The organism is Pseudomonas sp. J380, assembly GCF_009827115.1.
GTDB classification, from domain to species: domain Bacteria; phylum Pseudomonadota; class Gammaproteobacteria; order Pseudomonadales; family Pseudomonadaceae; genus Aquipseudomonas; species Aquipseudomonas paracarnis.
In genome coordinates, this window is sequence record NZ_CP043060.1 from 2,572,284 (window position 1) to 2,685,922 (window position 113,639).

The 113,639-nt window shown below is 59.4% G+C and carries 111 protein-coding genes (2 of these 111 cut by a window edge); 45 read left to right on the forward strand and 66 right to left on the reverse strand.

What is annotated here, in order from left to right:
* The 4 genes from FXO12_RS11615 to prfB form a co-directional block, all read right to left on the reverse strand.
* On the reverse strand, positions 1-640 hold the 5' portion of the coding sequence (locus FXO12_RS11615) for a flavohemoglobin expression-modulating QEGLA motif protein (RefSeq protein WP_014717201.1). The gene continues 638 nt to the left of window position 1, outside the view; only the first 640 of its 1,278 coding nucleotides appear in the window; it begins with the start codon at positions 638-640; its stop codon lies off the left edge, out of view.
* A 128-nt stretch (positions 641-768) separates the two neighbouring features.
* Positions 769-1,485 (reverse strand): TetR/AcrR family transcriptional regulator, encoded by a 717-nt coding sequence (locus FXO12_RS11620; protein ID WP_072447663.1) that lies wholly within the window; start codon positions 1,483-1,485, stop codon positions 769-771.
* A 143-nt stretch (positions 1,486-1,628) separates the two neighbouring features.
* Entirely contained in the window at positions 1,629-3,131 is a 1,503-nt protein-coding gene (gene lysS / locus FXO12_RS11625) for a lysine--tRNA ligase (protein WP_003189082.1), read from the reverse strand.
* A gap of 79 nt (positions 3,132-3,210) precedes the next feature.
* Positions 3,211-4,306 (reverse strand): peptide chain release factor 2 gene (gene prfB / locus FXO12_RS11630; RefSeq protein WP_096001736.1). Its coding sequence is split into 2 segments (ribosomal slippage): positions 3,211-4,233 and positions 4,235-4,306, totalling 1,095 coding nucleotides; the frame shifts between segments, so codons are not numbered across the junction.
* A gap of 531 nt (positions 4,307-4,837) precedes the next feature.
* On the opposite strand from prfB, the gene FXO12_RS11635 reads away from it, so the two are divergent.
* Positions 4,838-7,105, forward strand: coding sequence for an S-type pyocin domain-containing protein (locus tag FXO12_RS11635; protein WP_057976019.1), 2,268 nt, complete (start codon positions 4,838-4,840; stop codon positions 7,103-7,105).
* A gap of 1 nt (position 7,106) precedes the next feature.
* Complete coding sequence (locus FXO12_RS11640; RefSeq protein ID WP_054897112.1) at positions 7,107-7,361, forward strand: bacteriocin immunity protein; 255 nt, start codon at positions 7,107-7,109, stop codon at positions 7,359-7,361.
* A gap of 143 nt (positions 7,362-7,504) precedes the next feature.
* Here FXO12_RS11640 and FXO12_RS11645 read toward each other — a convergent pair whose 3' ends face one another.
* The 8 genes from FXO12_RS11645 to FXO12_RS11680 form a co-directional block, all read right to left on the reverse strand.
* Positions 7,505-8,506, reverse strand: a complete 1,002-nt coding sequence (locus FXO12_RS11645) for a PleD family two-component system response regulator (RefSeq protein WP_054897111.1) — start codon at positions 8,504-8,506, stop codon at positions 7,505-7,507.
* Positions 8,507-8,558: 52 nt separating this feature from the next.
* The gene (locus FXO12_RS11650; protein ID WP_034126508.1) at positions 8,559-9,569 is read right to left on the reverse strand and encodes a chemotaxis response regulator protein-glutamate methylesterase; all 1,011 of its coding nucleotides are present in this window, start codon (positions 9,567-9,569) and stop codon (positions 8,559-8,561) included.
* On the reverse strand, positions 9,566-11,845 hold the full coding sequence (locus FXO12_RS11655; protein WP_054897110.1) for a hybrid sensor histidine kinase/response regulator: 2,280 nt from the start codon (positions 11,843-11,845) through the stop codon (positions 9,566-9,568). Before FXO12_RS11655 ends, FXO12_RS11650 begins: the two co-directional genes overlap by 4 nt.
* Positions 11,842-12,543: a chemotaxis protein CheW gene (locus FXO12_RS11660; RefSeq protein ID WP_057976021.1), complete on the reverse strand. Its 702-nt coding sequence runs from the start codon at positions 12,541-12,543 to the stop codon at positions 11,842-11,844. Before FXO12_RS11660 ends, FXO12_RS11655 begins: the two co-directional genes overlap by 4 nt.
* Positions 12,540-13,802: a protein-glutamate O-methyltransferase CheR gene (locus tag FXO12_RS11665; protein ID WP_054897108.1), complete on the reverse strand. Its 1,263-nt coding sequence runs from the start codon at positions 13,800-13,802 to the stop codon at positions 12,540-12,542. The genes FXO12_RS11660 and FXO12_RS11665 overlap by 4 nt, the downstream gene beginning before the upstream one ends.
* A complete protein-coding gene (locus FXO12_RS11670; RefSeq protein ID WP_034126504.1) occupies positions 13,799-14,311 on the reverse strand; it encodes a chemotaxis protein CheW in 513 nt (170 codons plus the stop codon). The genes FXO12_RS11665 and FXO12_RS11670 overlap by 4 nt, the downstream gene beginning before the upstream one ends.
* A complete protein-coding gene (locus FXO12_RS11675) occupies positions 14,311-15,933 on the reverse strand; it encodes a methyl-accepting chemotaxis protein (RefSeq protein ID WP_014717193.1) in 1,623 nt (540 codons plus the stop codon). The genes FXO12_RS11670 and FXO12_RS11675 overlap by 1 nt, the downstream gene beginning before the upstream one ends.
* 734 nt (positions 15,934-16,667) lie before the next feature.
* A complete protein-coding gene (locus tag FXO12_RS11680; RefSeq protein WP_057976023.1) occupies positions 16,668-17,375 on the reverse strand; it encodes a tellurite resistance TerB family protein in 708 nt (235 codons plus the stop codon).
* A gap of 304 nt (positions 17,376-17,679) precedes the next feature.
* Here FXO12_RS11680 and FXO12_RS11685 point away from each other — a divergent pair, with 304 nt between their 5' ends.
* Positions 17,680-19,305, forward strand: coding sequence for a glucan biosynthesis protein D (locus FXO12_RS11685; RefSeq protein WP_034126501.1), 1,626 nt, complete (start codon positions 17,680-17,682; stop codon positions 19,303-19,305).
* A gap of 53 nt (positions 19,306-19,358) precedes the next feature.
* Here the strand turns inward: FXO12_RS11685 and FXO12_RS11690 are convergent, their stop codons facing one another.
* The 4 genes from FXO12_RS11690 to FXO12_RS11705 form a co-directional block, all read right to left on the reverse strand.
* Positions 19,359-19,544 carry a hypothetical protein gene (locus FXO12_RS11690; protein ID WP_014717190.1) on the reverse strand — a complete coding sequence of 62 codons (186 nt, stop codon included), beginning with the start codon at positions 19,542-19,544 and terminating at the stop codon, positions 19,359-19,361.
* A gap of 204 nt (positions 19,545-19,748) precedes the next feature.
* Complete coding sequence (locus FXO12_RS11695; RefSeq protein WP_054917808.1) at positions 19,749-20,285, reverse strand: GNAT family N-acetyltransferase; 537 nt, start codon at positions 20,283-20,285, stop codon at positions 19,749-19,751.
* 103 nt (positions 20,286-20,388) lie between these two features.
* Positions 20,389-21,495 carry an NADH:flavin oxidoreductase/NADH oxidase gene (locus tag FXO12_RS11700; RefSeq protein ID WP_034126499.1) on the reverse strand — a complete coding sequence of 369 codons (1,107 nt, stop codon included), beginning with the start codon at positions 21,493-21,495 and terminating at the stop codon, positions 20,389-20,391.
* 126 nt (positions 21,496-21,621) lie between these two features.
* Complete coding sequence (locus FXO12_RS11705; RefSeq protein ID WP_014717187.1) at positions 21,622-23,523, reverse strand: potassium transporter Kup; 1,902 nt, start codon at positions 23,521-23,523, stop codon at positions 21,622-21,624.
* Positions 23,524-23,937: 414 nt separating this feature from the next.
* Here FXO12_RS11705 and FXO12_RS11710 point away from each other — a divergent pair, with 414 nt between their 5' ends.
* The 7 genes from FXO12_RS11710 to tsaA all read left to right on the forward strand — a co-directional run bounded on the left by FXO12_RS11710 (position 23,938) and on the right by tsaA (position 28,832).
* Complete coding sequence (locus FXO12_RS11710) at positions 23,938-24,261, forward strand: type II toxin-antitoxin system RelE/ParE family toxin (protein ID WP_054897104.1); 324 nt, start codon at positions 23,938-23,940, stop codon at positions 24,259-24,261.
* On the forward strand, positions 24,258-24,593 hold the full coding sequence (locus FXO12_RS11715; RefSeq protein WP_034126496.1) for an addiction module antidote protein: 336 nt from the start codon (positions 24,258-24,260) through the stop codon (positions 24,591-24,593). Before FXO12_RS11710 ends, FXO12_RS11715 begins: the two co-directional genes overlap by 4 nt.
* A 181-nt stretch (positions 24,594-24,774) precedes the next feature.
* The gene (gene rimO, locus FXO12_RS11720) at positions 24,775-26,115 is read left to right on the forward strand and encodes a 30S ribosomal protein S12 methylthiotransferase RimO (RefSeq protein ID WP_003231334.1); all 1,341 of its coding nucleotides are present in this window, start codon (positions 24,775-24,777) and stop codon (positions 26,113-26,115) included.
* A 100-nt stretch (positions 26,116-26,215) separates the two neighbouring features.
* Positions 26,216-26,686, forward strand: coding sequence for a GNAT family N-acetyltransferase (locus FXO12_RS11725; protein ID WP_057976025.1), 471 nt, complete (start codon positions 26,216-26,218; stop codon positions 26,684-26,686).
* 206 nt (positions 26,687-26,892) lie between these two features.
* Positions 26,893-27,603, forward strand: coding sequence for an rRNA pseudouridine synthase (locus FXO12_RS11730; protein ID WP_014717183.1), 711 nt, complete (start codon positions 26,893-26,895; stop codon positions 27,601-27,603).
* 68 nt (positions 27,604-27,671) lie between these two features.
* The gene (locus tag FXO12_RS11735) at positions 27,672-28,133 is read left to right on the forward strand and encodes a DUF1456 family protein (RefSeq protein ID WP_005785469.1); all 462 of its coding nucleotides are present in this window, start codon (positions 27,672-27,674) and stop codon (positions 28,131-28,133) included.
* Positions 28,134-28,136: 3 nt separating this feature from the next.
* Positions 28,137-28,832, forward strand: coding sequence for a tRNA (N6-threonylcarbamoyladenosine(37)-N6)-methyltransferase TrmO (gene tsaA / locus FXO12_RS11740; protein WP_057976027.1), 696 nt, complete (start codon positions 28,137-28,139; stop codon positions 28,830-28,832).
* 181 nt (positions 28,833-29,013) lie between these two features.
* Here tsaA and fpr read toward each other — a convergent pair whose 3' ends face one another.
* On the reverse strand, positions 29,014-29,793 hold the full coding sequence (fpr, locus tag FXO12_RS11745; protein WP_003189055.1) for a ferredoxin-NADP reductase: 780 nt from the start codon (positions 29,791-29,793) through the stop codon (positions 29,014-29,016).
* A 125-nt stretch (positions 29,794-29,918) separates the two neighbouring features.
* Between fpr and FXO12_RS11750 the strand changes: the two genes are divergently transcribed.
* The gene (locus FXO12_RS11750; RefSeq protein ID WP_003189054.1) at positions 29,919-30,845 is read left to right on the forward strand and encodes a LysR family transcriptional regulator; all 927 of its coding nucleotides are present in this window, start codon (positions 29,919-29,921) and stop codon (positions 30,843-30,845) included.
* A gap of 3 nt (positions 30,846-30,848) precedes the next feature.
* Here the strand turns inward: FXO12_RS11750 and FXO12_RS11755 are convergent, their stop codons facing one another.
* The 3 genes from FXO12_RS11755 to FXO12_RS11765 form a co-directional block, all read right to left on the reverse strand.
* Positions 30,849-31,211, reverse strand: a complete 363-nt coding sequence (locus FXO12_RS11755; RefSeq protein ID WP_003189051.1) for a diacylglycerol kinase — start codon at positions 31,209-31,211, stop codon at positions 30,849-30,851.
* A gap of 75 nt (positions 31,212-31,286) precedes the next feature.
* Positions 31,287-31,937 (reverse strand): response regulator transcription factor ErdR, encoded by a 651-nt coding sequence (erdR, locus tag FXO12_RS11760; protein ID WP_003189050.1) that lies wholly within the window; start codon positions 31,935-31,937, stop codon positions 31,287-31,289.
* Between the two features lie 251 nt (positions 31,938-32,188).
* Positions 32,189-32,908 (reverse strand): tRNA-uridine aminocarboxypropyltransferase, encoded by a 720-nt coding sequence (locus FXO12_RS11765; RefSeq protein ID WP_054917802.1) that lies wholly within the window; start codon positions 32,906-32,908, stop codon positions 32,189-32,191.
* Between the two features lie 178 nt (positions 32,909-33,086).
* On the opposite strand from FXO12_RS11765, the gene FXO12_RS11770 reads away from it, so the two are divergent.
* Entirely contained in the window at positions 33,087-33,521 is a 435-nt protein-coding gene (locus FXO12_RS11770) for a PA3611 family quorum-sensing-regulated virulence factor (RefSeq protein ID WP_034126491.1), read from the forward strand.
* A gap of 295 nt (positions 33,522-33,816) precedes the next feature.
* A complete protein-coding gene (locus tag FXO12_RS11775; protein WP_057976029.1) occupies positions 33,817-34,929 on the forward strand; it encodes a TIGR00730 family Rossman fold protein in 1,113 nt (370 codons plus the stop codon).
* Positions 34,930-34,983: 54 nt separating this feature from the next.
* Here FXO12_RS11775 and recX read toward each other — a convergent pair whose 3' ends face one another.
* The 24 genes from recX to FXO12_RS11885 form a co-directional block, all read right to left on the reverse strand.
* A complete protein-coding gene (gene recX / locus FXO12_RS11780; protein ID WP_034126489.1) occupies positions 34,984-35,451 on the reverse strand; it encodes a recombination regulator RecX in 468 nt (155 codons plus the stop codon).
* A gap of 8 nt (positions 35,452-35,459) precedes the next feature.
* Entirely contained in the window at positions 35,460-36,518 is a 1,059-nt protein-coding gene (recA, locus tag FXO12_RS11785; protein WP_014717176.1) for a recombinase RecA, read from the reverse strand.
* Between the two features lie 83 nt (positions 36,519-36,601).
* Entirely contained in the window at positions 36,602-37,102 is a 501-nt protein-coding gene (locus FXO12_RS11790; RefSeq protein WP_054897099.1) for a CinA family protein, read from the reverse strand.
* 81 nt (positions 37,103-37,183) lie between these two features.
* A complete protein-coding gene (locus FXO12_RS11795; protein ID WP_034126487.1) occupies positions 37,184-37,678 on the reverse strand; it encodes a lysis system i-spanin subunit Rz in 495 nt (164 codons plus the stop codon).
* Entirely contained in the window at positions 37,666-38,223 is a 558-nt protein-coding gene (locus FXO12_RS11800; RefSeq protein WP_054897097.1) for a glycoside hydrolase family 19 protein, read from the reverse strand. The genes FXO12_RS11795 and FXO12_RS11800 overlap by 13 nt, the downstream gene beginning before the upstream one ends.
* Positions 38,224-38,245: 22 nt before the next feature.
* Positions 38,246-39,247: a contractile injection system protein, VgrG/Pvc8 family gene (locus FXO12_RS11805; RefSeq protein WP_160049677.1), complete on the reverse strand. Its 1,002-nt coding sequence runs from the start codon at positions 39,245-39,247 to the stop codon at positions 38,246-38,248.
* A 9-nt stretch (positions 39,248-39,256) separates the two neighbouring features.
* Positions 39,257-39,469, reverse strand: coding sequence for a tail protein X (locus tag FXO12_RS11810; RefSeq protein ID WP_057976032.1), 213 nt, complete (start codon positions 39,467-39,469; stop codon positions 39,257-39,259).
* On the reverse strand, positions 39,462-39,845 hold the full coding sequence (locus FXO12_RS11815) for a phage tail protein (protein ID WP_057976034.1): 384 nt from the start codon (positions 39,843-39,845) through the stop codon (positions 39,462-39,464). Before FXO12_RS11815 ends, FXO12_RS11810 begins: the two co-directional genes overlap by 8 nt.
* Positions 39,845-42,067 carry a phage tail tape measure protein gene (locus tag FXO12_RS11820; protein WP_057976036.1) on the reverse strand — a complete coding sequence of 741 codons (2,223 nt, stop codon included), beginning with the start codon at positions 42,065-42,067 and terminating at the stop codon, positions 39,845-39,847. The genes FXO12_RS11815 and FXO12_RS11820 overlap by 1 nt, the downstream gene beginning before the upstream one ends.
* 6 nt (positions 42,068-42,073) lie before the next feature.
* Positions 42,074-42,199 (reverse strand): hypothetical protein, encoded by a 126-nt coding sequence (locus FXO12_RS28985; RefSeq protein WP_014717169.1) that lies wholly within the window; start codon positions 42,197-42,199, stop codon positions 42,074-42,076.
* Positions 42,196-42,768 carry a phage tail assembly protein gene (locus FXO12_RS11825; RefSeq protein WP_054897093.1) on the reverse strand — a complete coding sequence of 191 codons (573 nt, stop codon included), beginning with the start codon at positions 42,766-42,768 and terminating at the stop codon, positions 42,196-42,198. Before FXO12_RS11825 ends, FXO12_RS28985 begins: the two co-directional genes overlap by 4 nt.
* A gap of 181 nt (positions 42,769-42,949) precedes the next feature.
* The gene (locus tag FXO12_RS11830) at positions 42,950-43,456 is read right to left on the reverse strand and encodes a phage major tail tube protein (protein WP_054897092.1); all 507 of its coding nucleotides are present in this window, start codon (positions 43,454-43,456) and stop codon (positions 42,950-42,952) included.
* Positions 43,456-44,622, reverse strand: a complete 1,167-nt coding sequence (locus FXO12_RS11835; RefSeq protein ID WP_032877508.1) for a tail protein — start codon at positions 44,620-44,622, stop codon at positions 43,456-43,458. Before FXO12_RS11835 ends, FXO12_RS11830 begins: the two co-directional genes overlap by 1 nt.
* Before the next feature lie 2 nt (positions 44,623-44,624).
* Positions 44,625-44,798, reverse strand: a complete 174-nt coding sequence (locus FXO12_RS28780; RefSeq protein WP_003189022.1) for a hypothetical protein — start codon at positions 44,796-44,798, stop codon at positions 44,625-44,627.
* Between the two features lie 90 nt (positions 44,799-44,888).
* Entirely contained in the window at positions 44,889-45,149 is a 261-nt protein-coding gene (locus FXO12_RS11840; protein WP_082423392.1) for a phage tail assembly chaperone, read from the reverse strand.
* Positions 45,150-45,767, reverse strand: coding sequence for a hypothetical protein (locus tag FXO12_RS11845; RefSeq protein ID WP_057976039.1), 618 nt, complete (start codon positions 45,765-45,767; stop codon positions 45,150-45,152).
* Between the two features lie 82 nt (positions 45,768-45,849).
* Positions 45,850-46,380, reverse strand: a complete 531-nt coding sequence (locus tag FXO12_RS11850) for a hypothetical protein (RefSeq protein ID WP_057976041.1) — start codon at positions 46,378-46,380, stop codon at positions 45,850-45,852.
* Positions 46,377-47,015: a phage tail protein I gene (locus tag FXO12_RS11855; RefSeq protein ID WP_057976043.1), complete on the reverse strand. Its 639-nt coding sequence runs from the start codon at positions 47,013-47,015 to the stop codon at positions 46,377-46,379. The genes FXO12_RS11850 and FXO12_RS11855 overlap by 4 nt, the downstream gene beginning before the upstream one ends.
* Positions 47,012-48,007 carry a baseplate J/gp47 family protein gene (locus tag FXO12_RS11860; RefSeq protein WP_057976044.1) on the reverse strand — a complete coding sequence of 332 codons (996 nt, stop codon included), beginning with the start codon at positions 48,005-48,007 and terminating at the stop codon, positions 47,012-47,014. The genes FXO12_RS11855 and FXO12_RS11860 overlap by 4 nt, the downstream gene beginning before the upstream one ends.
* A complete protein-coding gene (locus FXO12_RS11865; RefSeq protein ID WP_060772877.1) occupies positions 48,004-48,336 on the reverse strand; it encodes a hypothetical protein in 333 nt (110 codons plus the stop codon). Before FXO12_RS11865 ends, FXO12_RS11860 begins: the two co-directional genes overlap by 4 nt.
* 9 nt (positions 48,337-48,345) lie before the next feature.
* Entirely contained in the window at positions 48,346-48,957 is a 612-nt protein-coding gene (locus FXO12_RS11870) for a phage baseplate assembly protein V (RefSeq protein WP_057976049.1), read from the reverse strand.
* 3 nt (positions 48,958-48,960) lie between these two features.
* Positions 48,961-49,476 (reverse strand): hypothetical protein, encoded by a 516-nt coding sequence (locus FXO12_RS11875; RefSeq protein WP_054917779.1) that lies wholly within the window; start codon positions 49,474-49,476, stop codon positions 48,961-48,963.
* Between the two features lie 22 nt (positions 49,477-49,498).
* Complete coding sequence (locus FXO12_RS11880) at positions 49,499-49,837, reverse strand: phage holin family protein (RefSeq protein WP_034126475.1); 339 nt, start codon at positions 49,835-49,837, stop codon at positions 49,499-49,501.
* A 590-nt stretch (positions 49,838-50,427) separates the two neighbouring features.
* Positions 50,428-51,171 (reverse strand): XRE family transcriptional regulator, encoded by a 744-nt coding sequence (locus tag FXO12_RS11885; RefSeq protein WP_169918753.1) that lies wholly within the window; start codon positions 51,169-51,171, stop codon positions 50,428-50,430.
* A 225-nt stretch (positions 51,172-51,396) separates the two neighbouring features.
* Here FXO12_RS11885 and FXO12_RS11890 point away from each other — a divergent pair, with 225 nt between their 5' ends.
* From FXO12_RS11890 to fdxA, 4 genes are all read left to right on the forward strand, one after another.
* On the forward strand, positions 51,397-51,885 hold the full coding sequence (locus tag FXO12_RS11890) for a Panacea domain-containing protein (RefSeq protein WP_034126473.1): 489 nt from the start codon (positions 51,397-51,399) through the stop codon (positions 51,883-51,885).
* Positions 51,878-52,249: a hypothetical protein gene (locus FXO12_RS11895; protein WP_054897085.1), complete on the forward strand. Its 372-nt coding sequence runs from the start codon at positions 51,878-51,880 to the stop codon at positions 52,247-52,249. Before FXO12_RS11890 ends, FXO12_RS11895 begins: the two co-directional genes overlap by 8 nt.
* A gap of 384 nt (positions 52,250-52,633) precedes the next feature.
* Positions 52,634-55,225 carry a DNA mismatch repair protein MutS gene (mutS, locus tag FXO12_RS11900; protein WP_057976051.1) on the forward strand — a complete coding sequence of 864 codons (2,592 nt, stop codon included), beginning with the start codon at positions 52,634-52,636 and terminating at the stop codon, positions 55,223-55,225.
* Between the two features lie 142 nt (positions 55,226-55,367).
* Entirely contained in the window at positions 55,368-55,691 is a 324-nt protein-coding gene (gene fdxA, locus FXO12_RS11905) for a ferredoxin FdxA (protein WP_003172109.1), read from the forward strand.
* A 524-nt stretch (positions 55,692-56,215) separates the two neighbouring features.
* Here fdxA and apbC read toward each other — a convergent pair.
* Positions 56,216-57,310, reverse strand: coding sequence for an iron-sulfur cluster carrier protein ApbC (gene apbC / locus FXO12_RS11910; RefSeq protein ID WP_034126470.1), 1,095 nt, complete (start codon positions 57,308-57,310; stop codon positions 56,216-56,218).
* A gap of 172 nt (positions 57,311-57,482) precedes the next feature.
* Between apbC and metG the strand changes: the two genes are divergently transcribed.
* The 4 genes from metG (at position 57,483) to FXO12_RS11930 (ending at position 61,579) form a co-directional block, all read left to right on the forward strand.
* Positions 57,483-59,534 carry a methionine--tRNA ligase gene (gene metG / locus FXO12_RS11915; RefSeq protein ID WP_034126469.1) on the forward strand — a complete coding sequence of 684 codons (2,052 nt, stop codon included), beginning with the start codon at positions 57,483-57,485 and terminating at the stop codon, positions 59,532-59,534.
* Between the two features lie 87 nt (positions 59,535-59,621).
* Positions 59,622-60,590, forward strand: coding sequence for an electron transport complex subunit RsxB (rsxB, locus tag FXO12_RS11920; RefSeq protein ID WP_160049678.1), 969 nt, complete (start codon positions 59,622-59,624; stop codon positions 60,588-60,590).
* A gap of 60 nt (positions 60,591-60,650) precedes the next feature.
* Positions 60,651-61,289, forward strand: a complete 639-nt coding sequence (gene nth, locus FXO12_RS11925) for an endonuclease III (protein ID WP_057976052.1) — start codon at positions 60,651-60,653, stop codon at positions 61,287-61,289.
* Between the two features lie 107 nt (positions 61,290-61,396).
* Positions 61,397-61,579, forward strand: coding sequence for a PA3496 family putative envelope integrity protein (locus FXO12_RS11930; protein ID WP_014717144.1), 183 nt, complete (start codon positions 61,397-61,399; stop codon positions 61,577-61,579).
* Between the two features lie 83 nt (positions 61,580-61,662).
* Here the strand turns inward: FXO12_RS11930 and FXO12_RS11935 are convergent, their stop codons facing one another.
* The 3 genes from FXO12_RS11935 to FXO12_RS11945 all read right to left on the reverse strand — a co-directional run bounded on the left by FXO12_RS11935 (position 61,663) and on the right by FXO12_RS11945 (position 65,164).
* Entirely contained in the window at positions 61,663-62,295 is a 633-nt protein-coding gene (locus FXO12_RS11935; RefSeq protein WP_003188986.1) for a response regulator transcription factor, read from the reverse strand.
* A 613-nt stretch (positions 62,296-62,908) separates the two neighbouring features.
* A complete protein-coding gene (locus FXO12_RS11940; RefSeq protein ID WP_003188984.1) occupies positions 62,909-64,126 on the reverse strand; it encodes an argininosuccinate synthase in 1,218 nt (405 codons plus the stop codon).
* A gap of 129 nt (positions 64,127-64,255) precedes the next feature.
* Complete coding sequence (locus tag FXO12_RS11945; RefSeq protein ID WP_054898040.1) at positions 64,256-65,164, reverse strand: OmpA family protein; 909 nt, start codon at positions 65,162-65,164, stop codon at positions 64,256-64,258.
* Between the two features lie 156 nt (positions 65,165-65,320).
* Between FXO12_RS11945 and pyrC the strand changes: the two genes are divergently transcribed.
* On the forward strand, positions 65,321-66,367 hold the full coding sequence (pyrC, locus tag FXO12_RS11950) for a dihydroorotase (RefSeq protein ID WP_032893318.1): 1,047 nt from the start codon (positions 65,321-65,323) through the stop codon (positions 66,365-66,367).
* Positions 66,364-67,035 carry a ribonuclease T gene (rnt, locus tag FXO12_RS11955; protein ID WP_003188980.1) on the forward strand — a complete coding sequence of 224 codons (672 nt, stop codon included), beginning with the start codon at positions 66,364-66,366 and terminating at the stop codon, positions 67,033-67,035. Before pyrC ends, rnt begins: the two co-directional genes overlap by 4 nt.
* A gap of 65 nt (positions 67,036-67,100) precedes the next feature.
* On the opposite strand, the gene FXO12_RS11960 is transcribed toward rnt, so the two are convergent.
* Entirely contained in the window at positions 67,101-67,703 is a 603-nt protein-coding gene (locus tag FXO12_RS11960) for a peroxiredoxin (protein ID WP_003172097.1), read from the reverse strand.
* Between the two features lie 243 nt (positions 67,704-67,946).
* Between FXO12_RS11960 and FXO12_RS11965 the strand changes: the two genes are divergently transcribed.
* Positions 67,947-68,165, forward strand: a complete 219-nt coding sequence (locus FXO12_RS11965; protein ID WP_017526354.1) for a bacterioferritin-associated ferredoxin — start codon at positions 67,947-67,949, stop codon at positions 68,163-68,165.
* Positions 68,166-68,365: 200 nt separating this feature from the next.
* Entirely contained in the window at positions 68,366-68,836 is a 471-nt protein-coding gene (gene bfr / locus FXO12_RS11970; RefSeq protein ID WP_054898039.1) for a bacterioferritin, read from the forward strand.
* A 68-nt stretch (positions 68,837-68,904) separates the two neighbouring features.
* Here bfr and grxD read toward each other — a convergent pair whose 3' ends face one another.
* Complete coding sequence (gene grxD / locus FXO12_RS11975) at positions 68,905-69,243, reverse strand: Grx4 family monothiol glutaredoxin (protein WP_054898038.1); 339 nt, start codon at positions 69,241-69,243, stop codon at positions 68,905-68,907.
* 77 nt (positions 69,244-69,320) lie between these two features.
* Complete coding sequence (locus tag FXO12_RS11980) at positions 69,321-71,429, reverse strand: molybdopterin oxidoreductase family protein (RefSeq protein ID WP_057976054.1); 2,109 nt, start codon at positions 71,427-71,429, stop codon at positions 69,321-69,323.
* Positions 71,430-71,862: 433 nt separating this feature from the next.
* On the opposite strand from FXO12_RS11980, the gene argF reads away from it, so the two are divergent.
* Together argF and FXO12_RS11990 are read left to right on the forward strand one after the other, a co-directional pair.
* Positions 71,863-72,783, forward strand: coding sequence for an ornithine carbamoyltransferase (gene argF / locus FXO12_RS11985; RefSeq protein ID WP_034126463.1), 921 nt, complete (start codon positions 71,863-71,865; stop codon positions 72,781-72,783).
* Positions 72,780-73,889: an ABC transporter ATP-binding protein gene (locus tag FXO12_RS11990; protein WP_034126462.1), complete on the forward strand. Its 1,110-nt coding sequence runs from the start codon at positions 72,780-72,782 to the stop codon at positions 73,887-73,889. Before argF ends, FXO12_RS11990 begins: the two co-directional genes overlap by 4 nt.
* Before the next feature lie 134 nt (positions 73,890-74,023).
* Here FXO12_RS11990 and ybaK read toward each other — a convergent pair whose 3' ends face one another.
* Positions 74,024-74,494 carry a Cys-tRNA(Pro) deacylase gene (ybaK, locus tag FXO12_RS11995; protein WP_054897716.1) on the reverse strand — a complete coding sequence of 157 codons (471 nt, stop codon included), beginning with the start codon at positions 74,492-74,494 and terminating at the stop codon, positions 74,024-74,026.
* A 325-nt stretch (positions 74,495-74,819) separates the two neighbouring features.
* Between ybaK and FXO12_RS12000 the strand changes: the two genes are divergently transcribed.
* From FXO12_RS12000 to FXO12_RS12050, 11 genes are all read left to right on the forward strand, one after another.
* Positions 74,820-75,677 carry an MIP/aquaporin family protein gene (locus FXO12_RS12000; protein WP_160049679.1) on the forward strand — a complete coding sequence of 286 codons (858 nt, stop codon included), beginning with the start codon at positions 74,820-74,822 and terminating at the stop codon, positions 75,675-75,677.
* Between the two features lie 76 nt (positions 75,678-75,753).
* Positions 75,754-77,259, forward strand: a complete 1,506-nt coding sequence (gene glpK / locus FXO12_RS12005) for a glycerol kinase GlpK (protein ID WP_032893327.1) — start codon at positions 75,754-75,756, stop codon at positions 77,257-77,259.
* A gap of 93 nt (positions 77,260-77,352) precedes the next feature.
* Entirely contained in the window at positions 77,353-78,108 is a 756-nt protein-coding gene (locus FXO12_RS12010; protein ID WP_003188962.1) for a DeoR/GlpR family transcriptional regulator, read from the forward strand.
* 259 nt (positions 78,109-78,367) lie between these two features.
* The gene (gene glpD, locus FXO12_RS12015) at positions 78,368-79,906 is read left to right on the forward strand and encodes a glycerol-3-phosphate dehydrogenase (protein ID WP_057976056.1); all 1,539 of its coding nucleotides are present in this window, start codon (positions 78,368-78,370) and stop codon (positions 79,904-79,906) included.
* A gap of 362 nt (positions 79,907-80,268) precedes the next feature.
* Complete coding sequence (locus tag FXO12_RS12020) at positions 80,269-81,195, forward strand: glutamate/aspartate ABC transporter substrate-binding protein (protein ID WP_003188957.1); 927 nt, start codon at positions 80,269-80,271, stop codon at positions 81,193-81,195.
* Positions 81,196-81,389: 194 nt separating this feature from the next.
* Entirely contained in the window at positions 81,390-82,136 is a 747-nt protein-coding gene (locus FXO12_RS12025) for an amino acid ABC transporter permease (protein ID WP_014717132.1), read from the forward strand.
* The gene (locus tag FXO12_RS12030) at positions 82,136-82,807 is read left to right on the forward strand and encodes an amino acid ABC transporter permease (protein WP_003188954.1); all 672 of its coding nucleotides are present in this window, start codon (positions 82,136-82,138) and stop codon (positions 82,805-82,807) included. Before FXO12_RS12025 ends, FXO12_RS12030 begins: the two co-directional genes overlap by 1 nt.
* On the forward strand, positions 82,804-83,538 hold the full coding sequence (locus tag FXO12_RS12035; protein ID WP_003188952.1) for an amino acid ABC transporter ATP-binding protein: 735 nt from the start codon (positions 82,804-82,806) through the stop codon (positions 83,536-83,538). Before FXO12_RS12030 ends, FXO12_RS12035 begins: the two co-directional genes overlap by 4 nt.
* A 172-nt stretch (positions 83,539-83,710) precedes the next feature.
* Positions 83,711-85,612 carry a sensor histidine kinase gene (locus tag FXO12_RS12040; RefSeq protein WP_057976058.1) on the forward strand — a complete coding sequence of 634 codons (1,902 nt, stop codon included), beginning with the start codon at positions 83,711-83,713 and terminating at the stop codon, positions 85,610-85,612.
* A 53-nt stretch (positions 85,613-85,665) separates the two neighbouring features.
* Positions 85,666-86,946: a sigma-54 dependent transcriptional regulator gene (locus tag FXO12_RS12045; RefSeq protein WP_229999210.1), complete on the forward strand. Its 1,281-nt coding sequence runs from the start codon at positions 85,666-85,668 to the stop codon at positions 86,944-86,946.
* Positions 86,946-87,284, forward strand: coding sequence for a GlpM family protein (locus FXO12_RS12050; RefSeq protein ID WP_014717129.1), 339 nt, complete (start codon positions 86,946-86,948; stop codon positions 87,282-87,284). Before FXO12_RS12045 ends, FXO12_RS12050 begins: the two co-directional genes overlap by 1 nt.
* 139 nt (positions 87,285-87,423) lie before the next feature.
* On the opposite strand, the gene FXO12_RS12055 is transcribed toward FXO12_RS12050, so the two are convergent.
* The 6 genes from FXO12_RS12055 to FXO12_RS12080 all read right to left on the reverse strand — a co-directional run bounded on the left by FXO12_RS12055 (position 87,424) and on the right by FXO12_RS12080 (position 94,815).
* A complete protein-coding gene (locus FXO12_RS12055; RefSeq protein WP_034126458.1) occupies positions 87,424-88,821 on the reverse strand; it encodes a sigma-54 dependent transcriptional regulator in 1,398 nt (465 codons plus the stop codon).
* Positions 88,811-90,589 carry a HAMP domain-containing sensor histidine kinase gene (locus FXO12_RS12060; RefSeq protein WP_057976061.1) on the reverse strand — a complete coding sequence of 593 codons (1,779 nt, stop codon included), beginning with the start codon at positions 90,587-90,589 and terminating at the stop codon, positions 88,811-88,813. The genes FXO12_RS12055 and FXO12_RS12060 overlap by 11 nt, the downstream gene beginning before the upstream one ends.
* Positions 90,589-91,713, reverse strand: coding sequence for a GNAT family N-acetyltransferase (locus FXO12_RS12065; protein ID WP_057976063.1), 1,125 nt, complete (start codon positions 91,711-91,713; stop codon positions 90,589-90,591). The genes FXO12_RS12060 and FXO12_RS12065 overlap by 1 nt, the downstream gene beginning before the upstream one ends.
* Before the next feature lie 165 nt (positions 91,714-91,878).
* The gene (locus FXO12_RS12070; RefSeq protein ID WP_057976065.1) at positions 91,879-92,727 is read right to left on the reverse strand and encodes a carboxylesterase; all 849 of its coding nucleotides are present in this window, start codon (positions 92,725-92,727) and stop codon (positions 91,879-91,881) included.
* On the reverse strand, positions 92,724-94,118 hold the full coding sequence (locus tag FXO12_RS12075; protein WP_003188936.1) for an aspartate aminotransferase family protein: 1,395 nt from the start codon (positions 94,116-94,118) through the stop codon (positions 92,724-92,726). The genes FXO12_RS12070 and FXO12_RS12075 overlap by 4 nt, the downstream gene beginning before the upstream one ends.
* Positions 94,111-94,815: an MtnX-like HAD-IB family phosphatase gene (locus FXO12_RS12080; protein WP_057976068.1), complete on the reverse strand. Its 705-nt coding sequence runs from the start codon at positions 94,813-94,815 to the stop codon at positions 94,111-94,113. Before FXO12_RS12080 ends, FXO12_RS12075 begins: the two co-directional genes overlap by 8 nt.
* 241 nt (positions 94,816-95,056) lie before the next feature.
* On the opposite strand from FXO12_RS12080, the gene FXO12_RS12085 reads away from it, so the two are divergent.
* On the forward strand, positions 95,057-95,827 hold the full coding sequence (locus FXO12_RS12085; protein WP_057976070.1) for a MipA/OmpV family protein: 771 nt from the start codon (positions 95,057-95,059) through the stop codon (positions 95,825-95,827).
* A 131-nt stretch (positions 95,828-95,958) separates the two neighbouring features.
* Here FXO12_RS12085 and FXO12_RS12090 read toward each other — a convergent pair whose 3' ends face one another.
* The 5 genes from FXO12_RS12090 to FXO12_RS12110 form a co-directional block, all read right to left on the reverse strand.
* Positions 95,959-96,363 (reverse strand): EamA family transporter, encoded by a 405-nt coding sequence (locus FXO12_RS12090; protein ID WP_034126452.1) that lies wholly within the window; start codon positions 96,361-96,363, stop codon positions 95,959-95,961.
* A complete protein-coding gene (locus FXO12_RS12095) occupies positions 96,360-96,740 on the reverse strand; it encodes an EamA family transporter (protein WP_003188930.1) in 381 nt (126 codons plus the stop codon). The genes FXO12_RS12090 and FXO12_RS12095 overlap by 4 nt, the downstream gene beginning before the upstream one ends.
* Positions 96,737-97,657 carry a hypothetical protein gene (locus FXO12_RS12100; RefSeq protein WP_057976072.1) on the reverse strand — a complete coding sequence of 307 codons (921 nt, stop codon included), beginning with the start codon at positions 97,655-97,657 and terminating at the stop codon, positions 96,737-96,739. Before FXO12_RS12100 ends, FXO12_RS12095 begins: the two co-directional genes overlap by 4 nt.
* A gap of 796 nt (positions 97,658-98,453) precedes the next feature.
* Positions 98,454-99,107, reverse strand: coding sequence for a DsbA family oxidoreductase (locus FXO12_RS12105; RefSeq protein ID WP_034126450.1), 654 nt, complete (start codon positions 99,105-99,107; stop codon positions 98,454-98,456).
* A 58-nt stretch (positions 99,108-99,165) separates the two neighbouring features.
* The gene (locus FXO12_RS12110) at positions 99,166-100,185 is read right to left on the reverse strand and encodes an alpha/beta fold hydrolase (RefSeq protein ID WP_019817689.1); all 1,020 of its coding nucleotides are present in this window, start codon (positions 100,183-100,185) and stop codon (positions 99,166-99,168) included.
* 182 nt (positions 100,186-100,367) lie between these two features.
* On the opposite strand from FXO12_RS12110, the gene metR reads away from it, so the two are divergent.
* Entirely contained in the window at positions 100,368-101,285 is a 918-nt protein-coding gene (gene metR, locus FXO12_RS12115) for a transcriptional regulator MetR (RefSeq protein ID WP_003188924.1), read from the forward strand.
* Positions 101,286-101,417: 132 nt separating this feature from the next.
* Here the strand turns inward: metR and FXO12_RS12120 are convergent, their stop codons facing one another.
* Both FXO12_RS12120 and FXO12_RS12125 read right to left on the reverse strand, forming a co-directional pair.
* The gene (locus FXO12_RS12120) at positions 101,418-101,918 is read right to left on the reverse strand and encodes a GNAT family N-acetyltransferase (RefSeq protein WP_057976074.1); all 501 of its coding nucleotides are present in this window, start codon (positions 101,916-101,918) and stop codon (positions 101,418-101,420) included.
* On the reverse strand, positions 101,915-102,325 hold the full coding sequence (locus FXO12_RS12125; protein WP_057976076.1) for an NUDIX domain-containing protein: 411 nt from the start codon (positions 102,323-102,325) through the stop codon (positions 101,915-101,917). The genes FXO12_RS12120 and FXO12_RS12125 overlap by 4 nt, the downstream gene beginning before the upstream one ends.
* A gap of 197 nt (positions 102,326-102,522) precedes the next feature.
* Between FXO12_RS12125 and FXO12_RS12130 the strand changes: the two genes are divergently transcribed.
* On the forward strand, positions 102,523-106,704 hold the full coding sequence (locus FXO12_RS12130) for a hypothetical protein (protein ID WP_057976077.1): 4,182 nt from the start codon (positions 102,523-102,525) through the stop codon (positions 106,702-106,704).
* On the opposite strand, the gene FXO12_RS12135 is transcribed toward FXO12_RS12130, so the two are convergent.
* Positions 106,705-108,018: an HD domain-containing phosphohydrolase gene (locus FXO12_RS12135; RefSeq protein ID WP_057976079.1), complete on the reverse strand. Its 1,314-nt coding sequence runs from the start codon at positions 108,016-108,018 to the stop codon at positions 106,705-106,707.
* A gap of 200 nt (positions 108,019-108,218) precedes the next feature.
* On the opposite strand from FXO12_RS12135, the gene FXO12_RS12140 reads away from it, so the two are divergent.
* The 4 genes in view from FXO12_RS12140 to FXO12_RS12155 are tightly spaced (at most 34 nt apart) and all read left to right on the forward strand, a layout consistent with a single transcriptional unit that may run on beyond the window.
* The gene (locus FXO12_RS12140) at positions 108,219-110,093 is read left to right on the forward strand and encodes a bifunctional diguanylate cyclase/phosphodiesterase (protein WP_057976081.1); all 1,875 of its coding nucleotides are present in this window, start codon (positions 108,219-108,221) and stop codon (positions 110,091-110,093) included.
* Positions 110,094-110,127: 34 nt separating this feature from the next.
* Positions 110,128-111,093, forward strand: a complete 966-nt coding sequence (locus FXO12_RS12145) for a cytochrome-c peroxidase (RefSeq protein ID WP_057976082.1) — start codon at positions 110,128-110,130, stop codon at positions 111,091-111,093.
* Entirely contained in the window at positions 111,090-112,907 is a 1,818-nt protein-coding gene (locus FXO12_RS12150) for a DAHL domain-containing protein (RefSeq protein WP_057976084.1), read from the forward strand. The genes FXO12_RS12145 and FXO12_RS12150 overlap by 4 nt, the downstream gene beginning before the upstream one ends.
* Positions 112,904-113,639 carry the 5' portion of an ATP-binding protein gene (locus tag FXO12_RS12155; RefSeq protein ID WP_057976086.1) on the forward strand. 644 nt of this gene lie beyond the right edge of the window, so 736 of the gene's 1,380 nt are visible here — the first part of the coding sequence; the start codon lies at positions 112,904-112,906; its stop codon lies beyond the right edge, outside the window. Before FXO12_RS12150 ends, FXO12_RS12155 begins: the two co-directional genes overlap by 4 nt.

Below are 113,639 nucleotides of genomic sequence, written 5' to 3' on the forward strand. Positions count from 1 at the left end.
TGAACATCGCATCGGCGCGGATCTTGATGTAGTCGGCGCCCGCTGCCGCATCGGCGACAATGCCGTCGGACTCGAACACGCGGATGGTCTCTTCGGCTTCGCCAAACACCTTGTTCAGGCGCGTTTGCAGCAGGCTGACCGCGTCCTTGGCGGTGAGGGTCTTGGCTTCGTCCTTGAGGTCACCCCGGCCATCGATGTTGTTCAGGTAGTCGGAGAGCATCAGGCCAAGGTCGGCCAGGGTCGGGTCGCCGGCGTGGAACGCATCGGAGGCGGCGCCGTAAAGCTCTTGGGAAATCAGACCGAAGTCCTCGGTGCCGCGCGCTTCAAGCATGCGCACCACCATGCGGTATTCACGGCACATGCGCCGCATGATCTGCCCAACCGGACTGAATTGCCCAAGGCGACGGGTGATGTCGCGCTCGATGTTCTGAAACTCCAACTTCACCGCACTGGAATCGAACGACAGCGGCCGGTTCAGGTAGTAATCACGGTCTACGGCAGGCATCGCCTTGCCCTTGGCCTTGAGAAATCCCTGACGAATGTTCTCGTCCCATTTCACCGCATCAAGGACGCGGATCGGTGTTTGCGCCAGCACAATGCGATCGGACAAGGTGCGTATCGTCTGCTGGTAATCGTCCACCCGGTGCTTCCTCTTTAAACGTTATTGGCCCACGCGCAGTTAGCGCACGGCTTCACATCTGAGCAGCAGGCCCATCAGAGGTAGGAGCTGGCTTGCCTGCCCCCACCCAAAGCAGATTGCGCACAGGGCTAGGCCGAGGCCAATACCAGGTGCATGTGACGCTTGAGAATTTCAAGCATCTCGTCACCCGTCAAAGGCTCTGCGCCGCCCAACAGGCCCTGATATTCCATCCGACTGATGATAGCCGTCAACACCTTGGCATCCTGCTGTGGCTCACGGGAACCCAATACCTGGAAAAACTGCCCGGTGCCCTGCAACAGGATCTGTTGGTGGGAGCGTACCAGTTCGGCCAGGCGCGGGTTGAGCAGGGCTTCCTGGCGAAAAGCCTGCTCGGCCATCAGGTATTCGCGGCGGTTGGTCAGCTGGCGCAGCACATAGTCGGCGGTCAGGCGGGCGATATCATCGGCCAGTTGCGAACGCGACTGCGGGCTGCCGTCACCATAGGCGACCATCTCGCGCAACAGGCCTTCGTTGCGCACCCACAGCTTGCCCATGAAAGCGGCGCTGCGCTCCACGTATTGGGCGAAGGTGTCGGTGAGCAGGTCGTCGATGTCTTTGAAGTAATAGGTGGTGGCCGACAGCGGCACCCCCGCCTCTGCCGCCACTGCCCGATGACGTACGGCCCGCACGCCATCGCGCACGACGATACGCATGGCCGCATCGAGAATGTCTTGCCGGCGCTGCTCGCTGCCCCGCCGACTGGCCTTGCGGCCCTGGTACTGAACGCTTTCAGCCACGGCAGCAGCAATGCCGGCGGCACCTTCTTGAGCCATTACGCGGTTCACCACACTTCTTCCTTTAGAGGTGACGCGGAGCGTCACAGGGTGCATTCCCATGCGGAGCGTGGGAACGATCAATGACAAGCACCACTTGAACAGGCCACATAAAAAAGCCGCCTTATAAAAGGCGGCTTCGGATTTCGCTACGGTTACGCTTGTGGCCGCATGTGCGGGAACAGGATCACGTCGCGGATCGACGGCGAGTTGGTCAACAACATCACCAGACGGTCAATGCCGATACCTTCACCGGCAGTCGGCGGCATGCCGTACTCCAGGGCCCGAACGAAGTCGGCATCGTAGTGCATGGCTTCGTCGTCACCGGCGTCCTTGTCGGCCACCTGGGCCATGAAGCGCTCGGCCTGGTCTTCCGCATCGTTAAGCTCGGAATAGGCGTTGGCGATTTCGCGGCCACCGATGAACAGCTCGAAACGGTCGGTGACGTTCGGGTTGTCGTCGTTGCGACGGGCCAGCGGCGACACTTCGAACGGGTATTGGGTAATGAAGTGCGGCTGTTCCAGCTTGTGCTCCACCAATTCTTCGAAAATCATCACCTGCAGCTTGCCCAGGCCTTCGAAGCCCAGCACCTTGGCGCCGGCTTTCTTGGCAATGGCACGGGCCTTGTCGATGTCGTTGAGGTCGTCAGCGGTCAGCTCGGGGTTGTACTTGAGGATCGAGTCGAACACCGACAGGCGCACGAATGGCTCGCCGAAGTGGAACACCTTGTCGCCGTACGGCACGTCAGTGCTGCCCAGCACCAGCTGTGCCAGCTCGCGGAACAGCTCTTCGGTCAGGTCCATGTTGTCTTCGTAGTCGGCGTAGGCCTGGTAGAACTCCAACATGGTGAATTCAGGGTTGTGACGGGTCGAGACGCCTTCGTTACGGAAGTTGCGGTTGATCTCGAACACCTTTTCAAAGCCGCCAACAACAAGCCGCTTGAGGTACAGCTCAGGCGCAATGCGCAGGAACATTTCCATGTCCAGCGCGTTGTGGTGGGTCTCGAACGGCTTGGCTGCGGCACCACCCGGGATGGTCTGCAGCATCGGGGTTTCCACTTCCAGGAAGTCACGCTGCATCAGGAAGCTGCGGATGTGAGCAATGACTTGCGAGCGTACGCGGAAGGTCTGGCGCACGTCTTCGTTGACGATCAGGTCAACGTAGCGCTGGCGATAGCGCTGTTCGGTGTCGGTCAGGCCGTGGTGCTTGTCTGGCAGCGGGCGCAGGGACTTGGTCAGCAGGCGTACATTGGTCATCTCGACGTACAGGTCGCCCTTGCCGGAACGGGCCAGGGTGCCTTCGGCGGCGATGATGTCGCCCATGTCCCAGGTTTTCACCGAGGCCAGGGTTTCTTCGGACAGGGTCTTGCGGTTGACGTAGACCTGGATGCGACCGGTCATGTCCTGGATCACCATGAACGAGCCACGGTTGAGCATGATGCGACCTGCCACCTTGACCGGGATCGCAGCCTCAGCCAGTTCTTCCTTGGTCTTGTCCGCGTATTGCTTCTGCAAGGCATCGCAGTAGTTGTCGCGACGGAAGTCGTTGGGGAAGGCGTTACCCTTGGCGCGCTCGGCAGCAAGCTTTTCCTTGCGCAGGGCGATCAGGGAGTTTTCTTCCTGTTGCAGTGCTTGCGGGTCGAGTTGTTGGTCGCTCATGTCTTTAAATATTCCATCAGGTTCGTTGCCCCCAGCCTTCGGCGGGGGATCGCGGGCAAGCCCGCTCCCACAGAGGGTATTAGAGGCCGGATTTCAGGCTGGCTTCCAGGTATTCGTCGATATCGCCGTCGAGTACCTTGTCGCAGTCGCTGCGTTCGATGTTAGTGCGCAGATCCTTGATCCGCGAGGCATCGAGCACGTACGAACGGATCTGGTGACCCCAGCCGATATCCGACTTGGTGTCTTCCAGCGCCTGGGAAGCGGCGTTGCGCTTCTGCATTTCCTGCTCGTACAACTTGGCCCGCAGCATTTTCATGGCGGTGTCCTTGTTGGCGTGCTGGGAACGTTCGTTCTGGCAACTGACCACGGTGTTGGTCGGTACGTGGGTGATACGTACGGCCGAGTCAGTGGTGTTTACGTGCTGACCACCGGCGCCGGAGGAGCGGTAGGTGTCGATCCGCAGGTCGGCCGGGTTGATCTCGATTTCCACTTTGTCGTCGATCTCTGGCGAGACGAACACCGCAGAGAATGAGGTGTGGCGACGGTTGCCGGAGTCGAACGGGCTCTTGCGCACCAGGCGGTGCACGCCGATCTCGGTGCGCAGCCAGCCAAAGGCGTATTCGCCCTTGATGTGTACTGTCGCACCCTTGATACCGGCCACTTCACCGGCGGACAGTTCCATGATGGTCGCGTCGAAACCGCGCTTGTCGGCCCAGCGCAGGTACATGCGCAGCAGGATGTTGGCCCAGTCCTGGGCTTCGGTGCCACCGGAACCGGCCTGGATATCCAGGTAGGCGTTGTTCGGGTCCATTTCGTGGCTGAACATGCGGCGGAATTCAAGCTTGGCGAGGTTTTCCTCGAGACGGGCCAGCTCGGCGACAACATCGCCCACTGCGCCTTCGTCGTTTTCTTCGACGGCCATGTCCAGCAGGTCGCGGCAATCACCCAGGCCGGTGTTCAGTTCGTCGAGGGTATCGACAATCTGTGCCAGCGCAGCGCGCTCGCGCCCCAGTTCCTGGGCGTATTCAGGTTTGTTCCAGACACTCGGATCTTCAAGCTCGCGATTGACCTCGGTCAGACGCTCATGCTTTTGATCGTAGTCAAAGATACCCCCGAATAGTTTCGGAGCGCTCGGACAGGTCCTTGATGGTGTTAAGGATCGGGTTGATTTCCATGGCGGGCAGCACTCGTTGGCGAACTTTTGAAAGCCGGCGAGTATAACGGCAAACGGCTGGAAACGGCAGCCCGCTTGGTCGATTCTGCCAAGACAGCGCTTGCCTCTCGTCACGCTTGCTTCGGTGACGGATACGCGACCATCAGAGCATTTCCTATAGATTGACGATGCCGCGCGTTAGAAAACCCGACCTACTACTCGCTAAAACCAGACCGTTCATCTGTTTATACAAATAATTTGAAAATCCAAATCAGAGCCTGCCTAAAAGACCACAAACCAACCCACTCCAATAAAAACAAACAATTAGGTTTCTAGCCAAATCATCCCAAGACTCAAGTGATAAACATACAAGAATATAAATACATCAGTTTCAGAACCGTCTTACAAAGCCTCCTACACACATAAAATCAAATCAAAACGCCATCAGTTTTTTCTTTCTTCCCTCTCAAATAAGTTCGATCAAAGCGCCTGAGTTTTTTTCTTCAGGACGCACAAACTCTAACGATCACTCTCATAAAAATGGAGAGGCCCTATGGCACAACAAGGGTGGCAGCCAGGACAACCTTTAGAACTCAAGCCGACGATAATTACCGCAGAGAGACGAAACACTTATTGGGGTGGTGAAGGCGGAGGCTACGTAGGAAGTGGAGATGGCTGGGGCCTTCAAGAAGGGCCACGTCGAGGTGAAGGAGACCGTAGCCGCTTCAAGCAGTTTGACTTCCCTAGCACCACCGCCGATTTCATTGGAGAGCAAAAGTACAATCAATCCTTGATTGACGCGGAGTACAGCGCACGGTTCGCAACCCTCACTACTGACACTGAACGCGAACTCGCAGAGAAACAGCAAGCCGCGAAAGCTTCACAGGCACTCACAGAGACAGCCTCAGCCATTCTCGATCAAAAAATCGCATTTGAAATCATCGACGCGAAAAAATCCAAATACGCCAGTACTGCGCCACTCATCTATGGGCTCTATGATCAAAGCCCTTTTTACCTGATGGAAAACTTAACTTATACAAAGCTACGTGAAACGCTTGCCTCTTCTGACCCGATAAAAAATCTGGGCGATGCCTACACACTTTACGACAACGTCTGGAGGGCCGCACAAGAACTCAAGGCTCTCTCGCTCTCCATAGACATTCTGACTAAAAAACTTTCAGGGTTGGCAAAGGCCCGGCAAACACTGGAGGCCAATTTAGCCGAACAGGATCCTGGCTGGGAAAATTTACACAATGAGTATCTGAAGGCCATTGCAGATGAGTTGGAAATTCAGGTGCAGTTGCTGCCGGAATACCTGCAGGTGGAACTCGCCTCTCTTGCCGGTTCGGTCGTTGGATTGACACCCGACCAGACCCTCATGCGTTACAAAAACACGCTGGACAAAATGATCGAAAAAACGATGGCTGCGATCAAACCTATTGACCCACCGTTAGCCATAAACCGGAACGGGTTGATGATTTACTATCCCGCAGCCAACCCACAGGTTACACCGCCACTCAGCAAACCCGAGCTTGAGGGACTCAAACAGCTTATTTATCTACAGCAGAATACCGCTCTTGGGGTGAGATGGCTCAGCCATCATGACTTTGTGCTGAAGTCAGAGTCCGCGCGGTTTCTTGCCAACGCCTCCAATGCAATCAGCGACCTCGCAGAACGTGCGCAGCAGGTAGCAACGGCCCAAGCGCGTATTGAAGCGGTAAGAGTAGCCAATACCTATCGACTGTCGGGCACTGCTGCTGCGACTCAAGCGATAGTCATGACCTCAGTCGGAACTATCGCTACAGCAGAGGGGGTTACCGTCACGCTGCGAGCCGCTATTGGGGCAGCAGTGGCCGCATTGACGGAATTGGCCGCCAGTACCGCGAGTGGCTTGATGGTCGGTGTTTCAGCGCTGATCTATTCTCCCAAACTCGCGAACGGAGAACTTCCAGAGCGTTATGCGCTTGGCACACCGATCTCAACCTTGGTACCAGGCCTCGACGAGTCGACGATAAGTTCGGCAGTCAACGGCACAATCGACCTGCCGGTTCGAATGAGTTCGAGGACGGCCGCAGATGGGCGGTCAGAAGTTTTTGTGGTCAACACCGATGGTGCAAGCGTGCCTTCCAGGGTCAAAGTGGTTACTGCGACCTATGATCCTGGGCAGAAGGTATACACCGTCACGACAAGTGACATTCCACCAAGAACGTTGATTTGGACACCTATTTCCGCTCCTGGAGATAGCTCAACAACGCTGCCACCGGCCCCGCCTGAAACGCCCGTCTATGCAGGCGCCGACACAATTCCAGTCGAGGGTAGGGTTGACAGTTTTCCAGCCGTTGTTGAAGCTGGATTTGACGACTTCATCATCGTTTTCCCGGTCGATTCTGGCCTGCCTCCAATCTATGTCATGTTCAGGGATCGGCGTGAAGATCCCGGAATCGTGACAGGCAATGGGCAATCTATAACCGGCTCTTGGCTGGGAGCGGCCTCCCAGGGTGAAGGAGTCCCTATACCATCGCAAATTGCCGCAAAACTGAGAGGTCAAGAATTTAAAAACTTCAAGGCATTTCGTGAAGCCTTCTGGAAAACGGTTGCTAGCGACTCGGAACTGGCTAGTCAGTTAAACCGTCAAAACCTAAGAAGAATACTAAACGGCAAGGCGCCCTATACTAGCGAACTAGAACATGCTGGAAAATCTAGTAAATTCGAACTTCACCATAAAATATTCATTTCCCAAGGCGGAGAAATTTTCGACATCGACAATATCCACATAGTCACTCCAAAACTTCATAAGCGTATTCACGGCAAAGGTAATTAAGATGAAAACCTCAATTTCCGAGTACACAGAAAGCGAATTTTTAAAATTTGTAATTTCTCTTTGTGATGCGAGTGCTCGCTCTGAGGAAGAAGATGACGAAATGCTATTAGAATTCAAGCGACTTACGGAGCATCCTGATGGGTCAGACCTCGTCTATTATCCAAGAAAGGGTAGAGAAGACAGTCCAGAAGGCATTGTAAAAGAGGTCAAAGAGTGGCGCGCGAATAATGGCAAGCCTGGATTCAGAATAGAATAACGCCGTCCTGCCCCCTGCCATCGGCTCTACAACGATGGCAGATTTCTTAGCTCAAAAACTTTCATATGTAATCAATTCGGATGAGTACGAAACTCAGGAGTGCAAGGGGGAAGTCCCCCTCGCACATTGAAGTTGGCCTCTAATTACTCGATACCAACCTGATTACGCCCATTGTTCTTGGCCGTGTACAACCCCTTGTCCGCCGCCATGATCAACTGCCGACAGTCCGTACCCTGAGCCGGCGTCAACGTCGACAGCCCGATACTGATGGTCAGGCTGGCACCTTCAGCCGGGGCGATGTGCGGGATTTTCAACGCCGCCACCGCCATGCGCAGTTTTTCCGCGACCAGGCGTGCGCCGCCCGGCGAGGTGTTGGGCAGGACCAGTGCGAACTCTTCGCCACCGTAGCGCGCCGGCAAGTCCGAAGGGCGGCTGCTGGCATCGCGAATGGTGGCTGCGACTTTGCGCAAGGCTTCGTCGCCCTCGACGTGGCCGAAGCTGTCGTTGTAGGTCTTGAAGAAGTCCACATCGATCATCAGCAACGAGAGTTGGGTCTGGTCGCGCATGGCGCGGCGCCATTCCAGCTCCAGGTATTCGTCGAAGTGACGGCGGTTGGACAGCCCGGTCAGGCCGTCGGAGTTCATCAGGCGTTGCAGCACCAGGTTGGTGTCCAGCAACTGTTGCTGGCTGACCCGCAACGCGCGGTAGGCCGCGTCGCGCTGCAACAGGGTCATGTAGGAGCGCGAGTGATAGCGGATGCGTGCTACCAGTTCGATGTTGTCCGGCAGCTTGACCAGGTAATCATTGGCCCCGGCCGCAAAGGCCGCGCTTTTGATCAGTGGGTCCTCTTTGGTGGACAGCACGATGATCGGGATATTCGCGGTGGCCGGGTGATTGCGGTACTCACGCACCAGGGTCAGGCCGTCCAGGCCCGGCATCACCAGGTCTTGCAGGATCACCGTGGGCTTGATGCGGATCGCCTGGGCAATCGCCTGGTGCGGGTCGGCGCAAAAGTGGAAGTCGATGTTCTCTTCATGGGCCAGGCCACGCCGCACGGCTTCACCGATCATGGCCTGGTCGTCGACCAGCAGCACCATGGCGGCGTTTTCGTCGGTCTTGAAGTCGTCGAGCTGTAAATCATTCATGTGCAATCACCTGAATTACTACCTGCAAGCCAGCACGGCGGGAGATTTTTGTTCATTTTGCAAAGACCTCCAGCAATCGGGGCGCAATTCTATCCAGTGGGCGAATTTCAACAGCAGCATCAATCGCCGCCGCCGCTTTGGGCATGCCATACACCGCCGAGCTCTGCTGGTCCTGGGCGATGGTCAAATATCCTTGTTCACGCATCAGCTTGAGGCCCTGGGCGCCGTCGCGCCCCATGCCGGTGAGCAAGACGCCAACGGCGTCACCGTTCCAGTAACTGGCGACGCTTTCGAAAAACACGTCGATGGAGGGCCGGTAAATCTCGTTCACCGGCTCTGCGGTATAGGCTAACGTGCCATTTTTCAACAAGCGAATATGGTGGTTGGTTCCGGCCAGCAATACCACGCCGGGTTGAGGCGGCTCGCCCTCACAGGCCAGGCGCACCGGCAGGCCGGAAGCGCTGCTCAGCCACTCGGCCATGCCGGCGGCGAAGACCTGGTCCACATGCTGTACCAGCACGATGGCGGCGGGAAAATCCCGGGGCAAACCCTTGAGCAGAACTTCCAGTGCCGCCGGCCCACCAGCCGAAGAACCAATGGCCACCAGCCGTTGACGCTTGCCGGTGACCCGCTGCGGCGGGGTTTCGGCACGCACCCGCGTGCCGCGCTGGCCGATCAGCCAACCAATATTGAGGATCTTGCGCAGCAGGGGCGCGGCCGCATCCTTAGGGTTGCCAACGCCCAGTGCCGGGGTGTCCACCACATCCAGGGCGCCGTGGCCCATGGCTTCGAATACGCGGCTGACGTTGGCCTGGCGGTCGACAGTGACGATCACAATCGGGCAAGGCGTGTCGGCCATGATCTGCCGGGTGGCCTCCACCCCATCCATCACCGGCATGATCAGGTCCATCAGGATCAGGTCCGGGGTCAGCTCGGCGCAACGCTGTACCGCTTCCAGGCCATTGCTGGCCACCCATACCACCTCGTGGGCGGGCTCGTAACTCAGGGCGCGGCGCAAGGCCTCCACCGCCAGGGGCATGTCATTGACGATCGCAATCCTCATGCCCGGGCGCCTCCAATCAGTTCAACCACGGCGTCGAGCAAGGCGTCGTCATGGAAACTGGCTTTGGCTAGATAATAGTCGGCCCCGGCGTCGAGGCCACGGCGGCGGTCTTCTTCACGATCCTTGTAGGAAACCACCATCACCGGCAACGATTGCAGGCGACTGTCACGGCGCAAAAGTGTGACCAATTCAATACCGTCCATGCGAGGCATATCAATATCAGTGATAAGCAGGTCGAAGTCCTCGGAGCGCAATGCGTTCCAGCCATCCATGCCATCGACCGCAACAGCGACTTCATAACCACGATTGAGTAATAATTTGCGTTGCAGCTCGCGCACCGTCAGTGAGTCGTCCACCACCAGCACACGCTTGCGCGGCGCTTCGGTGGCCTGCTGGCTGCGCCGGGCAATGCGCTCCAGGCGACCGGTGTTGAGCAATTTATCCACCGAACGCAGCATGTCTTCGACATCGACGATCAACACCACCGAGCCGTCATCGAGCAAGGCCCCGGCGGAAATGTCCTGGACTTTCCCCAGACGATCATCCAGCGGCAACACCACCAGGGTGCGCTCGCCGATAAAACGCTCCACGGCAATCCCGTATACGGCATCGCGCTCGCGGATCACCACCACCTTCAAGGTATCTGACGGGTTCTGCCCCGGCGGGCGCTGCAGCAACTGGCTGGCGGCAACCAGGCCGACGTGCCGGCCCTCATGCCAGAAATGCTGGCGGCCTTCCAACTGCACGATGTCGTCGGGCGCCAGGTCGCACATGCGTTCGATATGCGCCAGGGGAAAGGCATAGGCTTCTTCGCCGACTTCCACCACCAGGCTGCGCACCACCGACAGGGTCAACGGCACCTCAAGATGGAAGCGGCTGCCCTGCCCCGCCGTCTGCTCCAGCACCACCGCGCCGCGCAGTTGACGAACCATATGTTGCACCGCGTCCAGGCCGACCCCGCGCCCGGACACTTCGGTGACTTTGTCGCGCAGGCTGAACCCTGGCAAGAAGAGGAACGTGAGCAGTTCCTCTTCACTCAGACGCAGGGCCGTTTCAACCGGCGACAGATGGCGGTCGACGATGGTGCCGCGCAGGCGCTCGAGGTCGACACCGTTGCCGTCATCGCTCAATTCCAGCACCAACAACCCGGCCTGATGGGACGCACGCAGGCGAATCAAGCCTTCCGCCGGCTTGCCCGCCAGCACGCGTTGCTCAGGGGGTTCGATGCCGTGATCGACCGCATTGCGTAATAGATGGGTGAGCGGCGCTTCGAGTTTTTCCAGCACGTCCCGGTCGACCTGGGTCTTTTCGCCCTCAATCTCCAGGCGCACTTGCTTGCCCAGGCTGCGACCTAAGTCACGCACCATGCGCACCTGCCCGGCCAGCACATCGGCAAACGGCCGCATGCGGCAGGCCAATGCGGTGTCGTAGAGCACCTGGGCGCGCTGGCCGGCCTGCCAGCCGAACTCATCCAGCTCGGCGTTTTTTTCCGCCAGCAGGGCCTGGGCTTCACTCAGCAGGCGACGGGTATCGGCCAGGGCCTCCTGGGCTTCCAGGTTCAGATCCAGCGACTTGAGCTGGCCGTCCAGGGCATCCAGCGCACGCAAGCTGTTACTTTGAATGCGCTTGAGGCGTTGCAGGCTGGCCAGGTACGGCTTGAGCCGCTGGGTTTCCACCAGGGATTTGCTGGACAAGTCCAACAGACTGTTCAAGCGCTCAGCCGTCACCCGCAGCACACGCTCGCCGCCTTCGGTCATGCGCTTGTTCTGGCGCGGCGCGTCACTGCCGAGCGGTGGCGCAGGCTCCAGCTCGGGCTCCAGCAGCAGCGCGTCAACCCGCGGCGCGGGGATGGGCTCGGGTTTTGGCGCGGGCGTCGCAATCGGCTGCGAGGGATCGAGCAAGCGCTCCATCAGCGCTACGTACGCCTCGATATCCGCCGGCCCCACATCGTTGCCCGGGGTGGCGATACGCATCAGCAGATCAGTGCCTTGCAGTAATGCGTCGATATGTTCAGGTTGCAGATACAGACGGCCTTCCTGGGCGCTGACCAGGCAATCTTCCATTACGTGGGCCACGCTGACGCCGGCATCCACACCGACAATCCGCGCCGCCCCTTTAAGTGAATGCGCGGCGCGCATGCAGGCTTCGAGCTGGTCGGCCTGGGTCGGGTTGCGTTCCAGCGCCAGCAGGCCCGCGCTCAACACTTGGGTCTGCGCATCAGCCTCCAGGCTGAACAGTTCCAACAGCGAGGCATCGCGCATCTGGTCGGGGGTCATGCGAGGCTCCGGGTCACGGCGGACAACAATTGCGCTTCGTCCAGCCAACGCAGGCTGCGGCCTTTCCACTGCAACACGCCTTGGGTGTAGCGTGCGCTGGCCTGGGTGCCGGACACCGATGCGGCCTTCAAGGTGCGCTCATCGATGGCATGGATACCGTCTACTTCATCCACCGGCACCACGACCGGGCCGTCCTGGGCAGCGATGATCAGCATGCGCGGCATGATCCGCCCGCCGCTGGAGCCGGCACTGGTGCTGTCCAGGCCCAACAGTTCCACCAGTGAGAGGCACGCCACCAGCGCCCCGCGTACGTTGGCCACGCCCAGCAGCGCTCGGGAACGCTGGTGCGGCAGCGAGTGGATCGGCTGCAACGGCGCCACTTCCACCAGGCAACGGGTGGCGATACCGAGCCATTCTTCGCCGAGGCGGAACATCAACAGCGAACGGGTGACCACCTCGTTATCCGCTTCGGCAGTTGCCTGCGCGTGATGGTCGTCCTGTTGCAGTGCGTAGCGGTCGAGCAGGCGTGTGGCGGCGGCGGAATACACCGAGCAATTGCGGCAGTGGATATGCTCGGCCAACAACGGGCAGGACTTGTCGCCATGAATACCGATGCGGTTCCAACAGTCGTCAATGGCTTGGGTATCGGTCAGCGTCAGGTCCAGGCCTGCGGTGTCGAGCGCGTCAGGACTACTCATCGTTTGGACTCACTGTCAGCTCGCTCGCTACGGGCGGCGCGTGCCTGAAGACGGCGCGCGCCGGCACTGTCACCCTGGGACTCGAGCAACGCGGCCAGGTGCATCAGGGCCTGGGGATGCTGCGGTTCCAGATACAGGGCTTTTCGGTAATACCCTTGGGCCTCCAGGGCACTGCCAGCCACATCGCTGAGCAGCCCCAACCAGTAAAACACCTGGGCGGCCGGCGGGTGACTGCTCAAATACCGTTCGCAGGCCGCTCGGGCCTCGGCACTTTTGCCCTCGTTGGCCAGGGTTGCGATCTGGCTGAGCAAATCCCCGGCATCGGTAGTCACCACTTTGACCGGTGGCACGTTGGGGCTGACGGTGCTGAACGGCCGCGGCTTGAGCGGTATCGGCACCGCCCTGCGCTGCGGTAGCGGCGCGGGCGTCGGTTTGACCACAGGTGCAACCGGCGGGGCCGGTTCTACATGCCGACTGAAGGCAAAGGACTGCGGCACACCGATGGAGCGCATGCCGTGACGCCCCAGCAGGCTGCCCTCGGCCGGGCCGATAAACAGCACACCGTCTACGTGAGTCAATGCCTTGAGCACATCAAAGACCTGTTTCTGGGTCGGCTGGTCGAAGTAGATCAGCAAGTTGCGGCAGAACACAAAATCGTAGGTTGGCTCATTCGCCAGCAGTGCCGGGTCCAGCAAGTTGCCGACTTGCAGGCGCACTTGTTCGCGCACCCGGTCGGCGATGCGGTAATTACCTGCGTCTTCAGTGAAGTGACGGTCACGAAACTCAAGGTCGGCGCCGCGAAACGAGTTCTTGCCGTACACGCCCCGCCGCGCGCGCTCCACCGACAGCGGGCTGACATCCATGCCCTGCACTTTGAACTGGTGGGGCGCCAACCCCGCATCGAGCAAGGCCATGGCAATCGAATAGGGTTCTTCGCCGGTCGAACACGGCAGGCTGAGAATACGCAGGGCGCGCATCTGGTTGATCTCGGCCAAGCGTGCCTGGGCCAGGCGAGCCAGGGTTGCAAAGGATTCGGGATAGCGGAAAAACCAGGTCTCGGGGACGATCACCGCTTCGATCAGCGCCTGCTGCTCGTCATGGGAGGTTTGCAGGTGTTGCCAGTAAGCCTCCGCCGACTGCGACTGGGACGACTGGCAGCGCTGGCGCACCGCGCGTTCGATAATCGCCTCGCCCACCGAAGCGACGTCCAGGCCGATGCGTTCTTTCAAAAACGCGAAAAACCGCGGGTCATTGCTCATAGGCTCAACTCGGCGGAAAACAGCAAGGCGCGCACTGGCGCGGTCAACAGATCCGCAACGCCAATCCACTGCATCAAGCCCTGGGCATCTTCACGCACCGGCCCCAGGTACGGCGCCTGCCGGTTGTCCAGGCCATAGGGCTGGAATTCGGCGGGGTCGCAACGCAGGGTGTCGGTGGCCTGTTCCAAAATCAGCCCCAGCCAACGCGCCTCACTCCAGGGCTGCGGCTGGTAATTGACCAGCACCAGGCGCGTGCTGGTACGCGCCTGAGCCGAAGTGCCGAACGTCAGGGCGCTCAAGTCGATGACCGGCACCAGCACCCCACGATGGGCGAAGATACCCGCCACCCACAAGGGCGCTTGGGCGATAGGTTTGAGCGCCAGGCGCGGCAGTACCTCGGCCACTTCCGTAGCCTTGAGGGCAAAGCGTTCGTTGCCGATGCGAAACACCAGAAACAACGCCTTTTTCGCTGCCGGGACGGCACCGCGTTTAGCCGCGAGCTCGCTCATCAGACTTTGAAACGCGAGACGCCGCTGCGCAGACCGACCGCAACCTGGCTCAGTTCATCAATGGCAAAGCTGGCCTGGCGCAGGGATTCGACGGTCTGGCTGCTGGCATCGCCCAATTGCACCAGCGCGTGGTTGATCTGCTCGGCACCGGTGGCCTGGGCCTGCATACCTTCGTTGACCATCAACACCCGCGGCGCCAGGGCCTGTACCTGATGGATGATCTGCGACAGTTGCTCGCCCACTTGCTGCACCTCAGACATGCCGCGGCGCACCTCCTCGGAGAATTTGTCCATGCCCATCACCCCTGCCGACACCGCCGACTGGATCTCACGCACCATCTGCTCAATGTCGTAGGTCGCCACAGCGGTCTGGTCGGCCAGGCGGCGCACTTCGGTGGCAACCACGGCAAAGCCGCGCCCGTACTCACCGGCTTTCTCAGCCTCGATCGCAGCATTGAGGGACAACAGGTTGGTCTGGTCGGCCACCTTGACGATGGTGACTACCACCTGGTTGATGTTGCCGGCCTTCTCATTGAGGATCGCCAGCTTGGCGTTGACCAGGTCGGCGGCGCCCATCACCGAGTGCATGGTTTCTTCCATGCGGGCCAGGCCCTGCTGGCCGGAACCGGCAGCCACCGAGGCCTGGTCGGCGGCGGTGGACACTTCGGTCATGGTGCGGACCAAGTCCTTGGACGTGGCGGCAATCTCGCGGGAAGTGGCGCCGATTTCGGTGGTGGTGGCTGCGGTTTCTGTCGCGGTCGCCTGTTGCTGCTTGGAGGTCGCGGCAATCTCGGTGACCGAGGTGGTGACCTGCACCGATGAACGCTGCGCCTGGGACACCAGGGCAGTCAGCTCGGTCATCATGTCGTTGAAGCCGGTTTCAACCGCGTTGAATTCGTCCTTGCGCTCCAGGTTCAGGCGCTTGCTCAGGTCACCGGTGCGCATGACTTCGAGGATTTGAACGATGCGCTGCATCGGCGCCATGATCGCGCGCATCAGCAACAGGCCACACAGCGCGGCGGCGAGAATCGCCAGCAACAGCGAGACGCCCATGCTGATCTTCGCGGCCGCTACCGCATCATCGATGGCGGCGGTGGCGTTGTCGGCGACCTGCTTGTTCTCATTGATAATGTCATTGAGCTTCATGCGGCCTGCTGTCCAGGCGGGGGTCAGTTGCTCGTTGAACAACCTCAGTGCTTCGGCGGCGTTATTGCTCTGATGGGCCGCCAAGACCTGGGCGAGAATCTGGTTGTAGCTCTGGTGCAGTTTTTCGAAGGCATCGAATTCGGTGCGATCCTGGGTGATATTGATCGTCCCTGCGTAGCTGGCCATATGTTGCTCAAGCCGAGCCTCGAAAGACTTGTAGTCCTGTTTGTCGGTTTCGGAAATGCCCTGGTTCTCGTGGATCCCGACCAACTCCTGGGTCTGCAGGTAGCTGTCGACCCAGGCGCTGCGAATCATGGAGCTGAAAAACACCCCGGGCACCGCATCGTCCCGCACTGAGTTTTCGCTGATTTCGATTTTCAGCAGGCGCGAATACGAGACCACGACCATCAGTAGCATGATCGCGATAATTACCGCAAAGCTCGCCAAAATCCTTTGGCGCAGGGTCCAGTTCTTCACAGTAATTCCTCGCAGGGCCATTCAAATGGAGGGGAGTATAGCTGAGCGGCTGCGCGCTTTTATCAAGGCTTTTGATGTGCAGTGCACAGAATGCAGATGTGCTCGCGTTGGCCACAGTTATCTACACAATTTTGGTACGGCGCTGGACCTGTGGCGAGGGAGCTTGCTCCCGTGACGGCCTGACAGCCGACGCCTACCCACCTGCCCCCCCACGATCTGAATGTGGGAGCTGACTTGCCTGCGATGGCGGCCTGACAGTCAACACAGCTGGATTGTGTACATATCCATTCCTGCGGCAATGGCCGCTTAGGGTTCCGCCCTGACGGCGGCTCACTTTTGAAAAGCGCAAAAGTAAGCAAAACGCTCTTGCCCCACCACTCGGCACCTCGCCCAGGCTCGGTGTGCCCGTAATCCGCCAGTGATTTGGGGGGCCGCCGCCACGCGCCATCCATGGCGCGGGGCGGCTAAACCGGCATCCCTGCCGGTTTACCCCCCAAATCCCTGTCGAATTCCGGCCAGCGTGGTTTAACGGGGCGCCTGAGATCAAGATCACAAGCAGATCAAAAGCAAGATCAAGAGCGGCTCGCTTCGCATCGTGGTTACGGTGTTGGTGCCTATGCCGCGATGGCGTGAGTCAGTCAGTCAGTCAGTCAGTCAGTCAGAAATAGAGTGACTGGCCCACCGCATTCGCGGGCAAGCCTGCTCCCACAGGTTTGACTGGCGTGTGGCCCTATTTATGCGTTTAGCCGTACTTGTTTTTCCAGCTCAAGCTTCAAGCCTGGTTCAAGTTTCAGTTGGCGTGCCAGTTCGTCCAGGTAGGCTTTTTCCATGAAGTTTTCTTCGTCCACCAGCATCACGCTGGCGATGTACATTTCGGCGGCCATTTCCGGGGTGCTGGCGGCGCGGGCAACGTCGGTTGGGTCCAGGGGCTTGTTGAGTTCGGCGTGCAGCCAGTGTTGCAGCTCCTGGTCGTTTTCCAGCTTGGTAAATTCGCCTTCGATCAAGGCGCGCTCGCGCTCATCCACATGCCCATCAGCCTTGGCCGCGGCCACCAGTGCCTTGAGAATGCCCTGGCTGTGTTGCTCCACCTGGTCAGCCGGCAGGCGGTCGATGGTTTGCGGCTCGCCTTGGGGCGCGCTGGCCTGCTGGGCTTGCCAGTTGCCGTAAGCCTTGTAGGCAATCACACCCAGTGCGGCCAAGCCGCCGTAGGTGAGCGCCTTGCCGCCGAATTTGCGGGCTTTCTTATTGCCCAGCAGCAAGCCCATGGCCCCCGCCGCCAGGGCGCCGCCGCCGGCACCGCCGAGCATGCTGCCGAGCCCGCCACCGCTGAGCAAGCCGCCGAGGGCGCCCTTGTCATTGGATTTGCGTTGGCCGCCGGCCTTGTTTTGCAACATGTCCTGGCCAGACTTGAGCAACTGATCGAGCAATCCACGGGTATTCATTCGTAGCCTCCAGACACTTGGGTTCGTAGGACCAATAGGCTTCCAGCGTAAAACTAAGTGCCAAAAAGCCGCGATCTAGAGTGCTTCCAGATGTAACGTCATCCTGCGATGCTGGAAATGTCTTGTTGCACATGCAACGCCATCATCCCGCCATCAATCAATTTGCCTTGTTCATCGAACCGCTTAAGCTATCCGGCGTCTGTTTATTGTCCGTTGCGTTTGGCCGAAGGCATGTCCGAACCGTTATTTCTGATCCGCTACGTGCCAGGAACGGCGCGGGATTTGCTCACGACAGGTTGTCTCTATGCACCGCAGGAATTTGCTCAAAGCATCCATGGCCATTGCGGCTTACACCGGTTTGTCGGCCAGTGGCCTGCTGGCCGCGCAGGCCTGGGCCGGGAATCGGGCTGCCGATGGCAAGGCCGTGGCGTTCGATTTCGAATCGCTCAAGGCCCAGGCCAAGCAATTGGCCACCCGTGGCTACCAGGACACTAAGCAGGTGCTGCCGCCGACCCTGGCCACCATGACCCCGCAGAATTTCAACGCCATCGGCTATGACCGTAACCATTCGCTGTGGAAGGAGTTGAACGGCCAACTGGACGTGCAGTTCTTCCACGTCGGCATGGGCTTCAAGACGCCGGTGCGTATGCACAGCGTCGACCCAAAGACCCGTGAAGCCCGCGAAGTGCATTTTCGCCCTTCACTGTTCAACTATGAAAAAACCACGGTGGACACCCAGCAACTGACCGGGGACCTGGGTTTCTCCGGCTTCAAGCTGTTCAAGGCGCCGGAGTTGGACCGCCATGACGTGCTGTCGTTTCTCGGCGCCAGCTACTTCCGTGCGGTGGATTCCACCGGCCAGTACGGCCTCTCGGCGCGTGGCCTGGCGATTGATACCTACGCGAAAAAACGCGAGGAATTCCCCGATTTCACGCAGTTCTGGTTCGAAACCCCGGACAAGAACGCCACGCGCTTTGTGGTCTACGCCCTGCTCGACTCGCCAAGCGCCACCGGCGCCTACCGCTTCGATATCGACTGCCAGGCCAACCAAGTGGTGATGGCGATCGACGCGCACATCAATGCGCGCACCGCCATCGAGCAACTGGGCATCGCGCCCATGACCAGTATGTTCAGCTGCGGCACCCATGAGCGCCGCATGTGCGACACCATTCACCCGCAAATCCACGACTCGGACCGCCTGGCCATGTGGCGCGGCAACGGCGAGTGGATCTGCCGGCCCCTGAACAACCCGGCCAAGCTGCAATTCAACGCGTTCGCCGACACCAACCCCAAAGGCTTCGGCCTGGTGCAGACCGACCATGAGTTCGCCAGCTACCAGGACACCGTCGACTGGTACAGCAAACGCCCAAGCCTGTGGGTTGAACCGACCACGGCCTGGGGCGAAGGCTCCATCGACTTGCTGGAAATCCCCACCACTGGCGAAACCCTGGACAATATCGTGGCCTTCTGGACCCCGAAAAAGCCCGTGGCCGCGGGTGATTCGCTCAACTACGGCTACAAGCTGTACTGGAGCGCACTGCCGCCGGTGAGCACGCCGCTGGCACAGGTCGACGCGACCCGTTCGGGCATGGGCGGTTTTACCGAAGGCTGGGCACCCGGCGAGCATTATCCGAAGGTATGGGCGCGGCGTTTCGCCGTAGACTTCAAGGGCGGCGGCCTGGATCGCTTGCCAGCGGGCACCGGCATCGAGCCGGTGGTGACTTGTTCCCATGGTGAGGTGAAGGATTTCAGCGTGCTGGTGCTGGATAACATCAAGGGCTATCGCATCCTGTTCGACTGGTACCCCACCAGCGACAGCGTGGACCCCGTCGAATTGCGCCTGTTTATACGAACCCAGGACCGCACCCTGAGTGAAACCTGGCTGTATCAGTACTTCCCGCCAGCACCGGAGCAGCGCAAGTACACCTGAAACTAACCGCCTGATCATTCCCACGCCGCAGCGTGGGAATGATCACAGTTGGCTTAGAACCGCGACACGCTTTTCATCGCACCAATCAGATACCGCATCGCCACCTGATCGCTCTCGGTCAGCGCCCGGTATTGCACCAGCAACTCCATCTCATCTGAACTCAACCTTCGACCCCGCAAGGACATCCGACGGCTCAGAAAAGACGCCACCGCACCCGCTACGCCATAGGACTTGGCCATGGACCGCTACTCCTGATATCAGTCAAACACTCCTGGTGCCCATTTCCAAACTCCCGGGAAGCGCAACGGCTTCGCGGACCAACCGCCTGTCTCCCTGGGCCAGGAGTCGGGCTTACCCTTAGCGTAGAAACTATCTCATCATTCGTGGGATTTTTTTAGAGTATTAACTTAAAAAATAACGGCGGTAATAAAAACCTACAGCCATTACTCACGCAGGGGTCGATACAGGTGAATGTCTAGCGGTTCTTGCGCATAAAGCTCAGCGTGGGGTTGCTGCAACAGACGGCAACCATGGCGCAGGTAAAAGTCCACAGTGTTACGCGACTCCGTCGCCGAGATATAGAGCGCTTGGGCCCCCACTTGCCGGCCGTGCTCGCAAGCCAGCGCCAACAACCGCCCGCCCAGGCCAGAACCGCGGGCACTGTGGCTGACATGCAGGAATTTCAGCTGCCGCATCAGCAGGCCCTGGTGATGGAACGGCCGATTGTCCACCACCACTGCGGCAACCAGCACCTGGCCGTCGAATACGCCCCACAACCACCCGCCGCGCTGGAGGCAGGCACGCAGCGCCACCGCATCCTGTTCAGCCTCGCCTTCGGGCCAGCCGCGCATATCATGATGTGTGGCATACAACACCAGTTCGCCGCAGTCCATGCGATAGCACGCCGGGATCAGCTCCGTACGATCGATGGTTGCCAGCAAAGGGATATCGTCTTCGGTTAACGCGCGTTCCACCAGCATAAGCTTCTCCTGCTTAACAACCGCCAAGGATCAGCCTTCCTATAAACGCGAGCAAGAAAAAACCCACCGTATCAGGGTGGGTTTGGCACAGAGATAAGTAGGGTCAATCCCGCAGATCCGACTCATGGATCGGCTGGTCCCGATGGGTTGCCCGCTGGTACTGCGCCGGCCAGATGGCTTTGCGTCCGCCCAGGTCATCGTCGGCATGCAACGGCCAGTACGGGTCGCGCAGCAGTTCACGGGCCAGAAAAATAATGTCAGCCTGGCAGGTACGCAGGATGTGCTCGGCCTGGGCCGGTTCGGTAATCATGCCGACCGTGCCGGTGGCGATGCCCGATTCCTTGCGCACGCGCTCGGCGAAGCGCGTCTGGTAGCCGGGGCCGGTGGGAATCTCGGCATTGGCGGCGGTACCACCGGACGACACGTCGATCAGATCCACCCCGAGGTCTTTCAGGCGGCGCGCCAATTCCACGGTCTCATCCGGGTTCCAGCCGTCTTCCACCCAATCGGTGGCCGACACGCGTACAAACAGCGGCAACTCCTCAGGCCACACGGCGCGCACGGCCTTGGTGACTTCCAGCACAAGGCGAATGCGGTTTTCGAAGGAGCCGCCGTAGTGGTCCTGACGCTGGTTGCTGATCGGCGAGAGAAACTGGTGCAGCAGGTACCCGTGGGCTGCATGGATTTCCACCACCTCAAAGCCTGCGGTCAAGGCGCGCCTGGCGGCGGCGACAAAGTCGGCGATTACTTGCTGGATCTGTGCTTCGTCCAGTGGCTTGGGCTGGGTGTGATTGGGGTCGAAGGCAATCGGCGAGGGCCCCACCGGCACCCAGCCGCCCTCCTCCGGCTTGACGCTGCCGTGTTTGCCGATCCATGGCCGGTGGGTGCTGGCCTTGCGCCCGGCATGGGCCAGCTGGATCCCAGCCACCGCGCCCTGGGCCGCGATAAAACGGGTGATGCGCCGCAATGGTTCGATCTGGGTGTCGTTCCACAGGCCCAGGTCCTGGGCGGTGATACGGCCATCGGCGGTCACCGCCGTGGCCTCGGTAAAAATCAGCCCGGCGCCACCCACGGCCCGGCTGCCGAGGTGCACCAGGTGCCAGTCATTGGCCAGGCCATCGTCGCTGGAGTATTGGCACATGGGTGAAACCGCGATGCGGTTGAGCAGGGTCAATTGGCGCAGGGTATAAGGTTCGAGCAGCTGACTCATGGCGCACCTCTTCTGGGTTCTGTGGGCACTGTTCAACAGTGCATAGAGCCTAGTCGACAACCATCGTTTGCACAGGGTTCAGAAAGGAAAGCGGGAGCCGATTGCCGGCTCCCGGTAGGCAGCGCCTTACATCTCGACCTGGGTGCCCAACTCGATCACACGGTTGACCGGCAGTTTGAAGAACCGCAGGTTGCCGTTGGCGTTTTTCAACATGAAGGCAAACAACACTTCACGCCAACGGGCCATGCCTTTGATGCGCGAGGCAATTACCGTTTCACGGCTGAGGAAGTAGGTGGTGCGCATCGGGCTGAAGTCCAGGTCATCCAGATGGCACAGTTTCAGCGCTTCAGGCACGTCCGGTTCATCGGTGAACCCGAAGTGCAGGATCACCCGGAAGAAGCCTTCGCCATAGGCATCCACCTCGAAGCGTCGCGCCGCAGGCACCCGTGGAATGTCTTCGTAGACCACGGTCAACAGCACCACCTGCTCATGCAGCACCTGGTTATGCAGCAGGTTGTGCAACAGCGCATGGGGCACGGCGTCGGGCCGCGCGGTGAGGAACACCGCCGTGCCCTGAACGCGATGGGGCGGCTGTACGCGGATACTGCTGATAAAGATCGGCAACGGCAGGCCACCCTCGTCGAGACGGCCGACCAGCAATTGCTTGCCGCGCTTCCAGGTGGTCATCAGCACGAACAGCACGATCCCCGCCAGTACCGGGAAGGCGCCGCCCTGGAGGATCTTCGGCGCGTTGGCGGCGAAGAACAGGCCATCCACCAACAGGCAGCAGAGCAACAGCGGCACGGCCAGCACCGGTGGCCATTTCCACAGCAGCAGCATCACCGCTGATACCAGGATGGTGGTCATCAGCATGGTGCCGGTCACCGCCACACCGTAGGCCGAGGCCAGAGCGCCGGAGGACTCGAAACCCAGCACCAGCAGGATCACGCCGACCATCAACGACCAGTTCACTGCACCAATGTAGATCTGGCCCTGTTCGGCACTGGAGGTGTGCTGGATATGCATGCGCGGGATGTAACCCAGCTGGATTGCCTGGCGGGTCAACGAGAACGCGCCGGAAATCACCGCCTGGGAAGCAATCACCGTGGCCATGGTGGACAAGCCCACCAACGGGACCAGTGCCCAGCTCGGCGCCAGCAGGTAGAACGGGTTGCGCGCCGCCTCCGGATCGCCCAGCAGCATCGCGCCCTGGCCAAAATAGTTCAGCACCAGCGCCGGCAGCACCAGCAGGAACCAGGCGCGGGCGATGGGTTTGCGGCCAAAGTGGCCCATGTCGGCGTACAACGCTTCAGCGCCGGTCAATGCCAGCACCACCGCGCCGAGGATCGCCACGCCAATACCGGGGTGAACCATGAAGAAGCGCACGCCCCATGCCGGGTTCAGCGCATTGAGCACTTCGGGTTGCTGCAGAATGCCGTACACCCCCAGGCCGCCCAATACCAGGAACCAGGTAACCATCACCGGGCCAAACAGCTTGCCGATGCGGTCGGTGCCGTGTTTCTGGATCAGGAACAGCGCCACCAGCACCACCAGGGCAATGGGCACTACCCATTTTTCCAGGCCGTCGAACGCCAGTTCCAAGCCTTCGATGGCCGACAACACCGAAATTGCCGGGGTGATCATACTGTCGCCGTAGAACAACGCCGCGCCACACAGGCCACACACCACCAGGAAACTGCGCAATTTCGTGTGCTTCCCGGCAGCTCGCCGGGCCAACGCGGTGAGGGCCATGATGCCGCCCTCGCCCTGGTTGTCGGCACGCAGCACGAACAATACGTACTTGATCGACACCACCCAGATCAGCGACCAGAAGATCAGCGCCAGGATCCCCAGGACGCCGTCATGGTTGACCTGCACCCCATAACCACCGTTGAACACCTCTTTGAGGGTGTAGAGCGGGCTGGTCCCGATATCGCCATAAACCACCCCGACCGCCGCTACCAGCATGCCAATCGGCTTGGCTTTTGAATGCTCGGCACCTGCTGCCTGACTACTTGCCTGACCCATCAACCACTCCTGCCCTTTGACCTGAGGTCTTTTATAAACAGCGCTTCTAAGCTGACCCTAGCATGCGCTGTTTTACTTCTCGTAACAGACGTTTTATTGACCCAAGGGCTTTGCCCGTGCGCAACGGCGCGAAGCATAGCGCAGCACTCGTCGTATTTCCCCGTTCAAGTGAACGGGGTGTCGTTTTAGGCAATCAGTCATAGCGGGCACAGCAGCACTTTGGCGCCTTTTTGCCTGCATTGATCACATTTACGGCCAACCGTATATTCCTGGCCCGGCTCAGTCGTGCTGCGTGGGTGGTGTGAGCAGGAGCGCCTTGGCCGGATTACCTGATCAGTCATTCGTGCATTCGCATGGCGCGCAGTCGATACAAAAACTCAACTATCGGACTGTCTCTTTTAAGGTACACTCCTCATGTACGAAGTGAAACACGTACTGTCAATCAACGGCGTGGATATCTACCAGGCTTGGCTGGATACAGTGCAGGACACGCGTTCGAAAGCAAGAATCACCACCAGAGTGGATGGGGCGTCCCTTGGTCACTTTGGCGTTACCGAGCCAGTGGGTGATGGGGTCTTTGAGATGAAGCTCGACTTCGGCCCGGGGTTTCGCGTGTATTACGCAGTCCAGGATCGAAAAATCATTTTTCTATTGGGCGGTGGTTCGAAGGCCAGACAGCAGAACGATATCGATCAGGCCAAGGCTCTCTGGAAATCTTACAAGGTGCAGCAAAAATGACCATTCGTACCCGCCCGCACGAAGATAGCGTTCTGGAAATGCTTCGCAACGACGAAGCATTCGCCCTCGAATATTTATCTGTCGCGCTTGAGGAAATAGATGAAGCCGGTGGCGAGGACGCTTTCCTTGTCGCTATCCGTCGAGTGGCGGAAGCTCGTGGTGGGATGCTCAGCTTGTCGCAGAACACAGGACTCAATCGAGCAAACCTCTACAGGTCCATCGGCGTCGGCGGTGATCCTAAGCTCTCCACTTTGCTTAAAGTCCTCCAGGCGTTAGGTGTGGGCATGTCTAAAGTGGTATCGCACCGAACAGAACAAGACGTCCAGGCTTAAGCGCGCGCCAGTAGCTATGGGGATTACCCGGCGCAGCACTCGTCGCATTTCCCTGCATAAAGCTGGTCAAGTGCGCTGCCCGCCGATAGAATTGCGCACTTTTTGATCAGAGGCGCACCAAGCGCCCATCCGTTGCCTTGTCGTGCACGACCGGCAGCGTCATTCAATACCGAGGTTAGACATGTCCACCACCATCGCAAAAGCCAACCCCAAGGTTGGCTTTGTTTCCCTGGGTTGCCCGAAGGCGCTTGTCGACTCCGAGCGCATCCTCACGCAATTGCGTATGGAAGGCTACGACGTCGTGTCCACTTACCAGGACGCCGATGTGGTGGTGGTCAACACCTGTGGCTTCATCGACTCGGCCAAGGCCGAATCCCTGGAAGTGATCGGCGAAGCCATCAAGGAAAACGGCAAGGTCATCGTGACCGGCTGCATGGGGGTGGAAGAAGGCAATATCCGTAACGTGCACCCGAGTGTGCTGGCGGTGACCGGCCCGCAGCAGTACGAGCAAGTGGTCAACGCCGTGCACGAGGTGGTGCCGCCACGCCAGGATCACAATCCGCTGATCGACCTGGTGCCGCCTCAAGGCATCAAGCTGACCCCGCGTCACTACGCATATCTGAAGATTTCCGAAGGCTGCAACCACAGCTGCAGCTTCTGCATCATCCCGTCGATGCGCGGCAAACTGGTAAGCCGCCCGGTCGGTGATGTGCTCGACGAGGCCCAGCGCCTGGTCAAGTCCGGCGTCAAGGAGCTGCTGGTGATCTCCCAGGACACCAGCGCCTACGGCGTCGATGTGAAATACCGCACCGGTTTCTGGAACGGCGCGCCGGTGAAAACCCGCATGACCGAGCTGTGCGAAGCCCTCAGCAGCCTGGGCGTGTGGGTGCGCCTGCACTATGTTTACCCGTACCCGCACGTGGACGAATTGATCCCGTTGATGGCCGCCGGCAAGATCCTGCCGTACCTGGACATCCCGTTCCAGCACGCCAGCCCGAAAGTGCTCAAGGCGATGAAACGCCCGGCGTTCGAAGACAAGACCCTGGCACGCATCAAGAACTGGCGCGAAATCTGCCCGGAGCTGATCATCCGCTCCACCTTCATCGTCGGTTTCCCCGGCGAGACCGAGGAAGACTTCCAGTACCTGCTGGACTGGCTGACCGAAGCGCAGCTGGACCGCGTCGGTTGCTTCCAGTACTCGCCGGTGGAAGGTGCACCGGCCAACCTGCTGGACTTGGCCGTGGTACCGGACGACGTCAAGCAAGACCGTTGGGAGCGCTTCATGGCGCACCAGCAGGCCATCAGCTCGGCACGCCTGCAACTGCGCATCGGCAAGGAAATCGAAGTGCTGATCGATGAAGTCGACGAGCAAGGCGCGGTAGGTCGTTGCTTCTTCGACGCCCCAGAAATCGACGGTAACGTATTTATCGACGATGCCAGCGGCCTGAAGCCGGGTGACAAAGTCTGGTGCACCGTGACCGACGCCGACGAGTACGACTTGTGGGCTGAAAAGCGCGACTGATCGCACGGTGATAAAAAAGCCTCGCCTCTGAGAAGATGCGGGGCTTTTTTAGGTCTATCGTATTGTCCATCAACCCCGAATACAGCAAGGGACAGCGGGTATGCGTCAGCATTCGGTGATTCACACACCTAAAACCAGCGACTACACGCGCCTGGTGCAGATCTGGGAGGACTCGGTACGCGCCACCCACGACTTCCTCCCGGACAGCTATATCGACATGTTGAAAAACCTGGTGCTGACCCGGTACCTCGATGCGGTCATGCTGATCTGCACCAAGGACTCATGCCAACGCATCACCGGGTTCGCCGGAGTGTCGGCGGGCAAGGTGGAGATGCTGTTTATCGACCCGCACCACCGTGGCCAGGGACTGGGCCGGCAATTGCTGGGCTACGCGATCGAACACATGAACGCCGATGAACTGGACGTCAACGAACAGAACCCCCAGGCCCTGGGTTTTTACCTCAAGCAAGGCTTCGAGGTGATCGGGCGAACGGACCATGATGGGCTTGGGCAGCCTTATCCATTGCTGCACCTGCGTCTACACCAGCAGCAACAGGCCCGTAATGCCTGAACTGTGGGAGCTGGCTTGCCTGCGAAGGCGTCGGGTCATTCTACCCATCCGGTGCTGGTATACCGCCATCGCAGGCAAGCCAGCTCCCACATTTGATCCGTGGTGCCTCAGTTAAATAATGTTAAGGCACATGCGCTGAAATGGAGCCGGGATTAACCGGCGCCAGGCAGGTACAATAGTGGCCCCCTTTTGTTACGGCCCTTGTCATGACTGACCCCATACGCCTCTCCAAACGCCTTATCGAACTGGTCGGTTGCTCCCGTCGGGAGGCTGAGCTGTTTATCGAAGGCGGCTGGGTCTCGGTGGACGGCGAAGTGATCGACGAGCCGCAGTTCAAGGTCACTGACGAGAAGGTCGAGCTGGACCCGGAAGCTAAAGCCACCGCGCCAGAGCCGGTGACCATCCTGATGCACGCCCCCGCAGGCATGGATGCTGAAACCGCCATGGCCTCGATCAGCGCCGAAACCCTTTCTGAAGAGCACCGTTTCGGCAAGCGCCCGCTCAAGGGGCACTTTCTGCGCCTGAGCGCCAGCGCCGACCTGCAAGCCAAGGCCAGTGGCCTGCTAGTGTTCACCCAAGACTGGAAGATTCTGCGCAAGTTGACCGCCGATGCCGCCAAGATCGAGCAGGAATACGTGGTGGAAGTCGAAGGCGACATGGTTGCCCACGGCCTTAACCGCTTGAACCACGGCCTGACCTACAAAGGCAAAGAGCTGCCTGCCGTCAAAGCCAGCTGGCAGAACGAGAACCGCCTGCGCTTTGCGATGAAAAACCCGCAACCCGGCGTGATCGCGCTGTTCTGCGAAGCCGTTGGCCTGAAAGTCATCGCCATCCGCCGCATCCGCATCGGCGGCGTGTCCATCGGCAAGGTGCCAGTGGGCCAATGGCGTTACCTGTCCGGCAAAGAAAAGTTTTAAGCCGTTCCCTTTTCCCGACACCGCCTGATTCCGGCGGTGTCATCAGTTGAATACCAGGATTGCCCACCATGATTCACAACGACGTACTGCGCAGCGTGCGCTACATGCTCGACATCAGCGACAACAAGATGGTCGAGATCATCAAGCTCGGCGGCATGGACGTGACCAAGGAAGACCTACTGACCTACCTCAAGAAAGATGAGGAAGAAGGCTTCGTGTTCTGCCCGGATGAAGTCATGGCTCACTTCCTCGATGGCTTGGTGATTTTCAAGCGCGGCAAGGACGAAAGCCGCCCGCCGCAACCGATCGAAACCCCGGTGACCAACAACATCATTCTGAAAAAGCTGCGCGTGGCCTTCGAACTGAAGGAAGACGACATGCATGCAATCCTCAAGGCGGCGGAGTTCCCGGTGTCCAAGCCAGAGCTGAGCGCGCTGTTTCGCAAGTTTGGTCATACCAACTACCGCACCTGTGGCGATCAGTTGCTGCGTAACTTCCTCAAGGGCCTGACCTTGCGGGTCCGTGCCTAAGCCATGAGTTACCAGGTCTCGCCCGTCGGCTTCGTACGCTCCTGTTTCAAGGAGAAGTTCGCCATCCCGCGCCAACCGCAACTGGCACCGGCTGCCCGTGGCGTGCTGGAGCTGGTAGCGCCGTTCGACCAGGGTGAGGCGGTGCAGGGGCTGGAGCAGGTCAGCCATGTGTGGCTGCTGTTTCTGTTTCATCAGGCCCTGGAAGACAAGCCACGCCTGAAAGTGCGCCCGCCACGCCTGGGCGGCAATACGTCCATGGGCGTGTTTGCCACCCGCGCAACCCATCGCCCCAATGGCATCGGCCAGTCGGTGGTGAAGCTGGACAAGGTGGAACGGGGGCGCCTGTGGATTTCCGGCATAGATTTGCTCGATGGCACGCCGGTGTTGGATATCAAGCCGTATGTGCCTTATGCCGATATCGTGGATGCGGCCACCAACGACATCGCCAGCGATGCGCCCGCGCTGATCGGCGTGCAATGGCTCAAGGCTGCACTGCAACAGGCGCAAGGCCATGCACAGCGCCTTGGTGAACCGTTGGTGGAGTTGATTGAACAGTGCCTGGCACAGGACCCGCGGCCGGCGTATCAGGTTCCGACGTCGGAACGCGAATACGGTGTGCGGTTCTGGGATGTGGATGTGCGCTGGCACTACCCGGAGCCGGGGATGATTTGTGTGCTGGAAGTGGTTTCGGCGCAGTAAATCGCAGAAACGCAAAAGCCCGCGCTGCCTTCACAGGCAACGCGGGCTTTTCTTTGCAACGCATTCGACTGTAGGAGCGAGCTTGCTCGCGAAAAACGAGCAGGCACCGCGTTCAGTCAAGATGCCAGCGTTATCGTTGGCGTTCTTCGCGAGCAAGCTCGCTCCTACAAGTGACCCGAAGTCACTTCTCGACGAACGCACGCTCGATCAGGTAGTCACCCGGCTCACGCATCCGTGGCGAAACCTTGAGGCCAAAGCTGTTCAACACTTCGCTGGTCTCGTCCAACATGCTTGGGCTGCCGCACAGCATGGCGCGGTCGTCCTCGGGATTGATTGGCGGCAGGCCGATGTCGCTGAACAGCTTGCCGCTGCGCATCAGGTCGGTCAGGCGGCCTTCGTTTTCGAACGGCTCGCGGGTCACGGTCGGGTAGTAGATCAACTTGTCACGCAGGGCCTCACCGAAGAACTCGTTCTGCGGCAGGTGCTCGGTGATGAATTCGCGGTAGGCGACTTCGTTGACGTAGCGCACGCCGTGGCACAGGATCACTTTTTCGAAACGCTCATAGGTCTCCGGGTCCTGGATCACGCTCATGAATGGAGCGAGGCCAGTACCGGTGCTGAGCAGGTACAGGTGTTTGCCCGGCTTCAAATCGTCAAGCACCAGAGTGCCCGTCGGTTTTTTGCTGATGATGATCTCGTCGCCTTCCTTCAAATGCTGCAATTGGGAAGTCAGCGGGCCATCGGGCACCTTGATGCTGAAGAACTCCAGATGCTCTTCCCAGTTCGGGCTGGCAATGGAGTAAGCGCGCATGAGCGGGCGGCCGTTGGGTTGTTGCAGGCCGATCATCACGAACTGACCGTTCTCGAAGCGCAGGCCCGGATCGCGGGTGCACTTGAAGCTGAACAGAGTGTCGTTCCAGTGATGAACACTGAGGACACGCTCGTGGTTCATGTTGCTCATGTACGGGGGACTCCTGGAAATGGGTCTGCGCCCAAGGTATGGATGCGCAATTGCACAGCATTCTAATGGCGGCGACAATATCTGTTAACTGGATTATTAAGATAAGGGTTATCGGTTATATCGATATGCGATTTACTCTCCGTCAACTGCAAGTTTTCGTCGCCGTCGCCCAGCAGGAAAGCGTCTCGCGCGCTGCTGGCCTTCTGGCCTTATCTCAATCCGCCGCCAGCACCTCAATTACCGAGCTGGAGCGTCAATCCAGCTGCCAATTATTCGACCGCGCCGGCAAACGCCTGAGTCTCAACGCCCTCGGTCACCAGCTGTTACCCCAGGCCGTGGCATTGCTGGACCAAGCCAAGGAGATCGAAGACCTGCTCAACGGCAAGTCCGGCTTCGGTTCCCTGGCAGTCGGCGCCACCCTGACCATCGGCAATTACCTGGCGACACTGCTGATTGGTAGCTTTATGCAGCAGCATCCCGAGAGCCAGGTGAAACTGCATGTGCAGAACACTGCGCATATCGTGCATCAGGTGGCGCACTACGAAATTGACCTGGGTCTAATCGAAGGTGACTGCAGCCACCCGGATATCGAGGTACAGACGTGGGTAGAAGATGAGCTGGTGGTGTTCTGTGCGCCCCAGCATCATTTGGCCAAGCGTGGCGTGGCCACCATGGACGAGTTGACCCACGAAGCGTGGATCCTGCGAGAACAAGGCTCGGGCACGCGCCTGACCTTCGACCAGGCTATGCGTCACCACCGTAGCGCACTGAATATCCGCCTGGAGTTGGAACACACCGAGGCAATCAAGCGAGCTGTGGAGTCAGGCTTGGGGATTGGCTGCATTTCGCGGCTGGCGCTGCGTGATGCCTTCCGCCGTGGCAGCCTGGTGCCGGTAGAAACCCCGGACCTGGACCTGGCCCGGCAGTTCTACTTCATCTGGCACAAGCAGAAGTACCAGACCTCGGCGATGCGCGAGTTTCTCGAACTGTGCCGCGCCTTCACCGCTGGGGTGCAGCGCAGCGACGAGATCGTGCTGCCGAGTATCGCTTGATCGTCAGATCAGGATCACGGCCCATACCAGGGTGATCATGGTCAGTGCCACGAATTGCGCGGCGCTGCCCATGTCCTTGGCGTTTTTCGACAGCGGGTGGCGGTCCAGGGAAATACGGTCAATGGCCGCTTCTACCGCGGAGTTGAGCAATTCGACGATCAGCGCCAACAGGCACACTGCAATCAGCAGCGCCCGTTCAACCCGACTGACCTGCAGGAAAAAACTCAGGGGGATCAGGATGACGTTCAGTAACACCAACTGGCGGAATGCCGCCTCGCCAGTGAAAGCCGCACGCAGGCCATCCAGGGAATAGCCCCCTGCGTTGAAAATACGTTTGATACCGGTTTGACCCTTGAAAGGCGACATAGATGTAGGCAACTGAACCAAAGAAGTGGGGAAGCTAGATCACGCAAAGTCAAAAAAGCGTGAAGCGGCTGTAACTTAATGTTGCGAGATAGACTCAAGTTGCTGCAAAAGCAACGCCGCCTGAGTGCGCGTACGCACGCCCAACTTACGGAAAATCGCCGTAACGTGGGCCTTGATGGTCGCTTCCGACACACTCAATTCGTAGGCAATCTGCTTGTTCAACAAACCTTCGCAAACCATGGTCAACACCCGGAACTGCTGGGGCGTCAAACTGGCCAGGCCATCGCGGGCGGCCTTGGCTTCATCGGACACATTGATTTCTTCAAACGCCTGGGGTGGCCAGGACACATCGCCGTCCAACACCGTGCGCACGGCTTTCTGGATATCTTCCATCGCGCTGGACTTGGGAATGAAACCGCTGGCACCAAACTCCTTGGAGCGCACCACCACGTCGGCTTCTTCCTGGGCCGACACCATCACCACGGGGATCTGCGGGTATTGGCCACGCAGCAGCACCAGCCCGGAAAAACCGTAGGCGCCCGGCATGTTCAGGTCGAGCAACACCAGGTCCCAGTCGGATTTTTCAGTCAGGCGGGCTTCCAGTTCGGCAATGCTGGCTACTTCGACCAAACGTACATCGGGGCCAAGGCCCAGGGTTACGGCCTGATGCAGTGCGCTGCGAAACAGCGGGTGGTCATCGGCAATCAGGATTTCGTATGTGGCCATTGGTTAAATGATCCTGTTTTTTATGGGAGCCCTGATGGGTTCAGGGTTCACCAATACACGAGGCGACGGCCGGGCAGCGATCGCCACAGGGCCCGCTCAACGTCAAAAACACATGAAACGACGTCGATAATTCACGGTTGCGCCCAATCGGCGCACAGCATGCCCAGCGTAGCCTGGAGGGTCAAGCACTACGCCCGTGGGGATTTTAGCGGGTTGCGGGCTTACAGTGCCATCATGCAAACGTCGTCTGGTTATCCCGCCGGGATGTAGGGTGCAAGGCGCGTATGCACGGTGTCTGCCGCATCCAGTGGCAGTTGGAACTTGGCAGCCAGATAATGGGTGCTGAATACATCGAGGTAGGCATCCAGCACTTCGCTGGCGACCAGGTCATCGGCCAGCTCCAGGCACAGCGCCGCCACCTCGGCGGTGCAGAAGTGGTCATCACGCTTGGAGCGCCGTAGCTTGTAACGCGACAGTTGCTCGGGTGCCAGGCTCAGCACCGGTAAATGTTCCAGATAGGGACTTTTGCGAAACATCTTGCGCGCTTCGCTCCAGGTGCCGTCCAGCAGGATGAACAGTGGGCGCTTGCCCTCCTCCACGCGCACCTCACTGACCACCCGTTGCGGCGCCACGAATTCACCGGGAAATACGATGTAGGGTTGCCACTGCGGGTCGGCCAGCAACCTGAGCAACTCGGGGTCGACTTCGGTACGCGACCAGGCAAACGCGGTGGTGTCGTGTATGACATCGGCGATCAGCCAGCCCGTGTTACTGGGCTTCATCGGTTCAACGTCATGCATCAATAGGCACATGGCGGACTTGGCTTCTACCTGAGGCCGCCAGGCACACAGGCAGTACTCAGGAATGACCCGACAGCCGGGACAGCGCTCAGCACGGGAACCCCGATTGAGAAACGGCCTGACGGCACGCGCCAGACGCTGGGTACGCAAACGGGAGACGGCGTGACTCATCGGGCACGCGGCGCAGTAGAAGAAATCGACACGGAACAAACTCGTGAAAAACAGAAGTCCCGCAGTTTACCAGCGATACGCCTGGCTGTAGTGGCAAGGGCTCACCTATAATTGCGCGCCACTGAACGCACAGCCCAGTGGCTGGTCTATGCACCAGTAACCGAATCAGGAGAGTTTCATGCTGCGTTCCATGCTGCGCCTTGTTGCCCCATCCGTCGCCCTTGCGCTGGTCTTGCCTATGGGCGCCCACGCGGCCTCGCTGCTGGAGGCTCAAATGAACAAGAAGCTGCAAAGCGTCGCGGCCGAAAGCAACAAGGACCTGCCCCGGGAAATCGATGAAAAAACCCTGGAAGTCGCCTACACCGTTGAAGGGATGCAACTGATCGATCACCTCAGCGTGCTGCCTGACCGTGCCGAACAGATGCGCGCCAACCCCAAGGCTGTGTATTTCCAGCTGGGCCGCAGTGTGTGCACCAACCCGGGCTACCGCGAGCTGATGGCCAAAGGCGCAGTGATGCGCTACGAAATTACCGAGAACAAGACCAATCGCCCGGTGGCTTCCGTCAAGTTCGCAGAGGCCGATTGCCCGGCTCCGGCGAAAAAGAAAAAGTAACCTCTGCTTGACCCTCCCGCGCTGCTTCCCAGCGGCGCGCACGCTTCCTCTGCGTTTGCCACCAACGACTAAACTGCGTAATGAACCCCCAATAAGCGGTTGCCAGCCAAGGGTTTTTCGGCCCATGATCAGTTCATCCCAGATGCCCGCCCACCACAGTTTTTAATGCTGTTCTGTCATATTTTCAGGGCAAAAAAAGGCCTGCCCTCTTGCGGCATGCCGCGACACAAGCAGTGTCGTGGCCCAGGCGACGTTCTCGTCGACTACCCAGGCCCTGTAAAGAAGGAGAAATTGAATGCCTTATGAATCGAATGATTTGCTGCTTCGTCATTTTGAAGAAAACGGGACCGACCTCACTCAGCAGGTCGACGCACAAATTCAGTTGATCGCCCCCAACAGCCCGAATATCCCTCTTTATCGAGACATGATCCTCACCGTCCTGCGTATGGCCCAGGACGACCGTGATCGCTGGAACGCCAAGATCACCCTGCGTGCCATCCGTGAACTGGACCATGCCTTTCGGGTGCTCGAACAATTCAAGGGCCGGCGCAAAGTCACGGTATTCGGCTCGGCGCGTACGCCAGTGGAAAGCCCGCTGTATGCGCTGGCCCGAGAGGTGGGTGCGGCGTTGGCAAGTTCCGACCTGATGGTCATCACCGGTGGCGGTGGCGGGATCATGGCCGCAGCCCACGAAGGCGCGGGCCTGGAGCACAGCCTGGGGTTCAATATCACCCTGCCCTTTGAACAGCATGCCAACCCAACCATTGATGGCACCGACAACCTGCTGTCATTCCACTTCTTCTTTACCCGTAAGCTGTTCTTCGTCAAAGAAGCCGACGCGCTGGTGTTGTGCCCTGGCGGCTTCGGCACCCTCGACGAGGCATTGGAAGTGCTGACCCTGATCCAGACCGGCAAGAGCCCGCTGGTGCCGGTAGTGCTACTGGATGCGCCGGGCGGTGGATTCTGGCAAGGCGCCCTGGATTTCATCCGCAGCCAGCTGGAAGCCAATCGCTACATCCTGCCCACCGACCTCAAACTGGTCCGCCTGGTCTACAGCGCCGAAGAGGCGGTGGACGAAATCAACCAGTTCTACGCCAACTTCCACTCCACCCGTTGGCTTAAGCGTGAGTTTGTGGTGCGCATGAATCATCCACTGAGTGACCGCGCCCTGGCCCATATGCAGCAAGCGTTTGCCAGCCTGCGGCTCAGTGGCGAGTTCCAGCAACTCGCCTATACGGGCGAAGACCATGACGAACCGAGGTTCAGCCATTTGACGCGTTTGGTGTTCAATTTCAACGGTCGCGATCAGGGGCGATTGCGGGAGTTGGTGGATTACATCAACCTGCCGGAGAACTGGGCACAGGCCCAGGGCAAGGCACAGCAACGGATGACACCAGAAACAGCGTGATTTTTTGCAAAAAAAAAGGCCCACTATTTTCATAGTGGGCCTTTTGTTTTTTGCTCAGTCGTCCATATCCCGACCGCTCAATAAGCGGCTGATCATGTCCATCGAAAACCCGCGATAACTCAAGAAGCGACCTTGCTTCGCACGCTCCTTGGCATCAATAGGAAGATGCCCAGCAAACTTGCGACGCCAGGTTTCCTCCAACTGCGACTGCCAACTGATACCGCACTCACGTAGCGCAAGGTCAATATCGGCACGTTGCAGTCCACGCTGGCTCAACTCTTCGCGAATCCGCGCAGGTCCATAACCGGAGCGTGCGCGGTAAGACACAAAGCTTTCGAGGTAACGGGCTTCCGACAACAGCCCTTCTTCCGTCAACCGGTCGAGGGCTGTTTCGATCATCTCAGGCTCTGCGCCGCGCTGACGCAACTTACGCGTCAGTTCGACTCGACCATGCTCGCGGCGAGCGAGCAGGTCCATCGCAGTGCGCCGAACGGCGACGAGTGTATCCAGTACAACAGTCATCGCTTGCTTCAGACGTCAGTATCGGCTTCTTCCATTTCATCTACCGGCTCGCGGTTGGCAGCCGCCTTCACGTCCGGCGCTGCGGTCAACAGCTTGTCGCGGATCTGCTTCTCAAGCGTAGCAGCGATATCCGGGTTATCCGCCAGGAACTTGGCCGAGTTGGCCTTGCCCTGACCGATCTTGCTGCCGTTGTAGGCATACCAGGCACCGGACTTCTCGACGAAACCGTGCAGTACGCCCAGGTCGATCATCTCGCCGTTCAGGTAGATACCCTTACCGTAGAGAATCTGGAACTCAGCCTGACGGAATGGCGGGGCAACTTTGTTCTTCACGACCTTGACGCGGGTTTCGCTACCAACAACCTCGTCACCTTCCTTCACCGCGCCAGTACGGCGGATATCCAGACGGACCGAAGCGTAGAACTTCAGCGCGTTACCACCGGTGGTGGTTTCCGGGCTGCCGAACATCACGCCGATCTTCATACGGATCTGGTTGATGAAGATCACCAGGCAGTTGGCGTTCTTGATGTTACCGGTGATTTTACGCAGCGCCTGGGACATCAGGCGGGCTTGCAGGCCCACGTGCATGTCGCCCATTTCGCCTTCGATTTCAGCCTTGGGTACCAGGGCAGCCACGGAGTCGACCACGATCACGTCGATGGCGTTGGAGCGCACCAGCATGTCGGTGATTTCCAGGGCTTGCTCGCCGGTGTCCGGCTGGGAAACCAGCAGGTCATCAACGTTGACGCCCAGCTTGCCGGCGTATTCAGGATCCAGGGCGTGCTCGGCGTCGACGAACGCACAGGTGGCGCCCATTTTCTGCGCCTGAGCAATCACCGACAGGGTCAGGGTGGTTTTACCGGAAGATTCAGGACCGTAGATTTCAACGATACGGCCTTTTGGCAGGCCGCCAATGCCGAGCGCGATGTCCAGACCCAGAGAGCCAGTGGAAATAGCCGGGATCGCCTGACGGTCGTGATCGCCCATACGCATTACGGCACCCTTGCCGAATTGACGTTCGATCTGACCCAGGGCCGCAGCCAAGGCTTTCTTCTTGTTGTCGTCCATTAAAGTCCTCACGTAATCAATAAGGCCTGACGGCCAACACCTGTATAAGTAGACAGTATTGTTCCACAAAGATCCAAGATCGCCTACCCCTGATTGTCTATTTCTGCTGCAGCTCGTCGCAACAAGCCCTCCAACGCGGCTTTTACCGTTTGTCGGCGGACCTCGTCGCGGTTGCCGGTGAAGTGCGCAAGCTCAGCCGTCACCTCTTCGCCCACGGCAAAAGCCAGCCAAACGGTGCCCACCGGCTTGTCCGGCGAACCGCCATCGGGGCCGGCAACACCGCTGACCGCCACGGCAAACCGCGCCAGGCTTTTTTCCTGCGCGCCGCGGGCCATCGCCTCCACCACTTCCTGGCTGACGGCCCCGACTTTGGCGAACAGTTTTTCCGGTACATTCAACTGCCGGGTCTTCTGTCGGTTGGAATAAGTGACATAGCCCGCCTCGAACCAGGCCGAACTGCCCGGGATCCGCGTGATGGCTTCGGCGATGCCGCCGCCGGTACAGGACTCGGCAGTGGTGACGTGGGCACTGAGCACCTGCAAACGGCGCCCCAGTTCGGCAGCCAGTTGAGTGATTTCCTTCACGGTCGTCTCCAGGAATGGGCGGGGGTTTGCCTACCCTACAGGAGCCCATCGACCATGCAAGGTACAGAGTGCATCAAGACGCTAATGCGCGACGGCCTGCACGTAGGCCTGGCAAGCACGCAAGGCGATCAGGGCGTTATCGCCGTCGTCGGTGATGCGGATAATTCGCTGAGCATGCGCCGGGTCAAGTCGGGCTCGCGAGGTTGCATGAACCACGCCGCCGGGGCTGGGGGCGGCAGGCACTGTGCAGCCAGTGGTGACGGTGGCGAGAAGGACTGACAGCCGCACATCAGCAGTGGCCAGGCGATCGCGCAGAGCCGCTTGATTACGCAGGGCATCGTTCAATTCCTGAATGTGTTGGTGATCGCTAGTAGAGATTTGCTGTTCAAGGGCCAGGCGTTTGGCCTGTTCAGCCTGTTGTTGCTGAAGAATTGCCTGGCTTTGTTGGCTGAGCGCCTGTGTATGTCGGACCGATTGCAGCTCCAACTGCGCCCCGTATCGCCACGCCTGCACCTGCCAAACAAGCGCCATGAGCAGGCACACACCGACCAAGCGAAACGCACCTAGGAAACGCATAGCACCGCCTTCGCTCGCACCCACAACCGCAAACGATCGTCCAGACCGTTGAGCCCACCATTGATACGGCGAGTGATGGTGGTGAACTGGTCTTTGTCGGCGAGCTCATTGAGGCCGTTGCTTTGCCAGAACCAGGCGGCAGATTCGCAGGCCCACTGTGGCTGCTCCAGCAATTTTGGTTGTCGCAGCAGACGATCGTCACCAAACAGAGCTTGGCTGCACGCCATGTAATTACGGCGCCCGGTGATCTGGATCAGCCCCCTGCCCCGATACATTTGCCCATCACCGTCCGCCTCAGGGGTGTTGCCCAGCCGCGCGGCCAAGCTGCCGGTGTCGTACTTGCTCAGGTATTGATCGCTACCCAATTCGCGCACGTACTGTAACTGGGCAGACTCGTGACCGATTTGGGCGAGGAAGGCGGCGGCGCGACGGGCCGTATTGATCTGATGCCCCGCAAAGGCCGCATTTAGAAAGGTTAAAAAAATGCCCGCGCGAAGGCGGGCTCCAGGCATTACACCCAGAAGCTGAGCATGTGTGATTACCATGGGTTTTACTCTAAGGAAGGATCTACACCGACAAACCGCTGGCCTGGACCGTACTCCGATAGCCACCTTTTCGCTCGCCCCTGGATTTCACCGTTTTAATCGACCAGCGCCCTTGCATGAACCCCGGCCACGACTCATCCAGCAGCAACAGGCCTTCAGCAGCCAACGAAGGATTACCCGGGCAGACCACATCGATCTGCAACCCTTCGCGCCCCACCCGCCGCATCTCTCCCTGCGCCGCCGAGCGTGCTTCGTCCTCGCTCTGGTATCGCGGTGTCACCATTTTGAAGGGTGCGATGCCCACCTTGACGACACGCTGTTTTCCGGCTGCCGCGTCCCACCATGACGTTTGCGCACCGTTGTATTTGGCACGGCTGGTCTCGGTGAAACTGGCGCTGATGAACGCGCGGTCACCTGGACGATTGTCATGGGTGATCGACAACCGTACATCCGGCAATGCCTTGCCCGACAGCGTCTTGATCTGGCCTTTGCGCCCCAGTACATACAGCTCATCGACAGGCTTGGCCACCGCATCGAAGCGCTTGGCCAAGCGCGTCAGAAAGGCCATGTCGCTTTCATTGGTCTGATCGATGTGCGCGATCGGCTCACTGTCGAGTTCAGGCGCCACACGCGGTGAAAAACCATATCGGGTGGTCAGTTGGCGAAACAGCGCACCCAGGGTTATCGGCCCATGGCTGGCGGTGCGGCGCTGTTTGAATTCGTGCTCGTCGAACGGTGCCGCCGTGGCCACCAGCACCAGTCGCAATGGGAACATCGACGGCGTGCGCTGGGTGATCTTGAACACGCCCTTATCCACCAGGCCCGATTCCAGATAGCCAATACGCAGGCCAATTTTGCCGCCCAGATCGGGCAGCCCTTCAAGCCCCTCGATATCGAGGGTCAACTTCAGTTGATCAGATACAAACCCCGCTGCGTCGGTATGCTCCCACTCCAAGAGCCTCTCGTTGAATAACGCGGCATTGGCTCCGTATTGCTCCACTACAGGTGTAAATCCGAGTGCCATGATGGCTCCTTAATCCCAGGCGGAAACCGGCCGACTCGCAACCGGTTGCGCGTCCAATTCGGGCACCAGCACGCTGACGCCCGCCGGCAGTACCACGCCCTGTTCGGCCAACTCCGGGTTCAAGCGCCACAACGCTTCTTCTGCGGCATCATCACTGCGCCCCAGTTCGCGGTAGAGCAACAGGTTCACCGAGTCGCCGGCAATACTTCGAACCCTACGCATTGACGAACTCCTCCAGTAACAATGTCCAATTGATCACCATGGCCGTCCCGTCGTCGATCACGCTGGCTTGTTTTTCACTGATCGACTGGATGGTCCATAGCCCCCAGTTACGCCCCAACCCGTCCACCAAAGGCAACGGCGCCCGCAGGGCCTGCAGGGTGCGCAACTCATCCAGGCGCGCCATGCCATCGGCACGCGCAGCCTTGCCGCCCAATGCCAGCGTTTCGAGCCCCTGGCCGACCTGGCTGGATTTAGGTTTGCCGGCAATGATGTCGAGACTGACCCAGCCCCCGCTGCTACCACGATCAAGCGTGTCGTAGGCGAACCCACGGGACAGCCCGAAAATAAAAGTACCCAAGATCATCTGTTGTCGCATCACACAGCTCCATCGGTGAGTGCTGCGCCGCGTCGGGTCGCCAGCAGGTTGTCCATCGACAGCGGGGTAAATTGCGCTTCGATCTGTTGCACCACGAGCGCCGCCAGCTGGTGATGGCTGGCTTGCTCAGGCGCGGTGATGGTGATTTGCGGGGCGAAGTTGATTTGGCGGTTGTCGGCCTGAGGGGCGTTGAGGTTTTTGCTGACCTCCGTGGGGGATGGCAGGCGATCGCCCGTCCCCATCACTTTTTCAGCCAGCCACGCACCGACGTCACTGCCCACGAAAGTGCCCACGGCGCCACCGACTACCTTACCGATTGCGCCCCCGGCGACGCCGCCCATCACACCGCCCAACACTGTGCCGGCACCCGGAACAACCGAACCGATAACAGCTCCCGCCAGCGTGCCGACCGCTCGGCCTATCGCCATCCCGGCCACATCACCGACGACACCGCCGGCAACACCGCCGCCGATGGAGCCCACGCTAGTGCCAACCTCTTGACCCAGGTTTCCGGTCATCGCGCCTTGCGTCATCTCGACACCGGCCTGGGCCACCACCAAAACCAGGGGGACCCCTTTGGCCAGCTTGCTCACCTTCGCCGCTTTGCCAGAGATGCCTGGGCCGGAAGAAGACGGGCGATTACCGTTGTGCCCGTCATTACTCGGGGCGTTGCGCGGGCTGCCCGGCGGTGTGGTTTTATTCCCTGCTGCCGGCCCCTCTCCGAGCACTTTCCCTGCGACCTTTTCGAAAATCTTGTCCTTCACGGCACCGAAAACACCGGAAACCACCGGGATCAGCACCGCCCCCGCCAGGGTGACGGCAGCGGCAGCCTTGGGCAGGCCCTCCGCGAGCCAAGCCACGCCACTGACCAGGCCGTTCATGGCGGTCAGCTTGGCATCCACAACGGGGTCCAGCGCTGTATCAGAGGCAGTGCTCAAGCGCGTGGTACTGGCCTCGTAGGCTTGCCGACGTGCGTAAGTAGAGTCCGCACGAACCTCGGCCGAACGCAGCACCGAACCTTGGTCGCCCAGCGTCGAAGTGGCGTAGGTGGATTTTTCTGCGACCAGCGAAAAGGCCTGTTTCACGCTGTCGATCACCGGTACCAGGCTCAGAATCGTCTGGTTGCCGTCGAACAACTGCGTCGCCAGCACCGCCTGCCTTTCGGCAGGTTGCGACTTGAGCGCCTCCAGCACCGTAAGCACGGCCTGTGGGGCGTCCTGTTTCATGCCCGCCGCGAGTACTTTTGGATCAAGCTTGAGCTCTGCCCAGGCACTGCGTTGCCCTGCAGAGGCGTTGTCGCCTTTAGCCAGGACGGCGCTGATTTTTTCCAGCCCGGCACCAGCAACAACCTTGCTGTTACCTGCGCTCAATAACGCCGCCGAAAGCGCTGCAGCCTGTTCGGGACTCATGCCCGCAGCCTTCGCGGCAGCGCCCTGGAGTTGCACAACAGCGCCGATATCCGCCGATTCGGCCTTGAGCGATACCTGGGTGCCCAGCACGTTTGTTGCGTCGGCAAGGTCCAAGGCTTGTGCGCGATCAAGGTGCATTGACTCGCGCCAGCCGCCCATGATTTCGCCGGCATTTTTGACGTCGATCTTGAACGCCGTCGCCAGGATCGCAGCGTCGCGAGCGAACTGCTGCAGGTCTGCCCGGCGCCCAACGGGGTCGATATTGCCCGATGCGTCCTTGCGATCACTGCCGATACCGGAACGGGCGGCGGCATACTCGACCTTCGCGAGGTCGACGGCACTGGCACCACTGGCAGCCACCACCGGCTCGGACGCCATGGCAAGGTTGGCTTCACGCAATGCCTTGCGCTCATGCCGGGCAAACATCAACAGTTGGTCAATATCGGTCATCGCGGCGTCCAGCGCCTGCGAGGGTGTGCGCTTGTCTGTAGGCGCGACGGTCTTCGTACCCTCTGCGTTCCCGGCAGTTTGAGCTTGCCGGGCGTCCATCACCTTGAGCAACGAGACGTTGAACAGCTCCAGCGTATCGACCAACCGGACCTGCCCGTCCGCCAGATGCTTGATCTGCAAGCTGGCATCGGCCAATGCCAGGGCCAAACTCGCCGCACTCCCCGGGGCCCCCTCAAGCGGGCTCGGCAGCGCTTGGGTGATAGGTTTGAGACTAGCGTGCATTCCTGTCATCTGAAGTGCGCCCTGAGTCATCACGCCGTCCTTGGCAATGGCTGACCCTGCTTCATGATTACTATCTGCCATTGCGCTCTACTCCTGTTTGACGCCAAGACGACTGATCGCGATGTCGTAGCGGCGCAATGCTTTGCCGGCTTCCCAGTCGAGGATTTCCGCTTCGTTTACCGAGTAAACCAGCGGCACTACATCGAGGATCACTTCGATGTCGCGCTCCGAAAGAAGTCCGCCGGTTTGTTTAAAAAATCGTCGATGCGCTCCTGCAGCTCGGTCCAGTCGGGCACGGTCAGGCCGGCAAGATCGGGAATCATCAGGCCGGTGCAATGGGCGGTGATGAACTCGGCACGCTCTTTGTTAGTGGCTAGCTTTTTCATCACCTTGGTAGCGCGCAGGGCGGGCATTTCCAGGGGCAGTTCGGTCAGGGTACGGCCGGCGGCTTCCAGGGGTAATAGCAGGTGGACAGGCTGGTCGTGGGTCGTCACGTCCTGTTCGTTCAGGAAGAACGAGGCCGGGCGCGTCGACATTTCGTGTACGTACTGCGCAATGCTCACGTAGTCCGGGCGTTTGAGTTGGTCGAGTTCTTTTTCCGACAGGCCGGTGGCGAGTTTCGCCAGTTCGAAGAACTGGTCGTCCTCGTCATCACCGGCCCGGGCCAGCGCGTCTTTTTGCGCGGCGTAGAACAACGGTTTGAGTTGAACCTGCTCGATCATTGCACCGGTGTCGGCGGTGATCGGGGACAGCAGGATGTGCAACGGTGGCATCCAGGCCATGGGGCAATTCCTTGTTGAACGGTATTGAAAAGTGCGAAAAATCTAAACCTGAGCATGGCCCCTGTGGGAGCTGGCTTGCCTGCGATGGCATCCACTCGATACACCAGGGATACCGAGTCGCCTGCACCGCAGGCAAGCCAGCTCCCACCTTGACCGTGCTCGCTTCAGATTGCGCCGGCCCTTAAGGCATCAGCACGGCGCGGCGGGCATCGCCAAGAATGTCGACGCCGTTGAGCACGAACTTCTGGGTGCGCACATCGATGTCGATCACCGAAATGCCATTTTCCAGACGGTTGTAGGTACGGCAGGACAGCTCCAGCGTGGTGGTGGCCTTGTCGCCCATTTTCAGCTTCGCCTCCTCCAGGGATTTGAGCTTGCCGCCCACGGTGTGGTAGGTGAAGTAGGTCTTGCCGTCCTGGTCTTGGCCGGCTTCACGCACGTTCAGCAAGATGTCGTCGCCCGTGCGCACGCCCAGGGCCAGCATGATTTCCGGGCCGGCACCTTGCAGCACCAGCTTGGCATTGAGCACCTTGCCGCTCTTGGCCATTTCCTCGGCAATAAAGCGCCCGCCGGACATGGGCTCCATGTCGAACTCGATCTTCGGCGGGGTGAACTCTTCCACGGTTGCGGACAACGGCAGGCCTTGAAGGGTGGCCGCAATGGCCTGTCTGACTCGGTTGGTAAACATTAGAGAACGTCCTCCAGGAACTGCTCGATGATTTCATCGCGGGCGTTGAGTTGATAAACCATGTGTTCGTTCGGTGCGTAGCGGCCGTAGTCGATGACGATGAACCAGGTGCCGTTTTTGTACTTCTCGACGCTGTTCAGCTCCGGGTGCAGGTACACGCTGCCGCCGGGAATGGTTTCGTCGGCCACCAGGGTTTGCAGCCAGTCGTTGATGCGCTTGACCTCCTGATCCATGAAGGACTTGGTGAGGTTCTTGGCCATGGCTTTCTGGCCGGCCTTGACCAGCTTGCGGCTGATGGCATCTTCCAGGCCGACGTAGCTGATGAACTTGCCGGTGATGGAGCGGTTACCCAGCAGCGAGAAGCCGCCGAGGATGGTGCGAGCGTAGTAGCTCACGCCGTAGCGGTTGAGCAGGTCGCCTTCGGTGGAGGTGTCGAGGATGTTGTACTCGACCACGCGGGAAACGTCCTCGGCGAAGGTCACCTGGTTACCTGGGCTTTCCCACTGCTTGACCTTGGCCAATGCGGCGATGGCCAGCGAGGATGGCGACAGGAACACGTTCTTCTTCGCGGCCTTGGAGTACACCGACGGCATGTTGTGCACCAGCAGGCAACGGTCGAAGCCCAGGTCGGCCCCGCCCAGTTCGCCGCTGTAGGTCACTTGGTCGGCAACGGACGCGTCCTTGCCATCCAGTACCACACGGGCCTTGATGCGCTTGCCGAAAGAGGCGAACTCACCAGCCACAGCCTTGGTGCCGGTAAAGCCTGGAGCGCCGATGATGGTCAGGTCTTCAGGCACGCTGCTCAGGGCCGCCAGGCCCAGTTTGCGACCGGTGACCGGGTCGTTGCCGCCGATCACATTATTGATCGTATCGGCCGGGGTAGCGCCTTCTTCGACGATGACCACATAGACCGGCACCTTCACCACTTTGAGGATCTGGTACACCGCTTGGAACAAGGTTCCCGACTCAGTGCCGGTAGGGTCCAGCAACGCCTGAGTGGTAAAGCTGTTGATGCGAAACGGCGCGTTTTTCGGGATCGAAGCATGGGCATTCGGCGCAGTGCCGACCAGGCCAATGACGTTATCGCCAAGGCCACCCATGGCCTCGGGGGATTCAGTGGCATTCACAGTGATGCCGTTGTGCTCGAAGTTCAGGACTTCTGCCATGGTTATTCAGCCTTCTTGGGGGTGGAGTTGAGGACGCTGGTCAGTTCCAGGCGGCCAGCGGTGCGCAGGGCGGATGCTTCGACGTCGAGCAGTTCCAGCTCCTCACCGGCGGTAGACCAATGGCCGTTGCCGATGGGGAATGGGATGAGGACGGTGTAGGTTTGGCGGGTGGGCATGGGTGGAAATCTCCGGGTGGGAAATGCAAAAGCCCCTGCGGGGAGGGGCTTTGGGGAGGCGAAAAAAAACCGCTTTCGCGGCCAAGTTGATTATTTAAGAAAGTCTGGCTTTTCTGGCCATTCAACTGCGAAGGGGTCTCCGACATCCTGAGGGACATTCCGCAGCAATTTGCGGTATGCCGCAGCTTGGGCTCGCTGGGCGTCATTCAGCGGACTGTCCTGGACTTGACTATGATCGGTCTCGCGCAACAGCCGATCACGACGAACGCGAATAGAAGACCACTCCAAAAGCTCCAGACCTTCCTTGCTGGGAATAAGGGACGGAACGCCCTCCATAGAAATTTCGTTCATTTAAAAAACCACCGTTGGTGAAAGAGAAAGCTTCGACTTTATGTCCCCAAGTTTAATCGGCCGATAGCGGCCAACTTGCATCGTATCAATCCGTAGTGACGTTACATACACATTGGGAATCTTGACTCTACAAACAGCATTACCTGCAGCATCAGCATACATGGCCGGCTCAAACTTCCCGAAGCATGATTGATTAATGACTGCTCGCTGTGGCGAATAAACATAGCCCGCGAACGTCTCGTCCAAAACCAAAGAACTGCCATAGCTATATCCACGTATATTTAGCCAAAACATCTGGTCATCCGTATTAATAGAAAACGGCAACTTAAAATGGGCATATACATTCAACGAAGATCCAAGATCCGTAGCGACCAAGCCACCTGTCGCGCCAACGTCGTAAGGAGCCCCTGTTCCCCATATAAGTCCTTGAAAGACACTCATCAACAGTGTTCCAGGCTGACCTACCTCACCCACAACGTCCTTCAGGGCACGAAACTGATCAAACTCCGCACGCGCTTGATCCATCCGTGCATCGATGGCACCTATTTTCCCAGTTACAGCACTTGTCAGATTATTAGAGGCCTGAACCAAACTAGCAATTTGCGTTTCCGTACTCAAAGCAATTACTCCTTTAAATTATCTTTAGGTCACTCAACCACGATTCACATCTAGGCAACCTACCCCTTTAGCAATAAAAAAACTATTTCAATTCAATATCCATAACGCGAAACAGCACACCAAGATGACGGGCCATATTATCTATATTGGCAGTCGCCACTGATGCGAGCTCTTCAGCAATAAGAATATTGAAATTTTCCGACCCTACAACCACTGTCACGCTATCCGCCGGCAACGGCGAAACATCCAGCGTAAACTTCTGCAGCACCCGCGCCGCCGCCGCTTTATACGTCAGCAACTTCCCCGCCACGGAATACACCGCCAGCAAGGTCCCACTGGCGAGGTAAAAACCGAACTCGCCAATCTCATACTCACCGTCGCCATCGAACAGCGCGGCCATCCTGAGTTGGCGCTCGCCCAGGTCTTCGTAATCGACGATGGCCACCCGTTGGCGCTCGTCACTCAAGGCCACTTCGCTGCCGTCGGGGTTGTAGCGGCCGGTGCCGGCGCCAACGTGGGTGATTTCGCCTTTGAGACCCTGGTTCTTTGCCTGCAGCACTTCATCCAAACCTTTGGAGGTGAAGCGCACCAGGCGCGTGATTTCATCTGTCATGGCTGCGCCCTGAGGTCGTAATCGTTAATGGTGTAGTGCTGGGCAACCCCGGCACTGTTTAGCCGGGCAACCAGCGCCAAGTCCGGCAACGCGCCGTTCAGGTAGAACTCGCCGTCGCTTAAAGGCGCGTCGAGCACTTGCGTTAGCGCGAGCTGGCCTTCGGTTTCATGCACGATGGTAATCGTCGCCTGGTCGCGTTCACTTTTCGCTGCGTTGATACGCCGGATCAGCCGGTTGTGGTCGCCGCTGGACCAACTGCGCCCGATGATCGCCTGCACGTCGAAGGTGTAAGGCACGCCCAGCGGACGTTGCTGGTACCAGGCGCTGATATTGGGCGTGAAGCCCAATGACTCCACCGCATGACTCAGCGCCTTGGGTGTGCCGGCCTGGCGCTGGATCTGCCAGGACAAGGCCACGGTCAGGCGTTTTTCCGCCTCGCTGGCCTCGGCATCCCATTCGCTGACGCCACGGTCGGCGGCCAGGTAAGGCAGGAATTCGCTGGGGGTGTGCAGCGGGTTCATCAGTGCCGGAAACGGCGGGGTGACGCGCTCAAGCAATGTGCCGAAGCCCAGGTCCAACGCCTTTTCCAGCGGTGAGCTGTTGGCGGGCAGCAAACTCGCTTTGGGTTCACTCATAGCGTGCGCACCTCCACCTCGACGCCCGTGCAATGCGGGGCCTGGAACGCGGTGCTGACAATCGGCGCCAGCGGTTCGAGGATTTGCAGTTGCGCAGCGCCGGCACTGTGGATGGCGTAGTCGATCCAGCTGGGGTCCACCCGCCCTTCCAGGCGGTGGCAGGACTCTGCGTAATCTTGCAGCAGTTTCTGCGCCGCCACTTGGGTCAGGCCCGAGTCCGGACCGGCGTTGATCTTGGCCACCACGCGAATTTTGTAGGGTTGAATCTGCGCGCCTTGGACGCTGACCAGGTCGGTTTCGGGCCGTACATCCGGCCGTGCGAAATGTCGACGTACACCGTCAAGCAAGTCGGCAGATGGCGTGCCGTCACCCTCCCTGGAAAGCACGGTGACCATGACTTCCCCCGGTGCGGTGCGTCGGGCGTTGCCGTCCTTGATCTGGGCCGCATAGCCGTCCGGGTCGAAGGTGTAGGTGACCGTGACCACCCCCGGCGTCGCGCTCTGTACTTTCACCACTGGACGCTCGCCAAGGGTGAACACTTCACGGCGATACTGCATCCGCGAGCCTGCTGCTGGAGCGTGGGGTGCCAGGTAGTAACGCAGGCGGGCGTCGTCGTCGCTTTCCAAGGTGGGCGGCACCGGCGGGAACGCGGCCGGGTCGCCGGGGTCGAGCACTTGGCGTTCCAGGCCCATATCGGCCAGGCGCGCATCCAGGTTGCTACCGGTGGCCCACCACGCCAGCATCTGTTTGATGCGGGCGTTGTATTTGCGTTCGTGGGTTTGCAGGCGCACGCAAAAGGCTTCCAGGGCCAGGGTCAGCAGTTCGCTTTCGTTGTCGAGGCTGACCTGAAGTTTGGCCGCGCTTTGCGGCGCACGGGTGGCGACATAGTCGATGACAAACGCTTTGAATTCGGCCAGCAACGGTTCGAACTCATCGACCTTAATGATGGCCGGTTCCGCCAGTTGGTTCTGGCCGGGGATCAGCATGCTCATGTCACGACCTCGAAGGATTGTTGGCGGTTTTTCCAGGTGCCGGCAAACCGCAACAGCAGGCCGGCGTCTTGGCGAGTGGCGACGATGACCTGAGGGTCAAAGTCACCAATGCCGTTATGGATGTTGTAGAACGCTTGGGCGGCGTGGCTTTGGGCGAGGATCAAGAGGTCGTCACCGAGGTTCTGGCCGAGCAACTGCGGGATCAGCGAGCCGTACAGCGGGCGTTTTTGCCGCGTTCCAATGGGAGTGGTCAGCGCTCGGGTGGCGCGCTGCACAAATTGCAGCCAGTCATCGACGGCTGCCCCGGTGTTCCTATCGATTCCGAGCATAGGGTGTCCTTATCGGGGGCTGATGACGCGTCCTTGATGGTCCACCACCGGGCCGCTGAAGTGCGCGCCGCCGGCATCCAGCAACAGGCTGGTACCGCCGATTTGCAGGGTGATGCTCTGGGCATTCATGGTCAGGCTGGCAGCGCCGACTTTAATGTCGACCTGTTCACGGGAGCCGCTGACGGTGGTTGGGCCGTTGACCCAGTTGAAGGTATGGCTGGCATCGTCGTAGTCGCTTTGGGTGCCGTCCTGGTGTCGACGCCGGGTCAGCGTCGCAACGCTGGAAACCGGCGGAAAGCGATCACTGTTAAGGCCGAACAGAGCCACGGATTGCACACCGCCCTCGCCCCCGCCGTAGTTGAGCAGCAGGCATTGTTCACCCACCGTGGGGATACGGGTTTCGGTTTGCGCACCGGCGCTGGGGTTGAAAAAACGGATCGCCGGGGTGAGCAAGTCACCATGGCTGACCTTGCAGGTGTTGCTGGCCGCGTCGACCTGCTGGCAGATGCCGATCCGGCAGAAGCTCTCGGCGCGGCGGTAGAGGTCCTCGAGCTGGGACTCCATCTCTGCCAGGCGTTCGACGATCGGTCCCAATTGCATGCGTAACAGCGCGTCGAACATGGGCTACTCCGCCAGTGGCTGGTATTGGGTTGGGTCGTCGATGTTGGAGACGTCCCAGGTACAGGCAAATAGCGGTTGGCCTGTGGGATCGTCGAGTAACGCCGGCCCCAGATAGAGGGTTTGCGTGAAGGAAACCGTCCAGGTGTCGTAGTCCGTTTCTACGGAAGTGCGCAAAGCGGGCGCAGCGACGATATTCGCGGGCAAATCGCACTGTGCCGGGGGCAGGTCCCATCGGTTATCCAGCACCAGGTCCATCAGTTGGCTGGCCAGGTCGCAGGCATCGAACGCCAATGCACCGGGAGCAACCATGGCCCTGAGTGAAATGGCCAAGACGTGGGCTTTGCGCCCCTCGCGAGAGCGAATGCCAGGGCCATTACCTTCGACCGTAACCATTACGCCGTTTTTTTCAGCGTCGCCCTGGAAATCCTGGTGGCTCCCCACCTTGAGGCCCGGAAGGGCTGCATGCAGCGCCGCGCCAATGGCCTGGGGCAGTTGCGATGGCTTTTCGATAAGCGTCATTTTAGTAGCGTCCTTGCAACAATTACTGCGGGTCCTGGCGGGAGCCTTGGTTGATCCCGATGCGCTTGGCCGCCCACCGCTCGTAAAGGCCGATAGCCACGTCGGCACCGGCCATGGCGGTCAGGCAACCAATGGCGCCGGCGGTCCAGATCGACATGCCGGCGGCGTAGCACAGCATCAAAGCCGAAACCCCGCAAACCATGCACGCCCCGGAACGCAGGGCCAGGCGGCGGATCAACGACCAACCGCGGGCGCCCTCCTTGTCGGCCCGCCACATCTCGCCGGATACACCGCCGATCACTGCCAGTACGATGACCAGCCAGATAGGCATCTCCGCTAACGCTTGCTGTTCACTTGTCATGTCACGCCTCCTGGCTGAGCAATAAATAGTCCGTATTTCATTTACAAATGCTTGAGTAGGTAGGCATTCCAAAAAGCCCGGTCGCCCGGGCTTTTCAGTAATGATGTCCTCGGACTTTCGGCGCTACTGGCGCGGTACGGTCCTTTCCTCGATGTTTTTCCGACCACGATCCCTGTCTGCCGGATAACTGCTTTTGGTGCTTTACGCTGCACACCCGGGTCAGTTGCCAACCCTCTGAACCGTTAAGGCCGGTTCATCGCTGCCTGTTGTTGAAGCGTTGAAACTAAAGAGCGTCGGCATCCTTGCCGGTGTTGCCTGGCCTCCCTGCCATCGCTTCGATGGCGTCCTTGCCGATGTTGCGTGCCTTCCTTGTCTTCCTTGGCAGCATCCTTGCCGCCTCCACCAGGCCTTGTTGGCTGGCTTGAGATGAAGAATATGCATGTATGCATATACAGTCAATGCACAAATGCATTTATTTTTGCTATAGGAATGCACGGATGCATTGGAAGCCTGGCGGGCTTGGGCTTTGCCGGTTTTCTATGGACGAAAAAAAACCCGCACATGAGCGGGTTTCTTCTTACGCGTGGAGGTTAGCGGGCGTACATGCCCCACCAGAAAACATGACCGAGGATGCTGATCTGCTCGTCCTGGATATCCTGGAAGCTGTAGTCCTCATCGGGGTGTTCATCACGGTTGAAGCTGCGCAGGCGAATACCGGAAGGCAGGCGGTAGAGCTGTTTAACCCGCAACTGGCCGTTGTGATTGATGGCATACAGGTCGCCATCCACGATATCGCCAATGCCGCTCTTGCCGGCATTCACCCCTACCGTGGCGCCGTCGCGCAATACCGGCAACATACTGTTGCCACGTACCGTCACGCATTTGGCCTGGTCGAACTGCACACCATTATGCCGCAGGCTGCGCTTGCCGAACCGCAGGCTGGCCTTCTCGCTTTCCTCGATGACGAATCTTCCTGATCCAGCAGCCAATTCAACCTCGCGCAGAAAGGGGATCGACACCTCGTCATCATTAACGGGGGTGTCGTCGTCCCACAGGCTTATGTCCTTGAGTTCCGAATGCATCGGGTCGCGCCCATCGTCGCGCACAACGCCCACTGCTGCGCGCCCGCGCAGGTAATCAGTACTTACGCGAAAATACTCGGCGATGCGCGAGATGTGTTTATCCGACGGATCAACGATCTTGCCGCTGAGGATCCGGGACAGTGTGGATTGAGGCACGCCGGTGCGCCGATGGAGCTCCGTGGGGGAGATCCGGTCGCGATCCAGCAGTTCTCTTAAGACGATAGAAACGTTGCGTTTTTGCATAACGCGGATAGTGACGGGAGTTTCTGAGGTTGGCAAATGCTAATTTGCATATTTATGCATTAAACATCCGACTTTCAATTAATTCGAATCAAAATACTGTATATACACCCAGTTATCGGCATTCTACTATTCTGCCAGCTTGGTATTGCTGCCGATCAACACCTTGCATGTCGACAACTCAAGGCCTATGTATAAAACTCTTTGACAACGTAGCCAGCAACGACGGAGGTGCTCATGGCTTATTCAGCGCTAGCTGTTGCTAACGCCTTCATTGAACGCGCGAAGGAAGGCAAGGTTTCGGGCCTGACCCCGATGAAGCTGCAGAAACTGCTGTTCTATACACAGTCCTGGCATTTGCGCGAACGGGACCAGCCCCTGATGGATGACCACTTCGCCCGCTGGCAATATGGCCCGGTCATCCCGTCGCTTTACCATGAGTTGAAATCCTACGGTAATCGCCCGGTGACCGCGCTGCTCAGCAACCTGAAGCCCGACGCCGAAGACATTGTCTTCGTGACACCGAGGGTTCCTGAGAGCGATACCTACACCCATCGTTTGATTGACCGGATCATTAACAAATACGGCAAATGGTCCGGCACCCAACTGTCCAACTTGTCCCACGAGGACGGCACAGCCTGGGCCCTCAAGGGTGCCGACGGTTCCGCCATCGACTGGGAAGACATGGCAACACTCATTCACCCAAAGAGCCGCATCCGTGAGTGAAGAACTCGACAACCTGGAACTCACCCTGCCCCCCGCGGCAGGGCCTGACCAGGACACCCAAGCCGGTGGCGAGCAAGCCATAGGCACCGACGATGAAAGAAACCAGAACCTAAAAGACCAGAAGGCCGAACGGCAACTGCGCAAGAAGTATGCGGGACGTGCATTCTGGTTTGCCGCCTGCGGTGTGATCTTCTGGGCGGTTCTTTTGGTTTGGAATGGGTGGTCGACGTATTACTCGGGTAAAGCGCCGTTCTCGGACAATGTAGTGATTGCCATCACTACGGCGACTTCAATCAATTTGTTTGCTGCGTTTCTTGGGGTGATCAGAGGGTTGTTTCCGGCCAGTGGGCGTAGATCCAAATAGTCTGGTCGTATTCAAGACCTGCGTTTCTATCTCGTATTGAGATATGAATGCGCGTGAGTCAGCCCCTGATTTTCAGGGCTCTGACCGGATTGTCTAACGCTGCTGCAATGCCTGATTGAACCGCTAACCTGTGGCGAGGGCGCTTGCTCTCGCTCGGCTGCGTAGCAGCCATTTTCCAGGGACGCTGCGCGCTCCACCGGGAGCAAGCCCCCTCGCCACGGTTATGTTGGTGTTTCTTGAGGCGGCACCGCTTTCGTGGTTTACCTGGCCGCTTGCGACCTGCGAAGGTCCGACCTCGCGTGTTAACCTTGCCGCCATCGCAAAAAATGCTGGGCCAAGCGCCCCCTTTGCCCCATCACTTTCAACGAATTTGCCTATTACCCAATGAGTAAAAACTCCTCAGATCTGTCCTCCCACACCCCGATGATGCAGCAGTACTGGCGCCTGAAAAACCAGCACCCTGATCAGTTGATGTTCTATCGCATGGGCGACTTCTACGAGATCTTCTATGAAGACGCGAAGAAGGCCGCCAAGCTGCTGGACATCACCCTGACCGCGCGCGGGCAGTCGGCGGGGCAGTCGATTCCGATGTGTGGGATTCCTTACCACTCGTTGGAAGGCTACCTGGTCAAGCTGGTGAAGCTGGGTGAGTCGGTGGTGATCTGTGAGCAGATCGGCGACCCGGCCACCAGTAAAGGGCCGGTGGAGCGTCAGGTAGTACGCATTATTACGCCGGGCACGGTGAGTGATGAGGCGTTGCTGGATGAGCGTCGCGACAACCTGATTGCGGCGGTGTTGGGCGATGAGCGTTTGTTCGGCCTGTCGGTGCTGGATATCACCAGCGGCAACTTCAGCGTGCTGGAGATCAAGGGCTGGGAGAACCTGTTGGCGGAACTTGAGCGTATCAATCCGGTGGAGTTGTTGATTCCGGATGATTGGCCCAAGGACTTGCCGGCAGAGAAACGTCGTGGGACCAAGCGTCGTGCACCGTGGGATTTCGAGCGCGACTCTGCGCTGAAAAGTCTGTGCCAGCAGTTCTCGGTGCAGGACCTTAAAGGCTTCGGTTGCGAAACCCTGACCCTGGCCATCGGTGCCGCAGGCTGCTTGCTCAGCTACGCCAAGGAAACCCAGCGCACTGCTCTGCCTCACTTGCGCAGCCTGCGCCATGAGCGTCTCGACGATACCGTGGTGCTCGATGGCGCCAGCCGTCGCAACCTGGAACTGGACACCAACCTGGCCGGTGGGCGTGATAACACCCTGCAATCGGTGGTGGACCGTTGCCAGACCGCGATGGGCAGCCGTTTGCTGACCCGTTGGTTGAACCGTCCGCTGCGGGATTTGACGGTGCTGCAAGCGCGCCAGTCTTCCATTACCTGCCTGCTCGACGGCTATCGCTTTGAAAAACTGCAGCCGCAACTGAAAGAGATTGGCGATATCGAGCGCATCCTGGCGCGGATCGGCCTGCGCAATGCGCGGCCCCGGGACTTGGCGCGCCTGCGCGATGCCTTGAGCGCCCTGCCGCAGCTGCAAGTCGCGATGACCGAACTGGACACGCCGCACCTGCAACAGCTTGCCGTCACCGCTGGCACTTACCCGGACCTCGCGGCGCTGCTGGAAAAGGCCATTATCGACAACCCGCCGGCGATCATTCGTGACGGCGGCGTGTTGAAAACCGGCTACGACAGCGAGCTGGATGAGCTGCAATCCCTGAGCGAAAACGCCGGGCAGTTCCTGATCGACCTGGAAGCCCGCGAAAAAGCCCGTACGGGCCTGGCCAACCTGAAGGTCGGCTACAACCGCGTGCATGGCTACTTTATCGAGCTGCCGAGCAAGCAGGCCGAGTCGGCGCCTATCGACTATCAACGTCGCCAGACCCTCAAAGGCGCCGAGCGTTTTATCACCCCTGAGCTCAAAGAGTTCGAAGACAAGGCGCTGTCAGCCAAAAGCCGCGCCCTGGCGCGGGAAAAAATGCTTTACGAAGCCTTGCTCGAGGACTTGATCAGCCGCCTGGCGCCGTTGCAAGACACCGCCGCCGCCCTGGCGGAGCTGGATGTATTGAGCAACCTCGCCGAACGTGCGTTGAACCTGGACCTCAATTGCCCACGGTTTGTCAGCGAACCGTGCATGCGTATCGTGCAAGGTCGTCACCCGGTGGTAGAGCAGGTGCTGACCACGCCGTTCGTCGCCAATGACCTGTCGCTGGACGACGATACCCGCATGTTGGTGATCACCGGTCCGAACATGGGTGGTAAATCCACTTACATGCGCCAGACCGCGCTTATCGTGTTGTTGGCGCATATCGGCAGCTTCGTACCGGCAGCCAGTTGCGAATTGTCCCTGGTAGACCGCATTTTCACGCGGATCGGCTCCAGCGATGACCTGGCCGGCGGCCGTTCGACCTTTATGGTGGAAATGAGCGAAACCGCCAACATTCTGCACAACGCCACCGAACGCAGCCTGGTGCTGATGGACGAAGTGGGCCGCGGCACCAGCACCTTCGACGGCCTGTCCCTGGCCTGGGCCGCGGCCGAACGCTTGGCGCATCTGCGTGCGTACACGCTGTTCGCCACGCACTACTTCGAGCTGACGGTGTTGCCGGAAAGCGAGCCGCTGGTGGCCAACGTGCATCTCAATGCCACCGAGCACAACGAGCGCATCGTGTTCCTGCACCATGTGCTGCCAGGGCCGGCGAGCCAGAGTTATGGTCTGGCCGTGGCGCAGTTGGCCGGTGTGCCGAACGAGGTGATCACCCGTGCCCGCGAACACCTCAGCCGCCTGGAAACAACGGCGCTGCCCCATGAAACCGTGGTCGCCAGCCCTGCCAAGGCCAGCAAGAAACCTGCCGCGCCGCACCAGAGCGATATGTTCGCCAGTTTGCCCCATCCAGTGCTGGATGAGTTGGCAAAACTTGACCTGGATGACTTGACGCCGCGTAAAGCGCTCGAAATGTTATATGCACTGAAGACTCGGATATAACGCAGACGCTTGCAAGCTGATAGAATCTCGCGCGGTTTGGGATGCTGCGGGCTTTTAGCCTGGTCCGCAGACTATCGCTCTCAAACCTCGCGAACCCCACCACAAGGGGTTTCGCTGCCGCCGCCTGAGGAGAAAATTAGAAATGACCTTCGTCGTCACCGACAACTGCATCAAGTGCAAGTACACCGACTGCGTAGAAGTCTGTCCGGTGGACTGCTTCTACGAAGGCCCGAATTTCCTGGTTATCCACCCGGATGAGTGCATCGACTGCGCCCTGTGTGAACCAGAATGCCCGGCCGTCGCGATTTTCTCCGAGGACGAAGTGCCTGCGGGCATGGAGCAATTCATTCAATTGAACGTCGAGCTGGCCGAAGTGTGGCCAAACATCACCGAGCGCAAAGATCCGATGCCGGATGCCGCTGAATGGGATGGCAAGCCCAACAAAATTGAGCAACTAGAGCGCTAAAGCGCCGCTGCCCAACAAAAAAAGGCCCCTTGAGGGCCTTTTTTGCGTTCGGGTGCCTGCATTCACTTTTCTACAGGCAAAAAAAAGGGGCGGTATGACCCGCCCACATTTTTTCCCTAGTCCCTGTATTCCTTTTCATCATCCTGATGAATCGCATCCTGCGACGTTCCTTCAAACCATCGTTCCTTGATGGCTGTGCCAATCCGTGGACACGGGGCTGATGTTAGAGCGTTCCCAGAGAAGTTCAACGCGATCCCCACGGCGGGCTGACAAACTTTTCCGCTCGCCAGAATTAAAATAATCTTTATTTTTCAAAAGCTTAGATAATAGCTTCGTCGATTCAAGACGTACGTAACCGCTAAAAAAACCAAACACTTACGGAAAAGTAAGCGAATGCTTACACGCGCATTACGCAAAATAGCAGCAAGCCTTATTGGCGCCCCACCTGTAGGAGCGAGCTCGCTCGCGAAAAACCTGAGAGCACCACGGATCGTCAGGCTTTTCGCGTAACCGTTAAAGCCTAATCAATCGTCGCTCACGGTAATGGTCGGCATCGCCGGCGTCGTCGCTTCCTGCAAAACAATCCGCGCACCGACGTGACGGGCCAATTCCTGATAGATCATCGCGATCTGCCCATCAGCCTCTGCCGCTACGGTAGGTTTGCCACCATCGGCCTGCTCGCGAATCTCCATCGCCAATGGCAACGATGCCAACAGTTCAACGCCATACTGGGTAGCGAGCTTCTCGCCCCCACCTTCACCGAACAGATGCTCGGCATGCCCGCAGTTGGAACAGATGTGCACCGCCATGTTTTCCACAACACCCAGCACCGGGATGTTGACCTTGCGGAACATCTCCACACCTTTCCTGGCGTCGAGCAGCGCCAGGTCCTGAGGCGTGGTGACAATCACTGCACCGGCCACCGGAACTTTCTGCGCAAGGGTCAACTGAATGTCGCCGGTGCCTGGCGGCATGTCGATCACCAGGTAGTCGAGGTCGCCCCAAGCCGTTTGTGTGACCAGTTGCAGCAACGCACCGGAGACCATCGGCCCGCGCCAGACCATCGGGGTGTTGTCATCGGTGAGAAACGCCATGGACATCACTTCCACACCCAGCGACTCGATGGGCACAAACCATTTTTGATCCTTCACCTTCGGCCGCGTGCCTTCGGCGATGCCGAACATCACGCCCTGGCTCGGCCCGTAGATGTCGGCATCGAGAATGCCCACGCGCGCACCTTCCCGCGCCAGGGCCAGGGCCAGGTTGGCCGCCGTGGTCGATTTACCCACACCGCCCTTGCCGGACGCCACCGCCACCACGTTCTTGACGTTGGCCAGGCCCGGGATCTGCGCCTGGGCCTTGTGCGGCGCGATCACACATTGGATATCGACCTTGGCCGAACCCACGCCGTCCAGGCCCTCGATGGCCATTTGCAACATCTGCGCCCAACCGCTTTTGAACAAACCCGCGGCATAACCCAGTTGCAACTGCACCGACACCTGGTCGCCCTGGACCTCGATGGCACGCACACAACCGGCACTGACCGGGTCCTGGTTCAAATAAGGGTCGGTGTACTGGCGAAGAACGGCTTCCACCGCTGCGCGATTGACGGCGCTCATGGGCTACTCCCGAAAAAAGACTGACTGAAACAGGCGGCTATCCTAACCGTTCCAGCCGCCGAACGGCATGCTTTCGAAGGTGCGCAAGACACTGAAACAGCGTCACGGGGTGAAATAAATTTCCCGGCGCTTTATAGTGGCCGACCTCCGTTTCATCAAGTAGCCGAGCCCCATGTCCGAGCCACGCAAGATCCTCGTTACCAGCGCCCTGCCCTATGCCAATGGTTCGATCCATCTTGGCCATATGCTTGAGTACATCCAGACCGATATGTGGGTGCGCTTCCAGAAGCATCGCGGCAATCAATGCATTTATGTCTGCGCGGACGACGCCCACGGTTCGGCCATCATGTTGCGCGCCGAAAAGGAAGGCATCACCCCGGAACAACTGATCGCCAACGTGCAGGCTGAACACAGCGCCGACTTTGCCGAGTTTCTGGTGGACTTCGATAACTTCCATTCGACCCACTCGGACGAAAACCGCGAGCTGTCGAGCCAGATCTACCTGCGGCTGAAAGAAGCCGGGCACATCGACCAACGTTCGGTGACCCAGTATTTCGACCCGGAAAAGAAGATGTTCCTGGCCGACCGTTTCATCAAGGGCACCTGCCCGAAATGCGGCACCGAAGACCAGTACGGCGACAACTGCGAAAAATGCGGCGCGACCTACGCACCGACCGACTTGAAGGATCCCAAGTCAGCGATCTCCGGCGCCACTCCGGTGCTCAAGGACTCGCAGCACTTCTTCTTCAAGCTCCCGGATTTCCAGCAAATGCTGCAAACCTGGACGCGCAGCGGCACCTTGCAGGACGCCGTGGCCAACAAACTCTCCGAATGGCTCGACAGTGGCCTGCAGCAGTGGGACATCTCCCGCGACGCGCCGTACTTCGGCTTCGAGATCCCGGGCGAGCCGGGCAAGTACTTCTATGTATGGCTGGACGCGCCGATCGGCTACATGGCCAGCTTCAAGAACCTGTGCGACCGCACCCCGGAGCTGGACTTCGACGCGTTCTGGGGCAAGGACTCCACCGCCGAGCTGTACCACTTCATCGGCAAGGACATCGTCAACTTCCACGCGCTGTTCTGGCCAGCGATGCTTGAAGGCTCGGGCTATCGCAAGCCGACCGGTATTGCCGTGCACGGCTACCTGACGGTCAACGGCCAGAAAATGTCCAAGTCCCGTGGCACCTTTATCAAGGCGCGCACCTACCTGGACCACCTGTCGCCGGAATACCTGCGCTATTACTACGCGTCCAAGCTGGGCCGTGGCGTCGACGACCTGGACCTGAATCTGGAAGACTTCGTACAGAAGGTCAACTCGGACCTGGTGGGTAAAGTCGTCAACATCGCCAGCCGTTGCGCCGGGTTTATCCACAAGGGCAACGCCGGTGTACTGGTAGCCGAGAACGCCGCACCGGAACTGACCGACGCCTTCCTGGCCGCCGCGCCGAGCATCGCCGACGCTTATGAAGCCCGCGACTTTGCCCGCGCCATGCGCGAGATCATGGGCCTGGCCGACCGCGCCAACGCCTGGATCGCCGACAAGGCGCCGTGGTCACTGAACAAGCAGGAAGGCAAGGAAGCTGAAGTCCAGGCGATCTGCGCCACCGGAGTCAACCTGTTCCGTCAGTTGGTGATCTTCCTCAAGCCGGTGCTGCCATTGCTGGCCGCCGATGCCGAGGCGTTCCTCAACGTACCGCCGTTGAGCTGGAACGATCACACCACCTTGCTCGGCAATCATCAGTTGAACGCGTTCAAGCCCTTGATGACCCGAATTGACCCGGTGAAAGTCCAGGCAATGACCGACGCTTCGAAAGAAGACCTGGTCGCCAGCCAGACTGATACCGGCCAATCCACGCCGGCGGGCAATGGCGAGCTGGCCAAGGACCCGATTTCCCCGGAAATCGATTTCGACGCCTTTGCCGCCGTAGACCTGCGTGTGGCGCTGATCATCAAGGCCGAAGCCGTGGAAGGTGCCGACAAGCTGCTGCGCCTGACGCTGGATATCGGTGACGAACAGCGCAACGTGTTCTCCGGCATCAAGAGCGCTTACCCGGACCCGTCCAAGCTCGATGGCCGCCTGACCATGATGATCGCCAACCTCAAGCCACGGAAAATGAAGTTCGGCATTTCCGAAGGCATGGTGATGGCGGCGGGCCCTGGCGGCGAAGAAATCTACCTGCTGAGCCCGGACAGCGGTGCCAAGCCGGGTCAACGCATCAAGTAACCTCTGCAAAATGCCCCGCTGTTGCTACGGCGGGGCTTCTCAGCTTGCCCTCCTCCCAGGGCCGGGCGTCCACGCTATGATCACAGCATGAACCTCATTCAACGTATCGACGCGCTGCTGCCGCAGACTCAATGCGGCAAGTGCGGGCACCCGGGTTGCAAGCCTTACGCAGAAGGCATCGCTAAAGGCGAAGCCATCAACAAGTGCCCGCCCGGTGGGCAGGATACCATTGCCGGGCTCGCGCAACTGCTGCGCCTGCCGGTACTGGAGCTGGACACCAGCCGTGGAGATGCGCCTGCGCAAGTCGCCTATATCCGCGAAGCCGAATGCATCGGCTGTACCAAATGCATCCAGGCCTGCCCGGTGGACGCCATTGTGGGTGCCGCCAAGTTGATGCACACCGTGATTGTCGACGAGTGCACAGGTTGCGACCTGTGTGTTGCGCCCTGCCCTGTCGACTGTATCGAGATGCGCCCGCTTGCTGACGTTGTGCCTATCGTCGGTGACTTGGCCAGCAACGATGATGAACGGCGTGCACGCGACCTCAAACGCAACCGGGCGCGGCGACGCTTCGAACAACGTAACGCCCGCCTGCAACGTGAAGAAGCCTGCAAGCTCGCCGAACGACTGGCACGAGCCAAGCGCGCAGCGCCGATGGAGGTTGCACCGGTCGATAACACTCAGGCCGCTCAGGACGCTGCGATCAAGCAGGCCAAAAGCAGCGTCGCCATGAGTCGCGCTCAGTTGCACAAATCCTTGAAAGCGTTTGGGCATCCGCCGACCTTTGAGCAACAGTCGCAATTGATTATGCTGCAGCGACAGTTCGAGGCATCCGAGCAGGCGCTTGCCGCACTGGAGGCCAACAGCTCACCGCAGCCACCAAAGACGACCACTAAAAGCGCCGAGTTCAAGCGCGCAAAAATCCAGCTGGCCATGCGCCGTGCAGCGTTGAAAAAGGCTCGGGATCACCATGCTGACGAGCATCAATTGGCAACCTTGAAAGCTGCATTGAATGACGCCGAGCAAACGCTGCAAGATGCCGAGGCCAACGGCTGACCCACTGCGCTGTGTATTACTAACATCACGCCGACCGCCTGCAAGGAAACGTCTGTCCCTATGAATGCCGCAAAACGCCTGGAAATCTTCCGCAGGTTTCACGAAGACAATCCGGAACCGAAAACCGAACTGGCCTACTCCTCACCGTTCGAATTACTGATTGCGGTGATCCTTTCGGCTCAATCCACGGACGTTGGCGTTAACAAGGCCACGGCGAAGTTGTACCCTGTGGCCAATACACCCGCCGCGATTTACGCTCTGGGTGTGGAAGGCCTGTCCGAATACATCAAGACCATCGGCCTGTATAACAGCAAGGCCAAGAATGTGATCGAAACGTGCCGCCTGCTGTTGGAGCTGCATGGAGGCGAGGTACCACAAACCCGCGAAGCCCTCGAAGCCTTGCCTGGCGTGGGCCGCAAAACGGCAAACGTGGTGCTCAATACGGCGTTTCGGCAGTTGACCATGGCGGTGGACACGCACATTTTCCGCGTCAGCAACCGAACCGGCATTGCACGGGGCAAGAATGTAATTGAGGTGGAAAAGCAATTGATGAAGTTCGTGCCCAAGCCCTATCTGCTCGACTCCCACCATTGGCTGATCCTGCACGGACGCTACGTTTGCCAGGCCCGCAAGCCGCGCTGCGGCAGCTGCCGTATCGAAGACTTGTGCGAATACAAGGACAAGACCTCCGACGATTGAGCGATCATTGGTTTTTGTGATCAGACGATTGAAAAAATCTTTTTTACCCGTTCGCGGATTATCGCTATAAGGAGCCCCAACGGCAGTCTTAGCCTGGAGTTGACCTTATGAGCGCTGGCAACGAACAACTGGAAGTGGAAGACGACCTCGTTGAGTCGGATGACGATGTGGTAGAGGCACCTGTGGCAGAGGTGGCCAAGACCAATTTAAGCAAACGCCGCACTATCGACAATCTTCTGGAAGAGCGACGCTTGCAAAAACAGCTGGCCGATTACGACTTCGATCTCTGATCGAGCCGTTGACGGCCGGAAGCCTCCCTGACGGAGGCTTTTTTCTGCCGGTTACACGGGTATTCAAGGGGGGCAATATCCTCCTAGACCAAGCCGTTGCGCTGGGCCAGTTCGATCAGGTCCACGAGGGACCTGGCATTGAGCTTGAGCAGCAAGCGCGTCTTGTAGGTACTGACGGTTTTGTTGCTGAGGAACATGCCATCGGCAATTTCCTTGTTGGTTTTGCCACGGGCCAGTTGCTGCAGCACCATCATCTCCCGTCCCGATAAGCGTTCGACCATGTCGGCTTCACTGGCATTGCCCATGGTTGACCGCACTGAGTTGAGCGCCTGGTTCGGGAAATAGCTATAGCCGGAAAGCACCGCCTTGATGGCACTGAGCAACTCTGTCAGATCCTGCTGCTTGCACACATAGCCGGCGGCACCCGCCTGCATGCAGCGCATGGAAAAATGGCCAGGCGCCTGGGACGTCAGCACCAGCACCTTGAACGAGACGGCTTGCTTGGTCGAAGCCAGCCGACAAATAACTTCCAGACCGTCGAGCTTGGGGATTCCGATATCCAGTATCACAATATCCGGCATATGTTCCCGTGCAAGTTGCAACGCATCGACACCGTTATCAGTCTCGGCAACGACCTCATAACCATGACGCTCCATTAGCATGCGCACAGCAAGACGAATGACGGGATGATCATCCACGATCAGCACTTTATTCATGAGAAAGTCCAATTTCGCTGTTCGAATTATTTAGAGCAAACACAATAGCCTAGTCGATTACTAGTTGGCATAGCATTCCCCCCCGAGCAAGAGCAGGCAGAGACCCAACCCACAAGAAGATAGGAATTAGCCTACAAAAATTCGCCAACTTAGATGCATAGAGCTTTATGGTTGCTTTCAGACCTTTCTCGACGCGTACATATTTTGAGTGAAAGATCATGACCATCAGCCCGTGAAAGTAAACGTGCCGCACAAGTCTTTCAGGAAATACCCCTTGTTTGTCGCAATGGCGCCAGCAAACCGCCCCGAAAAAACTATCCGCATTAGTTCCATTTAACATATTTCGACACTTCCATAATTCCTACAGAAAATTCAACAACTCACATATCCATTGCAGCTACATGAGTGAATTTTCTGTCAGACATAGTTCCTCCTCAGATGTAAAAAATCATTCAACCTTAAAAACATAAAGATAAACTGGATAATAATTGCGCAAGTTACGGAAAAATCCTTAAACACACGCTAAACGCTAATAAACAGCGCCGCATCTAAAATCCAGGCAAAAAAAATGACCCCTTGCAAAAGGGGCCATTTTTCACGACGGGCGCACGGTTCAGAACAACGAGCGGCCCTTGTTGGCAGCAATGCGCATGCGCAGTGCGTTCAACTTGATGAAGCCTGCCGCGTCCGCCTGATTGTAGGCGCCGCCGTCTTCTTCGAAGGTGGCGATGTTGGAGTCGAACAGCGACTCATCGGACTTGCGGCCGGTGACGATCACGTTGCCCTTGTACAGCTTCAGGCGCACGACACCGTTCACGTGGGCCTGGGAAGCGTCGATCATCTGTTGCAGCATCAGACGCTCAGGGCTCCACCAGTAACCGGTGTAGATCAGGCTGGCATACTTGGGCATCAGCTCGTCTTTAAGGTGGGCGACTTCACGGTCCAGGGTGATGGACTCGATGGCGCGGTGGGCACGCAGCATGATGGTGCCGCCCGGGGTTTCGTAGCAACCGCGAGACTTCATGCCCACATAACGGTTCTCGACGATGTCGAGACGGCCGATACCATGCTGACCGCCGATACGGTTCAGGGTCGCCAGTACGGTGGCCGGGGTCATTTCAACGCCGTCCAGCGCAACGATGTCGCCGTTGCGGTAAGTCAGTTCCAGGTACTGCGCCTTGTCTGGAGCGTTCTCCGGGGAGACCGTCCATTTCCACATATCTTCTTCGTGCTCGGTCCAGGTGTCTTCCAGCACGCCGCCTTCATAGGAAATGTGCAGCAGGTTGGCGTCCATTGAGTACGGCGACTTCTTCTTGCCATGGCGCTCGATCGGAATAGCGTGCTTTTCAGCGTAATCCATCAGCTTTTCACGGGACAGCAGGTCCCATTCACGCCACGGCGCAATGACTTTAACGCCTGGCTTGAGTGCGTAGGCACCCAGTTCGAAACGTACCTGGTCGTTGCCCTTGCCGGTGGCGCCGTGAGAAATGGCGTCGGCGCCCGTTTCGTTGGCGATCTCGATCAGGCGCTTGGCGATCAGCGGACGTGCGATGGAGGTACCCAGCAGGTACTCACCTTCGTAGACAGTGTTGGCGCGAAACATCGGGAAAACGAAATCGCGGACGAACTCTTCGCGCAGGTCGTCAATGTAGATCTCTTTCACGCCCATGGCTTGCGCCTTGGCACGTGCAGGTTCGACCTCTTCACCCTGACCCAGGTCAGCGGTGAAGGTCACCACTTCACAGTTATAAGTATCCTGCAGCCACTTGAGGATCACCGAAGTGTCCAGGCCGCCGGAATACGCGAGAACGACCTTGTTTACGTCGGCCATGCCATCACTCCACGGGGTTGTACGGAAAGGCGACGATTCTACCGATCAAAACCGTGAAATTACAGGGGCGCGACAGCAAATGAAGATAAAGCGACAGATTATGTCGAGTGGGCGACCGATGGTCGCCTCTTATGAGGTAGCCGCCGAGTTGCTCGGCGCAGTGGCCTGAGGCGCCGGTTTCTCTGGGGCAGCCACCCGCTCAAGCTGAATATTTACACGGCGGTTACGCGCACGGTTGGTGGCATTAGTGTTGGGCGCCAAGGGGTAGCTTTCGCCATGGAAGCGCATCGTGATTTGCGATTCCTGAATGCCGTTGGCCTTGAAGTAGTCCATCACCGCCAGGGCGCGGCGCCGTGAGACGTCACGGTTGGTCAGGCGATTGCCACTGTTATCGGAATGACCGTTCAACTCGACATGATTGACCGTGGGATCGGCTTTCATGAATACCAGGATCACCGACAACTTCTTCTTGGCCGCCGCGTCCAGCTCAATACCACCACCGGGGAAGCCCACTTCAGTCTGTTTGACCTGGTCGTAATTCATGGGCAGCAGCTTGGTGGTGCACACCTGATAATCGTTGTACGCCTTGTTGAACTTCACAGGCAGCAGGCGAATTTCCGAGTAGCCGCCTTGACGCCCGTAATGCCGCACGGTCGGGCTGCGCCCTTCAAGCAAACCCGTGAACAGGCGGCCGGCCTGGGCCTGGGAGCTATTGAACAGGACGTCGCCGCTGCCGACACGCACGGCCCCAAGGTTGATATCACCTCGGCCCGGCTGCCACGGCGCGGCCGCGGCCAATAAGGTTGCCGAGCCGGCGCCAAGAGTGCCGCCATAGGTTTTCAGACGAAACGTTGCCTGCTCACCGGCCCGGCGCACGAACTCACCGGAACCGAAATCGGTGATCGGCTGGGTCAGGCGGCACTCGAACTGATCGCCCTCTACCTTCCACTCAATATTCTCCAGACGTGTCTGGAACGTGAGGGCCGCCGCAGGCAGGCTGGCGAACACACTGAGCAGGGCTAGACAATACTGGCGCACGGGAGGCTCCACTGGTTTCTACAACACTTCAAAGCGTCATACATCGTTAAGGCATACCCGGAGATATCGGTAGCATCCGGCAAAACTTGATAGCGAGTGCCTGCAAGAGTCTTTTCCGGTAGCATTCCCACCAGATTGACCCGCCTGGAATCCCCAATGTCCGACCGCCTGACCCTGCTGCGTCCCGACGACTGGCATATTCATCTTCGCGATGGTGCTGCGTTACCCCAAACCGTGGCCGATGTGGCCCGCACGTTTGGCCGTGCCATCATCATGCCTAACCTGGTACCTCCGGTGCGCAATGCCGCAGAAGCCGACGCCTATCGCCAGCGCATCCTCGCTGCACGACCGGCCGGCAGCCGCTTCGAACCGTTGATGGTGCTCTACCTGACCGACCGCACCCAGCCTGAAGAAATTCGTGAAGCCAAGGCCAGCGGTTATGTGCACGCCGCCAAGCTGTACCCGGCAGGTGCGACCACCAACTCCGATTCCGGTGTAACCAGTATCGACAAGATCCTGCCGGCGATTGAAGCCATGGCGGAGGTCGGCATGCCATTGCTGATCCACGGGGAAGTCACTCGTGGCGACGTGGATGTGTTCGATCGCGAAAAAATCTTCATCGATGAACACATGCGTCGTGTGGTCGAGTTGTTCCCTACGCTCAAAGTGGTGTTTGAACACATCACCACCGCCGATGCGGTGCAGTTCGTCAGCGAAGCGTCGGCCAACGTTGGCGCGACCATCACCGCTCATCACCTGCTCTACAACCGCAACCACATGCTGGTGGGCGGGATTCGGCCGCATTTCTATTGCCTGCCTATTCTCAAGCGCAATACCCACCAGGTGGCGCTGCTGGATGCCGCCACCAGCGGCAGCCCGAAGTTCTTTCTCGGCACCGACTCTGCGCCACACGCCCAGCACGCCAAGGAAGCCGCATGCGGCTGCGCCGGCTGCTACACCGCGTTTGCCGCCATCGAGTTGTACGCCGAAGCGTTCGAACAGCGTAACGCGCTGGACAAACTCGAAGGTTTCGCCAGCCTCAACGGCCCGCGTTTCTACGGCCTGCCGGCGAATACCGACCGCATTACCCTGGTCCGTGAAGACTGGACCGCCCCTGCCAGCCTGCCGTTTGGCGAGCTGACCGTTATCCCGCTGCGCGCCGGTGAAACACTGCGCTGGCGCCTGCTGGAGGAAAGCAAGTGAGTGAAGACCATTACGACGACGAACAAGAGCACGGCGGTGGCGGCTCGCGCCATCCGATGGCCGAGCGTTTTCGCGGCTATCTGCCGGTCGTCATCGACGTAGAAACCGGTGGTTTCAACTGCGCCACCGATGCCTTGCTGGAAATTGCCGCAACCACCATCGGCATGGACGAACAGGGCTTTGTGTACCCGGAGCACACCCATTTCTTTCGCGTCGAGCCGTTTGAAGGCGCCAATATCGAAGCCGCTGCCCTGGAATTCACCGGGATCAAACTCGACCACCCACTGCGTATGGCGGTAAGTGAAGAAGCGGCGCTGACCGATATCTTCCGTGGCGTGCGCAAGGCGTTGAAGGCCAATGGCTGCAAACGTGCGATCCTGGTCGGCCACAACAGCAGTTTCGACCTGGGCTTCCTGAACGCCGCCGTGGCGCGGCTGGACATGAAGCGCAACCCGTTTCATCCGTTCTCCAGTTTCGACACCGCAACGCTTGCCGGCCTGGCCTACGGTCAGACCGTTCTGGCCAAAGCCTGCCAGGCGGCCGGTATCGACTTTGACGGGCGTGAAGCCCACTCGGCCCGCTACGACACCGAGAAGACCGCCGAGCTGTTCTGCGGCATCGTCAACCGCTGGAAACAGATGGGCGGCTGGGAAGACTTCAACGACTGAAGGCAAATCCCGCGCATAAAAAAACCGGCCTTTTCAGGCCGGTTTTTTTGTACCGTGACGTTGGCTTACAGCTTGCCAGCGTTCTCGGTCAGGTAAGCCGCAACGCCTTCTGGCGAAGCGTTCATGCCTTTGTCGCCTTTTTTCCAGTTGGCAGGGCAGACTTCGCCGTGCTCTTCGTGGAATTGCAGCGCGTCGACCAGGCGGATCAGCTCTTCCATGTTACGGCCCAGCGGCAGGTCGTTGATGATCTGCGAGCGCACAACGCCCTTGTCGTCGATCAGGAACGCGCCACGGAACGCCACGCCGCCTTCGGACTCAACGTCGTAGGCCTTGGCGATGTCGTGCTTCATGTCGGCAGCCATGGTGTATTTGACTTTGCCGATGCCGCCGTCGTTGATGGCGGTGTTGCGCCAGGCGTTGTGGGTGAAATGGGAGTCGATGGAAACCGCGACCACTTCAACATTGCGCGCTTTGAAATCGTCCATGCGGTGGTCCAGGGCGATCAGCTCTGAAGGGCAGACGAAGGTGAAGTCCAGCGGGTAGAAGAACACCAGGCCGTATTTGCCTTTGATGGCTTCAGACAGCTTGAAGCTGTCTACGATTTCGCCATTGCCGAGGACGGCTGGTACGTCGAAATCCGGGGCTTGTTTACCGACGAGTACGCTCATTGGATATCTCCTGATATAGGGGTGACGATTGAAGTAAAAGGACCGGTCGAGTCTGCCTGTGGAAACAGACAGAAATATGACGCAATCACGCTTCGTGAAGACCGACCATCATACACCGAAAAAACCGTTCGTCAGCGCACGGGCAATTCCCCCCGGATTGCTGCTGAAACTATTTTGACAATCATTCTCGTTAACATTAAGATCCATCGCACTTAAGCCATAAACCCGCGACGGTTCTCACTTATGTATGTCTGCCTCTGCACTGGCGTCACCGACGGACAAATCCGCGAAGCAATCTATGAAGGTTGCTGCAGCTACAAAGAAGTGCGTGAAACCACCGGCGTTGCCAGCCAGTGCGGCAAATGTGCTTGCCTGGCCAAGCAAGTGGTACGGGAAACCCTGACGCAGCTGCAAACAGCCCAGGCCGCACTCCCCTACTCGACAGAATTTACACACGCCTGATAGGCATGTTTTAAAGAGCCGGACCTTGTGTCCGGTTTTTTTATGCCTGTAATTCAATTAGTTAGCGCCAAGACGCGGAACACAAACATTCTTATTCCGATTAATTTTCATTTATTATTCAATAACTTAGGTTTGACACTAGGATTTTCACCGCTCAGACTCCGCCCTATACACAGCTATTACAGGGCAGGACCCCAGTCATGAAAGGCGACATCTCAGTCATCCAGCAACTCAACAAAATCCTTGCCAATGAACTGGTCGCGATCAATCAGTACTTCCTGCATGCGCGCATGTACGATGACTGGGGCCTGGAAAAGCTCGGCAAGCGTGAATACAAAGAATCGATCAAGGCCATGAAGGACGCCGACGCGCTGATCAAGCGCATCCTGTTCCTGGAAGGCCTGCCGAACGTGCAGGACCTGGGCAAGCTGAACATCGGCGAGCACACCCAGGAAATGATCAGCAGCGACCTGGGCTTTGAGCGCAAGAGCCACAGCGACCTGAAGGCTGGTATCGCTCACTGCGAAACCAAGGGCGATTTCGGCAGCCGTGAACTGTTGGAAGATATCCTGGAAGATCAGGAAGAGCATATCGACTGGCTTGAAACCCAGTTGGGCCTGATCGACAAGGTCAGCCTGGAGAATTACCTGCAATCGCAGATGGGTGAATAACCCGTAGCGTTCAGGCACAAAAAAGCCCCGCTCTCACCAGAGAAGCGGGGCTTTTTATTGCTCGCCAATTAGGCGTCAGTCTTGACTGCTGCTTTTTGCGCTGCGTCTTTGATCAGCGCTTGCAGCGAGCCATCAGCTGCCATTTCAGTGATGATGTCGCTACCGCCAACCAGCTCACCGGCTACCCACAACTGCGGGAAAGTCGGCCAGTTGGCGTACTTTGGCAGGTTGGCGCGGATTTCAGGGTTTTGCAGGATATCCACGTAAGCGAACTTCTCGCCACATGCCATCACAGCCTGGGACGCTTTTGCGGAGAAACCGCACTGAGGCGCGTTAGGTGCGCCCTTCATGTAAAGCAGAATGGTGTTGTTGGCAATCTGCTCTTTGATCGTTTCGATGATATCCATGGAACACCTCTGCAGGAACTTTGCGACTCACGGGTCGGCACGGTGGCGCATTGTAACGCAAAAATCCAGCAGGATGCTCAGGCCGCCGCCACCTTCACCGGTACGCCGTTGAGCGCCGCATTACCCGACAACTCGTCCAATTGCCGCTCGTCGGTCAAGTCATTGGCACTCGCCCCCGGCTGGCTGCTCGCGATGCTCATCTGCACGCCCGGACGACCGTGGCCCCAGCCGTGAGGCAGGCTGACCACACCCGGCATCATGTCCGTGCTGGCCGCTACTTCCACCTCGACCATACCGATACGCGAACTCACCCGCACCCGCTGGCCATCGCTCAACTGACGGCTAGCCAGATCATCGGGGTGCATCAGTAGTTGATGGCGTGGCTTACCCTTCACCAGTCGGTGATAGTTATGCATCCAGGAATTATTGCTGCGCACATGCCGCCTGCCAATCAATAGCAGTTCGTCGGCCACCGGCACCGGCTGCGCGGCGAAACGCGCCAGGTCTGCCAGGATCACGGCCGGTGCCGCTTGCACCTTGCCATCCGCGGTTTTCAAACGTGCCACGAGGTTGGGCTTGAGCGGCCCCAGGTCGACGCCATGGGGATGATCCGCCAACATCGCCACCGACAGTTTATGACTGGATGCGTCACCATAGGCACCCGCACGCAGCCCGAAGTCGATCATCTGTGCCGGTGGCAGGGTGGGCTTGAGCACCGCGCCAGTGTGCGCCGCAAACGCCTTGGCCAGGCCGACAAAGATCTCCCAGTCATGCAACGCACCCTCAGGCTTGGGCAGGATGGCGCGATTGAAGCGTGTGACATTGCGTACCGCGAACAAATTGAAGCTAGTGTCGTAGTGATCGTTTTCCAGCGCCGAGGTGGAGGGCAAGATCAGGTCGGCATAACGCGTGGTCTCGTTGATATACAGGTCGATGCTGACCATGAACTCCAACCCGTCCAGGGCTTGTTCCAATTGGCGGCCGTTAGGCGTGGACAGTACCGGGTTGCCGGCCACCGTCACCAGGGCGCGGATCTGCCCTTCACCCTCGGTCAGCATTTCTTCGGCCAGGGCTGACACCGGCAGTTCTCCGCCGTACTCCGGCCGCCCGGACACGCGGCTCTGCCAGCGGTTGAAATGGCCGCCGCTGGTGGAGGCCACCAGGTCCACCGCGGGGCTGGTGCAGAGCGCGCCGCCGACACGGTCCAGGTTGCCGGTCACCAGGTTGATCAGTTGCACCAGCCAATGGCACAGCGTGCCAAACGCCTGGGTCGAGACCCCCATGCGGCCATAACAGACGGCCTTGTCAGCGCCGGCGAAGTCCCTGGCCAACTGGCGAATCTGCTCGGCAGGCACCGCACACTGGCGGCTCATGGCCTCGGCATCGAAGCCGGCAATCGCCTTGCGTACATCATCCAGGCCTTGCACCGGCAAATGGCTTTCGCGTGTCAGCGCTTCGGAGAACAAAGTGTTGAGCACCCCAAACAACAATGCCGCATCGCCGCCGGGGCGTACGAACACATGCTGGTCCGCGATGGCTGCCGTCTCGCTGCGCCGAGGGTCGACCACCACCACTTTTCCGCCCCGCGCCTGGATGGCCTTGAGGCGTTTCTCCACATCGGGCACGGTCATGATGCTGCCATTGGAAGCCAGCGGGTTGCCGCCGAGAATCAACATGAAGTCGGTCTGGTCGATATCGGGTATGGGCAACAACAGGCCGTGGCCGTACATCAGGTGACTGGTGAGGTGATGAGGCAGTTGGTCTACCGAGGTCGCGGAAAAACGATTGCGCGTCTTCAACAGCCCTAGAAAGTAGTTGCTGTGGGTCATCAACCCATAGTTATGCACGCTTGGGTTGCCCTGATACACCGCCACCGCGTTCTGCCCATGCCGCGCCCGGATACCCGCAAGCCGCTCGGCCACCAGGGCAAAGGCTTCATCCCAGCCAATCGGCTGCCATTCGCTGCCCACCCGCCGCATGGGTTGGTGCAGGCGGTCCGGGTCATTCTGGATGTCCTGCAGGGCCACCGCCTTGGGGCAGATGTGGCCGCGACTGAAACTGTCCAGAGGGTCGCCCTTGATCGAGGTGATCGCCAGGCTACCGTCTTCGGCTTGGGTGGTTTCCAGGGTGAGGCCGCAGATGGCTTCGCACAGCTGGCAGGCACGGTGGTGGAGAGTCTTGGTCATGGCCAGTCTCTTTTATAGGGGCTTTGACTCAACTATGGGCCGCGACCACTTGGCGCGCCAGCAACCTTCGCGTTGTGAATCAACGGGCATAGGCCTGGGCATGGCTAAGCATGAGCAAATGTTTCAGAAACCTTGTCAGCAGGCGCTGAAACCGACGCGACCTGGCCCAAGCCCGCCCCCGCGCATTGCAAAAGGCCTGGACGCCAGTGTACAAATGGTTCGCTGCTGTCAGGAATTCGTCTTCAAACGCGCGCCAGCGCCCTGCTTGAACACCCCTAAAGCCGTAGCCCTATTGGTAAAACGCGACATTTAATGTCAATATCGCGTCTTCCCCTATTTCGTCGCCCCGTGCGGCTTTCGCCGCAGGTCTCGCCCGTTGTCGCAATAAACAAGGCTTTGAGTATCTGCGGTCTGTTGCAAAAGGTAGTTAATGATGAGCGCAAGGCACTTTCTCTCCCTGATGGATTGCACGCCCGAAGAGCTGGTCAGCGTGATCCGTCGAGGCATTGAGCTTAAAGACCTGCGTAACCGCGGTGTACTGTTTGAGCCGTTGAAAAACCGGGTACTCGGGATGATTTTCGAAAAGTCCTCGACACGCACACGCCTGTCGTTCGAAGCCGGCATGATCCAGCTGGGTGGCCAGGCCATCTTCCTGTCACCGCGCGACACCCAATTGGGCCGTGGTGAGCCGATCAGCGATTGCGCCATCGTGATGTCGCGCATGCTCGATGCCGTGATGATCCGTACCTTCGCCCACAGCACCTTGACCGAATTTGCCGCCAACTCCCGTGTGCCCGTGATCAACGGCCTGTCCGATGACCTGCACCCCTGCCAGTTGCTGGCCGACATGCAAACCTTCCTCGAGCACCGTGGCTCGATCCAAGGCAAGACCGTGGCCTGGATCGGCGATGGCAACAACATGTGCAACAGCTATATAGAAGCGGCGATCCAGTTCGACTTCCACCTGCGCATCGCCTGCCCTGAAGGCTACGAGCCCAGCGCCGAGTTCATGGCCAAGGCCGATGGCCGTGTGCAACTGCTGCGCGATCCGAAAGACGCAGTGGTCGGCGCGCACCTGGTCAGCACCGACGTCTGGACCTCCATGGGCCAGGAAGACGAAACCGCCAAGCGCCTGGCCCAGTTCGCGCCGTTCCAGGTGACCCGTGCGTTGCTCGACCTGGCCGCGCCAGACGTGCTGTTCATGCACTGCCTGCCCGCCCACCGGGGCGAAGAAATCAGCCAGGACCTGCTCGACGATTCGCGCTCAGTCGCGTGGGATCAGGCCGAGAACCGCCTGCATGCGCAAAAAGCCTTGCTCGAATTCCTCGTACCACCGTCGTACCACCACGCATGAGCCAGTCATTACTGCTGAACCTGCGCAATCTGGCATGCGGCTATCAAGACCAGCGCGTCGTGCAGAACCTCAACCTGCACCTCAACGCCGGCGATATCGGTTGCCTGCTCGGCTCTTCAGGGTGTGGCAAGACCACTACCCTGCGCGCGATTGCTGGCTTTGAGCCGGTGCATGAAGGCGAAATCAGCCTGGCGGGCGAAGTCATCTCCCGTGCCGGTTTCACCCTCGCCCCGGAAAAACGTCGTATCGGCATGGTGTTCCAGGACTACGCGTTGTTCCCGCACCTGAGCGTGGCTGACAACATCGCCTTTGGCATTCGCAAGCACCCGCAAAAAGAGCGCGTAGTTGCCGAGTTGCTGGAACTGGTCAACTTGAAGAACCTGGGCAAGCGCTTCCCCCATGAGCTTTCCGGTGGTCAGCAACAACGCGTCGCTCTCGCCCGGGCCCTGGCGCCGGAGCCGCAACTGCTGTTGCTGGATGAACCCTTTTCCAACCTCGATGGCGAACTGCGCCGCAAGCTCAGCCATGAAGTACGCGACATCCTCAAGGCTCGCGGCACCAGCGCGATCCTGGTAACCCATGATCAGGAAGAGGCCTTCGCCGTCAGCGATCACGTCGGGGTCTTCAAGGAAGGCCGCCTTGAGCAGTGGGACACGCCCTACAACCTCTATCACGAACCGCAGACGCCTTACGTCGCCAGTTTCATCGGCCAAGGGTATTTCATCCGTGGTCGGCTGAACTCGCCCGAATCGGTCAGCACTGAACTGGGCGACCTGCGCGGCAACCGTGCCTACACCTTGCCGACCGGCGCTGCGGTGGACGTGCTGCTGCGCCCGGACGATATCGTGTATGCGCCGGACAGCGCGTTGAAAGCCCGGATCGTCGGCAAGACCTTCCTCGGCGCCTCAACGCTGTACCGGTTACAGCTGCCGACCGGCGCTCAGCTGGAGTCGATTTTCCCCAGCCATGCCGATCACCAAGTGGGCGCGGAGGTGGGGATTCGTGTGGCGGCTGAGCATTTGGTGGTGTTCCAGGCATCCGGCAGCACAGCGGCGCAAATTCCTGCTGTTGAGTCAGGCGTGCGCCGCCACAGCGTCGCTCACTGATAAAACCGGGTCGGGATGTAGGAGCTGGCTTGCCTGCGATGCAGACAACTCGGGTTATCTGTTACACCGCGTTGATGCTATCGCAGGCAAGCCAGCTCCCACATTTGATCCTCATAGACTTCAAAGAATGAATATCAGGCCCGCCCGATCGGTGCGAATTTGGCCTGGGTGTGTTCAGCCAACACCGCCGCTGGCAATTCAACTTCCAATCCTCTTCTGCCCGCGCTGACAAAAATCGTTGCAAAGGGTTGCGCCGTTTCATCGATAAACGTGCGCAGCCGCTTCTTCTGACCCAGCGGGCTGATGCCGCCCAACAGATAACCCGTGGAACGCTGCGCCGCTGCCGGGTCAGCCATTTCGACTTTCTTCACACCCGCAGCATGAGCCAGGGCTTTCAAGTCCAGACTTCCGACGACCGGCACAACCGCCACCAACAATTCACCCTTCTCACTGCTCGCCAGCAGCGTCTTGAACACCTGGGCCGGGTCCAGGCTCAATTTTTCCGCGGCCTCCAGCCCATACGAGGCTGCCTTGGGATCATGTTCATAACTATGCACATGATGTTCGGCGCGAACTTTTTTCAACAGGTCCAATGCAGGGGTCATAACGGCTCCGGGCGGGCAAACTGATGGCCAATTCTAGGCCAAGCCTACCTAAAACGCTCTAGCACAGACCTATCACCGCAAAAGCAACGCGCCTTGGCCATGATCATTCACCACACCAATAGTTCGGAAATGACCAATGGTTCACTTTCGACCTTTGACAGCGGTCATTCTTGTCTATATTTTTTCGTTTCCGAATACCGTAGGAATAATCCTCTGGTACTCCGCAGTAAGCCGCGATCCAGGATGGGGATCCTTCTCGTGGTGAATATCGCGCAACTGCCCGTTGAGGCCGTGCGCAAGACAAGAACAACAATTGAGGTTTTCCATGACAACTGCTCTTCAACAGCCTTCACTTTCGAGCCAATGCATGGCCGAATTCCTGGGCACCGCGCTGCTGATCTTCTTCGGTACAGGATGCGTCGCCGCGCTCAAGGTCGCGGGTGCGAGCTTTGGCTTATGGGAAATCAGTATCATCTGGGGGGTCGGCGTGAGCATGGCGATCTACCTGAGTGCCGGTATTTCCGGGGCTCACCTCAACCCGGCGGTCAGTATCGCCCTGTGCATCTTTGCCGATTTTGAAAAGCGCAAACTGCCCTTCTATATTCTTGCCCAGGTCGCCGGCGCCTTTTGCTCCGCCGCCCTGGTGTACACGCTCTACAGCAATCTGTTTTTCGATTACGAACAAACTCACCACATGGTCCGCGGCTCCCAAGCCAGCCTGGAATTGGCGTCGGTGTTCTCCACCTATCCCCATGCGCTGCTGAGCACGGCCCAGGCATTCCTGGTGGAGATGGTCATCACCGCCATCCTGATGGGCGTGATCATGGCTCTGACCGATGATAACAACGGCCTGCCACGCGGCCCCCTGGCCCCCCTGCTGATCGGTTTGCTGATCGCCGTAATCGGCAGCGCCATGGGCCCGTTGACTGGCTTTGCGATGAACCCGGCACGGGATTTCGGTCCCAAGCTGATGACCTTTTTCGCCGGTTGGGGTGAAATGGCCTTTACTGGCGGTCGCGATATTCCTTATTTCCTGGTGCCGATTTTCGCTCCGATTGTCGGCGCATGCCTGGGCGCTGCGGCCTATCGCGGGCTGATTGCTCGCCACCTGCCGAGCGCCGCACCGGCTATCGCTGAAGAAAGACCTGACACGGCTGTCAACGGCAAGACTCGTATTTCCTGAAAGCGCCAGCCTGGTCCCCTGCCCTTCGCGGCCCAGGCTGATTTCTGACTTCCTTATTTCGTCCAAGGCAATTGACATGACCGACCTTCAGAATAAGAACTACATCATTGCCCTTGATCAGGGCACCACCAGTTCCCGGGCGATCATCTTCGATCGTGACGCCAACGTGGTGTGTACCGCCCAGCGTGAATTCGTCCAGCACTACCCGCAGGCTGGCTGGGTTGAACATGACCCGATGGAAATCTTCGCCACCCAGAGCGCGGTGATGGTCGAAGCGCTGGCGCAGGCCGGCCTGCACCATGACCAGGTGGCCGCCATCGGTATCACCAACCAGCGTGAAACCACGGTGGTCTGGGACAAGATCACCGGCCGCCCGATCTATAACGCTATTGTCTGGCAGTGCCGCCGCAGTACCGAGATCTGCCAGCAGCTCAAGCGCGACGGCCATGAGCAATACATCAGCGACACCACGGGCCTTGTGACCGACCCGTACTTCTCCGGCACCAAGCTCAAGTGGATCCTCGACAACGTCGAAGGCAGTCGCGAACGTGCGCGCAATGGCGAACTGCTGTTCGGCACCGTCGACAGCTGGCTGATCTGGAAATTTACCGGCGGCAAGACCCATGTCACCGACTACACCAACGCGTCGCGCACCATGCTCTTCAACATCCACACCCTGGAGTGGGATGCGAAGATGCTGGAGATTCTCGACATCCCACGGGAAATGCTCCCTGAAGTGAAGTCGTCGTCGGAAATCTATGGCCGTACCAAGAGCGGCATCGCTATCGGTGGCATTGCCGGCGACCAGCAAGCGGCCCTGTTTGGCCAGATGTGCGTGGAAGCGGGCCAGGCCAAGAACACCTACGGCACCGGCTGCTTCCTGCTGATGAACACCGGCGACAAAGCGGTGAAATCCAAGCACGGCATGCTCACCACCATCGCCTGCGGCCCACGCGGTGAGGTGGCCTACGCCCTGGAAGGCGCGGTCTTCAACGGCGGCTCCACCGTGCAATGGCTGCGTGACGAGCTGAAGATCATCAACGATGCCCACGACACCGAATACTTTGCCGGCAAGGTCAAGGACAGCAACGGCGTGTACCTGGTACCCGCTTTCACCGGTCTCGGCGCGCCCTACTGGGACCCGTATGCCCGTGGCGCACTGTTCGGCCTGACCCGTGGCGTACGCGTAGACCACATTATTCGCGCAGCCCTGGAGTCGATTGCCTACCAGACCCGCGACGTCCTCGACGCCATGCAACAGGACTCGGGCGAACGCCTCAAGGCCCTGCGCGTGGACGGCGGCGCGGTTGCCAACAACTTCCTGATGCAATTCCAGGCCGACATCCTCGGCACCCAGGTAGAACGCCCGCAAATGCGCGAGACCACCGCCCTCGGCGCGGCCTACCTGGCGGGCCTGGCGTGTGGCTTCTGGGGCAGCCTGGACGAGTTGCGCGGCAAGGCGGTAATCGAGCGCGAGTTCGAGCCACAGCTGGATGAGGCGGCCAAAGAGAAACTCTACGCCGGCTGGCAAAAAGCTGTGAGCCGCACCCGTGACTGGGAGCCGCACGAAGGCGCCGAATAAGCCAAGTGTTGGCTTACGGCAGGTGTAACTGGCAGGGAGCGGATTCCTGCGTCATCATGGGCCACTTTTGTATGGCAGCCCAAAGGACGCCCCATGAATCTGCCTCCCCGCCAACAACAAATCCTCGAACTGGTCCGCGAACGCGGGTACGTCAGTATCGAGGAAATGGCGCAGCTATTCGTTGTCACCCCGCAAACCATCCGCCGCGATATCAACCAGCTGGCGGACGCCAACCTGTTGCGCCGCTACCACGGCGGCGCAGCCTATGACTCCAGTGTCGAGAACACCGCGTACGCCATGCGTGCCGACCAGATGCGCGACGAGAAGCAACGCATCGGTGAAGCCATCGCCGCGCAGATTCCCGATCATGCCTCGCTGTTCATCAACATCGGCACCACCACCGAATCCATCGCCCGTGCGCTGCTCAATCACAGCCACCTGAAAATCATCACCAACAACCTCAACGTCGCCACCATGCTCAGTGCCAAGGACGACTTCGATGTGTTGCTCACCGGCGGCAATGTGCGCCGTGACGGTGGTGTGGTGGGCCAGGCCAGTGTCGACTTCATCAACCAGTTCAAGGTCGACTTTGCCCTGGTGGGCATCAGCGGGATCGACGAGGACGGCAGCCTGCTGGACTTCGATTACCAGGAGGTGCGGGTTTCCCAGGCAATCATCGCCAATGCGCGGCAGGTGATCCTGGCGGCGGACTCCAGCAAATTCGGGCGCAATGCCATGATTCGCCTGGGGCCGATCAGCCTGGTGGACTGTCTGGTGACTGACCAGCAGCCGGTGCCGGCCTTGGTGCAAGTGCTGAATGAGCACAAGGTGCGGCTGGAAGTCGTTTAACGCCGGTTCAGGCGTCATCGCGTGCAAGCCCGACTCCCACAATTTGAAATGCGATCAAATGTGGGAGCCGGGCTTGCCCGCGATGACGCCCTGAACAAGACCGATACATTCACCTTTGTTCATAATTCTTCCTTTCTCCGCCCTTCGATGAGTTTTTTCAATCGAAGTCGGGTGGCTGTGCCCGCAATTATCAGCTACCATTTTCGAAAATGAACATTAATGTTCGAATTCCAAGACGAAAAGATCGCGAGGCCAGCCGATGAACCCTTCCACCTTGCCTGCTCCACCGCTTGCCGAAGTCTATGACGTTGCCGTAATTGGTGGCGGGATCAATGGCGTCGGGATTGCAGCAGACGCAGCCGGTCGCGGTTTGTCGGTATTCCTTTGCGAAAAGGATGACTTGGCCAGCCACACCTCATCGGCCAGCAGCAAGCTGATCCACGGTGGACTGCGTTACCTGGAGCATTACGAATTCCGTCTGGTGCGTGAAGCATTGGCCGAACGCGAAGTACTGCTGGCCAAGGCACCGCACATCGTCAAGCAAATGCGCTTCGTACTGCCGCACCGCCCGCACCTGCGCCCGGCCTGGATGATTCGTGCTGGTCTGTTCCTTTATGACCACTTGGGCAAGCGCGAAAAGCTCGCGGGTTCCAAAAGCCTCAAGTTCGGTGCCGACAGCCCGCTGAAAAGCGAAATCACCAAAGGCTTTGAATACTCCGACTGCTGGGTCGACGACGCCCGCCTGGTGGTACTCAACGCCATGGCTGCCCGCGAGAAAGGCGCGCACATCCACACCCAGACCCGTTGCGTCAGCGCCAAGCGCAGCAACGGCATGTGGGAAATGAACATGGAACGTGCCGACGGCAGCCTGTTCTCGATCCGCGCCCGCGCCCTGGTGAATGCCGCCGGCCCATGGGTGGCCAAATTCATCCGGGACGACCTGAAGCTGGATTCACCGTACGGCATTCGTCTGATCCAGGGCAGCCACCTGATCGTGCCGAGACTGTACGAGGGTGCTCACGCGCATATTCTGCAAAACGAAGACCAACGCATCGTCTTCACCATTCCGTACCTGAACCACCTGACCATTATCGGCACCACCGACCGCGAATACACCGGCGACCCGGCTGCAGTGGCGATCACCGAAGGTGAAACCGACTACATGCTTAAAGTGGTCAACGCGCACTTCAAGAAACAGCTGAGCCGCGACGATATCGTCCACACCTACTCCGGCGTGCGCCCACTGTGCAATGACGAGTCGGACAACCCGTCGGCTATTACGCGTGACTACACCCTGTCGCTATCCGGCGGCACCGGCGAAGCGCCGATCCTGTCGGTGTTCGGTGGCAAGCTGACCACCTATCGCAAACTGGCTGAGTCGGCCATGGCCCAACTGGCGCCGTACTTCACCCAGATGCGCCCAAGCTGGACTGCCACAGCCAGCCTGCCCGGTGGCGAACACATGACTACCCCAGAAGCCCTGGCCGATGCCATCCGCGCCAAGTTCGACTGGGTACCGAGCGAGATCGCCCGTCGCTGGTCCACCACCTACGGCAGCCGCACTTGGCGCTTGCTGGAAGGCGTGCAATCGCTCGCCGATCTGGGTGACCACTTGGGTGGCGGCCTCTATATCCGCGAAGTCGACTACCTGTGCGCCGAAGAGTGGGTAACACAACCGCAGGACGTGCTGTGGCGCCGTACCAAGCTTGGCCTGTTCACCACGCCGCAAGAGCAGGAAAACCTGCAGCGCTACTTGTCCAAGGTCGAGCAGAACCGCAGCAAGATCGAAGCCGCCTGACCGCCCCAGTGTAGGAGCGAGCGTGCTCGCGAAAAACCCGAGAGCGCCGCGTTTATTCAGCATAAACGCGGCGTTTTTGCGTTTTTCGCGAGCACGCTCGCTCCTACGGACTATTCGGTTTTCCGAACGCGCACCTCTGCCCTATTCGGTTTGCCGGACTACCGACCGAAAATACTGCCAAAACAAAAAGTTAATTTCCATATAAATCATGAAGTTATCCTTTTGTTTTCGGTATGGCACGACTCATGCTCTACACTCTTCAACGATTGCCTGAGGCGCCTTAGGAGCCGTCACGGGCAGTCGCTTTACAAGAGAGCCGTTCAGCTGGCTTCATAAAAAAAACAAATGTCGAGGAAGTATTGATGCGCATCGTTCCCCATATCCTGGGCGCAGCTATCGCTGCTGCTCTGATCAGCACTCCAGTTTTTGCCGCCGAACTCACCGGCACACTGAAGAAAATCAACGACTCCGGCACCATCACTCTCGCTCACCGCGACAGCTCCATTCCGTTTTCCTACATCGCGGATGGCTCGGGCAAACCCGTGGGCTACTCCCACGACATCCAGTTGGCCGTTGTCGAGCAACTGAAAAAAGACCTGAACAAACCCGACCTCAAAGCCAAGTACAACCTGGTGACCTCGCAAACCCGTATCCCGTTGATCCAGAACGGCACCGCGGATCTGGAGTGCGGCTCCACCACCAACAACACCGAACGCGCCCAGCAAGTTGATTTCACCGTCAACATCTTCGAAATCGGCACCCGCCTGCTGGTCAAGAAAGACAAGGAAGGCAAGCCGTCCTACGCTGACTTTGCCGACCTGAAAGGCAAAAACGTCGTGACCACCGCCGGTACCACGTCCGAGCGCATCATCAAGGCGATGAACGCCGACAAGCAGATGGGCATGAACGTTATCTCCGCCAAAGACCACGGCGAATCCTTCCAGATGCTCGAAAGCGGCCGCGCCGTTGCATTCATGATGGACGACGCCCTGCTGGCCGGTGAAGAAGCCAAGGCCAAGAAGCCGGACGACTGGGTCATTACCGGTACTCCGCAGTCCTTTGAAGCCTACGCTTGCATGGTTCGCAAAGGCGACCCGGACTTCAAGAAAGCCGTGGATGACGCCATTGTCGCCCTGTACAAGTCCGGCGAGATCAACAAGATCTACGCCAAATGGTTCGAAAGCCCGATCCCACCGAAAGGCCTGAACCTTAACTTCCCGATGAGCGACAAGGTCAAGGAGCTGATCGCTAACCCTAGCGACAAACCAGCGCCAGAAGTAAAAATCTGATACCTGACTAAGCTTATGTCCTGAGGGAGCCAACCCTCCCTCAGGCGTCTGTAATTACCTGCTGGTTTTAACTTGGAACACTCGACCTGGCGGTTTTCGAGCCGATCGTGTGTGCCTGGCGTTCAACGTCAGGCGGGAACGGATCTTCCCCAAGCGGGTGCTTGTACATCGATCGATCTCGAGGGGAGACCCTAATGAATTACAACTGGGACTGGGGCGTGTTCTTCAAGTCCACCGGCGTGGGCAGCGAGACTTATCTCGACTGGTACCTCTCCGGGCTGGGCTGGACCATCGCCATCGCTGTCGTGGCATGGATTATCGCCTTGCTGCTGGGCTCCATTCTGGGGGTCATGCGCACTGTGCCAAACCGCCTCGTATCGGGCATCGCGACCTGCTACGTGGAACTGTTTCGTAACGTGCCGCTGCTGGTTCAGCTGTTCATCTGGTACTTCCTGGTACCGGACATGCTGCCGCAGAACCTGCAGGACTGGTACAAACAAGACCTGAACCCGACCACCTCGGCCTACCTGAGCGTCGTGGTGTGCCTGGGCCTGTTCACCGCCGCCCGTGTGTGCGAGCAAGTGCGTACCGGTATCCAGGCGCTGCCACGCGGCCAGGAATCCGCGGCGCGCGCCATGGGCTTCAAGCTGCCGCAGATCTACTGGAACGTGCTGCTGCCCCAGGCTTACCGCATCATCATTCCGCCGCTTACCTCGGAATTCCTCAACGTGTTCAAGAACTCCTCCGTGGCGTCCTTGATCGGCTTGATGGAACTGCTGGCGCAAACCAAACAGACCGCCGAGTTCTCGGCCAACCTGTTTGAAGCCTTCACCCTGGCCACGCTGATCTACTTCACCCTGAACATGAGCCTGATGCTGCTGATGCGCGTGGTCGAGAAGAAAGTCGCAGTGCCCGGCCTGATCTCCGTGGGGGGCAAATAATGGACTTCGATTTCAGCGGCATCATCCCCGCCATTCCAGGCCTGTGGAACGGCATGGTCATGACCTTGAAGCTGATGGTCATGGGCGTGGTCGGCGGCATCATCATCGGGACCATCCTGGCCCTGATGCGCTTGTCGTCCAACAAACTGCTGTCCCGCGTGGCCGGCGCCTACGTGAACTATTTCCGCTCGATCCCCTTGCTGCTGGTGATCACCTGGTTCTACCTGGCGGTGCCGTTCGTGCTGCGCTGGATCACCGGCGAAGACACCCCTATCGGCGCGTTCACCTCCTGCGTCGTGGCGTTCATGATGTTCGAGGCCGCGTACTTCTGCGAAATCGTACGAGCCGGTGTGCAGTCGATTCCCAAGGGCCAGATGGCGGCGGCACAAGCCATGGGCATGACCTACGGCCAGACCATGCGCCTGATCATCCTGCCCCAGGCGTTCCGCAAGATGACGCCGTTGCTGCTGCAACAGTCGATCATCCTGTTCCAGGACACCTCCCTGGTCTACACCGTGGGCCTGGTGGACTTCCTCAACTCCGCCCGCTCCAACGGCGACATCATCGGCCGCTCCAATGAGTTCCTGATCTTCGCCGGTGTCGTCTACTTCATCATCAGCTTTTCCGCCTCGCTGCTGGTCAAGCGTCTGCAAAAAAGGTTTGCCGTATGATCTCTATCAAGAACATCAACAAGTGGTATGGCGACTTCCAGGTGCTGACCGATTGCAGCACCGAGGTTAAAAAAGGCGAAGTGATCGTGGTGTGCGGGCCGTCCGGCTCGGGCAAATCCACCCTGATCAAGTGCGTGAACGCGCTGGAACCGTTCCAGAAAGGCGACATCGTCGTCGACGGCACCTCCATCGCCGACCCGAAGACCAACCTGCCAAAACTGCGTTCACGCGTAGGCATGGTGTTCCAGCACTTCGAGCTGTTTCCGCACCTGACCATCACCGAAAACCTGACCATCGCGCAGATCAAGGTGCTGGGCCGCAGCAAGGAAGAGGCCACCAAGAAGGGCCTGCAACTGCTCGACCGCGTGGGCTTGTCGGCACACGCCCACAAGCACCCAGGCCAGCTCTCCGGCGGCCAGCAACAACGTGTGGCGATTGCCCGCGCCCTGGCCATGGACCCGATCGTCATGCTGTTCGACGAACCGACCTCGGCGCTGGACCCGGAAATGGTCAACGAAGTGCTCGACGTGATGGTGCAACTGGCCCACGAAGGCATGACCATGATGTGCGTGACCCACGAAATGGGCTTTGCGCGCAAAGTGGCCGACCGCGTGATCTTCATGGACGCCGGCAAGATCATCGAAGACTGCCCGAAAGAAGAGTTCTTCGGCGACATCAGCGCCCGCTCCGAGCGTGCGCAGCACTTCCTCGAGAAAATCCTGCAGCACTAAAAGCAACACCGTTCGTCCTGTAGGAGCCGGGCTTGTGTGGGAGCTGGCTTGCCTGCGATGGCATCGCCTCGGTGCAACTGTTACACCGAGGCGCCTGCATCGCGGGCAAGCCCGGCTCCCACACAAGCCCGCTCTTACACTGGCGAGAAGTAGCTGACCCAAGGCATCTGTGATGAAATGCGACCCCAATCAATATCGCGCCGCGCCGCCATCACTTGCCGTGAAGCCTCGTCTGATACGCCAACTGTTCCTGCCGCCGTTGATCATCGCCCTGATGGTCGGCCTGGGTTATATCGGCTTCTGGGTCAGTGACTACTACGGAATCCGCACCCTCAGCGACAATGGCGAACGCCAGTTGGAGCTGCACGCCCGCACCGTCGAAAGCGAACTGAGCAAGTACACCTACCTGCCCAGCCTGCTGGAGCTGGAGTCCAGTGTTTCCCAACTGCTCGCCGATCCGAACCAGGAAACCCGCAAGACGGTCAACGACTACCTCGAAGGCCTGAACCGCCGCAGTCGCAGCCGCGCCATCTATGTAATGGACACCACCGGCCGTGTGCTGGCCACCAGTAACTGGCGCGATGCCGACAGTTACCAAGGTGAGGACCTGTCCTTTCGCGCCTATTTCCAGAACGCTGTACGCGGCCAGCCCGGTCGTTTCTACGGCATCGGCAGCACCAACGGCGAACCCGGCTATTACTTGGCCCACGGCCTGGAAGAGCACGGCAAGATCATCGGCGTCGCCGTGGTCAAGGTGCGCCTCGAAGCCCTTGAAGAGCGCTGGCAACGTGCGCGCCTCGAAGCTTTCGTGAGCGATGAGAACGGCATCATTATTCTTTCCAGCGACCCGGCGCGTCGCCTCAAGGCTGTACGCCCGCTGAGCGATGACACCAAGGACCGCCTGGCCCACAGCCTGCAATATTACTGGGCGACGCTCAATGAACTGCAACCCCTGGCCCGTGAGCGCCTGAACGAAGGCACCGAGAAACTGACCTTCCCGGCCAACACCGAAGTGGTCAACGACCAGCACGCCGTCAGCTACCTGGCGCAGACCCGCCCGCTCAACGACACGCCGTGGAATTTCACCCTGCTCACCCCCCTCAACGACCTGCGCCGCGCCGCGATCAACCAGGGCATCCTGGTGGCCGTCGCCTTTGGCCTGGTCGCCTTCCTGCTAATCGCCTGGAACGAACGGCGCAAGGTCATCGCCACCCGCCTCGCCGCACGGGAAGCCTTGCAGGAAGCCAACAGCCAGCTTGAGCGTCGGATTGCCGAACGCACCGCCGACCTGCGCGCCAGCAACGAACGGCTCAAGGGCCAGATTCGCGAACGACGCCAGGCCGAAGAAACCCTGCGCCACGCCCAGGACGAACTGGTGCAGGCCGGCAAACTCGCGGCCATCGGCCAGATGTCCACCAGCATAGCCCATGAACTGAATCAGCCGCTGGCGGCGCTGCGCACGCTGTCGGGCAACACCGTACGCTTCCTTGAGCGCGGCGCCCTGGACACTGCCAGCACCAACCTCAAGACCATCAACGAACTGATCGACCGCATGGGCCGCATCACCGCCAGCTTGCGTTCCTTTGCCCGGCGCGGTGACGACCAGGGCGAAGCCAGCCTCGGCAAGGCCGTGGACGCCGCGTTCCAGGTGCTCGGCGCGCGCCTGGACAGCCTGCCGTTGACCGTGCACCGTGACTTTGCCAACGCCCAATTGCAGATCGACCAGACCCGCCTGGAGCAGATCCTGGTCAACCTGATCGGTAACGCGCTCGATGCGATGCAGGCCCAAGCAGTGCCGCAACTGTGGCTGGAAGGCCAGAGCGGCGATGGCAAATACCGCCTGTTGGTGCGTGACAATGGCCACGGCATCGACCCCGAGACGCGCAAGCATTTGTTCGAACCCTTTTTTACCACCAAGCCCGGCGAACAAGGCCTGGGCCTGGGCCTGACCCTTTCCGCAAGCCTCGCGGCCGCCACCGGCGGTAGCCTTGCCGTGGAACATCCGGCCAATGGTGGTACCGCCTTTGTCCTGAACCTGCCATTGGTGGGCGCTCAACAAGCTGAGTCGACATGAATACACAAGCCCAAGACCTTACCGTCCTGATCGTCGAAGACGACCCCCATGTACTGCTCGGTTGCCAGCAAGCATTGGCGCTCGAAGACATCACTAGCGTCGGCGTGGGCAGCGCCGAAGAAGCGCTCAAGCGCATCGGCGAAAACTTTGCCGGCATCGTCATCAGCGATATCCGCCTGCCGGGCATCGATGGCCTGGAACTGCTGACCCGCCTCAAGGCCCTGGATAAAAGCCTGCCGGTGGTGTTGATCACCGGGCATGGCGATATCTCCATGGCGGTGGGCGCCATGCGTAACGGCGCCTACGACTTCATGGAGAAACCCTTCTCGCCCGAACGCCTGGTGGACGTGGCACGCCGCGCCCTGGAACAACGCGGGCTGGCGCGGGAAGTCTGGTCGCTACGCCGGCAGCTGGCCGAACGCGACTCGCTGGAAGGCCGCATCATCGGCCGCTCGCCGGCCATGCAAAACCTGCGCGAACTGATTGCCAATGTCGCCGATACCTCGGCCAACGTGCTGATCGAAGGCGAGACCGGCACCGGCAAGGAACTGGTCGCGCGCTGCCTGCATGATTTCAGTCGGCGCCATACCCACCAGTTCGTCGCCCTCAACTGCGGTGGCCTGCCGGAAAACCTGTTTGAAAGCGAGATTTTCGGCCACGAGGCCAACGCCTTCACCGGCGCCGGCAAACGTCGCATCGGCAAGATCGAGCATGCCCATCAAGGCACGCTGTTCCTCGATGAAGTAGAGAGCATGCCGATCAACCTGCAGATCAAATTGCTGCGGGTGCTGCAAGAACGTACGTTGGAACGCCTGGGTTCGAACCAGAGCGTGGCGGTGGATTGCCGGGTAATCGCTGCCACCAAGTCCGACCTCGACGAGTTGAGCCGCGCCAGCCAGTTCCGCAGCGACCTGTACTACCGCCTCAACGTCGTCACCCTGGAACTGCCGCCTTTACGCGAGCGGCGCGAAGACATCCTGCAACTGTTCGAACACTTCCTGCAGCAATCGTCGCTACGCTTCGACCGGGCGGTGCCGGAGCTGGACAACCAGACCCTGTCCAGCCTGATGAGCCACGACTGGCCAGGCAATGTGCGTGAGCTGCGCAACGTCGCCGAACGTTTCGCCCTCGGCCTGCCCGCCTTCAAGAAAAGCGGCGCCGGCAGCGGCAACCAAGGGGTTGCCTTTACCGAGGCGGTGGAAGCCTTTGAGCGCAACCTGCTCAACGATGCCCTGCAACGCAGCGGCGGGAACCTGACCCAGGCCAGCCAGGAACTGGGGATGGCCAAGACCACCCTGTTCGACAAGGTCAAGAAATACGGATTGAGTCACTGATGGATCTGTTCCTGAAGGCTGCACTTGGCGCCGCAGTGGTGCTGATCCTGGCGGCGCTGGCCAAGACCAGAAACTATTACATCGCAGGCTTGGTGCCGCTGTTTCCCACTTTTGCGCTGATCGCCCATTACATCGTCGGCAAAGGCCGAACGGTTGCGGACTTGAAGACCACGATCCTGTTCGGGATGTGGTCGATCATTCCGTACTTTGTGTATTTGGCGACGCTGTATGTGATGGTCGATCGGCTGCGGTTGGAGGCATCGCTGGCAGTCGCCGCCGTGGCCTGGTTGATGGCCGCGACGGTGTTGGTCAGCGTGTGGGTACGCCTGCACACCTGACGCAACACGGCAGATCGTTCCCACGCTCCCGCGTGGGAATGCAGCCAAGGACGCTCCGCGTCCACAGGCGTGACGCAGAGCGTCACCAGAGGCACTCCCACGTGGAGCGTGGGAGCGATCATGAGTTACCACACTCAGATCAGCGCACGATCTTGTCGACCTGAATCCCCAGCTTCTTCAGGCGATACCAGAAGCTCCTTTCGGAAATCCCGATCCGCTGCGCCGCCGCGGCCTGCACCCCATTGCTCTCCTGCAGCGCCGCAAGAATATAGGCTTTCTCCACTTCGGCCAGCGCCGCATCCAGATCCCGCGGCACGCCTGGGCCGTCGCTGAGGATCGCGGTCACATCACCCTCGCTCGGTGTGGAAGCAAACAGATACCCCGGCAAATCAATATCCTCGATCACCGATGAAGCCGCCACGATGGTTGCGCGCTCCACGCAGTTTTGCAGCTCGCGGATATTGCCCGGCCAGTGATACGCCGCCATGGCCTGCAACGCCTCGGGGCTGAAACCGGTGATACGTTTGCCAGTGGTGGCGCTCAAAGTGTGAGCGAAGTGGCGCGCCAGGGGCGCGATGTCTTCCACGCGTTCGCGCAACGACGGCAACGGAATCGGAAAGACATTGAGGCGGTAATACAGGTCTTCGCGAAACTCCTTGGCCGCCACCGCATCCAGCAGGTTCTTGTTGGTGGCGGCAATTACTCGTACATCCACCTTGCGCTCGCGGGGGTCGCCTACCGGCTCGATAACCCGCTCCTGCAAGGCGCGCAGAATCTTGGCCTGCAACGCCAAGGGCATATCACCGACTTCATCCAGAAACAGCGTGCCCTTGTCGGCCTGCATGAAGCGCCCTACCCGGTCAGCCACAGCGCCGGTGAACGCGCCTTTGCGATGGCCGAACATCTCGCTTTCCAGCAAGCCTTCAGGGATGGCCGCGCAATTGACCGCCACGAAGGGTTGGTCGGCACGGCTGCCATGCTTGTGGATGGCGCGGGCGACCATTTCCTTGCCAGTGCCGCTTTCGCCGGTCAGCAGGATAGTAGCGTTGCTGTCACGCACCGAATCCACCGCCTGGAGCACTTGGCGAAACGCCGGGCTATCGCCCACCAGGCTGTCGAACTGCGCATGCTCGTCCAGCTCGGCGCGCATGCGCGCGTTGTCGCGCATGATGTCGCGAAATTGCAGGGCCTTGGCCACGGTGATGTCCAGCTCGTCGATGTCGAACGGCTTGGCAATGTAGTCATAGGCACCGTTACGCATCGACTGCACGGCGTTTTTCACCGTGCTGTAGGCCGTCATCACGATTACCGGCAAAGTCGGATAACGCACCTTGATCTCGGCCAGCAACGCCGGCCCGTCCATGCCCGGCATGCGCCAGTCGCTGATGACCAGGTCGATGTCCTCCTCCCCCAGCACCTTGAGCGCATGCAGGCCATTGCCCGCGCTGAACACCTGGATGCCGTTCTGGCTCAAGGCCTGGGTCAGCAGATCACAGAGCTTGGGCTCGTCGTCGACCACCAATACGTTATGCGTCATGCCCGTCCTCATCTTCACCGTCGTCTTCACCGTCAGCCGGAATGTACAGGCTGAAGGTCGCGCCGGCATCTTTCTCACTGGCGCATTCGATGCTGCCGTCGTGACTTTCCATGATCGAATAGACTTTGGCCAGGCCCAGGCCTGTGCCCGAGGCCTTGGTGGTGACGAATGGCGTGAAGATGCGCTCCACCATGTCCGCCGGGATGCCTTCGCCGGTATCGGCGATGCTGATCACAGTGTTGTCGCCCACGCTGCGAATGCCCAGGGTCAGGCGCCCGCCGTCGGGCATCGCGTCGACGGCGTTGAGAATCAGGTTGAGACAGGCCTGTTTGAGCTGCTTGGCATCGGCGTAGATCGTCGCGCCAGGCGCTTGGTCGTCGATCTGCGCGTCAATGCGATGGCTACTCAGCTCCGGGCCGCAGAAACCGAGGATTTCTTCCACCAGGGCGCGTGCCGGTTGCTGCACGCGTATCGGCGGGTTGGGCTTGGCGAAATCGAGGAACTCGGTAATCAGCTCGTTGATGCGGCTGACTTCGCTGATGACATATTCCAGGTGACGCTTGTCGGTTTCCGCCAGGTCAGCGCGCCGATGCAACAGTTGGGTGGCGGTCTTGATGATGCCCAGTGGGTTGCGAATTTCGTGAGCCAGGCCCATGGCGACTTCACCCAGGGCATGCAAGCGGTCACGCCGACGCAGTTGGGCTTCCAGGTGATGCAACTCGCCCAGGCGTTCGGTCATGTGGTTGAAGGTGCTGCTCAATTGCGCCAGTTCGTCACCGCCACTGACCACCACACGGTGCGCATAACTGCCCGAGATCACCGCATCCACGCCTTGGGACAAATCGCGCAGGGGCTTGGTCAGGCGCCGCGACACCAACAACCCGGCCGCCAGCGACAGCGCCGAGCTGACCAGGAAGATCAGCACGAACAAGTTGCTCTGGTTCACCAACCCCACCAGGCTGGTATGGCGTAGCAGGCCGCTGAAGATCACGCCTTGCAACTCGCCGGCATCATTGAAAATCGGCCAATACAAACCGCTGTACTGGTTAGTGAACTGCTCGCTGGGCTGCTTGGTGCTGCGCAGGTAGGCCTCGACATTCTTGGGGATGCGCGAGGGGTGATTGGCGAAGCGCTGGGTGGAAAATATTTCGGAAAAACCGGCAGGGTTGGCCAGGTACAAACGCAGGTCGAGGGAATGCACATCGGCCACGCTGGTGAGAAAACTGCTGTCCAGGTAAGTGGCGACCAGCAACAGGTAATCAACGCCGTCACGGCTGGTTTCGAAGGTGGACACCACAAGGCCCGTGCTCACGCCGGCGACTTGCACGGTTTGCAGCACCGCGTTGCTGGTGAGGTTGATCTGCCTGACGATGTCATCGGCGGCCGTGCTGAACATCACTTTACGGTCGCTGGTGCGGATCAGCGCGACCACGTCGATATCGGTGGCATCGGCAATGTCGGCGGTGAGCCGGTCATGCTTCTCGGCATTTTTGGACGACGGCGGGCTGGTATAGCGCAGGAACAGCTTGGCCATGCGCGCGTTGTCGTGAAGGATGTCGCCGATTTCGTCCTTGACGATCTTGGTCGACTCTTGCAGCCAGATACGCACGTTGCTGTCGAAAATCTGCGACAGCGTGGTGGCTGCCAGCTCAGCCGCGATCATGGTGGGAATCACGCTGACCAGCCAGAACGCCAGCACCAGCTTGCGCTGGACGCTCCAACGCGAGATGGCAAAGGGGCGGGCTTTCTGGCGGGTCTTGGTAATCATCAGGTTTCGCTTATCGCAGCAGCCATGGCAGGGTCGGAACGATCCGGTCGAATAAACAGTTTTACAAGCTTGAGCAGGCCGTTGACCAGCCGGTTACGGTGGCGGAAGAACAGGCTGTTGCCCTCGAACTCGCACCCCAGGCGCAGTTTACTGGCATACCCGGCCTGGCCACACTCGTACACCGGAATACGGTGTTCAATACAATAGTCGACATTGGTCAACCAACTGCGGAAGTACAGGTTGTACTCGCGGCTGAACGCAAGGTCATGGCCAAAGAACTTGTCCACCAGCCGATGCTCATCCAGCAGGATAAGGTTGAACGCCACCAAGCGCTCGTCCACCCAGTACAGAACACAGACCGCCCGCTCGTGCAGGTGTTCGAGCACGCCCGTGAAGTAACCGGCGGGCAGGCGTTCGAACTGCAAGTCTGCGCGCGCGAGCGTGGCTTCATACAGGCGCATGACCTCGGGCAGCACGTCATCGATATTACGCCGCCACTCGACCCGCGGCCCTGGTGCGCGCAGTTTGCGGCGCAGGTCCTTGCGCGTGGATTTGCCCAGCGAACCCAGGTAGGCATCCACCGAGCCATAAGGCAGCGGCAACACCCCCGTGGGCAAGCTGGGCATGCTTTGAAAACCTGCGGCAAGGCAGCTCTGGGTCCAATGCGGGTCGTTGGTGGGCGCATCCTTGACCGCCAGCAAGCCGATACCGAGCGCGTCGGCATCGCTGCGCGCAGCCTCCAGTAACTGCTGCAACAGCAACGGGCGCCGGGATTCGGGCACATGGCTGGCGACACCGGCATCACAGCGTTCAGCCACCGGCGAACCGATGGCGTACAACGCCAATTGCAAAACGCCAGGCCACAGCTGCTCCAGGCGCTCGGTCAAGCGCTTGCCGGCCCCCGACACCGTGGTGTCGAGGCGATAATGGGTGACGAACGCGGCAGCCACGGCCACCAGCGTTTGATTCTCGAAGACCGCGAGGTAACGCCACTGAAAGTCATCGATCGCGGCGTTTTCCACGGCCAGGTAATAGTCCCAATCCTCCAGGGCACCGGGAAAACAGTCGTTCCAGGCATCGCGCTGGATAGCCCGGATGGTCGGGAAGGCTTGGGTGGTTATCACAGTTTTTCCTTATCAACACCGTTCTACTGTAGGAGCGAGCTTGCTGTGGCGAGGGAGCTTGCTCCCGCTCGACTGCGCAGCAGTCGCAGGCTTTTGGGGGTGCTTCGCACCCCAGCGCAAGCAAGCTTGCTCGCCACAGCAAGCTCGCTCCTACAAGTAAACTAATCACGCCACACGATTGAGTTGCACTGCGTGCTGCTCGACAAACTTGGCACTCAACTCGATCACCCGCCGGTACTGCAAATCGACCGTGATCATGTGGTAGCAGTTGTCCAACAGGATCTTGGTCACCGGCCCGCCGAGGTGGCGCTCCACGTAATCGGCGTTCCAGCGGCTGGTGATGTCGTCCTCGATGGAGTGCAGCACCAGCGCCGGCACCTTGATCTGGGGCATGCGCTTCTTGACCACGGCGTTCATGCGGTGCAGCTCGCGCACGGTGATGCCTTCCATGGTCAGCAACCCCGCCTCACTGCTCTCGCCTTCCTTCATCTGCCGCTCGACGATGGCCCGCAGGCGCTCGTTCTTGATGCCGTAGGGCGGCTTCTCTTCGAAGCTGCAAATGTGTACGCCGAATGGAATCTTCATCAGCAACGGCGTGAGGAACGCCAGCTTGTTGATGCTCCAACCGTCGTACTTCAAGGTGGTGGAATACATCAGCAACCCGGCGACTTGCCCAGGATGTTCGGACGCCACATACATCGACATCACCGCGCCCATCGACAAGCCACCGACAAACACCTGCCCGTGGCGTTGCTTGACCTGTACGAAGGTCTTGCGCACGCCTTCGTACCAGTCCCTCCAGCCGGTGGCCTGCAGGTCGCTGTTGTCGCCGCAGTGCCCCGCCAGTGTGGGCACATACACCGTGCAGTTGCCTGCCTTGGCCAGGCCCTTGGCGACCTGGCGCAATTCAGTCGGTGTGCCGGTCAGGCCGTGGATCAATAGGATCCCGACCGGACCATCACCGAGAACGAAACCGGCAGTGCCTTCACCGAGGTCGATCCCTTGAGCATTCACCGCGTGGTCGCTCGCACCAGCAGTTGCTCGAGCAACTTCAGGCCCAGATCGATTTCCGGGTAGCTGATTTCCAGGGACGGCGCCAGGGTGATCACGTTCTTGTAGTAACCGCCTACGTCGAGGATCAGCCCGAGTTTCTGGCCGTCTACCAGCATGTCGCCTTTCATGCCTTCTTCGACCATGTAGTCCAGGGTCGCCTTGTCCGGGGTGAAGCCATCCGGGCCGCAGATTTCGCAGCGCAACGCCAGGCCCAGGCCGTCCACATCGCCGATGATCGGGAAGCGTTTTTGCAAGTCTTGCAGGCCTTCCAGGAAGTATTTGCCCTTGGCCATGACCATGGCGCCGTAGTCGACTTCGCTGGTCATCTTGAACATTTCCAGGCCGACGGCGGTGCCCAGCGGGTTGGAGGCGAAGGTGGAGTGAGTCGAACCTGGCGGGAACACCTTCGGGTTGATCAACTCTTCACGGGCCCAGATACCGCCCAACGGGTTGAGGCCATTGGTCAGCGCCTTGCCGAACACGATCACGTCCGGCTGCACGTCGAAGTGCTCGATCGACCAGAGTTTACCGGTGCGGTAGAAGCCCATCTGGATTTCATCGGACACCATCAGGATGCCGTGCTGATCCAGGACGTGCTTGAGTTCGCGGTAGAAGTTCATCGGCGGGATCACGTAGCCGCCAGTGCCCTGGATCGGCTCGACGTAGAAGGCTGCGTATTCGCACTGGTTGGTCTTAGGGTCCCAGACGCCGTTGTATTCGGTCTCGAACAGGCGGGCGAACTGCTGCACGCAATGGCTGCCGTACTCTTCCTTGGTCATGCCCTTCGGGCCACGGAAGTGGTAAGGAAAGGGAATGAAGTTGGCGCGCTCGCCAAAGTGGCCGTAGCGACGACGATAGCGGAAGCTGGAGGTGATCGACGAGGCGCCGAGGGTGCGGCCGTGGTAACCGCCTTCGAAGGCGAACATCAGGCTTTTGCCGTTGCTGGCGTTGCGCACCACTTTCAGGGAGTCTTCGATCGACTGCGAGCCGCCGACGTTGAAGTGCACACGGCCGTCGAGGCCGAACTTGTTCTTGGCATCGACCGCGATCATTTCCGACAGCTCGATCTTGCCTTTGTGCAGGTACTGGCTGGCGATTTGCGGCAGCGTGTCGATCTGCTTTTTCAGCGCGTTGTTCAAGCGCGGGTTGGCATAGCCGAAGTTGACGGCCGAGTACCACATTTGCAGGTCGAGGTAGGCCTGGTCTTCGGTGTCCCACACATAAGAGCCTTCGCAGCGGCTGAAAATACGCGGCGGCTCGATGTAGTGAACGGTGTCGCCGTAGGAGCAATACTTGGCTTCTTTATCCAGAAGCACCTGGTCTTCGGCGGTAGCGATACGGATATCAGACATGATGGAAGAGTTCCTGATTGTCAGAAGAGGTGTTGAAGGTGGTGGCGTTGGCGGCGAGGCCTTGTGGCAGCTTGGCCAGCAACGCCGGCACTTGCGCAAAGGTGTCGAAGCGCGCATGAGGAATCTGGTGGGCGACGCAGTAGTCGGCGAGGCTGCCCTTGGCGAACACGAAGTCGGCGGTGGAGGCCACGCACATGTCGGACTTGCCGTCGCCGATCACCAGCACGCGCTTGTTGCGCGGCGTGGATCTGCACTTGCAGTTGCCGGCAGCAGCGCGACAGGCATCGCTGGCATACGGGAAGTCGATGCGCCAGCTGTCCTGGTCAACCTGGCGCAGGCGGTTGGCGAGGATCGGCAGCAGGGTCACGTAGTTGCGCGAAAGGATGCGGGCAATGCCCTGCTCGAGGCCGTCGCTGACCACTTCGATGGAAGCACCCAGGCCCATGACGTGATCGACGAAATCCGGGAAGTCCGGGTCGATCTCGACACTGTCAAAGTACGCCAGCAGTTCAGCCGGGGTGGCCTTGATCAGCGCCAGTTGGCGGCTCAGGCATTCGCGTGAACCGATATGCCCATCCATCCATTCCTGCTCAATGGTTTCCCACTCGGGGCCGGCGAAGCGTTGGAGGACGTTGTCGATGACATCCGTGGGAGTAATGGTCCCGTCGAAGTCACACACGATATGCCAGTTGATCATCTGCCTTTCCTTTAGGTAAAGGGCCTTGGAGGAGCGCGCTGTATGCGCTTGCCAAGGGATAGAGCAGGGACTGTGCCAACTGGCGAAAACCCCGCAGGGCTGGGGGTTAGGGCGAAATGCGCGGTGATAGGTGTCGCGGGAGCTACAATTTTTGTAGCTTGCTACAAACAACATGAGTGCTTGCGCAGGCGCGTCGGTTTGCGCGTTCATGCGCGCCTGTCCACCTTCAGGAAACGTCCCCATGTCCAAGCTCGCTGCTGCTGTATTCACCGGTTTACTTGGAGGGTGGGGCCTTTGCAGTGCCGCGTGGGCAGAAGGCATCACGGGCGACGTGGGCGTGGGCCTCAGCTATCAGCCCCACGACCCCAGCGGCAGCCGCTACGAAACCCGGCCTGTGCCTTACCTGGACCTGGATTGGGGTGACGTCAGCCTGAGTACCGATGACGGCCTTACCTGGAGCGCCCTGGATACCCACGGCCTTACCGCTGGCCCCTATATCAACTACCTGCCGGGGCGTACCTCCAACGGCGAATTGCAGGGCCTGCGCAACGTGTCGGACATGGCCGAGGTGGGCGGTTTCGTCCAATATGCCCCGGCCAATTTCTGGCGGGTCTACGCGCAATTGGGCCAGGCCGTGGGCGGCGGGCATTCCCAGAGCGGCGCCCTGGGTAAAATCGGCGGCGAACTGGGTTACCCCGTGGGTGGCGGGATTATCGGCAGCAATAGCCTGGTTGCGCATTTTGCCGATGCGCGCCAGACCAATACCTTCTTCGGCGTGGACAACAACGAAGCTGTCGCTTCAGGCTTGCGGCCTTATAACGCGAGCGGGGGCTTCCAGAACGTGACGCTGAGCCAAAGCTTCGCCTTCCCCCTGGCGCCCCATTGGTCGCTGCTGACCAGCGCCAGCTGGGTACACCTGGTGGGGTCGGCGGCCAAGAGCAGCATCGTCAAGGAGGCTGGCCATGTGAATCAGGGCCAGGTGCAGACGGCGATCAGCTACACCTTTGACTGAATCACCTGGGAGCAAAATGTGGGAGCGGGCTTGCTCGCGAAAGCAGTGTGTCAGTCACCCGATACTTCACTGATCCACCGCATTCGCGAGCACGCCCGCTCCCACAATGGGCCTGTGTTTCATATCTATCTTCAGTGTTCTTCGCCCTCAGCCAACAGTGCGATACCACCTATAATTACCACCACGCCCACCCAATGCAACACGCTGATGTGCTCCCCCAACCCCAGCCAAGAGCCCAGCAGCACCGCCACGAACACCAGCGAACTCAGCGGAAACGCCAGGGACAAACTGCTACGCCGCAGGATCAGCATCCACACAAAAAACGCACCCAGATAGCTGGCAATCGCCGCCAGAATCCCCGGGTTGCGCGCCACGTCCGCCAGCCATTGCCAACTGAAGTCCATCGGCCCCAACTGATCGCCGGCCACCTTGGTGAACAACTGCCCGGCGCTTTCGGTGGCGATCAGCAGTGCCCATAGCACCAGGGTGCCAACACGCCCGTGCAGCCAGCCGGTATTGATTGTTTGCGTTGTCATGCCTGATTCCCCGCGATCGCTACCAACATCACACCTAAAGTAATCACCAGCGTGCCCAGCCAACGACGCCGACTGACGGTCTCCTTGAGCACCACCCTGCCTGCCAGTACCACCAGGCAATAGGCCAACGCCGCCAGCGGAAACAGCAGACTCAAGGGCGCACGGGACAGCGCTTCGAGCCACACAAAAAACTCAATCACGTAGGCGCCGACGCCGGCCCACAACAGCGGCGCATTGAACACCTGGCCCCAGAACGCACGCAGGCGAAAACCGCCATCGAGTTGCGGCAAACGGTCCACGCCCAATTTGAAACACAGCTGGCCAATCACATCGAGGACGATGGAAAACGCCAGTAACAACACCACGGTCAGGGTCACGGGAACAGTTCCTCAAACAGGTCGATCAAGGCTTCATTGGTTGCCGCATTACGCTGCAAGTCTTGCGGGCTCCAGCGCTCCGGTGGCGGCTGGTCGGACTTGGCTTCCCAGCGCTTGAACGCGTTGCTGAATGCCGGCGTAGCGAACTCACCGCAGACGTCGATGCCAATGATGCGTTTACCCGCCGCCAACGCCCGCAGGGCCTGGAGCAAATGGGTCAGGCGCATGCCGCCCTGGTCCCAGTTGGTGGCGGCGTCTTCACTGGCGAGCACATCTTTGTCGATGGTGATCCAGATCGCCTCGGTGGGCAGGCTGGCAATCATCTGGTCGAGGAAGGCGCCCCAATCCAGGTCCGCCAGGTTGCGCCAGTGCAGGAGGTTTTCCTGTTGCTGGTGGCCGGCGCCGTCCCCCACCCGGCCCCAGACCTTGGACGGCGGATGCTGCCAGGGAAACAGCTGCAAACGCCCGCGCTTGAGGGCGCCAAGGTTGCCGCCGCGCAGTTGCGGGTTATGCAGGTCATCGCTGCACGGGCCGAGGGTGACGATGCGTTGGATCGCTGGCATCTTCAGCGCCCGGTTGACCCACGAACCACAGTGCCGCTTGGGCGCAAAGCGCACCCAGTCTGGGTGGTTGTCAAAGTGAATCAGGCTGACGGGCTCTTTGAGGTCGGCCAAAAACGCTGGCGTAAGGTGGTGATAATCGCCGGAGCCGACAAACAGGATTTCCGGGCGCGCGTCACGGGGCCGTGGCCGTTGGGCCAGGCGCTCGACGAAACGCTTCCAGGTTTTTTCGGTGGACCACAAACGCAATTTCGGGCCCAGGTCCAGCAGGTCCAGGCGCGTGGCCCGACCGCTGGCCAACCGCCGGGCAATCGGTGCCTGGCCGGTGAGGCTGTGGTCAAGGTCAAGAATATTCAAGGTAAGTTTCACCCCTAATGGCAGTGCCCAACCGCAGGCCGGTTGGGCTTTAGGGGGGTAATGCAAGGGATGGGCCAGCGCTTCTCTTAATGCCGACACAGATCAAATGTGGGAGCTGGCTTGCCTGCGATGGCCATAGGTCTTCACACAACTTTGTGAGTTGTAACAGCAGACGCTAACCACGATGCGAAGCGAGTCGCTCTTGCTCTTGCTCTGCTTTTGATCTTAAGCGCCCCGTTAAACCACGCTGGCCGAACGCAGGCTTGAATTCGTGGGTAACCCGGCAGGACGCCGGGTTAGCCGCCCCGCGCCATGGATGGCGCGTGGCGGCGGCCCACGGATTCAAGCCTGTGTTCGGGCACACCGAGCCTAAGCGAGGTGCCGAGTGGTGGGGCAAGAGCGTTTTGCTTACTTTTGCGCTTTTCAAAAGTGAGCCGCTGTCAGAGCGGAACCCTAAGTGGCCGTTACCGCAGCAATGGATATGTACACGGTCCAACTGTGTCGCCTGCCAGGCCGCCTTCGCGAGCAAGCCCGCTCCCACAGTTTGATCGCGGGGTGCCAGGTAGATAGGCGTTGGCTGGTAGGCCGTCTTCGCAGGCAAGCCAGCTCCCACATTTGGATCGTGGTGTGTCAGTTAGATCAGCGCCGGCTGTCAGTCCGTCACGGGAGCAAGCTCCCTCGCCACAGGTCCAGCGTCACACCAAAGCTGTGTAGATACCTATGCTGCGATGGCAGTGTTTCAGCCAACTCATTTGCAACTGACAGCCAGCTCCCACATTTTGCTGCGTGCTCGGCCTCAGGATTTCGATTCGTTGATGATCTGGCGAATCGCGCCGACGAAGGCTTCCGCCGGTTGCCCACCGCTCACCGCATATTGGTCATTGAAGACAATGGTCGGCACCGAACTCACCCCACGAGAAACCCACAGCTGTTCCTGCTCGCGGACTTCGGCGGCGTATTCATCGCTGGCAAGAATCTCGGCGGCGCGCGCAATGTCCAGCCCTACGCTCTCGGCGATGATCGCCAGGGTCGCGTGGTCGGAAGGGTCCTGGCCATCGCTGAAATACGCCTTGAACAGCGCTTCCTTGAGGTTGTATTGCAAACCTTCCAACCCGGCCCAATGCAACAGGCGGTGCGCGTCGAAGGTGTTGTAGATACGGCTCTGGCCGTCGGTGCGGAACGCAAAGCCCAATGCGGCGCCCATGTCGCGGATACGCGCACGATTAGCCTGGGACTCTTCAGCCGTGGAGCCGTATTTTTCAGTGATGTGCTCGACGATGTTCTGACCGATGGCGGGCATGTTCGGGTTCAGTTCGAACGGCTGGAAATGAATCTCGGCCTGCACTTCGCTGCCGAGCTGGTCGAGGGCTTCGGTCAGGCCGCGCAGGCCGATGATGCACCAGGGGCAGGATACGTCGCTGACGAAATCGATTTTCAGGGGAGTACTCATGGTGGGCAACCTCGCGTGCAGTCATGCGTATACATAAAGGTTGCACGATACACCACCTTCACAGCACCTTCGAAGGCTCGCTCAAATCGATCTGCGCCCAGTGCGCGGCATCCTGGCGATGGGCTTGCAGGTAAGGCAACACCGCCGCCAGCAAGGGCGCCTTGAACGCTTCCTGAAAACGGTGGGCCAGGCCGGGAATCAATTTCAACTGGCTGCCCTGGATATGCGCAGCCAGGTGCACGCCGTGCATTACCGGCAACAACGGGTCAGCGGTGCCGTGTACCACCAGGGTCGGCACCCGCAGCTGGTTGAGCAAGGGTACACGGCTCGGCTCGGCCAGGATTGCCATGATCTGGCGCTTCACGCCTTCGGGGTTGAAGGCGCGGTCATAGGACAGCGCCGCCTGGTGCAGCAACGCCTGGCGATCGTCCTTGATATCCGGGCTGCCCAACGCCGCGAGCAAGTCTGCCTGTTGCTCCAGCGCCACCTCACGGTTCGGCGCGCTGCGTCGCGAGAGCAATTGCACCAGCGCTGCGTTCGGTGCGGGCAGGCCCTCGGCGCCTGAGCTGGTCATGATCAGAGTCAGGCTTTCCACCCGCTGTGGCGCCATGGCTGCCAGGTGTTGAGCGATCATGCCGCCCATGCTCGCGCCGAGTACGTGAAATTGCTGCACCTGCAGCGCGTCCATCAAACCCAGGGCGTCATCGGCCATATCGGTCAAGGTATAGGGCGCGGCCACCGGCAGGCCGAGCTTGTAGCGCAGCACTTCGAAGGTCAGGTTGGCGCTCGCCGGCGCCTGCCGCCAGGTGGACAGGCCAACGTCACGGTTGTCGTAGCGAATCACCCGAAAGCCTTGTTCGCACAGGGCCACCACCACTTCATCCGGCCAGTGAATCAACTGCCCGCCCAGGCCCATCACCAGCAGCAACGCAGGGTCGGACGCACGGCCGATACTTTGATAGGCGATGCTCACCTGAGCCAGGTCGACCGTTTGGGTCGGGACATTGACATCACATCGAGACGCCGCAAAAGACGGCAGGCCGAACAGTAGAGCGGCCACTAAAAACAACGCACGCATGAAAAACACCAAAACGCAGAACCCCAGTAGAGCGCGAGTCTGATGAAGTTTGTTCAAGCGCGCTGCCACAGTTCGATGACAGTTTGATGAAGAGCGCCCAGTGGTCATGGTCGACACGCCCCACAACATGAGACAAAATCAAGCATTCCGTTTTCGTCGCAAATTTTCTTCATGGAGCGCCTGTGCTCGAAATCCGTCACTTGAAAACCCTGCACGCCTTGCGCGAAGCCGACAGCCTGGTGGAAGCCGCCGAACGCCTGCACCTGACCCAGTCCGCCCTCTCCCATCAGTTCAAGGAACTGGAAGAGCGCCTGGGCATGCCACTGTTCGTGCGCAAGACCAAACCGGTGCGCTTCACCAGCGCCGGCCTACGCCTGCTGCAATTGGCCGACGCCACCCTGCCGTTGTTGCGCGGTGCCGAGCGCGATATTGCGCGGCTGGCCGGGGGTACCGCTGGGCGCTTGCACATGGCGATCGAATGCCACAGTTGTTTCCAGTGGCTGATGCCGACCATCGACCAGTTCCGCGATGCCTGGCCGGAAGTCGAGCTGGACCTGGCCTCGGGCTTTGCCTTCGCGCCGCTGCCGGCCCTGGCCCGTGGCGACCTGGACCTGGTGGTGACCTCCGACCCGCTGGAACTGCCGGGTATCACCTACGTGCCGCTGTTCACCTACGAAGCCATGCTGGCGGTGGCCAACCAGCACGCGTTGGCGAACAAGTCCTACATCGTGCCGGAAGACCTGCTGACAGAAACCCTGATCACCTACCCGGTGGAACGTGACCGCCTGGACATCTTCACCCGCTTCCTGGAACCGGCTGACGTGGAACCGGCCCAGGTGCGGACTTCGGAGCTGACCGTGATGATGATGCAACTGGTGGCCAGCGGCCGTGGGGTGTGCGGTATGCCCCACTGGGCGCTGCATGAATACAGCTCACGCGGGTATGTGAAGGCCAAGCGGTTGGGTGAGAAGGGTTTGTTCGCCACCTTGTATGCGGGCATTCGTGCCGACATGCTGGATGCACCTTATATGCGCGACTTCTTGCTGACGGCCAAGGACACCTCGTTTTCCACCTTGGATGGCGTAAGCGCGGTGCGTTGAGCGGGCTCTGAGTGTGCGGGCGAGTGCCGATCGTTCCCACGCTCTGCGTGGGAATGCCGCCAAGGACGCTCTGCGTCCACGTGGTGACGCGGAGCGTCACGGGATGCGTGCCCACGCAGAGCGTTGGAACGATCAATGTAGCTCGCGCCACATGTGGATCTTGTCGAAGTATTCGACGCCTACCCGCACGGCCAGTGGCTCCAGGCCGTACTGAATGAAACCGCAGCGCTGGTAGAGCGCAAAGGCCGCGTCATTGCCGGCGGTGACGGTCAGCTGGATCAGTTTGAGGCGCGGGTGGCGGCGGGCTTCTTCCAGTGCGGCTTGCACCAGCTGCCGCCCCAGCCCTTGCTGTTGATAAGCCTCGGTCACGTACATGCCGAACAAGGTCACCTTGTGCCGCGCCTTTTCGCGAGGCTCGTAGGCCAGGCCAACGATGCCGGCCAGTCGCTCCCCATCAAAGCCGCCCAACAGGCAATCCAGCGGGCTGTCGAGACGCTTTTCCCACCAGCTCAATGGCATCGAGGCGCGCTCCGCGACACTGGACGTGAACGCTTGCGGGTACGCGCCATAGGCCTCGAGCATCAATGCCCGATAGGCTTGCGCATCGTCGGCGTCCAGCGGGCGAATCATCATGCGGTAGCCAGCGAATCACGATAGAACGGCAGGATCAAATCGCGCGTCAAGGGCGCCAGATGCAAGTCACCTTCGCCCATGGGATCGATCCAGCACACCTCTTCAATCTCTGCTGCAGGGGTGACGGCGACGTCGACCTGCACCTTGAACAACTCCGCCTCTACGGTAAAACCCGGTTCGTTGGCCGCCGGTGCCGAGAACTGGCCAAGATAGACGGCTTGGCTCGGATCAACGCGCAGGTTCAGCTCCTCGTGCAACTCACGGACGAGCGCGTCGGCGGGTTGCTCGCCGGCGTCGATTTTGCCGCCCGGTTGCATGAAAGCCAGGGTATTGCGCTTGCGCACAAGCAGGGTTTGACCGTCGCCACGGACCAACAGCGCGGCTGCAATGCGGATAGTCTTGGACATGGAAAGCCCTCTCTCGGATTGAAAAGCGGCCAAGGATCCCACGCGCATTCTGCACACGCAACTCGCGAGTGCAGGGCGATTTTTTCCGACATACATACACCGCAGGGTCCAGTTTCGGCCACCCTAAACTCGCAAACTCATATTCAGCAGGGCTCGCTGCACCTCGGTGCGCCGCGCTCTTTTATAAGAGTTTACTCATGCACAATTCATTGCCTACCCTCAAAGAATCATCCACTGACGAACCGCAACCGCTGCCGGCCGACAGCACGTCAACCCCTACCGTGCAACCGATGACGCTTGCGGTCGTGCCGCCGGCTTCACTTTCTGCCGAAGAACAACTGGCTTACCTCACCCGTGAACTCGACAAACTCAATGCACAGACCTCTGAGCTGGTAAGGCGACAGCCGAGTGTCGGCCGCGTGTACCAGCAGCAATTGGCCGAGATGTTTCCCGATGCACATCTGCCCATCAATCCCAACCAGATTTTTTATAGCCGCTATCGCGAAGACCAGGAAGGACAAAAGCACCTGCTGTCCTGCGAACCACTGGGCTCGCTGCTGGCCACCTTACGCGCGCCTGGCGCAGAGTCTTATCTGACCCAGGAGAGCGGCGCCTTCTACCGCGAATGCAACACCCTGGACACCGATAAAATCCTCTCTGCCAATGCCTCGACGACAACCCTGGCCGCCAGGCTGGAAATAGCCATCACGTTGAGCCTGAATACATTCTGGGGGGCTGGCGAGCCCTCCCAACCCAACACGGAGGAGCAATTGGTCGCGCTGCGACGACAAGTGCTGGCCCATCAACTGGCATTGCGCTCGGTGGACGGCACGTTGTCGGCGCATGCACGGACGCTGGCGCAGAACGTGCTCAAGTACCCAAGTGCTGCGGCACGTGAACAGGTGTTTACCGTCGACAACAGGCCCACGGTGTACCGACTGGCCCTGGAGAATGGCAGTGAATTCGCCGGCGCATTCATTCTGACCCCCACGGGCACGACGCCTCTGACGGGCAAAGTGATGCTCTATAGCCCAAGCGAGGAGTTTGAGGAGTTTGAAAACCTGGCGCGTTTGAATGACACCGTCGCAGCCCGCATACAAGACGGCGCAGCGCCAGGCAAGCTGTTGATCGCAAGCCTGCCGACAGCCGCTCGTACCGCGCTAAGCGGCTTGCCCGTACTGACGACGGCCCCGTCCCAGATAGACGCTGACGTGATTGCTGACAGTGTCCGCGCATTGCGAGTCAGGCAACATTTCTCCGTTCGCGAAGCCTTGCGCAGGGAGACGTTGCCCTCCACAGGCGAGCTCGACCTGGCCGCAGACCTGACGCCACAGTGGGATGTCGCTAATGCTTTTATGGTGCGCAATCTACGCCTGTTGACGGCCGAACCCGCATGGTTGAAAACCGCCGGCGAGCAAGACCAGGCTCGGTACAGGCAACTGGAACAAGAACTGATCGACAGCAATGAGGAACTCACACCTCATCTTGAGAGAATCTTGACACTGGAGGCGTTCTCCCAACAGGAGACCGACAAGGTGCTGAAAAAACAGAAACCTGTGTATGCCAACGTTGATATTGACCCTTATAGAAGCCTGGTTCATCTGCGCGTCACAACGTCCTCCCGGTCGGCCGAGATGACGGGGTATCGTAACGAGGAAGCCACCATTGTCTACATCAGCGAAGACCGCAAGATCAATATCCCGCAGTGCCTGCCAGGCAAAAAACTGATGTGGGGCACCTGGCGTACCCAAACCGTGGTGGATCTGCGCACACTGGGAAGTTATACCCAACGTAATGTCGACCCATGGTCGGTGCATGGCATACATAGAACGATCAGTGCCACCGCCAACATTATTGACACAGCCGGCAACCCTCACGGAAAACTTGGCAACGATGATTTGCGCGCACTCGCAACAGAAGCTGACATTGGCCAAAAATACGATACGTATCTGCGGTCAACCTTCTCGCTGAGCAGCGGGACAAGCAGCTTCGCTACAGTCTGGCAGCGCGCCAACGCGGCAAAAATGAATAAGGACGCGCTTGAGAACCGTCTCAACCCTGACGCAGCCAAACTGTTTACGTTCCAGACGCCAGGCAGTGGGTTTGACTGGATAAAAGCTGTCACTGAACACCCTGATTCAACCACCCGCCCCCGAGTCAGCGAATTCGAGATAGAGGTCAACCTGCTGGTATTGGGCGCCGCGCAAGAGAGGGGCCAAGGCGGGCAGGTCATGCATCGTGTCCTGGTCATTCATCGAAAAGGCACCAAGCCTGACGGGGTCAGTGTGCTGTATACCCCGGATGCACCAGATGGCGTTGCCTTCCGGGAGCTGACCAAGGGGCTGGTGGAGCTGGACACGCTGAAAGCAAAACCGGAATGGCAGGCCTATTTCACTTCCCAGATGGCCACTAAGGATACGAAAGAGATCACACGGATCTTCAACGATACGCGCAGTGTGTACCGCTATACCTTGACGCCGATAACCGGCAATTTCCACGCATACCTGTATTCGGCGCAACTGGGTTTTCAACTCGCGCACGCCGACTACCGTTCACGGAGCAATGCGCAAATTTTCCGCGAATCGGCAGTAAACGCCTTTATGTTCGGGGTGGAAACCGCCGATTTTCTGCTCGGGTTGATACCCGGCAAAACCGCCCTGTCGTTTTTGCGCCGAGCTATCAACCGCGGATTAGGCGTGGCCAAGCAGCTGGGGCGGCGCATTCCGGGGCTGGCCAGTAAAGTCGGTACGGACAGGAGCACCGCCATTGTACTGACGGGTGCCTCCCTCCGCCCGTTGGAACCCGCCTGGGTCAATGTGATGCCGTATCGGTTGCCTGAGCAAATAGAGCCGTTCTTTGACGTAGTGGAGTTTGCCAACACCCACCGATACAGACTGTCGCGCCAGTCGGGCCGCGCACCGTGTTTTTTTGATAAACACAATAACCAGTTCATCGCGATGCGCGACCCAACAGGCCGCTATCACCTGTATCAGTCCTATGTAGAAGACGGCGCACGCTATGTAAAAGACCCGGCAGGTCACCACGTGGACTTTATGGTCGTACCGGGAGACGCAAAGAGCTGGAAGCCCCGTTTCGAACGAGACGCTGTGGGCGGAGGTTCCGTTCTGGGTGCCCTGCGTCCTCTCACCCCTGAACAGCAAGTGGATGCGGACCTGATCGCGGCGATGCGGCTTTTTGCAACAGAAGGGGAAATGCGGGATTTCGTGCGCGTCATAGAACAAACCGACGCTTCCCTGAAGCTCGATTTGATCACTCGCGCCCGACAACAGCTTGGCACCCTGGATGAAGATGAATTTCGCCGCTGGATGTCGAACTCGAAAAGCTTGAGCCGAGCCAATCAAGAGAGATTACGTAGTTCCCTGTTAAACCTGCGGCTCGAACTGGCCACCGTTGAACATATACACCTGTCGACACAACATTTTGCGCAACCCCTGTCTGCGCGGGACAAGGAAGAACTGTTTAAAAAAGTCAAAAGGCTCATTGGCAAAAACGAGAACCTCGACAAACAAATCAGAACATCGATTGCCGTTGCCGACCCCGATACTGGCGCACAATTTGTCGGGTACGCCATCACCCACAAACACCAGCATGCGATGGATAAATTCGCAGCAAAATATGAACTTTATACTTGGCGGGATGCTGCACTGAAAGTGTTTGCATACAAGCCCGAACACCTCGTACGTATTAATCAACTCGCCTCAGATCTGGGAATTACACGCCAGGAGGCGATACGTCGATTCTTACTGCTGCCTGAGACAAAAAGCACCCTGGATGCCTTCATGACGGAGACCTTCAAGGCCAAACTCGCCAAGCTTAAAGTCACCTCCTTTTCAGAGGATTTCAAAAAATCCGGTATTCCCTATATCGCCCTATCCCGAGGCCAGCATGGGGCAGATACTGGCGTAGCGATGGTAGACAGTAGAGATGTCACAGCATTCGAAAAAGCCCTGCCCAAGTTTGCAACGCCTCTGGAGTTTGAAGTCCCCCGCGTTCAAACCCATAGAGTTGAAAGGCCAGCGCCGGCGCTGCCTGTCGGGCCGGAAGTCGTGCCCACTCGCGATCCGCACATCAACATCGTGAAGCTGGATGAACTGGCGCAAACCCAGAAAAAACTCCTGCCCACCCCCGCCACCGCCAAACTTGAGGAGATCACCCAGGATATCCAAGCCGGTCGCCTCAGCCGCAAGCGAATAGGCAACTTCACCTATGTCGATCTCCCCCAGGTGCAGCCCGGCACAGGCCGTGGTCTTTGGCGCGTGGCAATTGAACAAAACGGCAAAGAAGGTGGCAAAGATGTCTACATCATCAGGGGTATCTTTGATTACCACGCCAGCAAGCACGTAGCCTGGGGCGTATAACTACAGGAGGGGCGGCACCTCGTCCGGCGCCCTGATAAACACACTGTACTTGGCGCCCTCCATCGCCTCGAACGCGATCAGCTTGTCCACCAGCGGCAGGTTCAGCACCTTGCCGGCATTGAGCAATAACATGCCGTTGTCGGCATTGAGGTTGCGCGCCAGCACCATGCCGGCTTCCAGCTCACGGGTGGAGAGGACTTTTACCGTCGGATCACCCAGGGTCACATCGCTGAGGAAGGTCGCGCAGGCTTGCACGAAATCTTCCACCAACGCCGGGTCATACAGGCGCCCGGCGTACTTGCGGATATACAGCAGCGCCTCGTCGCTGTTGAGGTGCCGCTCCAGGATCAGGCCTTTCTGCAATTCGATAAAGTCCACCGCCAGCTTCAGCAGCCGTGAACCGGGCGGGATCGCATCGCCCTTGAGGTGGTCGGGAAACCCCGCGCCGTCCCAACGTTCCTGGTGATGACGAATGATCCGCGCCGCGTCCTTCATCGGCTCAAGGGTCATCAGCAGCGACTCGCTCTGCCCCGGATACTCACGGTACAAGCCGCGGTCGGTGCTGTGCAGTTTGTCCGACGGTGCAACCATCATGCTGTCCGTCCAGCTCAACTTGCCGATGTTGTACAACGCGGCGGCCATGGTCAGGTCACGGGTGCTGGATTCGTCCATGGACTGGGCGGCGCAATACACGCGGATCAACTCGATCAACGCACGGTTGGTCTGTTTGTCCTTGGGCAAGCGCAGGTTGGCCAGCAGCGAAAACACTTCCGTGCCGGTCACATAGCTGCGCTTGAGCTCGTCGTAGGCCAGGTCGAGCATGTCGGCGGTTTGTTGCAACTCGGCGGTACGCGCCGCCACGCGTTTTTCCAGGGTAGCGTTGAGCAGCTTGAGCTGTTCGGTCTGATCTCGGGCCAGGCGTTCAAGCCGTTGGTGCTCGAGGGTTTGCTGCAACACCAACTGCAACTCCTCGTCATTCCAGGGTTTGCCGATGTAGCGGTGGATCTGCCCGTCGTTGATCGCCTTGATGATGGTGGTGAGGTCGGCGTAGCCGGTGAGCAGGATGCGGCTGGTGGCAGGATACAGGCGGTGGACCTCGGCCAGCAGCGTGGCGCCGTCCATGCCGGGCATGCGCGCATCGCTCATCACCAGATCGATGGGCCGGGTCGCCATGATCTCCAGCGCCTGGGCGCCGCTGGTGGCCAAAACCACCTCATAGGGCTGGCCGCGCAACAGGCGGCGCAGGCTGTTAAGGATCGACTCTTCATCGTCGACCAGCAAAACAGCGGACTTCGTAGCGAGTGGTTCATCCATGGCGACTCTGCCTTCAAATTAAACGAAGCTAGGCTAAATTGAATCCGTGTAGCACCAAAACGATGTTGATTTGACGCCAACTGGCCGTCGATATCAAGGGAACTCGACTATGCTGCAGTGCATGCTCGCGCCCCGTTCAGTTGTGGAACCAGGGAAGGAATTGTCATGCCATCAAGCCTTTTGCACGTGCCGAGTGCGCCATGAAGACGGAATCGGGCCGGGCCAACCGGCGCATCCTGATCGTCGACGACACCGCTTCGATCCACCAGGATTTTCGCAAGATCCTCTGTGTCGACGAGCACGGCGAGCCCTCCCTCGACACCCTGGAGTCCACCCTGTTTGGTACCACTGCACCGGTGCGCCAGGCGTTTGACCTGGACTCGGCCTACCAGGGCCAGGAAGCCTTGGCGCTGGTCAAAAAAGCCCTCGACGCCCACTCGCCGTACGCAATGGTGTTTATCGACATGCGCATGCCCCCTGGCTGGGACGGCCTGCACACCATCGAACAGTTGTGGGAGGCGGACCCCAACCTGCAAATCGCGCTCTGCACGGCCTATTCCGACTACTCCTTCGAGGCAATCGAAGCGCGCCTGAAATACAACGACCAACTGCTGATCCTGAAAAAGCCCTTCGACCACCTGGAAATCCGCCAGATGGCCAGCGCCCTGACCTGGAAATGGCAACTGGCCCAGGACGCGGCCCTCAAAGTGATCAGCCTGGAGCGCACCATCGAGGAACGCGTGCAGGAGCTGCTCAAGGTCTCGCACTTATTGCAATACGACGCCCTGACGGAGTTACCCAACAGCACGTTGCTGGGCGACCGCCTGACCCAGGCGATCGCCTTGGGCCGCAGGCACGACACGCAACTGGCGGTGATGTTTCTGGGGCTCGACCGCTTCAAGCGCATCAACAACGCCCTGGGCTATCCGGCCGGCGACGAGGTGCTTGCGCAGGTGAGCCTGAGCCTGGTGGCGGCGATACGGGCCTCGGACTCGGTGTTTCGTTATGGCTCTGACGAGTTCGTGGTGCTGCTTAACGATATCCAGCATCCCCAGCAAACCCAGCACATTGCGCAAAAAGTACTCAATGCTGTCAGCGCGACTCGCCATGTCGCGGGGCATGACCTGAGTGTGAGCGCCAGCCTGGGCATCAGTATTTACCCCGATGACAGCGACAATGCCGTGGGTTTGCTCAAGCACGCTGAAACCGCGATGCGCACCAGCAAAGAACGCGGCCCGGGGGATTTCAGCTTTTACACCGAAGACATGAACCTGCGCGCCCAGCATCAGCAAAACCTGGAAAGCGCGATCCGCCAGGCGCTGGACCGCGATGAATTTGTGCTGCATTACCAACCCAAGCTGGCGCTGGAGTCCGGGCGCATCGTCGGTGCGGAAGCGCTGACCCGCTGGTTTCGACCGCAGTCGGGTTGGGTCAGCCCGGCGGAGTTCATTCCGGTCGCCGAAGACAGCGGCCTGATCGTGCGCCTGACTCAGTGGGTCCTGCGCCAAGCCTGCACACAAGCCCAAGCCTGGCGTGAGATGGGCCTGGCGCCCCTGCGCATGTCGGTGAACATCTCGGCGATCGACTTTCGCCAACGGGACTTCGTCGACAACCTGGCCGCCATCCTGAAAGAAACAGGCCTGCCGCCCACCCAACTGGAACTGGAAATCACCGAAAGCGTGCTGATGCAGAACGTCGACGAAACCGTGGAGACCCTGCAAAAGATCAAGGCCATGGGCATCCGCCTGGCCCTGGACGATTTCGGCACCGGCTACTCCAGCCTCAGCTACCTGCGGCGCTTTCCCATCGACGTGCTGAAGATCGACCAATCCTTCGTGCGCGGCCTGCGCATCAATAGCCAGGACGAACAACTGATCAGCGCTATCATCGGCATGGGCAAGAGCCTGGAGCTGAACATCATTGCCGAAGGTGTGGAAACCGTCGACCAATTGAATTTCCTCAAAGCCCAGCGGTGTGAGGAGGGCCAGGGCTTTCTGTTCAGCAAGGCGCTGCCTTCGAAAGATTTTGTGCAGCTGCTGCAAACGGATAGCGCGACACTGATGCCGGATCAATAAAATAAATAGCCCTGGGCCTGCAAGGAGTGCTCGCTTGAGCAATGTCGTAAACCACCGTTCCGGCCTGATGTTCGCGTTATGCCTGGGCACTGCATCGCTGTCAGCCGCGCCGCTGGACGAAGCGCTCAAGCCCTTGCCGGCGATTCCAGTACTGGACCCGGCCAAGGTTGAGTTGGGTCGCCAGTTGTTCAATGAGCCGCGCTTGTCGGTCAACAACACCTTGTCCTGCGCGAGCTGTCACCAACTGACCAGCGGCGGCGCCGACAACAAGCCATTCTCCATTGGCTTTGACGGCAAACCGGTGCAGATCAATACCCCTTCCGTATTCAACGCCAGCCTGAACTTCAAACAGTTCTGGAACGGTCGGGTGGACACGCTGCAGGCCCAGGTCGAGCAGGTGGTGATCAGCCCGGTGGAAATGGGCAGCGACTGGAATACCGTGGTGCGCAACCTGTCCGCCCTGCCCGCCTACCAGAACGCGTTCAAACAGGCCTATCCCGATGGCGTCACCGCTTCCAATGTGCAAAACGCCCTGGCCACCTACGAGCGTACGCTGCTGACACCCAATTCGCGGTTTGACCAATACTTGCTGGGCAACACCGATATCCTGACCCGCCAGGAAAAATACGGCTACCAACGCTTCAAGGATTACGGCTGCATTGCCTGTCACCAGGGCGTGAACATTGGCGGCAATATGTTCCAGAAATTCGGCGTGATGGGCGATTACTTCAAGGCCCGCGGCAACCCGCTGGAATCGGACCTGGGGCGCTACCTGCTGACCCAGGATGAGGAAGACCGCCATGTGTTCAAGGTGCCCAGCCTGCGCAATGTGGCCGTCACAGCGCCGTACTTCCACGACGCCTCGGCCAAGACCCTTGAAGAGGCGGTTGACGTGATGTTCAAGTACCAGTTGGGGCGCAACCCGTCCCAGGAAGACAAGGACCTGATTATCCAGTTTCTCAAGACCCTGACCGGCGAATGGGCGGGCAAGCCGTTATGAGACCCTTGTCACGCCGACGCACCAGCCAAATCCTGCTAGGCCTCATCACCCTGTTCCTGGCCTCCACCCTGGTGTTTTTGTACCTCAAGTCTTCACGCGACCAGACAGCCACTTATACCCAGTCGCGCGACTTGATCCGCCAACTCCAGCAGCTCAATGCTCAGTGGGACAGCGAAGTACTCAAGGCCCGCATCGCGATCACCCACAACTACGACCCACTGGTCACACCGCTGACCGAGATGACCCGTATCGGGGCTGAACTGGAAAGCCGCGACACCTACCACAGCGCTGCCGACCTGCCCGGTTGGCAAGCCAGCCATGCGGCGTATCTGACGGCCATCGAGGAAAAAGCCCGGCTCGTCGACCAGTTCAAATCCCACAACGCAGTGCTGCGTAACTCATTGGCTTTTTTGCCGACGGCCGAAGACGACATCCAGGCCCAATTCAACAGCATGACCGACGAAGGCCGCCTGCAACTGCAAAGCGTGGCCACCGACACTTACGACCTGCTGCTCAGCAGCCTGGAGTTCGCCCAAGTCACCAGCGACGAACGTGCCGCCGATATCCTGGTGGGCCTGGGCAAGCTGGCCATCAACCAACAGAGCCTGCCCAGCGAGTTCCAGGCACCGGTGGAGATCCTCAGCAATCATATTTCGCTGATCCTGCGCGAACAGCCACTGGTCAACAGCCTGCTCGAGCGGATTGCCGCCGTGCCGGTGGCCGAACACCTCGATGACCTGACCACTCACCTCAATCAGGACCAGCAGGCTACGGACCTCATCGATCATCAGTACCATCGCTACCTGCTGATCTTCTCGACCTTGCTGGTGGTAATGCTGCTCTACCTGGCGGTGCGCCTGTTGCGTAGCTTCGCCGAGATCAATCGCGTCAACCGCGCGTTGCAGGCCGCCAACGAAACCCTGGAGCAACGGGTGGAGCGGCGCACGCAACAGCTCAAGGATGCCCAGAGCGAGCTGATGAACAGCGCCCGCCAGGCCGGCATGGCGGAGATCGCCACCAACGTGCTGCACAACGTCGGTAACGTGCTCAACAGTGTGAACATCTCTGCCGACCTGGTCAGCCGCAAGCTGCGCAGCAGCAAGGCACTCGGCCTGGGCAAGGCCATGCAACTGATCAACGCTCACCAAGGCGACCTGGGCACCTTCCTTACCGAGGATGAAAAGGGCAAGTTGCTGCCGGGCTATCTGAACCAGTTGGTCGAAGCGATTGCCATCGAACAGCAAGGCATGAGCGATGAGCTGGCGCAGTTGAGCAAAAGCGTGGACCACATCAAGGACATCGTCTCAACCCAGCAATCCTATGCGGGTGCGTCTACCTTGCTGGAGCCGGTCAATATCAGCGCCTTGATGGACGACGCCCTGCGCATGAACGCCGGCGCGCTGAGCCGTCACCATGTCACTGTTGTGAAGGCGTACGCCCCGGTGCCGGAGATCTTGGCGGACAAGCACAGGTTATTGCTGATCATGGTCAACCTGATCAGCAACGCCAAATACGCCATGGACAAACTGTCTGAGCGGCCACGGCAAATCACCCTGGCGGTGGAATCGGTAGGCGACGAGACCCTGAAGATCAGTGTGAAGGACGATGGCGAAGGCATACCGCCCGAGAACATGGCACGCATCTTCACCCACGGTTTTACCACCCGCAAGGAGGGCCACGGTTTCGGCCTGCACAGCTGCGCCCTGGCCGCCGTGGAAATGAACGGCCAGCTCAGCGCCCACAGCGACGGGCCGGGCCTTGGCGCCGTCTTCACCTTGACCATCCCCATGACACTTGCCGGAAGCAGCTCATGAACCAACCTCCCAACCGGCGCATCCTGCTGATCGATGACACACCGTCCATCCATGAGGATTTTCGCAAGATCCTGATGCCCGACGAAGCCTCAACCGAAGCGCTGGATGAAATGGAGTCGGCGTTGTTCGGCGACACCGCCAAACCTCAAGCCCAGGCATTCGAACTGCACGGCGCGTATGGCGGCGAGGAAGGCCTGGGCTTGCTGACCAGCGCCATGGCGCAACAGCGCCCCTATGCCTTGGCCTTCGTTGACATGCGCATGCCCCAGGGCTGGGACGGCGCCAAGACCATTGAAGAACTGTGGAAAGTCGCCCCCGACCTGCAAGTGGTGGTGTGCACCGCCTACTCGGACTATTCCTGGGATGACCTGTTGTTTCGCCTGCACGCCCACGACCGCCTGCTGATCCTGAAAAAGCCGTTCGACAACATTGAAGTCCAGCAAATGGCCAACACCCTGGCCAACAAATGGGACATGGCGCGCCGCGCTTCCCTGCAAACCTCGCAGCTGGAGCGGTTGGTGGAAGAGCGCACCCAAGCGCTGCAACTGGAAATTGAAGAGCGCAAGCACCTGGAAAGCCAACTGGTGCAGTCGGAAAAACTCGCCTCGCTGGGGCAACTCGCGGCCGGCGTCGCCCATGAGATCAACAACCCCGTGGGCTTTATTTCCTCCAACCTCAGCACCCTCGACAGTTACTTCAAGCAGCTGCAACAGATGCTCGATGCCTACCAGC

What these genes read in the sequence shown, in the direction of transcription:
- lysS (WP_003189082.1), bottom strand. Translation starts at nt 3,131, where the DNA reads ATGAGCGACCAACAACTCGACCCGCAAGCACTGCAACAGGAAGAAAAC.
- FXO12_RS11635 (WP_057976019.1), top strand. Translation starts at nt 4,838, where the DNA reads ATGGCACAACAAGGGTGGCAGCCAGGACAACCTTTAGAACTCAAGCCG.
- FXO12_RS11640 (WP_054897112.1), top strand. Translation starts at nt 7,107, where the DNA reads ATGAAAACCTCAATTTCCGAGTACACAGAAAGCGAATTTTTAAAATTT.
- FXO12_RS11645 (WP_054897111.1), bottom strand. Translation starts at nt 8,506, where the DNA reads ATGAATGATTTACAGCTCGACGACTTCAAGACCGACGAAAACGCCGCC.
- FXO12_RS11650 (WP_034126508.1), bottom strand. Translation starts at nt 9,569, where the DNA reads ATGAGGATTGCGATCGTCAATGACATGCCCCTGGCGGTGGAGGCCTTG.
- FXO12_RS11655 (WP_054897110.1), bottom strand. Translation starts at nt 11,845, where the DNA reads ATGACCCCCGACCAGATGCGCGATGCCTCGCTGTTGGAACTGTTCAGC.
- FXO12_RS11660 (WP_057976021.1), bottom strand. Translation starts at nt 12,543, where the DNA reads ATGAGTAGTCCTGACGCGCTCGACACCGCAGGCCTGGACCTGACGCTG.
- FXO12_RS11665 (WP_054897108.1), bottom strand. Translation starts at nt 13,802, where the DNA reads ATGAGCAATGACCCGCGGTTTTTCGCGTTTTTGAAAGAACGCATCGGC.
- FXO12_RS11670 (WP_034126504.1), bottom strand. Translation starts at nt 14,311, where the DNA reads ATGAGCGAGCTCGCGGCTAAACGCGGTGCCGTCCCGGCAGCGAAAAAG.
- FXO12_RS11680 (WP_057976023.1), bottom strand. Translation starts at nt 17,375, where the DNA reads ATGAATACCCGTGGATTGCTCGATCAGTTGCTCAAGTCTGGCCAGGAC.
- FXO12_RS11685 (WP_034126501.1), top strand. Translation starts at nt 17,680, where the DNA reads ATGCACCGCAGGAATTTGCTCAAAGCATCCATGGCCATTGCGGCTTAC.
- FXO12_RS11690 (WP_014717190.1), bottom strand. Translation starts at nt 19,544, where the DNA reads ATGGCCAAGTCCTATGGCGTAGCGGGTGCGGTGGCGTCTTTTCTGAGC.
- FXO12_RS11695 (WP_054917808.1), bottom strand. Translation starts at nt 20,285, where the DNA reads ATGCTGGTGGAACGCGCGTTAACCGAAGACGATATCCCTTTGCTGGCA.
- FXO12_RS11700 (WP_034126499.1), bottom strand. Translation starts at nt 21,495, where the DNA reads ATGAGTCAGCTGCTCGAACCTTATACCCTGCGCCAATTGACCCTGCTC.
- FXO12_RS11705 (WP_014717187.1), bottom strand. Translation starts at nt 23,523, where the DNA reads ATGGGTCAGGCAAGTAGTCAGGCAGCAGGTGCCGAGCATTCAAAAGCC.
- FXO12_RS11710 (WP_054897104.1), top strand. Translation starts at nt 23,938, where the DNA reads ATGTACGAAGTGAAACACGTACTGTCAATCAACGGCGTGGATATCTAC.
- FXO12_RS11715 (WP_034126496.1), top strand. Translation starts at nt 24,258, where the DNA reads ATGACCATTCGTACCCGCCCGCACGAAGATAGCGTTCTGGAAATGCTT.
- rimO (WP_003231334.1), top strand. Translation starts at nt 24,775, where the DNA reads ATGTCCACCACCATCGCAAAAGCCAACCCCAAGGTTGGCTTTGTTTCC.
- FXO12_RS11725 (WP_057976025.1), top strand. Translation starts at nt 26,216, where the DNA reads ATGCGTCAGCATTCGGTGATTCACACACCTAAAACCAGCGACTACACG.
- FXO12_RS11730 (WP_014717183.1), top strand. Translation starts at nt 26,893, where the DNA reads ATGACTGACCCCATACGCCTCTCCAAACGCCTTATCGAACTGGTCGGT.
- FXO12_RS11735 (WP_005785469.1), top strand. Translation starts at nt 27,672, where the DNA reads ATGATTCACAACGACGTACTGCGCAGCGTGCGCTACATGCTCGACATC.
- tsaA (WP_057976027.1), top strand. Translation starts at nt 28,137, where the DNA reads ATGAGTTACCAGGTCTCGCCCGTCGGCTTCGTACGCTCCTGTTTCAAG.
- fpr (WP_003189055.1), bottom strand. Translation starts at nt 29,793, where the DNA reads ATGAGCAACATGAACCACGAGCGTGTCCTCAGTGTTCATCACTGGAAC.
- FXO12_RS11750 (WP_003189054.1), top strand. Translation starts at nt 29,919, where the DNA reads ATGCGATTTACTCTCCGTCAACTGCAAGTTTTCGTCGCCGTCGCCCAG.
- FXO12_RS11755 (WP_003189051.1), bottom strand. Translation starts at nt 31,211, where the DNA reads ATGTCGCCTTTCAAGGGTCAAACCGGTATCAAACGTATTTTCAACGCA.
- erdR (WP_003189050.1), bottom strand. Translation starts at nt 31,937, where the DNA reads ATGGCCACATACGAAATCCTGATTGCCGATGACCACCCGCTGTTTCGC.
- FXO12_RS11765 (WP_054917802.1), bottom strand. Translation starts at nt 32,908, where the DNA reads ATGAGTCACGCCGTCTCCCGTTTGCGTACCCAGCGTCTGGCGCGTGCC.
- FXO12_RS11770 (WP_034126491.1), top strand. Translation starts at nt 33,087, where the DNA reads ATGCTGCGTTCCATGCTGCGCCTTGTTGCCCCATCCGTCGCCCTTGCG.
- FXO12_RS11775 (WP_057976029.1), top strand. Translation starts at nt 33,817, where the DNA reads ATGCCTTATGAATCGAATGATTTGCTGCTTCGTCATTTTGAAGAAAAC.
- recX (WP_034126489.1), bottom strand. Translation starts at nt 35,451, where the DNA reads ATGACTGTTGTACTGGATACACTCGTCGCCGTTCGGCGCACTGCGATG.
- recA (WP_014717176.1), bottom strand. Translation starts at nt 36,518, where the DNA reads ATGGACGACAACAAGAAGAAAGCCTTGGCTGCGGCCCTGGGTCAGATC.
- FXO12_RS11795 (WP_034126487.1), bottom strand. Translation starts at nt 37,678, where the DNA reads ATGCGTTTCCTAGGTGCGTTTCGCTTGGTCGGTGTGTGCCTGCTCATG.
- FXO12_RS11800 (WP_054897097.1), bottom strand. Translation starts at nt 38,223, where the DNA reads ATGGTAATCACACATGCTCAGCTTCTGGGTGTAATGCCTGGAGCCCGC.
- FXO12_RS11805 (WP_160049677.1), bottom strand. Translation starts at nt 39,247, where the DNA reads ATGGCACTCGGATTTACACCTGTAGTGGAGCAATACGGAGCCAATGCC.
- FXO12_RS11810 (WP_057976032.1), bottom strand. Translation starts at nt 39,469, where the DNA reads ATGCGTAGGGTTCGAAGTATTGCCGGCGACTCGGTGAACCTGTTGCTC.
- FXO12_RS11815 (WP_057976034.1), bottom strand. Translation starts at nt 39,845, where the DNA reads ATGCGACAACAGATGATCTTGGGTACTTTTATTTTCGGGCTGTCCCGT.
- FXO12_RS11820 (WP_057976036.1), bottom strand. Translation starts at nt 42,067, where the DNA reads ATGGCAGATAGTAATCATGAAGCAGGGTCAGCCATTGCCAAGGACGGC.
- FXO12_RS11825 (WP_054897093.1), bottom strand. Translation starts at nt 42,768, where the DNA reads ATGGCCTGGATGCCACCGTTGCACATCCTGCTGTCCCCGATCACCGCC.
- FXO12_RS11830 (WP_054897092.1), bottom strand. Translation starts at nt 43,456, where the DNA reads ATGTTTACCAACCGAGTCAGACAGGCCATTGCGGCCACCCTTCAAGGC.
- FXO12_RS11835 (WP_032877508.1), bottom strand. Translation starts at nt 44,622, where the DNA reads ATGGCAGAAGTCCTGAACTTCGAGCACAACGGCATCACTGTGAATGCC.
- FXO12_RS28780 (WP_003189022.1), bottom strand. Translation starts at nt 44,798, where the DNA reads ATGCCCACCCGCCAAACCTACACCGTCCTCATCCCATTCCCCATCGGC.
- FXO12_RS11840 (WP_082423392.1), bottom strand. Translation starts at nt 45,149, where the DNA reads ATGAACGAAATTTCTATGGAGGGCGTTCCGTCCCTTATTCCCAGCAAG.
- FXO12_RS11850 (WP_057976041.1), bottom strand. Translation starts at nt 46,380, where the DNA reads ATGACAGATGAAATCACGCGCCTGGTGCGCTTCACCTCCAAAGGTTTG.
- FXO12_RS11855 (WP_057976043.1), bottom strand. Translation starts at nt 47,015, where the DNA reads ATGAGTGAACCCAAAGCGAGTTTGCTGCCCGCCAACAGCTCACCGCTG.
- FXO12_RS11860 (WP_057976044.1), bottom strand. Translation starts at nt 48,007, where the DNA reads ATGAGCATGCTGATCCCCGGCCAGAACCAACTGGCGGAACCGGCCATC.
- FXO12_RS11865 (WP_060772877.1), bottom strand. Translation starts at nt 48,336, where the DNA reads ATGCTCGGAATCGATAGGAACACCGGGGCAGCCGTCGATGACTGGCTG.
- FXO12_RS11870 (WP_057976049.1), bottom strand. Translation starts at nt 48,957, where the DNA reads ATGTTCGACGCGCTGTTACGCATGCAATTGGGACCGATCGTCGAACGC.
- FXO12_RS11875 (WP_054917779.1), bottom strand. Translation starts at nt 49,476, where the DNA reads ATGACGCTTATCGAAAAGCCATCGCAACTGCCCCAGGCCATTGGCGCG.
- FXO12_RS11880 (WP_034126475.1), bottom strand. Translation starts at nt 49,837, where the DNA reads ATGACAAGTGAACAGCAAGCGTTAGCGGAGATGCCTATCTGGCTGGTC.
- FXO12_RS11890 (WP_034126473.1), top strand. Translation starts at nt 51,397, where the DNA reads ATGGCTTATTCAGCGCTAGCTGTTGCTAACGCCTTCATTGAACGCGCG.
- mutS (WP_057976051.1), top strand. Translation starts at nt 52,634, where the DNA reads ATGAGTAAAAACTCCTCAGATCTGTCCTCCCACACCCCGATGATGCAG.
- fdxA (WP_003172109.1), top strand. Translation starts at nt 55,368, where the DNA reads ATGACCTTCGTCGTCACCGACAACTGCATCAAGTGCAAGTACACCGAC.
- apbC (WP_034126470.1), bottom strand. Translation starts at nt 57,310, where the DNA reads ATGAGCGCCGTCAATCGCGCAGCGGTGGAAGCCGTTCTTCGCCAGTAC.
- metG (WP_034126469.1), top strand. Translation starts at nt 57,483, where the DNA reads ATGTCCGAGCCACGCAAGATCCTCGTTACCAGCGCCCTGCCCTATGCC.
- rsxB (WP_160049678.1), top strand. Translation starts at nt 59,622, where the DNA reads ATGAACCTCATTCAACGTATCGACGCGCTGCTGCCGCAGACTCAATGC.
- nth (WP_057976052.1), top strand. Translation starts at nt 60,651, where the DNA reads ATGAATGCCGCAAAACGCCTGGAAATCTTCCGCAGGTTTCACGAAGAC.
- FXO12_RS11930 (WP_014717144.1), top strand. Translation starts at nt 61,397, where the DNA reads ATGAGCGCTGGCAACGAACAACTGGAAGTGGAAGACGACCTCGTTGAG.
- FXO12_RS11935 (WP_003188986.1), bottom strand. Translation starts at nt 62,295, where the DNA reads ATGAATAAAGTGCTGATCGTGGATGATCATCCCGTCATTCGTCTTGCT.
- FXO12_RS11940 (WP_003188984.1), bottom strand. Translation starts at nt 64,126, where the DNA reads ATGGCCGACGTAAACAAGGTCGTTCTCGCGTATTCCGGCGGCCTGGAC.
- pyrC (WP_032893318.1), top strand. Translation starts at nt 65,321, where the DNA reads ATGTCCGACCGCCTGACCCTGCTGCGTCCCGACGACTGGCATATTCAT.
- FXO12_RS11960 (WP_003172097.1), bottom strand. Translation starts at nt 67,703, where the DNA reads ATGAGCGTACTCGTCGGTAAACAAGCCCCGGATTTCGACGTACCAGCC.
- FXO12_RS11965 (WP_017526354.1), top strand. Translation starts at nt 67,947, where the DNA reads ATGTATGTCTGCCTCTGCACTGGCGTCACCGACGGACAAATCCGCGAA.
- bfr (WP_054898039.1), top strand. Translation starts at nt 68,366, where the DNA reads ATGAAAGGCGACATCTCAGTCATCCAGCAACTCAACAAAATCCTTGCC.
- grxD (WP_054898038.1), bottom strand. Translation starts at nt 69,243, where the DNA reads ATGGATATCATCGAAACGATCAAAGAGCAGATTGCCAACAACACCATT.
- FXO12_RS11980 (WP_057976054.1), bottom strand. Translation starts at nt 71,429, where the DNA reads ATGACCAAGACTCTCCACCACCGTGCCTGCCAGCTGTGCGAAGCCATC.
- argF (WP_034126463.1), top strand. Translation starts at nt 71,863, where the DNA reads ATGAGCGCAAGGCACTTTCTCTCCCTGATGGATTGCACGCCCGAAGAG.
- FXO12_RS11990 (WP_034126462.1), top strand. Translation starts at nt 72,780, where the DNA reads ATGAGCCAGTCATTACTGCTGAACCTGCGCAATCTGGCATGCGGCTAT.
- ybaK (WP_054897716.1), bottom strand. Translation starts at nt 74,494, where the DNA reads ATGACCCCTGCATTGGACCTGTTGAAAAAAGTTCGCGCCGAACATCAT.
- FXO12_RS12000 (WP_160049679.1), top strand. Translation starts at nt 74,820, where the DNA reads ATGACAACTGCTCTTCAACAGCCTTCACTTTCGAGCCAATGCATGGCC.
- glpK (WP_032893327.1), top strand. Translation starts at nt 75,754, where the DNA reads ATGACCGACCTTCAGAATAAGAACTACATCATTGCCCTTGATCAGGGC.
- FXO12_RS12010 (WP_003188962.1), top strand. Translation starts at nt 77,353, where the DNA reads ATGAATCTGCCTCCCCGCCAACAACAAATCCTCGAACTGGTCCGCGAA.
- glpD (WP_057976056.1), top strand. Translation starts at nt 78,368, where the DNA reads ATGAACCCTTCCACCTTGCCTGCTCCACCGCTTGCCGAAGTCTATGAC.
- FXO12_RS12020 (WP_003188957.1), top strand. Translation starts at nt 80,269, where the DNA reads ATGCGCATCGTTCCCCATATCCTGGGCGCAGCTATCGCTGCTGCTCTG.
- FXO12_RS12025 (WP_014717132.1), top strand. Translation starts at nt 81,390, where the DNA reads ATGAATTACAACTGGGACTGGGGCGTGTTCTTCAAGTCCACCGGCGTG.
- FXO12_RS12030 (WP_003188954.1), top strand. Translation starts at nt 82,136, where the DNA reads ATGGACTTCGATTTCAGCGGCATCATCCCCGCCATTCCAGGCCTGTGG.
- FXO12_RS12035 (WP_003188952.1), top strand. Translation starts at nt 82,804, where the DNA reads ATGATCTCTATCAAGAACATCAACAAGTGGTATGGCGACTTCCAGGTG.
- FXO12_RS12040 (WP_057976058.1), top strand. Translation starts at nt 83,711, where the DNA reads ATGAAATGCGACCCCAATCAATATCGCGCCGCGCCGCCATCACTTGCC.
- FXO12_RS12050 (WP_014717129.1), top strand. Translation starts at nt 86,946, where the DNA reads ATGGATCTGTTCCTGAAGGCTGCACTTGGCGCCGCAGTGGTGCTGATC.
- FXO12_RS12055 (WP_034126458.1), bottom strand. Translation starts at nt 88,821, where the DNA reads ATGACGCATAACGTATTGGTGGTCGACGACGAGCCCAAGCTCTGTGAT.
- FXO12_RS12060 (WP_057976061.1), bottom strand. Translation starts at nt 90,589, where the DNA reads ATGATTACCAAGACCCGCCAGAAAGCCCGCCCCTTTGCCATCTCGCGT.
- FXO12_RS12075 (WP_003188936.1), bottom strand. Translation starts at nt 94,118, where the DNA reads ATGTCTGATATCCGTATCGCTACCGCCGAAGACCAGGTGCTTCTGGAT.
- FXO12_RS12080 (WP_057976068.1), bottom strand. Translation starts at nt 94,815, where the DNA reads ATGATCAACTGGCATATCGTGTGTGACTTCGACGGGACCATTACTCCC.
- FXO12_RS12085 (WP_057976070.1), top strand. Translation starts at nt 95,057, where the DNA reads ATGTCCAAGCTCGCTGCTGCTGTATTCACCGGTTTACTTGGAGGGTGG.
- FXO12_RS12090 (WP_034126452.1), bottom strand. Translation starts at nt 96,363, where the DNA reads ATGACAACGCAAACAATCAATACCGGCTGGCTGCACGGGCGTGTTGGC.
- FXO12_RS12105 (WP_034126450.1), bottom strand. Translation starts at nt 99,107, where the DNA reads ATGAGTACTCCCCTGAAAATCGATTTCGTCAGCGACGTATCCTGCCCC.
- FXO12_RS12110 (WP_019817689.1), bottom strand. Translation starts at nt 100,185, where the DNA reads ATGCGTGCGTTGTTTTTAGTGGCCGCTCTACTGTTCGGCCTGCCGTCT.
- FXO12_RS12120 (WP_057976074.1), bottom strand. Translation starts at nt 101,918, where the DNA reads ATGATGATTCGCCCGCTGGACGCCGACGATGCGCAAGCCTATCGGGCA.
- FXO12_RS12125 (WP_057976076.1), bottom strand. Translation starts at nt 102,325, where the DNA reads ATGTCCAAGACTATCCGCATTGCAGCCGCGCTGTTGGTCCGTGGCGAC.
- FXO12_RS12130 (WP_057976077.1), top strand. Translation starts at nt 102,523, where the DNA reads ATGCACAATTCATTGCCTACCCTCAAAGAATCATCCACTGACGAACCG.
- FXO12_RS12135 (WP_057976079.1), bottom strand. Translation starts at nt 108,018, where the DNA reads ATGGATGAACCACTCGCTACGAAGTCCGCTGTTTTGCTGGTCGACGAT.
- FXO12_RS12140 (WP_057976081.1), top strand. Translation starts at nt 108,219, where the DNA reads ATGAAGACGGAATCGGGCCGGGCCAACCGGCGCATCCTGATCGTCGAC.
- FXO12_RS12150 (WP_057976084.1), top strand. Translation starts at nt 111,090, where the DNA reads ATGAGACCCTTGTCACGCCGACGCACCAGCCAAATCCTGCTAGGCCTC.